The following is a 102,173-nucleotide window of genomic DNA, read 5'->3' on the forward strand; positions in this document are numbered from 1 at the left end:
GTTATGGACCCACCTGATCCCATGCCGAACTCAGTAGTGAAACGTAACAGCGCCGATGGTAGTGTGGGGTCTCCCCATGTGAGAGTAGGACATCGCCAGGCTTCAAATTTAAGATACTTGTTCTGAACGACAGGTGTCGGATAAAGAGAAATCTTTATCTCCGTGTGGAGCGGTAGTTCAGTTGGTTAGAATACCGGCCTGTCACGCCGGGGGTCGCGGGTTCGAGTCCCGTCCGCTCCGCCACTTATACTAAGCCCGAGTCGAAAGATTCGGGCTTTTTTACGTCTGTTGCTTGTTAAAAATGGGCTCTGTTCAGTGTTTAAGTGGTAAGCGCCTAATTAACCCCACATTCTGTTATCCATGAATACTTGGTATTGATATAGCTCCCTCATTAACGGAGCTACATCATGACTCGTGAAGAAAAAAATGCCCTCTGGAATGAGCGCTGACAAAACCACAAGGAAAGCAGTTTGACCATTGCTACCAGGAGTGAGCAGAACCAAATCGCCCAGTCGCAGTTTTATTATTGGCAGAAAAAACTCACGTCTTCTGTGCATGAGCCTGACAGTGTCGTGGTACCCCTTTCGATGCCGTCATCTTTGACTGCTTTGGTGATTGAAACGCCCAATGGTTACCGGCTCTCAATCAATGATGCATCGGCAATCACACTGTTGCCGCAACTCATCAAGTGCTTATCATGATCACTGCACCGATTTACCAAGCCATGCGCAGGGCGTTGCTCAACGAATCGGTTATCCATGGTGATGAAACCACACTTCAAGTATTGAAAGAACCTGACAAGAAAGCCCAAAGTAAATCATATCTCTGGGCTTACTCCAGCCCCGAACATAGCCTTACACCGGTAGTGCTGTTCGAATACCAGCCGGGCCGGGTACATACTTACCCCAAGGTTTTCCTTGATGGTTACGCAGGTACTATCATGACTGATGGCTATTCAGCTTGGCGGATGCTAGACAATATGACCCATCTTGGTTGTTGGGCTCATGCCCGACGTAAGTTCAAGGATGCACTCGACTTAAGCCCGAAAAAATCGGGCCAAGCCAAGCAGGCACTGAGTTATATCCAAAAGTTGTATGCTATCGAAAAGAAAGCCCTGTCCTTGTCGGCAGCCGAAAGGCACGCCATGAGGCAAAAAGAAAGTATTCCTATACTTGGAGCCTTCCACGACTGGCTGAATAAGGCAGCAGCCAAACTACTTCCCCAGAGTCCAATGGGAAAGGCGGTGAGTTACGCGCTCAAACAATGGGTCTACCTTGAAAAATACGTTGATGATGGCGAATACCCGATAGACAACAACCGAGTCGAGCGTGATATCCGTCCGGTCGCCACCGGCGTGGAGCCTTATGCATATCGGCGTCATGTCCTGACAGAGCTCCCACAGAGAGAAGCAGGGTGTGATGCCAGTGATCTCTTGCCTTATAGCAATACGCCTGTCCAATAACTAGGTGGGTGGGAACACCCGCTTACGTCAAAAATGCTTATAGCCACGTTGGCCATTTTGAAATTAGCCCACTAGTTCCAGCAATAGCCGCCTTGCTATGCGCATTTTTCCCTGCGCAATATCTTCATTACTATAGTTAGTTGAGTCGAAGTGGTAGTTCTGTTGGTTAGCCTCTATAGCTGATAGTGCAGCCTTATCCTTGTACCACGTAGGCTATGACGTTCTATACCCATACCCCTTCGGCGACTTCCCAAAGTGCTTTAACTAACGGATTATCGAGTTGGTGGCGTAGACAGCATAAACCCAATTCAAAAGGCTTAACCGGCGCGACTTTTAGGCGTTCAATTTTTTCCCTTACTGGACTGTTGTTGATAACGACATCGGGGGCGATGCCCACGCCACACCCTAATGCCACCATGCTGACAATCGCTTCATGCCCGGACACCTGTGCGTAGATAGTGGGTTTGATTTTCATCTTCTTGAACCAGGTATTGGTGCGCTCTCTGGCGGTGCCGGCGGCTGGGACAATAAAAGGGATGGATGCCCAATTGGGTGTGCTGCTATGCAACTCTTCAGTAAAAAGACAAGGGCTGGTCGGGGCGATGACAGACAGGGGAATATCACTGATCGGCTCAAACGCCACTTTGGCGGGCAGATGTTCCGGCAGGGCGGATATTGCGATGTCGGCATCGTTGGATACCACTGTGTTGATGGCTTGTGCGGGATCGCCCGTTGATACTTTTAGTTCTATCAATGGATGGCGGAGGCGAAATTCAGACAAGAGATCGGGCAGGTGGCTATAACTGGCCGTGACGGAACAAAACAAACGCAGCTCGCCACTGAGCTCATTGCTTTTTTCGTTGAATAAATTTTGGTACTGCTGCCATTCTGACAAAATATTCAGAGCGATAGGCAGCAGTGTTCTGCCGGCAGGGGTGAGTTCCACGCTTCGATTATCGCGCAGTAACAGTTTTTGTCCCGCTTCCTGCTCTAATTTTTGGATCTGCCGACTGAGCGCGGAGGGACTGATGTGCATCGCCGATGCGGTTTTGGCAAAACTCTTACTGTCACATAGGTGGATGAATAGCTGCAAATATTTTGTGTTCACGGTAGTACGTCCATGTTGCAAAAAACGCAATTTCTTGTTGTGAATATATCACTTTGCGCAACAAGGTGGGTGAATTACTATCAGTTTATTCGACAAGTCATGTCGTTCAAGGAACAGAATTCACGGAGTTTGTTGTTATGGCTAATTATTTCAATACCCTTAATCTTCGCCAGCAGCTTGACCAATTGGGTCGCTGTCGTTTTATGGATCGCGCTGAGTTTGCGACAGAAGCGGATTACCTCAAAGGCAAGAAGGTTGTCATTGTTGGTTGTGGGGCGCAGGGTCTAAACCAAGGCCTGAATATGCGTGACTCTGGCTTGGATGTGGCGTACGCACTACGTCAGGCTGCGATTGATGAGCAGCGCCAGTCGTACAAGAACGCGAAAGAAAATGGGTTTGAAGTGGGCAGCTATGAAGCACTGATCCCGCACGCGGATTTGGTGGTAAACCTGACTCCCGATAAGCAGCACACCAATGTCGTACAGACCGTGATGCCATTGATGAAACAAGGCGCAGCACTGGGCTACTCACACGGCTTCAACATTGTTGAAGAAGGCATGCAAGTACGTCCTGATTTGACGGTTGTGATGGTTGCACCGAAGTGTCCGGGTACCGAAGTCCGTGAAGAGTATAAGCGTGGCTTTGGTGTCCCAACATTGATCGCTGTTCACCCAGAAAATGACCCACAAGGCGATGGCCTTGAGATCGCGAAAGCGTGGGCCGCCGCGACCGGTGGTCACCGTGCGGGTGTACTCGAGTCTTCGTTTGTGGCGGAAGTGAAGTCGGATCTCATGGGTGAGCAAACGATCCTGTGTGGCATGCTACAAGCCGGTTCCATCGTGTGTTACGAGAAGATGATTGCCGATGGCATTGAGCCTGCTTACGCCGGTAAACTGCTGCAGTTTGGTTGGGAAACCATCACCGAAGCATTGAAGTTTGGTGGGGTCACACACATGATGGATCGTCTGTCTAACCCAGCGAAAATCCAAGCGTTTGACTTGTCTGAAGAGCTAAAAGATCTGATGCGTCCGCTGTACAACAAGCACATGGACGACATCATTCAAGGTGAGTTCTCACGTACAATGATGGCCGATTGGGCAAACGACGATGTGAACCTATTGGGTTGGCGTGGTGAAACGGCGGAAACGGCGTTTGAGAACTACCCAGACAACGATATTCAGATTTCAGAGCAAGAATACTTTGATAACGGTATCTTGATGGTTGCGATGGTGCGTGCTGGTGTTGAATTGGCATTTGAAGCCATGACGGCATCTGGCATTGTTGAAGAGTCGGCGTATTACGAGTCACTGCATGAATTGCCATTGATTGCCAATACGGTTGCTCGTAAGCGTTTGTATGAAATGAACGTGGTGATTTCAGATACGGCAGAATACGGTAACTACCTGTTTGCTAACGTGGCGACCCCTATGCTTCGTGAGCAGTTTATGCCGAAAGTCGGTACCGATGTGATCGGTAAAGGGCTGAGTGATGCCACAAACTTTGCAGATAACCAGAAGCTGATTGAAGTGAATGAAGCGATCCGTAACCATCCGGTTGAGTGGATCGGTCAAGAGCTACGTGGTTACATGACAGACATGCAACGCATCGCCGTTGGTGGCTAATGCCTTGGATACTGACGTTATCAGTATGAAAATCGAATGAAAAAAAGCCCAGCATATCGCTGGGCTTTTTTGTATGTCTTGCAGTGTGTTGAGCGATCAGTCTTGCTTGTCAGATGCATCTGCATTCAAACGGCTTTCTAGCGCATCCATTTTCTGCTCAAGGGCCGTCAGCTTCTGGCGCGTGCGCAATAGCACTTGCGTTTGCACGTCAAACTCTTCGCGGTTCACCACATCCATTTTACCCAATTGGGCTTGGATCACTTGGCGCACTTTTTGTTCGACATCATTGCCGAGCTCTTTCACGGGTTGCGGCATCGCGTCGTGGATTTGCTTGGCAACCTGCTCTAGTTTTTTTGGATCAAACATGGTTTTGTAAACTCCGTAGCGGCATCTTATTGTTGCCGTTATTTTATTCAAAGATATCCGTATTGTCGTTGAAGATTATACCAAAAAAAGAGGCCGCACAGGGCGGCCTCTTCAATCAGTCGTTGAACACTCAGTGCTCGCGGGCTCCTTTCAATGCATGGCGTGCTTCATCGGCACGCTTCAGCTTTTCCAGGTCTTTATCTTCCACAAAAACCGGGAGCGGTTTATGGATGCTGGCCAGATAGGTGTAAATCACTGGCAGCACGAACAAGGTAAAGAGGGTACCGATCGCCAGACCGGCCACGATAACAATACCGATACTGAAACGCTGCGCGGCACCGGCACCGGTGGCGTAAAGCAGCGGGATCAGGCCGGCAATCATCGCGGCGGTCGTCATCAGGATAGGACGTAGACGGATCTTCGCCGCTTCCATCACGGCCGCCATGCGATCTTTCTTGTGCAGCAACTGCTCTTCCTTGGCCACTTCACAAATCAAGATACCGTGCTTGGTGATCAAACCAATCAGCGTGATCAAGCCGACCTGTGAATAGATGTTCATGGTCGCGGCACCCCATGCCAGCGCAATCAATGCACCACAGATGGCCAGTGGTACCGATACCAAGATCACCAATGGGTCACGCAGTGATTCAAACTGAATCGCCAGCACCAAGAAGATGATCGCCAATGCCAAAGCAAAGGTGGTGTACAGCGCATTACCTTCGGTCACGAACTGACGCGAGGCGCCCATGAAGTCGTACTGATAACCCGATGGCAGCATACTCACTGCGTCACTTTGGAACCAATTGATCGCATCACCCATTGCGACACCCGGCGCTGGAACTGCCCCCACGGTGGCAGAGTTAAGCTGGTTGAAGTGCGGCAGAGAACGAGGTTCAGATACCACATCAATAGTCACTAGGCTGCCCAGCGGAATCGCATTGCCATCCGCGGCACGCACATAGTAGCCTTTCAGTGATTCAGGGTTCAGGCGGTACTTACGCTCGACTTGTGGGATTACCTCGTAAGAGCGGCCATTGAGATCGATACGGTTGACATAACCGTCCGCCATCATGGTACTCAAGGTAATACCGATGTCTTGCATGGTCACGCCATAAGCCCCAGCCTTGTCCTTGTCGATCTTGATTTTCATCGTGGCCGAATCATAGTTAAGATCGAGATCTGAGTAGACGAACATGGCGTTGTTTTTCACCTTGGCCAAAATATCGCTACTGATCTGGAACAAGCTTTCAAAGCTGTTTGGTGTGGTGATGACGAACTGGATTGGCAGGCCTGAACCCGCACCCGGCAGTTCTGGCATTTGGAAGGCCGTTACAGCCATTTCTGGCACGTCCTTGACCAACTCCGTTACACGCTTCACGACATCAGCCTGACTGGCTTCACGCTCACTCCACGGCACCATCGACGCGATACCAAAGGCTTGGTTCGAGCTAGGCACACCAGAGAAGACCTGTGCAAACGCCACTTCAGGTTGATCGGCCAACATGCCATTCACCTTGTCCATGGTGTTCTCGATGTAATCGAGGTTCGCATTGGACGGTGCGGTACCCATCAGTACCAACACGCCTTTATCTTCCGAGGGCGCCAGTTCACTTGGGATGAACTTGAACAGCAATGGCAAGGTACCGAAGACGATGATGGCAAACACAATCACCACCGGGCGCATCTTCATGACGCCACCCAGCATCTTTTCATAACGGTTAGTCATGCGATCCAAGAAGCTGTGTACCGTAGTTTCAAATTTGCTTGGCTTTTCGTTCGCCTTCAGCATTTTTGAACACATCATTGGAGACAGCGTCAGGGCGATGATCCCCGATACAAACACGGCACCTGCCAGCGTCAGCGCAAATTCCTTGAACAAGGAGCCGGTGATCCCACCCATCATTGCGATAGGGGCGTATACCGCACCCAGCGTTAGGGTCATGGCAATAACCGGAACGGCAATTTCACGGGTACCAATAATGGCCGCACGGAATGGGGACTCGCCTTCTTTGAGGTGGCGATCCACGTTTTCCAAGACCACGATGGCATCATCGACTACCAAGCCGATGGCCAATACCATCGCCAGCAAGGTCATCAGGTTCCAAGAGAAACCAAACACCTGCATGACCATTGCCACCCCGATCAGTGACAAAGGAATGGTCACAATTGGAATGATAACGGCGCGGAACGAGCCCAAGAACAGCGTGATCACCACCAATACGATGATGGCGGCTTCAGCGATGGTCTTGATCACTTCATGGATGGACTCGTTGATCGCAATCGTGGAGTCATACATGATGTTCATTTTGATGTTACTTGGCAGGTTGCGTTCCAGTTCTGGCAACAGCGTGTAGACATCGGCCGCGATGTTGATGGGGTTCGCACTTGGCGCGGCGTTGATGGCAGCAACGACCGCCTCTTCACCATTGGCCGAAGCACGGTACACATCGTGGCTCTTTTCTAGTGTCACTTTGGCAATGTCGCCAAGGCGGATCACCTGACCGTTTTGGGTCGACACCACCAAGCGTTCTAGCTCATCGGTATTGGTGACCTGTGTGTCTGCCGTGCCGTTATACACCACGAACTCGCCTGTCGCCTGACCGGTGGCTGACTGGTAGTTATTGACGTTCAACACGTTCATAACGTCCATGGCCATGAGGTTATACGCCGCCATTTTGGCCGGATCTAACCACACGCGCAGGGCGTACTTCATGCCGCCATACAGATCGACTTTGGATACCCCGTTTACCGTGAACAGCTGTGGGTTAATCACACGTTCTAGGTAATCCGTGATCTGGCTTGACGCCAATTCATCACTGGTAAAGCCGATGTACATGACCGCCGTGGTGGAGCCGGTCGACATGGTAACCGTCGGATCTTCGGCTTCTTTTGGCAGCTGAGAACGTACAGAGTTGGTTTTGGCCAGAATATCGGCCAAGGCCGCATTCGGATCGGTATTGAGCTTCATCGTCACAGTGATGGTGGATGAACCCAAAACCGACGACGACGTCATAAAGTCAATATTGTCGGCCTGCGCGATGGCTTGTTCTAGCGGCTGCGTAATGAAGCCCTGGATCAGATCGGCACTGGCACCGTAGTAGCTGGTTGTCACCGTCACAACGGTGTTGGTCATGTCTGGATATTCTCGCACCTGCATTTTAAAAATGGCTTGCAGGCCGAGGAGCGCGATCAAAAAGCTGATCGATATCGCTAAGACAGGACGTTTGATGAAAACATCAGTAAAGCGCATCTCTCCTCCGAATTACAGCATTGGGGTTTGTGCTGGGGCATTGAGCGTATCGCTTTCAACAACCTTCACTTTGGCATGGTTGCTCAGACGTACTTGCCCTGAGGTCACCACCGTATCACCCGCTTGTACACCGCTGAGGATGTGTGCATCACTGCCTTTACGTTCACCGACGTTGACCACCGACTGTTTCACGCGTAGGTGACCGTCTTCATCTTGGTAAGTGACGTAAACATTGTCGCCGTACAAGGTGTAGGTGATGGCGGTTTGTGGCAGGATGATTTGATCGTCAAGGGTCGGCAGAATGATGTGCGCACGGGCAAACATCCCGCTACGTAGCTGACCATCGTTGTTCGGAATATCCGCTTGTACCTGCACCAAGCCACTCTGGTAGCTCACGGCCGGTTCAATCGCGCTGATCTTGCCGCTGAACGGCGTTTCAGGGTAAGCATCGACAAAGATTTCCACGTCTTGGCCTAAACGAATATCCGTGATATCGGTTTGTGGCACGGTAAAGCGCAGCTTCATCAAGGTAGTATCTTCCAAACGCACCACATCGGTACCCGGCTGGATGTACTGACCCAAGAACACGTTACGCAGACCCACCACACCATTGAACGGTGCTTGGATAGTACGGCGTTCAATGGTCGCTTTTAAGCTCTCAAGATCGGCAGACAGAGAGAAGTAAGAGGCTTCAGCATCATCGTAGGCTTCTTTCGAGATAGAGCCTTTCTTGTACAGACCACGGTAACGCTCATATTTGGCTTTGGCGGCCGGTAAGCGTGCCTGTGCACTGCGTAAGTTGGCCTGTTCTACGTCAGAGTCGAGTGACAAGAGCTCTTGGCCGGCTTTCACCGTGGTACCCGAATCAAAGTCGATCGTTTTTATCACGCCCGAGACTTCGGTGGTGATCGTTACGCCTTGGTTTGGTTCAATGAAGCCGATCGCTTCAATGGCTGGGATCCAGTCGTTGGCTTGCGCTTTAATGACCGTCACTGGATATTCAGGTTCCGGCATGTTCGCCATGTATTCGGCGATTTTTTGCTGTTTGAAGAGATTGAAACCGACCACACTACCAAATAGCAGTAGCGCGATGAGTAGCATCACAATCCATTTTTTCATCGATGGGTATGCTCCGTTTTAAAAATTAATGCTTAAGAATGGCGTCCCAACAGGCATCAATGGCCGCCTCAAGGGCGTCATCTGTGACTGTGTAAATGCCGTTAACATGCTTTCGAGCCAAGCAGGCACTGGGCTCTAGGCTTAATGCACTCAAGATGTCGTTATCTAAGGGTTTGAACAGGCCCAAGGCCTTGCCCTCATCAAAGACACGATCAACTTTGGCGAAAAGGTGCTTTTCTTGTTGTCGTTGTTCTGGACTATCGCCACGAGGAAGGCTCTCAAACTGCCCACGTGTGAGCAGAGGGGCACCTTCCTGCGTGGCCATGTCCCAGAGGTTGCGCCACATCGTGCGAAATCGACATTTCAGCGGCATGTCATCGGAGACGTTTTGACTGATTTTATTCGCGACGTACGACAAAATGTGATGATGCAACTGATACATCAAATCATCTTTGTCATCGAAATAGCGATAAATCGTGCCCGCCGCCACGCCGGCCTCTTTTGCTACCATTTGCATGGAAATACCATGAAATCCGTATCTTGCGAGTAGTTTTTCTGTTGCACTTAAAATCAGTGTCTTTTTGTCACTCATAAGAGTTTCTGTCATAAAAGGTGTGAATGAACGTTCATTCATTATTCTAAGGCGTCATGATATGAGTGCAAGACTTTTTATTCCTCAAAGGCTTACCCGCGCGTGAGTGTGCTGCATAGACAACGCGGAATAACCCGCTACAATGCGCCTGAAGGCCCCCAGAACAACACAGGATACACGCATGAAACTGAACCCAAGGCAAAACGAAGCGGTAAAATATATCGCAGGTCCTTGTCTCGTCCTCGCGGGCGCAGGCTCGGGGAAGACCCGAGTCATCACCAATAAAATCGCTTACTTGGTTCAGCGTTGTGACTATAAGGCGCGCAATATTGCGGCGTTGACCTTTACCAACAAGGCCGCGCGCGAGATGAAAGAGCGTGTCGGACAAACCTTGGGTAAGCAAGAAGCCAAAGGGCTGATGGTCTCGACCTTCCACACCTTGGGGCTGAATATCATTCGACGGGAATATAAGCATCTGGGGTTGAAAGCCAGTTTTTCACTGTTTGACGACCAAGATCAGATGGCGCTGCTTAAAGAGCTGACCGAAGAAGAATTGGACGGCGATAAAGATCTGCTCAAAATGTTGATGTCGAGTATTTCCAATTGGAAGAACGACATGGTGGGGCCAGCAGATGCCGCGGCCCAAGCGAGCAGTGAACGCGATGCGTTGTTTGCCCATTGCTATGAGATGTACCAGCGTCAGATGAAGGCGTATAACGCCCTGGATTTTGATGACTTGATCCTGATGCCGGTATTGCTGCTGCGTGATAACCAAGAAGTACGCGATCGCTGGCAAAACAAAATCCGCTACTTGTTGGTGGATGAATATCAAGATACCAATACCAGCCAATATCTGTTTGTGAAACTGCTGGTGGGTGAGCGTTCACGCTTTACCGTGGTAGGGGATGATGACCAGTCTATTTACTCTTGGCGTGGGGCGCAGCCAGAGAATTTGGCCTTGTTGAACAAAGACTTCCCCAATCTACGCGTGATCAAGCTGGAGCAGAACTACCGTTCGACCAGCCGTATTTTGCGCACCGCGAATATCTTGATTGCCAACAACCCCCACCTGTTTGAAAAAGCGCTGTTTTCGGAGATCCCTGACGGTGAAATGCTGAAAGTGATCACGGCGAAAAATGAAGAACATGAGGCGGAGAAAGTGGTCGGTGAACTGATCGCCCATCGCTTCATGAATAATACTCAATACAAAGATTATGCGATCTTGTATCGTGGTAATCACCAGTCGCGTTTGTTTGAAAAAGCCCTGTTGCAAAACCGGATCCCGTACAAGATTTCCGGTGGCACGTCGTTTTTCTCTCGGGTCGAAATCAAAGACATGATGGCGTACTTGCGCCTGCTGACTAACCAAGATGACGATAACGCCTTCTTGCGCATTGTGAACACGCCACGCCGTGAGATTGGCCCGGTGACACTGGAGAAGCTGGGTACCTATGCCAATATGCGCGGAAAAAGTTTGTTTGCTGCCAGTTTTGAGCTGGGGTTAGAGCAACATTTGTCAGGGCGTGGATTGGAGTCGCTGCAACGCTTTACCCGTTGGGTGGTTGAGTTGGCGGACAATGCCGAGCGTGGCGATACCGTGGAAGCCGTGCGCCAGTTGGTGCGTGATGTTCATTACGAAGATTGGTTGTACGAAACCTCTGCCAGCCCGAAAGCGGCAGAAATGCGAATGAAGAACGTGTCCGATCTGTATAGTTGGATCACCGCCGACCTGGAAGGTGACAACTACGATCAGGAAGTAAAAACCCTGAAAGAAGTCGTTCAGCGTTTGACTCTGCGCGACATGATGGAGCGCGGCGAAGACGATGATGATGCGGATCAGGTGCAGTTGATGACCTTGCATGCCTCTAAGGGCTTGGAGTTCCCGTATGTCTACCTGATTGGCAGCGAGGAAGGGATCTTGCCGCACCAAACCAGCGTTGATGAAGACAATGTGGAGGAAGAGCGTCGCTTGATGTACGTGGGGATCACCCGTGCACAGAAAGAGCTGACCTTTACGCTGTGTAAAGAGCGTCGTCAGTACGGCGAGCTGCTCAAGCCAGAACCGAGCCGTTTCTTGTATGAGTTGCCTCAAGATGACTTAGAGTGGGAAGCCGACAAAAAGCCCGTGACGGCGCAAGAGCGCATGAACAAAGGGCAAGCACACATTGCCAATATTCGCGCGATGTTTAAGAAGTAGCGTGATTTTAGCCTGACGGGTTCACTGTGACGGGTTGGCAAAGAAAAGGGGGTGATCGATGATCACCCCCTTTTTTTGTGGGGTGTTGTTGGACTTTGTCGCCCACAGAGCGCGCTTATAGCCCTTCAATCATGTGGTCAATGGCGGCAATGATTTCGTCATCGCTACAGTCCATACAGGAGCCCTTGGCTGGCATCGCATTGAAACCGTTGATGGCATGCTCGGCGAGAACGGCATTGCCTTTGGTTAAACGGGTCGTCCAGTCAGTGGCATCGCCTTTTTTCGGTGCGCCCATCACACCCGTGCCATGGCAGGCAGCACAGAAGGTGCCATACACCTTGTCACCGCTGCGTGGTCCTGCGGCGACAATCGGCATAGCAGGGGCATCGCCTTCTAGGTACACCGAGCCCACCGGTTTGATACGGTCTGCGATAGCATCGTCTGACATATCGGCGGCCATGGCACTGCCCGCCAGCGTCAGGGTGGCGACAGCCGCTATCATGAGTTGTCGAAGAGATAATTCCATTGAGCTCACCTTACACTTCCAGATTGTTTTTGTGCGTTGTCACAGTCGTCTTGTCATGGGTTATGATGGAACTGTTGAAACAAGGCTGTGATTATTGGGATAATGTTTAAATTGTAAAATCTTCGTGATTATAACCGCAGTTGTCAGCTTGATAAACCGGGTGGCTGTGTTTGTATGATACGAATCAATAGTTATTTGCTTATATTTACAGCGAACGAAAAAAAAATCAAAAAAAACACTTTACGAAAGAGGGTCGGATCCGTAATATTCACCTCCGCCGATAGGGTATGCGCCCGTAGCTCAGCTGGATAGAGCGTTGGCCTCCGGAGCCAAAGGTCGAAGGTTCGAATCCTTTCGGGTGCACCATTCCGGAACAAATGGACATATTGGCAAGAAAGAAACATTGGTGGCTATAGCTCAGTTGGTAGAGTCCTGGATTGTGATTCCAGTTGTCGCGGGTTCGAATCCCGTTAGCCACCCCATATTGAAGAGTATTGATGTTATCATCAGTAGTCAGAGGTGAAAGACCTCAACAGAATTAAGTCGGTGAATAGCGCAGCTTGGTAGCGCATCTGGTTTGGGACCAGAGGGTCGGGGGTTCGAATCCCTCTTCACCGACCACTTATACAGTGGTGGCTATAGCTCAGTTGGTAGAGTCCTGGATTGTGATTCCAGTTGTCGCGGGTTCGAATCCCGTTAGCCACCCCATTATTAAAGTCTTCAGTACGCTGAAGCAACGTCGGTGAATAGCGCAGCTTGGTAGCGCATCTGGTTTGGGACCAGAGGGTCGGGGGTTCGAATCCCTCTTCACCGACCACTTTTAGAAGCCTCAGTCGAAAGACTGGGGCTTTTTTCATATCTGCGCCTCGACGACCGTCCGTGTCACTATGTCGGGGCTTTGTTGTCTCTGTCACTTAATAACGTGAATAGATCAGGGATGAAAGGTTGCCATGCGTCAACGTGACTTGCACGTCGAATCCTTTATGACTGACTTCTTTTTATCGAGCCCTTGTCGAAAGACGAGGGCTTTTTTTTATGTCTGCGGTGTCGTTATTTTTCTGAACGGCATTGGGGATATGCGGGAAGATGAGGAATGGAAAGCGGATGAGTGGCCTATCCGTGTTGCATCAGACTGTGCGTTCTCCTCCAAAACACCCCGTAGTTGTGGTTTTTTTACACAATTTGAAAGTGTGATCTTCCGCAAACTTTCAACATGGCAGTCTTAATGTTCGTGATTTATCACGCTCTCATCATATAAGCAGCATAAATACCAAAAAAGCAGTGCGTTGTTTTAAAGTTGTTAACTTTCAATGTTATTACTTTGCGTGATTATGCAAGTGTGGCATTTTTAAGTGATAGCTTATAACCAATTTTCTAGCGTTATTCACTGCCTCAAACCGTGATACCACCACAAGGCACTTATTGTTTGATCGTTCAGGAATGGAGATGAGACGAGCAAACTGTGATTATTTATTCGGTATCTATGCAAAGTGGCAGTTTTTATCTATGAGATGTTGCTTTTGTGTAAAATATTTGCCAGATTATTCCTCTTGCAAATATTCAGCGCGTTATGCTGATTGAAAGGATTCGTTTTTCAGACAGGGCAGGATGCTGCCACGTAGTTGGGGTCTGGTCATGGCTTTATTGGAAGTAAAAAACTTACGTATTGAATACCCGTCTCGGCATGGGGTGCATGCGGCAGTGAAATCACTCTCGTTTTCTATTGAACGTGGTGAAATTGTCGGGGTGGTCGGTGAGTCCGGCGCCGGTAAATCCACGGTGGGTAACGGGATCATCGATCTGTTAAGCCCGCCAGGACATGTGGCTAGTGGGGAGGTGTACTTAGACGGCACGCTGATCTCCGGGCTGACACCCGCGCAGATGCGTTCGGTGCGCGGGTCAAAAATTGGGTTTATTTTTCAAGACCCAATGACGTCGCTTAATCCATTGTTCACTGTCGAGCAGCAGCTCACGGAAACCATTGTCACCAATTTGCACGTCAGTCAGGATGAGGCGCTCAAGCGCGCCCTGACGTTGATGACGCAGGTCGGGATCCCGCAACCGGCATTGCGTATCAAGCAATATCCGCATCAGTTCTCTGGCGGGATGCGCCAGCGGGTAGTGATTGCGATTGCCCTGGCCGGTGAGCCGGATCTGATCATTGCCGATGAACCGACCACGGCACTGGATGTGTCGATCCAAGATCAAATCCTCACCTTGATCCGCGATTTGTGTCAGCAAAAAAATGTTGGCTGCATGCTGGTGACGCACGATATGGGGGTTGTCTCCAACGTGACCGATCGCGTGGCGGTGATGTATCGGGGAGACTTGGTCGAACTCGGCACCACTGAGCAAGTGCTGGGTCGTCCGAATCACCCCTACACCCAGAGCTTGATCTCGGCGGTGCCGCGTTCTGACATCAAACTCAAGCGTTTCCCTCTGGTCAGCTACATTGAAGAAGCTGAAACCACGCCGCCGCTGGATGTTAAAACCCACTGGCTGGGCCAACGTGAAGATCAGCGCGCGTATGAGGGGGCCTTGTTACAGGTGGAAAACGTTGATCTCCGTTTTATCACCAAAGATTCTTTTTTTGCGAGTCGCCGCGAATACGTGCAGGCATCGAATAACGTCAGCTTTTCGATTCAAGAAGGGGAAACCTTTGGGTTAGTAGGCGAGTCGGGTTCAGGCAAATCGACCATTGCCCGGGTCATTGCCGGCCTGTACCCGCCGAATGCTGGCCGCGTGGTGTTTGAAGGGATCGATCTGACCGCCCTCAAGAATGAAGCGCAGCGTCGCCCTTTGCGCCGTCAGATGCAAATGGTGTTCCAAAACCCATACACCTCGATGAACCCGCGCATGAAGGTGGCAGACATTATCGCCGAGCCGATCCGTTTTCACCGCTTAACGGAAAACGAAAGCCAAACCCGCCAAATCGTGAACGACTTGCTCAACCATGTGGGCCTTGGCAGTGCGGCCGGTTTGAAATATCCCCATGAATTCTCCGGCGGCCAGCGTCAGCGCATTTCTATCGCCCGTGCGTTGGCCACCCGCCCTCGCTTGTTGATTTGTGATGAGCCAACCTCGGCACTGGATGTCTCGGTGCAGGCGCAAATCCTCAATCTACTCAAAGATCTGCAAGACGAACTGAACCTGACCATGCTGTTCATCAGTCATGACTTACCGGTGATCCGCCAGATGTGTGATCGCATTGGTGTGATGCAAAATGGCACCTTGTTGGAAGTGGCGCACACCGAGCAGTTGTTCACCGCGCCCCGCCATGCGTATAGCCAACAATTGATTTCGCTTATGCCCGAATTTAAAGGCATGAGTCAGGAAGGATTGAAGCTCGCTTAATTCCGCTTTTCGTCGCGCAGGTTGTGCGCGGCGCAACACCACAATAAGTAAACACAACAACAATAAGCAAATACAACAGCAAGGGAGTTTCCTCCCCCGCATAAAGGAGTTATGCAAAATGAAAACCCTCAAGACCAAGCTGGCCATTGCAATGATGGCCATCGGCCTGAGCTTTAGTGCGGCCGCCGCCGATATCAAAGTCGCTTATGATGCCGATCCGGTGTCGTTAGATCCCCATGAGCAACTCTCTGGGGGCACTTTGCAACTGTCGCACATGGTGATGGACCCTTTGGTCCGTTACACCCAAGCGTTGGACTTTGAACCGCGTTTGGCGACAGCGTGGGAACGTGTAAATGACACCACGTACCGTTTCACCTTGCGCCAAGGTGTGACTTTCCATTCGGGTAACCCGATGACCGCCGATGACGTGGTGTGGACTTTCAACCGCCTGAAAAGCTCCCCGGACTTCAAAGCCATTTTTGAACCGTATTCTGATATGAAGAAGGTGGACGATTTCACGGTTGAATTGATTTCTAAGTATCCGTACCCATTGGTGCTTCAGACCGCGACGTACATCTTTCCGATGGACAGTCAATTTTACAGCGGCAAAACCGCTGACGGAAAAGATAAAGCGGATTTGGTGAAACACGGTAACTCATTTGCCTCCACGAACATTTCGGGTACAGGCCCGTTTATCGTGACTGAGCGTGAGCAAGGCGTAAAAGTGGAATTTGAACGCTTTGCCGATTACTGGGACAAAGAAACAAAAGGGAACGTAGACAAGCTGACCTTGGTGCCGATCAAAGAAAATGCCACCCGTGTTGCGGCGTTGCTGTCGGGTGGGGTGGATATGATCCATCCCGTCGCGCCGAATGATCACAAGCGAGTGCAAGGATCTGACGGCATTGAACTGGTGACCTTGCCGGGCACCCGTTTGATCACCTTCCAGATGAACCAAACGTCCAATGAAGCGCTGAAAGATGTGCGCGTGCGTCAGGCCATTGTTCACGCCATCAACAATGACGGCATCGTGAAGAAAATCATGAAAGGCTTTGCGACCACGGCGGGCCAGCAAGGCCCTGTCGGTTATGCCGGTTACGATGAAGCCTTGGTGCCGCGTTATGACGTGAAGAAAGCCAAACAACTGATGAAAGAAGCGGGTTACGAGAAGGGCTTTAAGCTGACGATGCTGGCCCCGAACAACCGTTACGTGAATGATGCCAAAGTGGCGCAAGCGGCTGCCGCGATGCTGTCTAAAATTGGGATTAAAGTGGATCTGAAGACCCTGCCAAAAGCCCAATACTGGCCAGAGTTTGATCTGTGTGCCGCAGACATGCTGATGATTGGTTGGCATTCCGATACGGAAGATTCGGCTAACTTGACCGAGTTCCTGACCATGACCCGTGATGCCAAAACCGGTAAAGGTCAGTACAACTGTGGCTACTATTCCAACCCGAAAGTGGATGCGTTAGTGGAGCAGTCTAACAAGGAAACCGATCCGGCCAAGCGCGCGCAGATGCTTAAAGATGTAGAACGCATCTTGTATGACGATGCGGCGTTTGTTCCGCTGCATTGGCAGAGTGAAGCGTGGGGCGCGAAATCTAACGTGCATGCCGCCGAGATCGTGAACCCGATGGTGATGCCATACTTTGGCGACCTCGTCGTCGATTAAGCAATGGAATAGCGTGCCAGCGCCGCAATAACGGGGGTGGCACGCGCTAAAAATGCATAAAGAAGGGGCAGGGAATGTTTACGTTTCTGGTCAAGCGCCTGTTTCAGGCACTGATAGTGATGTTTGTGATCAGTCTGGTGGCGTTTGCCATTCAGGATAATCTGGGTGATCCGCTGCGCGAGCTGGTCGGACAGTCGGTATCAGAAGCTGAACGTCAAGCACTTCGCGATGAGCTGGGTCTTAACGACCCGTTTATTGTTAAATACCAGCGCTTTGTCGGCAATGCGCTGCAAGGCGATCTGGGTACCTCATATTTCTTCAAGCGCCCCGCGACCGAGGTGATCCTCGATAAGCTGGTGGCGACGTTAGAGCTGGTGTTAGGCGCCAGTATTATCATTGTGTTGGTGTCGATCCCGCTCGGGGTCTATTCCGCCATTCATCCCCACAGTTTCTTTACCAAAACTGTGATGGCGTTGAGCAGTATCGGCATTTCTATCCCGGTGTTTTTGACCGCCATTATGCTGATGTATGTGTTTTCCATTGAGTTGGGGTGGTTGCCATCCTACGGGCGAGGGGAAACCGCCAATGTGCTGGGCTGGGAGTCCGGCTTCTTCACGGTAGATGGATTGCGTCACTTGGTGCTGCCGTGTATCGCGTTGGCATCCATCATGCTGCCGCTGTTTATTCGTTTGGTGCGGGCTGAAATGCTGGAAGTATTGAGCTCGGAATACATCAAATTCGCCAAAGCCAAAGGGTTGGCGATGAACAAAATCTATTACCAGCATGCGCTGAAAAATACCTTGTTGCCGGTACTGACCGTCGGAGGGGTGCAGATCGGCACCATGGTGGCCTACACCATTTTGACCGAGACCGTGTTTCAGTGGCCGGGGACGGGCTTTTTGTTCCTAGAGGCGATCAACCGGGTGGATACCCCGCTGATCACTGCCTATGTAATTTTTGTTGGACTGATATTTGTCGTGACCAATACGGTGGTCGATTTGCTGTACGGGTTGGTGAATCCAACGGTTGACTTGACGGGCAAGGGAGCATAACGCATGGATAAGGCAATGATTGCGCCAAGCCGTTGGACACGCTTTAAAGAATCCGATTTTCTCTACTATTTTTTGAAAGACAAAGTGGCGATGGTCAGCTTTGCGGTGTTTTTGGTGTTTGTGTTGGGGGCGGTCTTCTCACCCTTGCTGGCGCCAACTAACCCGTATGATCTCTCGACCATCGATATTATGGATGCGGAATTACCGCCGTCGTGGCTGGAAGAGGGCGATAGCCGTTTTTGGTTGGGTACTGACGATCAGGGCCGCGATATTTTCTCGACCATCTTATACGGCTCGCGTCTGTCGCTGACCATCGGTCTGTTAGCCGTGAGTTTGCAGTTGCTGTTGGGCGTGGTGATCGGCCTGAGTGCCGGTTATTTCGGTGGCCGTATCGACAGTTTCTTGATGCGCTTTGCGGATGTGCAGTTGTCGTTCTCGACCATGATGGTGGCGATTATCGTGTCAGCGATTTTCCGTACCGCGTTGGGCGCAGAAATGTTTGCCCAATACGCGGTGGTGATGCTGGTGGTGATCATCGGGGTGGCCGAATGGCCGCAGTATGCCCGAACGGTGCGCGCCTCGGTCTTGGCTGAGAAGAAAAAAGAGTACGTGGAAGCCGCGCGAGTCATGGGGTTTAAAGCGCCGCGCATTATGTTCCGCCATATTCTGCCGAACTGCCTGTCACCGATTTTGGTGATCTCTACCGTGCAGGTGGCGAATGCCATCATGTCGGAAGCGGCGTTGTCCTTCTTGGGGCTGGGTCTGCCGGTGGATCAACCGTCACTGGGATCGCTGATCAGCATTGGATTTAACTATATTTTCTCGGGCTCGTGGTGGATCACCGCGTTCCCTGGCTTGGTATTGATCTCGTTGGTATTGGTGATCAACCTGCTGGGTGACTGGTTACGGGATGTGTTTAATCCGAAAATTTACAAAGGCTAATCACGACGCGGCATACCGTGTCGCGTTGTGATCGCCTCTCTGCCCGCCAGCACCGGTTGGTGCTGGCTAAATGACCCCGAGTTGATTACCGTGTAAGTCGATGACAGTAATGACAAAGGCGACACGATGATTGATATCGGGGTAAACCTCACCAACAGCCGTTTTGACAAAGATCGGGAAGATGTTGTTTTTCGCGCCCAAGCGGCCGGCGTACACGGCATGATCGTGACCGGCACCAGTATTGCGGAAAGCCAACAAGCATTGGCGATGGCCCTGCAGTGGCCGGGTTATTGCTACAGCACCGCTGGCGTGCACCCGCACGATGCTAAGTCGGTGGACGATTTAACCCTCCCCGCGATCCGCGCGCTTGCCGCCCACCCTGAAGTGGTGGCGATTGGCGAATGTGGCTTGGATTTCAACCGCGATTTTTCACCTCGTCCACAACAAGAAGCCGTATTTGAAGCACAATTGGCCCTCGCCGCTGAGCTGCATTTACCCGTGTTTATGCATTGCCGTGATGCCCATGAACGGTTCATGGCGATCTTGGCGCCTTGGCGCGATAAGCTGCCCGCGGCGGTGCTGCATTGCTTTACCGGCACCGAAGCCGAATTGCGGGATTGCTTGGCGTTAGATTTGCACATCGGCATTACCGGTTGGGTGTGCGATGAACGTCGAGGCACGGATTTGCGTGAGATCGTTGGCTTGATCCCGGACAATCGCTTGATGATTGAAACCGACTGTCCGTATTTATTACCGCGTAATCTGCGCCCCAAACCGAAGTCGAGCCGTAACGAACCACAGTATTTACCGCATATCGCCACCGAGTTAGCGGTGTGCCGCGGACAAACGGCAGAGGCGGTGGCCGCGAATGCTTACATCACCACCCAGGCTTTTTTTTATCTCGGATCCCCTGCCCAGTAACGGGAGTGGTATGATCGGGGGAAAAGTGATTAATCCCATATAAGGAGTATGCCGTGTCTGTTTCTATTCAGGGCGCGTTTCCAGCTCGTCGCATGCGTCGTATGCGCAAGCATGACTTTAGCCGCCGTTTGATGGCTGAAAATCAGATCTCTGTGAATGATTTGATCTACCCGATGTTTATTTTGGAAGGGGAAAACCGTCGTGAAACGGTGGCCTCTATGCCGGGTATCGAACGTCTATCTGTAGATTTGCTGCTGGAAGAGGCGGCGTATTTGGCCAAGCTGGGTATCCCAGCGATTGCCCTGTTCCCTGTGGTCTCTCAAGACGTGAAAACGGTGTTGGCTGAAGAAGCTTATAACCCGGATGGTTTGGTACAGCGTGCTGTACGTCAGCTAAAAGCGGCCGTGCCTGAATTGGGCGTGATCACGGATGTGGCGTTGGACCCGTACACGGTACATGGCCAAGACGGCATCATTGATGAAGACGGTTATGTGGTGAACGACATCACGACAGAGATTTTGATCAAGCAAGCCTTGTCTCATGCTGAAGCGGGTGTGGATGTGGTGGCACCGTCAGACATGATGGATGGCCGTATTGGTGCGATCCGTGAAGCGTTGGAAGCGGCGGGGCATATCCATACCCAAATCATGGCGTACTCAGCAAAATATGCCTCGAACTATTACGGCCCGTTCCGTGATGCGGTCGGCTCGGCGTCGAACCTGAAAGGCGGCGACAAGAAAACCTACCAAATGGATCCAGCGAACAGCGATGAAGCCTTGCATGAAGTGGCAATGGACATCAATGAAGGCGCGGACATGGTGATGGTGAAGCCGGGCATGCCGTACCTAGACGTGGTACGTCGCGTGAAAACCGAACTGAAAGTGCCGACGTTTGCTTACCAAGTGTCAGGCGAATACGCGATGCACATGGCAGCGATCCAAAATGGTTGGCTGAAAGAGCGCGAGACCGTGGTGGAGTCCTTGTTGTGCTTCAAGCGTGCCGGTGCCGATGGCGTGTTGACCTACTTTGCCAAGGTCGTGGCGGAATGGTTAGCGGAAGACGCTAAGCGTAACTAAGCCTCACTCGCGAATAGGATGATCAGGCACCTGTTTGCCTGAACCGTCGAATGAAAAAGCCGATGTCACTGTTTGTGATATCGGCTTTTTTGTGCGCGGTGTACCAGTAACGTCGTGCTCGCCTTACGGCTTCACATTACGGTTGATCGGGTTTTGCAGAGAGATCAGGGTTTCGGTCGACTGCACTTCATCAATCGCCTGCAATTTATCGATCAGGACATATTGCAGTTCCTCAATCGATTTACACATCAGCTTGACGAAAATATTGTAAGCGCCGGTGGTGTAGTAGGCCTCGACCACTTCATCCAGCGCATTGAGCTTGGCCAGTGCCGAATGGTAGTCGCGCGCGGCGTTCAGGTTGATGCCAATAAAGCAGCATACGTCATAGCCCAGCAGTTTATGGTTCACGATCACTTCGGTGCCGGTAATGATCGCGGCGGCACGCATTTTTTCGACGCGCACATGCACAGTTGCTGGGCTGACATGGAAGCGTTTCGCCATTTCAGCATACGGCGTGCGGGCATCGTTCATCAGGGCGTTCAGGATCTCACGATCTAAATCATCGATTCGGATTGGTGTGTTCACGGTTGATGCAATCCTTTGTTTGTATTGGTTTTATTGTGGCATATACTGCGTCGTCCCCGGTTATCTTAAAACAAATCAGTCAGATTGGCTCCTGCTGTGGCACTTGCCACAAGGAAAACCGTCTTTGCTGCGCGCCGGGCGAGAAACTCTTTAAACAGGATATAGGTGGCAGGGTGCGGTTTCTTCTTTCTCTTTTATTGGCGGGGTGGCTGTCTGCGTCTCCCCCTGTGTCGGCATCCACAACCTGCCATGATGTTTTAGTGATCCAGTCTTATCATCGAGGCATGCAGTGGTCAGATTCGTTGCAGACGGGATTAACACAAGCGATTGCACCCACTGATCTCGCCTTGCATGTGAACTATATGGACAGCAAGCGCTATCAGTCGCCTGAATTTTTGGCGGCGTTGGTGGAAATTTACCGTGCTAAATTCGAGCATGAGTGCTTCCGTGCCATTGTTGCCGTCGATAACCATGCTTTATGGCTGCTTAATCAATTGGCTGATGAGATTGGCGACACGCCCGTTATCTTTGTTGGGATCAATCACTATTCTCCCGAGCAACATGTCCGCATCCGCAAGGTCATTGGGATTTTGGACCAGACCGATCCCTCCGACAATATTGCCTTGGCGTTATCCGCTCAACCTGATCTTGAACATATTTATGTGATCGCGGATCACACGACTACAGGTCAGGCATTGTGGGCGGATATCGAGGACTTTATCGCAACGACCCCTTTGACCCCAACGATACACCGGGTTGATCAAGGCCGTTTTTCTGACGTCGTGGCTCACATGGCGACCGTGCCGGCCAACAGTGCGATTGTCTTTGCCTCTTTCTTCCATGACAGCCAAGGGAATTTTCTTGAAAGTGGGGACTTTTTAACCCTGTTAACGGCACAAGCGGCTGCCCCCGTGTACGCCTCATTCAGCTATATGCTGGAACATGGGGTCGTGGGGGGCGTGATGACCAGCGGCTACGAAAAAGGATTTACCGTGGGTCAGGTACTCAACACGCTGTTTCGTCGTGAGATCCCCCAGTTCCCACATTATGTCTATACCACCGGCAAGGCGTTGTTCAGTGCGCCGATGGTGGCGCGCTGGGACATGGATGTGTCACACCTTGCCACCGCCGAGGCGCCACCGTCGCTCTCGTGGTATCAGCGTTACCAGCGTGAAGTACAGGTCCTTGTGGTTGCGTCTGCCATCATGGGGGGGGTCATCGTGATATTGGTGATGGTGATCCGCCGTTTACGCAAAGGCGAACAGCGATTGCAGCAAAGTCATGCCTTGTTTGAAGGTGTCTTTGATCAAAGTTTCCAGTACATCGGTATTTTGGATGAAAACGGCCAGCTGTTGTCCGGTAACTTGGCTTTGCAAGCGTTGGTCGGACGCGCGGCACTGAAATACGATCGGCCGATGTGGCGTTGGTATTGCTGGAACACGCAGGCCATGATGGCCTTGAATCAAGCCTTCTCGGCCGTGACGTCAGAGCAGTCGATGCGGCTGGAGCTGGAGATTCAAAGTTATGAAGACGGCCACTGCATGTTGGATGTCGGCATCAAGCGGTTGCCAGAGACCACGCACAGCGGTGTGCAGTTTTTGTTTGAAGCGCGGGATGTCACCACTCGCCATCAGATGGAAGAAACATTACGTGAACGCGAGATCAGTTACCGTCTGCTGTATGAGCAGCAACCGGTCATGTTACTGACCGTTGATCACCAATCACGCATCCAGTCGGTGAATCAGTTTGCCGCGGATTTGTTGGGGTACAGTAAGCGTGAATTGCTGGGGCATAAGATCAGCAGTTTTTATGGCGAAGACGAAACCCTGCCACCACAATTTATGGCCACGCCGAGTACGGGCACTAACCAGCGAGTATGGCGACGTCAACTGCGTTATTGCTGTGCCGATGGCCGTCAGGTCTGGGTGCGCGAAACCCTTCGTCAGGGGCCACATCGTCAGGTGCTGCTGGTGGGGGAAGACATTACCGCTACGTATGCATTGGAAGCCCGTTTGGCCCATCAAGCCTGTCATGATGATTTGACAGATCTGTATAACCGCAGCCACTTTGAACAACATTTGGATCAAGCATCGCAGGAAGCGCGTGATAACGGGGCACAGCACGCGATGCTGTATATCGATCTGGATCAGTTCAAAATCATCAATGATACGGCGGGGCATGAGGCCGGTGATGAAGCCCTTAAGCAAGTGGCATTGCTGTTGCGAGACATCACGCCGGCCTCGGCGACCTTAGCGCGCCTCGGTGGGGATGAGTTCGCCGTGATCCTTTTGCATTACAGTTTGGCGGAGGCGGATGCTTTTGGCCGAGAGGTGCTGAGGGTACTGGAAGCCTCCGAGTTTTATTGGAAAAATACCCGTTTCAGTTTTAGCGGCTCGATTGGCCTGCGGATGATTGATGAAACCGCAGGCTCGGCGCAACAGGTACATGCGCAGGCCGATACAGCCTGTTATGCCGCCAAAGATGAAGGGCGTAACCGTCTGCATGTCTACCACCCTGGTGATGAAGAGTTGCGCCGCCGAGAATTGGAAATGGAATGCGTTAACCTGATCCGCCGTGCCTTGGCGGATCGGCGCTTGGAAATTTATGCCCAGCAAATTTCGCCACTGACTCCGCACAGCGGGCGTCATCATTATGAGATTTTAGTGCGTATTCGCAATGAAGATGGGGAGATGGTATCACCCGCGATCTTCATGCCGGCGGCTGAGCGCTATAATTTAGCCCACCGTATTGATCGTTATGTGGTGACTGAAGTGGTGAGTTGGTTATGTGCGCACCCTGACGCGGTGGATGCTCTCGACATGTGTGCGATTAACCTGTCGGGGCAATCAATGGGGGATCGGGACTTCGTGCAATTTTTACTGGCGCAGATCAGCCAGTCGGGCTTGCCGACCCATAAGTTGTGTTTGGAAATCACCGAAACCGCGGCGATCGGCAACTTGAGTGAAGCCATTCGCCTGTTTGGTCAGTTGCGGGCGTTGGGCTGTCGGATTTCACTGGATGACTTTGGATCGGGCTTATCGTCATTTGGTTACCTGAAGCGCATGCCGGTCGATATTATTAAGATTGATGGCATGTTTGTGCGTGATATGGCCAACGATGAGATGGACTTCGCCATGGTCAAAGCCATCAATGAACTGGCAAAGACGATGGGGAAGCAGACGGTGGCCGAATTTGTTGAGGATGATGCGATTCTGGCATGCCTGAAGACGATAGGGGTCGATTATGCACAAGGGTACCTGTTTGGGCGGCCGCAACCGTTAGACGCCCTGGTTGCGCAATTGAGCCACCGCCAAGAGGTGGTATAATCCGCCCCCATCTCCTGCGACGGCAGGAAACCGTATTGATTGGAGAGCCTTGTGCAACTAGCCCTTATTTGTGATAACCCTGAACGCCAACCTGATCTGGACCAACTCGCTGCACGTTGGGGACTGAGTCATGATCCTGACTGCGCGTTTGCCTTGGTGCTGACCGACGAGCGTTTAGAGCTGCACAAGCGTGACGAACCCAAGTTGGGCGCAGTCTACGTGGATTTAGTGAGTGGGGCTGCTGCGCACCGTCGTAAGTTTGGTGGTGGTCGTGGCCAGGCGATTGCAAAAGCGGTCGGCCTGAAAGGCGGCGTATCCCCAACCGTGGTGGACGCGACGGCAGGCTTGGGGCGTGATGCCTTTGTATTGGCCTCGTTAGGGTGCAAGGTGCAAATGGTGGAGCGCCATCCGGTGGTGGCGGCCTTATTGGATGATGGGTTGGCGCGTGCCAAAGCCGACCGTGAAATCGGCGGTTGGATCAGTGAGCGTTTGAGTTTACTGCACGCGTCCAGTCATGATGCCCTCGATCAATTGGCCGCCGATCCGCACTTCGTGGCACCGGATGTGGTGTATTTGGATCCGATGTATCCGCACAAGAAAAAATCGGCGTTGGTGAAAAAAGAAATGCGCGTATTCCAGACCTTGGTCGGGGCCGATAACGATGCGGATGCCTTGTTGGCACCGGCGCTGCAATTAGCGACTAAGCGTGTGGTGGTCAAACGTCCGGATTACGCCGAATGCTTGGCAGACCAAACGCCGTCGGCCGTGATTGAAACCAAGAAAAACCGTTTTGATGTCTATGTCAAAGCGGCGATGAAGTAGCCTTTGCTGACGCAGGGCGATATTCTCATTGAGAAATGATGGCAGTACGTATGGATAGGCGAGGTGGCCATCGGTGCGGTAAGCGGGAGAACAGGCATGGCGAAGTCATTGTGTAAATACCGGCGGATTGAGCTGGCGGATCAGTTTGACGCGATCAGCCAGATAGTCAGTGTGCCGAATTATATATGCAGCAGTTGTGCACGGGTGGCGTCGAAAAAAGTCTACCTGTGTAAGCCCAGTGCGTTACCGCACACGGCCGTGCATGCGCCGTTGCCGTCGGTTGTCTCACCGACCGGATTACCGGTACTGACGTCTGCCGCGATGGAAGCGGCCCCTGTCGCCAGCGCGGTGCATGAGGTGGTCACCACACACGATGACAGCTGGGCAGTGGAAGCGGGCTCGGACGTGACGGAGACACTGTCGAGTCACGCATCGCGTAAGCAAATCAAAAAACTGACGAAGTTGGCGAAAAAGAAACGCAAGATGCTGAAGAAAGCGGCCAAGGCGGTGAAACGCTATGAGAAGGTGCTGGGTAAGGTGAAGACGGCATTGGCGCGGTAGCGCAGCATGGCGAAATAACGGGCATAAAAAAAACCTCCTGACGGAGGTTTTTTTATAATGGGATTATGACTCTTTGATCAGTACTGCCGTCATGAGGCAGGTGATCACAGCAACAATGATCCCAGATACGATTAACCAAGGAAGCATATCCATAGTTAGTTATCCATCTGTAGAGCAATAAGAACCCCTATTAGATGATGTTTACATTTTGTTATCAATAGTTTGGATACAAGCTGAAACGCCTGTTAACACTTAGAAACAGTAATGGTAAGTTATTAATATTTGTATTTTTATAGGGAATAAAAAAGCACCCGTTCGGGTGCTTTTTGATGAAGGAATGTGACAGTTTTGCCTGAGGGGGTGATCCGCTCAGTAACGCTTAGGCCGGCTTGTTGGGTAACGCCAGTGTTAACGCTTCACGCGACAGGGTCGCTGCGCCTTGGGTGTCTTCCAACTTATCCAGTACCTCGATCAGGTAACCGTAGTCGACCACATTCGGACGCAGGGCAATCGCTTTCTCCAAATGCTGCTTGGCGTCTTCCCACTTGCCTTCACGCATAAACAACTGACCCAGCGCACTGTGCGTGCTTGGGTTGCTGCTGTCATAGCGCAGCAGTTCTTGCAGGCGCACAATCGCAGGGTGGTTATCTGGCAAGTTCAGCGCCGGTACCAAGGCGATCAGGCTTTCATCGGAGTTTTTCTTCAACGCATCACGCAACACCGTATAGGCTTCGTTGTCGGCATGGTGTTGGCTCATCAGGCGCACAAAGCAGGCGATCAACTCTGGGCGTTGCTTCTCTTTGCGGCTCAGGCTGTTCCAGTAGCCCATCAGGCCTTCGGTGCCTTGGTGTTTGGCCATGTGATGCATGATGCCGCATTCGGCTTTCAGTGCCAGTTCAAACGACGCTTCAGCACTCAGCACACCTGCTTTTTCAAGTTGTGGCAGGCTGGCCAACAAAGGCTTCCAGTCTTCCAGCTTGATGTAGCATTCTTTAAGCAGGCTAAGCAGTACCGGATTGCGGCTGTGATCGTGCTGAATATCTTGCAAGGTCGCGACGGCTTGTTCGTACTGTTGCTGACGGAATTGCAGCTTGGCACGGGTCAGGGCGACAGCCAGGCTTTGACCGTCGATGTCCGCGGCCAGTTTCAAGTATTCGTCACGTTGGCTGGCATTGCCTTGGCCTTGTGCCGCTTCGGCGGCAGCCAAGTAGTTCAGCAACGGGGTGTCGCTGTGCTTGGCCGATTTCACAACCAGCTTTTCGGCCTGCTTCCAGTCACCTTCAATCACCTTCATCAAACCCACAGAGGTTTGTTGGCGGGCTTTGCGGGCTTTACGGCCAGAGAACCAACCACGGGTACTGCTGCTCAGTGAGAACAGGCGCTTTAACAAGGTTTCGAGCAGGAAGAAGGCGCCAAACAGCACCACAACCAGCAAAATCAGCGTGGTCAGGCTCATTTCCAGCGTCTGGTTTGCCGCCGAAATTAAGACATACCCTTGGTTACCCGCGAGCATCGGCCCGGCAACCACCCCTGCGATCAGGGCGACAACCAGCAGTAAAAGTCGGATCATGCTGGGTTCTCCTCTGCGTTCAGTGGTGTCACTTGCTGGCGCAGGCGATCACGGATGGCATCGGTGATCAGCACAGATGATTTCAGCTTATTCGGGTAATTCACATCAATCTTTTTCTGCGACAGCTTGTCGAGATCACTGACAAATTCTTGTACCGATTTATTGTCCATGTCGTAGAACTGCTCAGCCCATTCTTTGGCCAACGTCAGTGACGAACGATACACGTCTTCTTGTTCTCGGTAGACCGCCGTAATGGCCGTTGTCAGCTTCCACTTGATGTTTTCCTGCAAGTAGAAATCCTGCTTTGGCGACAACAGTGGGATCACGCTGCCATCACGAGTACGGTAAGTGACAAAGTGTTCACTGAAGCTTTTCAGTGACGTCATCAGGTTGGTTTTCCAGTCATCCACAGAGGTCGACACTTCGGCTTTTTCTGTGATTTCGGCGTCAGGAATGATGGCATTCGCCAACGGCAGAGTGGGAATCGCTTCTTGCAGGGTATCGAGGCTCAGCACGATGCCATCACGATCAACAAGAGGAATGGCTTTTAACGTGGTGATATCCGAGCGCATTGCGCGGCGGATCGGAGTCAGGCTCGGATCGTTCAGCTCCGCAATGCGGTGGTCTGCTGATTCCAGCAAAATGATCGCGCTGACGGCATCGTGTTCCAAGTTCAGTTTGCGGCCCGCCATTTTCACCAAATAATCCGCTTCGGCCAGTAGCCAATCATTCGGACGACGGCCTTTGACTTCGGCTAATGCCATTTGCAGGCTGGTGATGGAGTTTTCTTGCTGAGAGAGGGCGACCTCTGTTTGTTGCAAGGCACCCGTGACTTGTTTCTGGGTCGCTTGCTGTGACGTTTTCAGCGAGGCTTGCAGTGAAGACTGCAGGGTGGTGATTTCTTGCTGCAATGCCGTCATTTGGGCATTTTGCGCCAGTGTTTGCTGGTGGCCGTGGTAATACAAACCGGCACCGAGTGCGATCACAAGGGCGATAGCCACCAGACCGGTTTTGCTGCCGCTTGATTTCTCTGCGGGGGCGGTAGGGGCATTAGCGGGCGCTGCGGATGGGGTGCTTGATGCAGGCTTGTCCGTTTGTGCCTTGTTAGCGGCCTGTGGAGAGGCGGCTTTCGCTGCGGACTGTGATGGTTCAGCCGCGTTGTCTTTATTGGTTTTTTTATCAGTCATCCGATTTTCCCATTGTGCCTTTCTTGCTTAGGGTGGTGAATAGCGGGCCATTGGCCGCACTGCCCACATTGGAAATAAAACGATAACCAAGCCGGGTGGCTTGATCGGCGATTCGCTGGCTTGGTACGAAAAGCTGGCATTGAAGAAACCAAGCCTTGGCGCTGTCTGGGACCAGTTGGGTCAAGAACGCCAGTTGTTCACCACTGGTTACTACCAGGGCATCCATGCCTGCACATAGCCATTGCTGGCACAGGAGTTGACCATCAAGCGGTAGCCACTCGCGGCGGTAGGTTTCGCAATAGCGCACCTCGGCACCACGTTGTAGCAGCTGTTGGTAAATCGCCTCTCGACCGCCGTTGCCTCGCAGGATCACCACGCGTTTTCCCTTCACCTGATCGAGGATCGGTAAACGTAATACCCCTTCACTGTCACAGTCTGTTTCTGGGCAATGAATAGGCTGGTTTGTGTGGCGTTTCATCGTGGCGGCGGTTTTATGGCCAACGGCTATATAATGCACGTTTTTTGGCCAACTGACACCTACCGACAGCAAGTAATTGTGCGCAAAGTCGGCGGCGTGAGCACTGATTACAATCAGAAAATCGTCAGATTGTAAGGCGTGCAGGCAAGTCGGGAGGACAGAGAGTTCATGCCCCGGCTGAATATGCAACAGGGGCTGAGAAAGGGCACTGATCCCCGCAGCATTGAGCTGCTGAGCAAGCGCAGGGCCGTCAGGGGCTGGGCGGGTGATCAGTACGGTCATTAGTGGTTGCCGTAAAGTGTATCAAGGATCTGCTTAGCACCGTCAGCCAATAGCTGCTCGGCCAGTTGGACACCGAGTGCTTCGGCATCGACTTGTGCGCCACGGATCTCGCCGGCCACAATTTGGCTGCCGTCCGGTTCACCGACCAGCGCACGTAACCAAATTTGATCGCCTTCCAGCTCTGCATAGCTACCGATTGGCACCTGACAGCCGCCTTGCAGACGGTTGTTCATGGCACGCTCACACAGCACACGGGTGGTGGTGTCGGCATGGCTGAGGGCGCTCAACAATTGACGCACGCGATCATCATCCAAACGGCACTCAATACCCACTGCGCCTTGGCCCACGGCGGGCAGGCTGACTTCTGGGGCAATGGCACCACGAATACGGTCGTGCATGTTCAAACGCATCAAACCGGCGCAGGCCAGAATAATGGCATCGTATTCACCGTTATCGAGCTTGCCCAAACGGGTATTTACGTTGCCACGCAAATCTTTCACGATCAGATCAGGACGCTGAGCGCGTAACTGGCACTGACGACGCAAGCTAGATGTGCCGACGACAGCGCCAGCGGGCAACTGTTCAATGCTGTCATAGTGGTTAGAAACAAAGGCATCACGCGGATCTTCGCGCTCACAAATGGTGACTAAGCCCAGTCCTTCAGGAAACTCGACCGGCACGTCTTTCATTGAGTGCACGGCGATGTCAGCGCGGCCTTCCAGCATCGCGACTTCCAGCTCTTTGACAAATAATCCTTTACCGCCAACTTTGGCTAATGGCGTGTCCAGAATAATGTCACCTTTGGTAACCATCGGGACCAGCTCGACGACTAAGCCTGGGTGGGCTTGTTCAAGGGCATCTTTCACAAATTCAGCTTGCCACATCGCCAGCGGGCTTTTGCGGGTGGCAATGCGGATAGGGGTCTCAGTCATACAGTGATTCCACAGTTCTCGTTAGCAATAGCATTGATTTATAGTCTAATCCTACCATTACTGAGCAGGGATGGTAATTCGTGTGTTGCTGTCAGTGCGTCGACGCAGTATTGTCTTGATCTGGGGAAGGATTAATGTGACTCCTCTCACGGAACCCTCATGCAAAAATATGATCTAGACCCGCAAAGTGGCGATTTTGTCCGGGTGTACTAGCTTGATGAGGGGCAGGCTACGGATGGGTCGAGCCAGCAACATGACAGTGCATTCATATTTTGTCACAAAACGTTATTATCTTTACGGTTAATGCAAAAACTGTTAGATTGATCACGTTTTTACTCCTGGGCAGAGTTCTCTCTACCGCATTTAGTGACAAGATTTGGGCCGCTCTGAAGCTGGCAGCTCTTGGAAGAGTAATTTGCAGAACTATATCGAAACGCTAAAAAGCAGACAGGATCAGCTCAACGAGCTTCGTCTAACACGAGCCCGTGCCGCGATGAGCGCCCAATCGGTGCAGGTTTTTGACATCTTGCCTGTCTTGCTTCATTACAATCACCCGGCGATCCCTGGTTACCTTGATCAGGCGGTATCGGTCGGGATCGCGTCGTTTTCTGCGACCGAACCTCAGCAGCAGTTCATTGACGACTGTTGCCTTGCTGTTTCTGCTACTCTTACCTCGCCAACGGCTGAACGCCTGCCTATTTTGGGTCTGTATGCCATGGGCAGTACGGCCTCATTGGGGCAAAGCCTGACCAGTGATCTTGATATCTGGGTCTGCGTTCGTACCGATATGCCAGCCGATGCGCGCCAAGCGCTCGATGCCAAATGCGCCCTTGTCTCTGAATGGGCCATGACCCAAGGCGTAGAAGCCAACTTCTTCTTGATTGACGAAAATCGTTTCCGCGATAACTTTTCCGAGCAAATGACCGGTGAAAACTGTGGCTCGAGCCAGCACTTGTTGCTGCTGGATGAGTTTTACCGTTCTGCCGTGTGTTTGGGTGGCCAACCATTACTATGGTTTATGGTGCCGCCGGAAATGGAAGAGTGTTACGACGACTATGTCTGCTACTTAGTCAAAGGCGGGTTTATCCGTCGTGATGAGTGGATCGATTTTGGTGGGCTGTCCCGCATTCCAGCCGAAGAATACTTTGGCTCGAGCTTGTGGCAGCTGTACAAGAGTATCGACTCCCCGTACAAGTCCGTGCTGAAAGCGATTTTGCTGGAAGCGTATTCTTGGGAATACCCGTACACCCAGTTATTGAGTGTGGACGGTAAGCGCCGTTTCTTCGCCATCGATCGTACCGAATTCTGTATGGATGCGTACTTCCTGATGCTGGAGAAGGTGACCCGTTACCTTGAGCGGATCAGCGATCATCGCCGTTTGGATTTGGTGCGCCGTTGCTTCTACCTCAAAACCCATGAAAAGTTGACCCGCAAACCCGGTTTGGGCTCGGTGCCGTGGCGCCGCAAGGTGCTGGAAGAGCTGACCACATCATGGGGTTGGTCGTACGACGTATTGCACGAACTCGATAACCGCCGTGATTGGAAAGTGGAGCTGGTGAAAAGCGCTCACAACGGTTTGCTGGATGCGTTGATGCTCAGCTACCGTAACCTGATCCGATTTGCCCGTCGCAATAACATTACCTCAGCCATCAGTCCGGAAGACATCAGTATTCTGGCGCGTAAGCTCTACGCGGCGTTCGAGGTGTTGCCGGGGAAAGTGACGCTGCTTAATCCGCAGTTGTCGCCGGATCTGCACGAACAAGATTTAACCCTGATCCAAGTGCCGGCTGGTCGCAAGAATACGGCGGGCTGGTACTTGTATAAACAGCCGCTGGATCCGATTGCCATCATGGGCCGTCCGGCGCTGGAGCATAACCGCTACCTGAGTAAGCTGGTGGCGTGGGCATATTTTAATGGCTTGTTGACCGAATCGACCTGTTTGCACACCGTGGTGCGTGACTCGGCGTTGGACATCGATAAGCTCTACCAATTGGTCAGCGATATTCGCAACACCTTCCCGATCCGTCGCCCGCAACCGAGTTTGCAGGCGCTGTCGAGCCCGTGTGAGATCCGCCAGTTGGGGTTGTTTATCAACTTAGAAAACGATCCGACCACCGCGCTAAAAAATCGCTCGGTGCGGTTTGATTTCAAAAACACCGACATTTTCAGCTACGGCCCAGAGCAACAATGTTTGGTGGGCAGTGTGGATTTGGTGTACCGCAACTCGTGGAACGAAGTGCGTACGCTGAACTTCACCGGCGAAAATGCCATGCTGGATGCGTTGAAAACCGTACTCGGTAAAATGCACCAGGATGCGTTGCCACCGGAATCGGTCGACGTGTTCTGTTACAGCAAACACATGCGCGGCCTGATCCGTAACTTGGTGTACCAGTTGGTGGCCGAATGTATCGAGATGCGATTAAAACCGGTTGAGCAGGAAAAACGTCGCCGCTTCAAAGCGATCCGTATCGGTCAGCAGACTCATGGTTTGTTCTTTGAACGCCGTGGCGTGTCCGTGCAGAAACTGGAAAACTCGGTGGATTTCTACAGCTGTATTTCCACCAATAAACTGATGGGTGCTGCGAACTTGGTGATGGGCAAAACCGATGAGCCACACCCGCCGGAAATCGTCGATGCGTACGCCAGTGAAGGCTTGATCCAGTTCTTCTTTGAAGACTGTGATGACGGTTTCAACATCTATATTTTGGATGAAGCGAACCGCATTGAAGTGTATCGCCAGTGCAGCGGTAATAAAGACGAAATGGTGCATGGGGTGAACCGTTTTTACACCTCATCGCAAGATCGCTTCTGCTACAGTGCCAACTTCATTAACTTTAATTTGCCGCAATTTTACGACATTGTGCGCAACGACAAGGGTGAACCACAGGTACTGCCGTTTAAAAGCGGGCAACAGCCGCCGCGTTGTCCGGTGACGCCTTCCGTCAATGCCGTGTTGAACGTTGCCTCTCGTTGATCGCTATCGCGAGTTTACGTGTGCCGCAGAAACAAAAAACGAGAGCTTAGGCTCTCGTTTTTACGTTGTGGGCAGAGGCATTTGCATTCAGGCTTACCATGTGGGTTTACCAGTTAACCGCTTCGCCCGCATGCACCGTGCATTCTTGCTTCACGAGCGCGATCAGCTCCGCGCCACTGCGGGTACAGTGCCACTCACCGTCTTGGTATTTGAAATGGTAACCGCCGGATTTTGACGCTAACCAAATTTCATGCAAGGGCTCTTGACGGTTGATCACGATCTGGCTGCGGTTTTCAAATTCCAGCGTCAGGACATTGCCCATGGTCTCGAATTCAATGTCCACACCGGATTCCTCGATGCCTTCTTCAATGCGCATTAGCACGTCATCGGCCAACTTATGGAATTCTGTATCATTCATCCCGGTTCATCCTATTGCTTTTCCTAGTATGGGTGCGATTATAGAGGGCAATGAAATGATAATCACTGGCTTTGACAAATGCGTAAAGGTTTATTAGCAATTTTACTTCTGGGTGTACTGGCGCTGACTGGCTGTGGCCAGAGTGGACCGTTGTACATGCCTGACGATACCGAGCAGCCGCAAGACTCATAACAAGACAGACAGGGAAGAGACGACATTGGATTATTTTAATTACCAGCAAGATGGCCAGCTCTGGGCCGAAGAGGTACCACTGACCGAGTTAGCCGCGCGCTTTGGCACGCCGCTTTACGTGTATTCACGCGCCACATTGGAACGCCATTGGCATGCGTTTGATCAGGCGGTGGCCGATCACCCGCATCTGATCTGTTACGCGGTGAAAGCGAACTCTAACTTAGGGGTACTGAACGTACTGGCTCGCTTGGGCTCTGGCTTTGACATTGTCTCTGGCGGTGAGCTGGAGCGCGTGATCGCTGCCGGTGGTGATCCGCGTAAAGTCGTTTTCTCAGGCGTGGGGAAAACCGCGGCAGAGATGCAGCGGGCGTTGGCGCTGGGGATCAAATGCTTCAATGTGGAATCCGAACCTGAGCTGGAACGCCTGAATCAGGTCGCCGGCGAGATGGGCGTGGTGGCACCGGTCTCTTTACGGATCAATCCGGATGTCGATGCGCAAACCCACCCGTATATTTCGACAGGCCTGCGTGATAACAAATTCGGTATCGCGTTTGACCGCGCTCCCGCCGTGTACCGTTTGGCGCATGAGCTGCCACACTTACACGTGGTGGGCATGGACTGTCACATTGGCTCGCAGCTGACGGCGTTGACACCGTTTGTGGATGCCACTGATCGCTTGTTAGCGTTGATTGATACCTTGCACGCCGAAGGCATTACCATTCAGCACTTGGATGTCGGAGGGGGGTTAGGCGTGACCTACAATGATGAGTGCCCGCCTGAGCCAGCAGAGTATGCCAAAGTCTTGATGTCGCGTTTAACCGCCCATCCAGAGCTTGAACTGATCTTCGAGCCGGGGCGTGCGATTGCCGCTAATGCCGGGGTGATGCTGACGCGGGTGGAATACCTCAAGCATACCGAGCACAAGAATTTTGCCATTGTTGATGCGGCGATGAACGATTTGATCCGTCCAACCTTGTACCAAGCGTGGCAGGCCATTGTGCCCGTGAGCCCGCGCGCCGGTGAAGCACTCACGTATGATTTTGTTGGCCCGATCTGTGAAACCGGTGATTTTATCGGGAAAGATCGCACATTATGCTTGGCACCGGGCGATTTGCTGGCGGTACGCTCAGCCGGTGCCTATGGCTTCGTGATGGCATCAAACTATAACTCCCGTGTTCGAGCAGCAGAGATCATGGTCGACGGCCAGCAGGCGCACGTGGTGCGTGAGCGTGAAGAATTAGCGCAACTGTGGCAGTTTGAGCATCGTCTGCCCGAATAATGGATAAGGAACATCATGCAGGTTAATTTTGCAAAAATGCATGGGCTGGGTAACGACTTTATGGTGGTCGATTGTGTTACCCAGAACGTCTTCTTCTCGCCGGATTGCATCCGGCGCTTGGCCGATCGCCATCGTGGCGTGGGGTTTGATCAACTGCTCGTGGTGGAGCCGCCTTACGATCCTGAAAGCGATTTCCACTACCGCATCTTCAATGCCGATGGCAGTGAAGTCGAGCAGTGTGGTAACGGTGCCCGCTGCTTTGCCCGTTTTGTCTGGATGAAAGGGCTGACCAATAAATACCATATCTCGGTCAGTACCAAAGCGGGAAAAATGGTGCTCAAGTTGGAAAACGACAACCAAGTCACGGTGAACATGGGTGTGCCCAACTTTGAACCGGGCAAGGTGCCGATTAAGGCCAAGCAAAGCGAAAAAACCTACATATTACGGGCCGGTGAAGCGACCGTTTTCTGCGGTGCCGTTAGCATGGGTAACCCGCATTGTGTAACCATTGTGGATGATGTCGACACCGCCGATGTTGAAACGCTGGGGCCGTTATTGGAGTCCCATGAGCGTTTCCCTGAACGTGTGAACGCCGGCTTTATGCAGGTGATCGATCGCAATACCGTGAAGTTGCGGGTGTACGAACGCGGCGCAGGGGAAACCCAGGCGTGTGGCAGCGGTGCGTGTGCGGCGGTGGCGATTGGTCGTCAACAAGGATTGCTGGATGAAGACGTAACAGTGTCTTTGCCGGGCGGTGAATTGCAGATCCATTGGCAAGGTGAAGGCAAGCCGCTCTATATGACCGGGCCAGCCGCGCATGTTTATGATGGACAAATCGTACTATGACCGATGTTTCGTCGCTTGAGCGACCGAGCACGCCTGCCGGGTTAACCGAGCAGGACGTGGCCGATTTTTTACAAGCGAACCCAGACTTTTTCATTCGTCAGCCAGAGTTGCTGACCCGTATTCAAGTGCACCACCCGGATCGCGGGGTGGTGTCGTTGGTGGATATTCAATTGGAACGACTGCGCCGTCAGGTGGGGGAGCTGGAAGAGAAAATTGCCGATTTGATCGGCGTCGCCAGTCAGAACAGTGTGCTGTTTGAAGAGTTTGCCCGCGCGCAACAACAGTTGTTCCAGTCTCATCATATCTATCAGGCGATCAGTGTGCTCACGGCGTTAGCGGAACGGCTTCACCTGGATGTCACGGTGCGGTTGTTTGATAGCCTGGACGATGACATCTTTATGCCGCGTCAGGCGTTTGATGAATTCCGTCGTTCCCATTTGGCGTCACGGACCGTGTACCTCGGGCGTCTGCGTCAGCAGGAGCGCACCTTGTTTTTTGACGACGCGCCACAACTCGGCTCGTTTTTGGTTCTGCCGTTTGGGCAGGAGCGACCGATGGGTGTCTTGGCATTTGCCAGTGCCGATGGCGGTCATTTTCAACCGGCAATGGACACCTTGTTTGTGGAGCAGTTAGCGATGGTGTTGGCCCGTTTGATCCACCATTGGGAATATACCCGCGAGGTCATTGAATGAGTTTGCCCGATTCACTGGAAAAACCGTTATTGCGGTTTTATGAGTATGTACGCAGCGAGCGAGGGCTCAGCTTGCATACCCAGCATAACTACAAACGCCAGCTCACCACCTTGGCAGAACAGCTGGTGGCCTTAGGGGTCACTGACTGGCAAACCGTAGATGCGGGCTGGGTGCGTCAGTTGGCCAGTAAAGGCATGCGTGATGGTCTGAAAGCCAGCAGCTTGGCGATGCGCTTGTCTTCGCTGCGCAGCTTCTTTGATTACTTAGTTTCACAAGGGGTGTTGCCGGCCAATCCGGCCAAAGGGGTGTCGGCCCCGCGTAAAGCGCGTCCGTTACCGAAAAACCTCGATGTGGATGAAATGGATCAGCTGCTCAGTGTGGATGGTGATGATCCACTGTCGATTCGCGACCGCGCGATGATGGAGTTGATGTACGGTGCCGGCTTGCGTTTGTCTGAGTTGGTGTCACTCGATGTTAAAGACATCAGCTTGCGCAAAGGCGACTTACGCGTGATCGGTAAAGGGGACAAAGAACGTATTGTCCCCTTTGCGGGTTTAGCCAAAGAGTGGGTCGGCCATTGGCTGCAGGTGCGCAGTGAGATCGCTGCGGTCGATGAACCCGGCTTATTTGTGTCGAAATTGGGCTCGCGGATCTCTAACCGGAATGTGCAAAAGCGCATGATGGAATGGGGGCAGAAACAAGCAGTGTCGAGCCACATTAATCCGCATAAATTACGCCATAGCTTCGCGACCCACATGCTGGAATCTTCTGGAGACTTGCGTGCGGTACAAGAATTATTGGGGCACGCTAACCTCACCACTACCCAGATCTATACGCACTTGGACTTCCAACATTTGGCCAAGGTGTATGATGAGGCGCACCCGCGCGCCAAGCGCAAGTGAGTCGTGCGCGTTTAACTTGAATAAACAAGTAGGATCCGATGCAAGTGTACCGCCCCTTTCCGGCCCCCAAGGCTATCACGTTCGATCTTGATGACACCCTGTATGACAACCGTCCGGTGATCCGACGGGCGGAGCAGGCGATGTATGATTGGTTGGCGCGTGAGCACCCCGTGACCAACGGCATGGGGCCTGCTCGTTGGCAGGCGTTGAAGCAGGCGGTCGCGCAGGTCGATCCGTTCTTGCATCACGATGTGACGCAATGGCGGTTTGAGTACCTGAAGATCGGGCTGATGCAATTTGGTTATCCCTTGGTGCTGGCTGAACAAGCCGCACAACAGGGTGTAGATCATGTGTTGGCGGTACGTAACCAAGTGGACGTGCCAGCAGAAACGCACCGTGTGCTGACGGCGTTATCGCAACGCGTGCCATTGGTGGCGATCACCAACGGTAATGTAGATGTAGAAAAGATTGGACTCGCCCCGTATTTTTCAGCGGTGTTTATGGCGGGTCGTGACGGCATGGCCAAACCAGAATCGGACTTGTTTGTGCAGGCAGCGCATCACTTAGGCGTGGCACCGAGTGCGATTTTACATGTCGGTGATCATCCCGTGAGTGATGTGGGTGGAGCGCTGCAGAACGGCTTTCGTGCCTGTTGGTTCAATGATCAAGATCGGCAGTGGGGCGATGATGCGCGCGCGCAGTGGCAGCCGGATGTGGAAATCACTGCGCTGGCCCAATTGTTATCGCTGTTGGATGGCGATAACGGGAAGTGAATTGCTTGCAGAGGCTTTGCTGACATACGATAAAAAACGGGCCATGTGCCCGTTTTTTTGTGTCTGTAAAAAGTGACAAGCCGTATTGAGTGCGCCGCTATTGGATGAGCTGCGGCTTAGGCTGCTCACTGAACAATCTGTCCAGTGAAATGGCACCAGCGCCCCAGAAGACATTCACCAACAGCATCATGCCCCACAGTTGGTGGTCGAAAAAGCCCTTCTCCCACAGTAAGGGGTATGACACCACGGCCATGATATTGAACACAAATAACACCAACGCCATCGGGCGAGTGAATAACCCTAAAGCCAAGAAAACCGGCAGGATCAGTTCAGCAGCGGTGCCGAGGTAGGCGGCCCACAGCCACGGCAATACCGGCACCTGATACTCATATTCAAACAAGTACAGGGTGCTGTCCCACGTCGAGTATTTGATCATGCCTGACTGGAAAAAGACCCAGGCGACCCATAAACGGGTGAACAATAACAGTAGCGGGGTAAGCGGATCAGTGAGGCGCTGAGCGGTGGCGTCCAGGTGTTTGAAAAAGTGCAGCATACTTACCCTCCTGTTTGGTCTTTAAATGGTGTGTTGTGAGCGGTTTGAACGGTGTCCGGCAAGCCATGAACCGCCGTAAACACATTCTGTTGGATCAACGGACCGAGCATAGCCAGCATGGCGGCTGAAGCGGTACTTAATGGTAATTGCTGTTGGCACAAGGCGATCAGGGCGGTGCCCTCTGGTGTTGTTGGTTGCACCCAGATCCCCTCCTCGCGATGCTGCACAATGACCGACTCCGGTTGTGTCATGTCGATGACCTCCACCTCATTGCGTTGGATCATCAGCCACAAGGTCGCGACTGCATGATCGGCCGTGAAGCCTGTGGTGGTGGCCGCCGGCTCAAACCGCAGACGACCGATGTTGTCGTCATTGATGTGGGCCAACTGCGCCATATCAAACGCGGGCGTGATCGGCATGTGTTGTCGTGCCACATCGACTAACCACTCCAAGCGGGCTAAATCTGGCAGATAGGGCACCGCTTCGGCCAGTGCTGGTTGCTCGGCCATGATGGCACAGAGGGTGTCTGCAAAGCCGCCTCCGTAGTCACTGACATCCCCTTGGCTGAGCGGCATGTTGAGCACATGCTGACGCGCCAGTTGATCAAAGCAGTCCTCTCCGACGACCGCAGCGGTACAGGGGTAGGTCGCCTGGAGGACGTCTGTCAGACTGATGATGAAGTTATTGCGGTAGAGTTGGATGCGCTGTTCAGGCGTGAAATCGCCGCCCTGTACCTGCTCCGTTACATCACTGGCGTGATAATGCAAGGCGTGTGAAAAGGCCTGCTGCAGTTCGCGCAAAGAAGGCGCTGCCGCCTGTACGGATCGTGTGTTAGGTGACGATGAGTCCATGGTTCGCCTCCTGCTGGATGATAAGGCTCGCTTTGTCCGCTTCCTGTTGGAGCACGGCAAAGTCAGGAATATCGAGATCCCACTCGATAAGGGTCGGCACCAGCCCATGTTGCGGCGTATGTTGGCGTACCCATTGGCGATACAACTGCCAGACCGGTTCACTGACCGGATGGCTGTGGGTATCAATCCAAATCTCGCTGTCATCGACCGTTTTCACCGTAAAGCCCGCCAGATGGATTTCTTTGACCGTCGCCGGATCAATCGCGGCTAAATACTGCTGACAATCAAAGCCGTGGTTGAAGGCACTGACATAGATGTTGTTGAGGTCGAGCAGCAAATGGCAGTCCGTCCGTTGTTGTACTTGCTGGAGAAACTCCCATTCCGGAATGGTGGAATGGGTAAACGCCAAGTAACTGGACGGGTTCTCAATCAGTAAGCGTCGGCCTAACACCTCCTGTACCTGTTCGACTTTTTGGCAGAAAAGGCGCAGCGCTTCTTCGGTGTAAGGCAGTGGTAGCAGATCGTTAAAATACTGCCCGTTAACCGAACTCCAGCTTAAGTGATCCGACACGGCGATAGGGTCCAGCTCTTGAACCAAGTGTTTCAGTTGCTGTAAATGTTGCGTGTTGAGCGGATCGGCCGAGCCGAGTGACAGCCCGATCCCGTGGCAGCTGATGGGGTAATGCTGAGCGATATCCCGTAATTGTTGTCGCACGGGGGCCTGTGGATTGAAGAAGTTCTCGCTATGAACTTCCAACCAACCGACCGGCGGGCGTGTCGCGAGTACCGTGGTCATGTGGGGGGAGCGAAGCCCCACCCCGACCATTGTTTCTGGTGTTAACCCAGCCACATTACTTCGCCTCTTTGTCGCCGCCCACTAAGCGATCACACAGGCCTTTTGGCACCATCACAAAGGCATCTTTCTGGCCGTCGACTTTCGAGGTGCCAGCACACGAGCTGGTTTTGGTCGCACAATCATTTTTCCCGGCTTTTACCACACCGTAGCATTTCTCCTTCCCTTCTGCGGCGACGGCGGAGGTGGTGGTCATCGCGGTGCCGGCCAGAGCAAGTAAACCGGTAACAGCGGAAGCTAGGGCGATATTGGTGGTTTTCTTCATGGTCATTCCTCTTTTGTTCGCTGAGTGTTGCAAGAGCCTGCAACGTTGTCTTTATGGGCTTGGTTCTCTGGTTATCGTGGACGCCAGTGTGGCGCTCTCGGAACATAAGAAAGGGGGAGTCCCTTTTTTCTTTCACTTATTTTCTATTTTTTTAACAGCTCGTTAACGTCTGGCCTTTCAAAGCATAGAACAAAAGTACTTGTGCAAGGGGGAGGAGAAATATCGGTGCAGGAAAAAGCAGGAAAAGATCGAAGGGAAAAAGTCGAAGAATGCGTCCTTGTCCCTCTCTTTTTCTTGGGGGGGAGGCTGCTCGCATCTTGGTCGACTTTGCGGTTATAATCGTCACCATTGTATAAATAACCAGTAGAAAGCGATGGACGTATCACTTCTGTTAGATGGCCTGAATGACAAGCAACGCGAGGCGGTGGCTGCGCCGCTGGGTAATCACTTGGTGCTGGCGGGAGCCGGCAGTGGCAAAACCCGGGTGCTGGTCCATCGCATTGCATGGTTGATGACGATTGAACAAGCGTCACCCTATTCCATTATGTCGGTGACCTTCACCAACAAAGCGGCGGCGGAAATGCGCGGCCGTATTAATGAACTGATGCACGGCTCGTCGGCAGGTATGTGGAACGGCACGTTCCACGGGTTGTGTCACCGTATGTTGCGCGCCCATTATCTGGACGCGAACTTGCCGGAAGATTTCAATATTCTCGATTCTGACGATCAGATGCGCTTGTTACGCCGTTTGATTAAAGCCCAGAATCTGGATGAGAAGCAGTGGCCTGCGCGTCAGGCGGCGTGGTACATCAACGGTAAAAAAGATGAAGGCTTACGCCCGCATCACGTTGAAACCTTTAACGATCCGGTTGAGCAAACGTGGCAGCGTTTGTATCAGGCCTATCAGGAAGCGTGTGATCGCGCAGGTTTGGTCGACTTTGCTGAGTTGCTGCTGCGTGCCTTTGAACTGCTCAAACGCAGTAAGCACATCCGTGAGCACTATCAAGCGCGCTTCAAGCACATTCTGGTCGACGAATTTCAAGATACCAACAACATCCAGTTTGCCTGGTTACGCTTGATGGCGGGGCCAGATTGTAACGTGATGATTGTGGGTGATGATGATCAGTCTATTTACGGCTGGCGTGGTGCCAAGGTCGAAAATATTCAGCGTTTTTTGAATGACTTCAAGGGCGCGAGCTCAATTTTCCTGGAGCAGAATTACCGTTCGACCGGGAACATTTTGAAGGCGGCCAATGAGCTGATCGCCAACAACAATGAACGTATGGGCAAAAACCTGTGGACCGACGGCGCCGAAGGCGAGTTGATCTCCGTGTATTCTGCGTTCAATGAATTGGATGAAGCCCGCTTTGTGGTCGGCAAAATTAAAGAATGGCAGCACGCTGGCGGTGCCTTGCAAGATACGGCCATGCTGTACCGTAGCAATGCTCAATCGCGTGTGTTGGAAGAAGCGTTAATTCAGGCGGGGATGCCTTACCGCATCTACGGCGGCATGCGCTTCTTTGAACGTCAGGAAATTAAAGATACGCTGGCGTATTTGCGTTTGATGGCGAACCGCCACGATGACGCCTCGTTTGAACGTGTGGTGAATACACCGACCCGTGGGTTGGGGGATCGCACGCTGGAAACCATTCGTATGGCCGCGCGTGATCGCGGTGCGACGATGTGGCAGGCCAGTATTGCCCTGTTGGAAGAGCAAGTGCTGGCAGGCCGTTCGGCCAATGCGCTGCGCCGTTTCATTGAATTGATCAATGCGCTGGAAGATGACACCCGTGAGCTGCCGCTGTACCAGCAGACCGATGAGGTGATCCGCAATTCTGGCCTGCGCGTGATGTACGAGCAGGAAAAAGGCGAGAAAGCGCAAGCGCGTATTGAGAACTTGGAAGAATTGGTGACGGCAACGCGCCAGTTTGAGGTGCCGGAAGAAGCCGAAGCCATGAGTCCATTGTCGGCGTTCTTGTCACACGCGGCGTTGGAAGCGGGTGAAGGGCAGGCCGATGAGTTTGATGACGCCGTTCAGCTGATGACCATGCACAGTGCCAAAGGCTTGGAATTCCCCGTGGTCTTCATGGTGGGGGTGGAAGAGGGCATGTTCCCGAGTTCACGCACGACAGAAGAAGTCGGCCGTCTCGAGGAAGAGCGCCGCTTGTGCTACGTGGGCATGACCCGAGCCATGCAGAAGCTGTACATCTCCTATGCCGAGATGCGCCGTTTGTACGGTAAGGATAACTTCCACAAGCCGTCGCGTTTTATTCGTGAGATCCCAGAAGCGCACATTGAAGAAGTGCGCATGAAGGCCAAGGTGTCGCGTCCGGCCAGCAGCGGCCGTTTCAGCCAGGCGCAAGTGAATGACAACTTTAACCAGACCGGTTTCAGTTTGGGTCAGCGGGTACGCCACCCGACCTTCGGGGAAGGCACCATCATCAACTTTGAAGGCAGCGGTGCGCAAAGTCGTGTGCAAGTGGCCTTCAATGGGGAAGGGATCAAGTGGCTGGTAACGCAGTACGCCAAACTTGACCCGATGTAAGCGCATGCCACCGTGGTGTGAGTCGCGGATGTAAAACGAACCGATAAAAAAGCCCGTCAGTGTTTGCTGACGGGCTTTTTATTTGTCTGCCATTTTTCGTATTGAGTGCAGACGTTAACGGATACGGAATGAACTAGCGAGCGGTTGCCGTTGTGGTTGAGGTATCGCTGATCACCGTGCCTTCCCGGCGCGGATCGGCGGCGCCGATCAATTGGCGAGGCAGCAGTTGGATTGCCTGTACCCCCGAGGCCAACGGTTTGATTTGAGTCTCAAATCCCAGTTTTTCCAGCGTAGGTGCCCATTGCTCGGCGGCGGTGCCTTGTTCGAGTTCAAACGGGCCAAAGCGGTTATTCATGTTCGGCAGATTGATGGCTTGTTGAATATCCATCGCCCAATCGAGGTGTCCAATCAGGGTTTTGGCTACATAGCCGATGATCTGGCTGCCGCCCGGCGAGCCAATGGCCAAATAGGGTTCGCCGTCTTTCATCACGATGGTCGGTGCCATGGAAGATCGTGGGCGTTTGCCCGGTTCGACGCGGTTTGCGATCGGTAGGCCGTCGTTGTGGCTGCGGAAGGAAAAGTCGGTCAGCTCATTGTTGAGCAAGAATCCGCGCACCATCAGGCGCGACCCAAAGCCGTTTTCAATCGTCGAGGTCATCGACACCACGTTACGATCGTTATCGACAATGGCAAAGTGACTGGTGGACGGCAGTTCCAGTGATGCATCGATGGCATAACGTCGGGCATGATCCCAGGGTGGGGTGCCGGCGGCCACGTCAGTCAGTGCCGTGTCGCGGTTGAGCAAGGCGGCGCGTTGCTGCACGTAATCACTCGCTAACAGGCCTTGGGTGGGCATGGGTACGTAATCGCTGTCGGCCATGTAGCGCCCTCGATCGGCAAAGGCCAAACGAGAGGCATCACCCAATACCCGCCAGCTATGCGGGTTATCCGGTCCCCATTCGGCCAAGGGGTAGTGGCTCAACATGCCCATGATTTGTCCGAGGGTCAGTGCGCCGGAACTTGGCGGTCCCATGCCGCACAATGAAAATTGACGGTAAGGGGCACACAACGGCTCGCGCTCTTTTACTTGGTACGTGGCCAAGTCCATCGCACTGAGTACGCCGGGGTTGTTCGAGCCTTGGCGCACGGTGTGGATGATGTCTTTGGCAATCGCACCGGTGTAAAACGCACTGGCGCCGCGTTCGGCGATGTGGGTCAGGGTCTTGGCATACTCGGGGTTGGTTTGCGTGCTGCCAGCGGCTAACGGTTGGCCATCGGCATCAAAAAAATACGCACGGGTGGCGTCAAAGCGCCGGAGTGACTCGGCATTGTGGCGGATCAGGGCGGCTAAGCGTGGGCTGACAACAAAGCCTTTACGGGCTAACTCGATAGCCGGTTTAAACAGTTTATGCCAGCTCAGCTTGCCGTGCCGTTGGTGGGTGTACCACAACAGCTTGACCGTACCCGGTGTGCCGACCGAGCGACCGCCCACCACGGCATCCATGAAGGTTAACGGCTGGCCGTGTTTGTCTTGAAATAACACCGGTGTGACACCCAGTGGGGCGGTTTCCCGTCCATCGAAGGTGCGTAACGTCTCTGCTTCGTCATCCCAATACACCAAAAATGCCCCACCGCCGATCCCAGACGATTGCGGTTCAGTCAGCCCCAATACCAATTGGGTGGCGATCATTGCATCTATCGCATTGCCGCCTTGACGCAATATCTTGGCACCAGCGTCACTGGCATACGGGTTGGCCGTGGCGACCATCCAGTCTTTCCCTGTGTGTACGGTGGTCGGCGTCTCACTGCTGATTGAAGGTTGCGACGCGGGTGTCGGCGTGGCCGCTTCCGGCGCATGGTGATCCGTGGCTTGTGACGACGGCGTGGCACTGAGCGGTGAAGCGAGTAATAGCATAGCGGCAGTCAACGTACTGCCAAGCACATTACGGGCGATCCAAGTCATGGGAGATATCCTTACTCACATTGCGGCATGCTCAAGAGCCTAAAGGTGAGTAAGGGGGTTGTCTATGTGCAGGGCAGGGTTTTGTGCTGTCGGTCAACGGTGGGAATGTCAGCCGTTAGCCCAGCAGTAAATTCAGCCAGATCAGGCTGCCGATCACGGCAAATAGCAGGCCACAGATCCCATCAATGATTGGGGTCCAGTGTTGTAGCTTTTGTTGCAAACGGGCGCCGGTCAGTAACCATGCCAGTACGCCAAACCATAAAAAGGACGTGAACCACAACAGGCCCAACGCGGTGGTTTTGCCTATCCATGACATGTCAGCGGGGACCAAGGTCGAGAGTAAGCTCAGAAAAAACACCAACGCTTTCGGGTTTAAAATGCTGGTGGTGAACCCTTTGGCCAATGCCTGACGGCGGTTGGTGATCACGCGTGTCGGTGCGGTGCTGGCCGTTGTCACGCTGTGTTCATGGCGGTGCTGCCAGTGTTGCCATGTGGCTTTTAGCGCGCCATAGCCGAGCCATAACAGGTAGCCGCCGCCTGCGCCTTGCAAGGCGTTAAACAACATCGGGTGTTGGTGGATCAGCAAGCTGGCCCCCGTCAGGCTAAGCAGCGAGTGGAGCAAAATGCCCAGTGATAACCCCAGCGCGATCATCACGCCGGTTTGGCGGCCATAGCGGCCGGCATTTTGGACCACAAGGGCAAAGTCCGGCCCCGGACTCATTAAGGCCACGATGTGGACGGTGACAAGGGTGGCGAGGGTAGTAGCTTCGTTGATCATGGTGTGTCGTGCATCCTGTAAACCGCAGGGCGACATGCCCAGCGAGGCGTAGGATGCCGCAGTTACGGCTGGGATGCTTGTAAAAAAATGACATTCGCCGCATCACTTTCCTGCGTTGTTCGCTTGTGTTGTGAGGGGGCGTGAAGTGTTCGGCCTATTTGATGTGGGAAGGGGCGACGCCGAAGGTGTGTTTGAACGCACGGGCAAAATGGGCCTGATCATAAAATCCCACTAAGTAGGTCACGTCGGTGCTGCTATATCCGGCTTTGAGTAACGCCATGGCTTGTTCTAATCGTAATCGCGCCAACCAGGCATAGGGCGTCATGGCGGTGGCTTTTTTGAATTGCCGTAACAGTTGGGACGGGCTGAGATCGCACAAGGTGGCCAATTGGTCTAAGCCGATTTTTTGATCCAAATGAGCCATGACGAAATCACGCAATTGATGCAAATCTTTGCTGCCCAATGGCGGAACCTCGGGTGCTTTGACTTGGCCGTAATGGGTCAAGAGATAAGAAAAGGTCTCTATTGGTAAGCTGTCTTTGGCGAGTTGTGAGATCTGCGGATCATCAAGGTGCTGATGCAGTTGCGTTAACTGCTGGAACAGCCGGTGATCGGCGATATTGTGTTGAGGAAACCCGAAATGTGTTTTCCCCGCGACGGCATCGGCCTGCTGACTGAGCCAATCGGGCGCAATGCTGAACACCTTCACCTGATAACCAGAGGCTTCTTTCGGTTGTCCGTCGTGGATTTCGTCCGGGGGCATGATCACCAATTGTCCGGCGCCCGCGAGGTGCTTACTCCCATTGTAGAAATACTGTTGCTGTCCCTGCGTGATCAGCCCCACGTGATAATCCAAATGGTAGTGACGCTTAAACGCAAAATCGTGGTAATGGGCATCGATGAGGTTAATGTCAGCAATGGGGCTTTTGCGATGACTGATTTTATTCATGACCCCGTTCCTGTCGATGTGTGATAGCAAGATGATCGCGTCGTGATAAGGGGGATAACCGTTATCACAATAGACGCAGGGTAACGATAGGTGCGTTAGTGCGCCGAAGAGTAAAGTGGAAGTACACCATAAATATGACGAGGCCGCTTGTAAAAAATACGCGGCCTTGTGGTTTTACATCGGTATTTTACGGCATGGTAATGCGCCGTTGCGTATGCCGTTAGGCGGTAGGGGGAGTGGTTGCTTGCCCCCTACCGACCCGGCGATGATGACGCAGCGCATCGGCAATGAACACCAGCAGGGCACCCCAGATGAAGGCAAAGGTGTAGCCTTTATCCGCGGTAAACGGCTCCCCGTACAGGTTGATGGCGAGCAAAAACATCAAGCTTGGGCCAATGTACTGGAAAAAGCCCAGTGTCGAGAGTTTCAGTTTGGTCGCCGCACCGGTAAAGCACAACAACGGCAAGGTGGTAACAATGCCCGCCGCGACCAGCAGCAGATTGGTAGACAGGGGATTAGCGCCCCAGTCAGCGGTGGGACTGTCGGCCATGATCAGCACATAAAACAATGCCAGCGGCAGCAAGATGATGGTTTCCAGAAACAGGCCGGTGGCGGCGTCGACATTGATTTTTTTGCGCAGCAAGCCATAGCAACCAAAGCTGGTGGCCAGTGCCAAGGCGATCCACGGCAGAGAGCCAAATTGAATTAATTGCACCATGACCCCACCGCCCGCCAACGCCACGGCGAACCATTGCAAAGGCCGTAATCGCTCGCCAAGAAATACCATCCCCAATACCACATTGATCAGCGGGTTGATGTAATAGCCTAAGCTGGCATTGAGCATGTGGTTGTTGTTGACCGCCCAGATGAAAATCAGCCAGTTGGTACCGATGAATAAGGCGGAGACGGTCAACATCAGCAGTTGTTTGGGTTGTCGCAGCAGGGCGCGAACACGGTGCCAGCCGCGACTGACAGCCAGTAATCCTGCGAGAAAGAGCACCGACCAAATCACGCGGTGACTGAGAATTTCCAGCGCGCTAACATGGTGCAATGACTTGAAATAAATAGGGGCGATCCCCCACATGGTATAAGCGGCTAACGCAAGGAGGATCCCGCGTTGGGTTGAGTTGTGCTGCGCGTCCATGATGTCCTAACACAGTGAGTCAGAGCGGGGGCAATGCCATCAGATCCGTCTGAGTGGTCGAATGGCGGGCAGTATAAAGCGAGTCTCAGGGCAATACTATGCGTAATGCTATGCGCGAATGCTTGGTGCCTTGCTCCCATCGCCGATCTGAATGGTATAGAATAGCCGGTCTTATGTGTTGTCGACGCGCCAAGCGGTGCGGTGATGGCACGCACAACGATCACCCGCAACGAGTGGAATTATGTCATCAAACCTGTCATCAAATCTGGCTTATCAGACCGACAGCCCCGCATCCAGTGAGCAAGTTTTGCAAGCGGTGTTTGGCTATCAAACCTTCCGAGCCGGTCAGCAGGCTGTGATTGATGCCGCGCTCGCCGGACAAGACAGTGTGGTGATCATGCCCACGGGTGGCGGTAAATCGTTGTGTTATCAAATTCCAGCCTTGCTGCTTGACGGGTTAACGGTGGTGATCTCCCCGTTGATCTCCTTGATGAAAGATCAGGTCGACCAGCTACAGGCTAACGGCGTGGCAGCCGCCTGCATCAACTCCACCCAATCTCGCGAGGCGATGCAAGCGACGTTTCGTGCGATGGAAAACGGAGAACTCAAGCTGGTGTATGTCGCCCCTGAGCGGATGCTGAGCCGTGAGTTCATGGAACGCTTACAGGCTATGCCATTGGCACTTCTGGCGGTGGATGAAGCGCACTGTATCTCCCAGTGGGGGCATGACTTCCGGCCGGAATATGCCGAGCTAGGCCGGGTGCGTCAGCATTTTCCTACCTTACCGGTGATGGCGTTAACCGCCACGGCCGATGAAGCCACACGCCAAGACATTCTGGCGCGCTTGGCTTTGCAGGATCCCCACATTTATTTGGGCAGTTTTGACCGCCCTAATATTCGCTACACCTTGCAAGAAAAGTACAAGCCGATGGCACAGCTGACGCGTTATTTGGCGGATGTACGCGGGCAGAGTGGGATCATTTACTGCAACAGCCGTAAACGGGTGGAGCAGATCAGCGACAAGTTGCGCGATCAAGGGCTACGTGTGGCCGCTTACCATGCCGGCTTGGAGCACGATGAGCGGGTGCGGGTGCAAGATGCGTTTCAGCGCGATGATCTGAATATTGTGGTCGCCACCGTCGCGTTTGGCATGGGGATCAACAAACCCAATGTCCGTTTTGTCGTGCACTATGATATTCCGCGTAATATCGAATCTTACTATCAGGAAACCGGTCGCGCCGGCCGTGATGGCCTCCCCGCAGAAGCGGTGATGTTTTACGATCCGTCTGATTTGACGTGGTTACGCCGCTGTGTGGATGACAAACCTGAGGGCGCGCAAAAGCTGGTGGAAAGCCATAAATTGAACGCCATGGGGGCCTTTGCGGAAGCGCAAACCTGTCGCCGTCAGGTGTTACTGAACTATTTTGGGGAAGAACGCGAAACGCCATGTGGCAACTGCGATATTTGTCTGGATCCGCCCAAGCATTTTGATGCGCTGGAAGTGGCACAAAAAGCGTTGTCGTGTGTGTACCGTGTGAACCAAAGCTTTGGTATTAACCATGTGGTGGAAGTGCTACGAGGCATGCAAAACCAGCGGATCCGTGAACACGGCCATGAGAAAATCAGTACCTACGGGATCGGCCGTGAACACAGCCATGAATTCTGGGTCAGTATTTTGCGTCAGTTGATACACCGCGGTTTTTTGGTGCAGAACATGTTGCGCAGTTCGACCTTGCAGTTGACGGAAAAAGCCCGGGCCGTGCTGCGCAGTGAGGTCAGTTTGTCGCTGGCTGTGCCGCGTTTAGACATTGCCGCCCGCAGTGCGAAAAGCGATAAATTAGCGAACCGTCAGTATGACAAAAAGCTGTTTGCCAAGTTGCGTAAAGTGCGAAAAGCCATTGCGGATGAAGAAGATTTACCGCCGTACGTGGTGTTTAATGATGCCAGTTTGATGGAAATGGCGGAGCGGTTACCGACGTCTGCCGGAGAAATGCTGGCAGTGAACGGCGTGGGGCAACGTAAGCTGGAAAAATACGGCAACGTATTTTTATCCGTGATTGAAAACCACCTGACAACCGGTGACGAAGGCGGCTATTAAACCGCAGACGAGGATAGCGAGGAAAAAGCGCATGACCGATCATATTGATGAATATACGTGTCGACGGATTGATCTTGTGGGACGCGTGGTGGAAATCGACGCGCCCGCGTTTGATTTTGACAGCTTTGCTACAGTCGCCACCCCCTTGGTGACGATGCTGGGCATGACCGTCATGCAGCAAGAAGTGAATGCCGATCTGCATGTGTGGCTGGTGGATTTTGAAGGCTGTCAGCTCTTGCTTAAAGGTGAGCATTACAGTGGCCAATTATGGTTGGAAGGCTTGGCCGACAGTGAAGAAACATTGGCGTTTTTAGCCTCACAATTAGCCGAAGTGATGATCCGCTAGGCAACCGCTACGGTTTCTGTATAATCGCCGCCTTCGGTTGCTGCCACCGAATGAATTCGGGCGGCAGTGTTTTGGGTTCCCTCTCCCCCAATGACAAAAAGGTCTTAAATGACGACGTCTCAATTTTCTCCTGCGCAGCAGCGCAAAGCCCTTTCATTCCTTGTGTTATTCCATTTACTGATCATCGCATCGAGTAACTACCTTGTGCAGCTACCGTTTACCGTGTTCGGTTTTCATACCACTTGGGGTGCCTTTACGTTTCCCTTTATTTTTCTAGCCACCGATCTGACTGTGCGGATCTTCGGGGCGGGCATGGCACGTAAGATCATCTTGCGTGTGATGGTGCCAGCACTGGCGATTTCCTATGGATTATCGGTACTGTTCTATCAAGGTGAGTATCAGGGGCTGGCCCATCTGGGGGAGTTTAATCTGTTTGTCGCACGTATTTCGATGGCGAGTTTCATGGCGTACCTATTAGGTCAGATCATGGATGTCTCGGTCTTTAATCGCCTACGTCAAACCCGACAGTGGTGGGTGGCACCGACGTGCTCCACATTACTGGGTAATGCGCTGGATACTCTGGCGTTCTTTACTATCGCGTTCTACAACAGTCCGGATCCATTTATGGCGGCGAACTGGGTAGAGATCGCGTTGGTGGATTACAGCTTTAAGCTGATCATTAGCTTGGGCTTGTTTGTGCCGATGTACGGGGTGTTACTCAATATGCTGATCAAGCATTTGACCACCTTGTCACCTGCTCGCCAGTCTGCCAGTGATGAGGCCAAAACGCTGCAGATGTAAGTCTGTTGCTTTAGCGCCATCAACGTGTAAGTGTTATTTGAGGTCAGCGTTTGCTGGCCTTTTTTATATCCCGACAACGTGACATCGTGTGCGGTGTGTGGATTGTGGATTGTGAGAAGGAAAATACATGCATATTCGAGAAGCCAGTATTGCCGAAGCGGTTGCCGTGTTGTGCCGCATTGAAGAGTTTGCCCATCCTGCTGATACTGCCGCGTTAACGGCCCGTTTGCCCGCCACGGGCAGCTTGATTTTGATTGCTTATGTGGCTGGCGAGGCGGTGGGTGTGAAGATCGGTTACCCCTTATCGTCGCAGTGTTTTTATAGTTGGTTAGGCGGTGTGGCTCCGGCGGGACGCCAGCAAGGGGTGGCACAAGCCTTATTGGAAGCACAAGAAGCGTGGGCGATCACGCAGGGCTATGACATGCTGCGTGTGAAGTCGCGCAATCGCTTTGCGGCCATGCTGCGCCTGCTGTTGAGGAACGGCTATCAGATTGAAGACATCGAGAAAAAAGACGGGATCCAAGACTTCCGGCTGCACTTTGTAAAGCAATTAAATGAAAATAGTTCTCAATAAGTGCTTGCATCTCAAATGAGAATGGTTATTATTACATTGCACTCAGCGAGGAGGGAAACACAACACTGCTCGTCTGAAGGCACGACATTGCTCACATTGCTTCCAGTGTACTTTAGCTAGGGTTAGTTTTTTAGTGTAGGGCTAAAAATGGCAACCTCTTATGCTAAGCGGCAGCTACCTTCTCCGTCCTATTCGCGAGAATGTAGCGCCGCTTTTTTCTTTTCTTCCTGTCGCTTTTTCTTGCTCTATGTCTTGTGTCATCGCCATCCCACTTTTGATCCAACGTCTGAATCCTCATGCGGTGTCAGGATCCGTCTTGATCGTACTTGTCGTATCCGATTGCGATCAAAATAGGTATCTATCTGCCATTTCTGCCGTTGTGATCGGGGGAATCACAACGGCAGGGGAATGTTCGGGGCAAAACCGTGTCAGCGAGGGCCTTCCTGCTCAATGGTATAGCGCGATAAGACGGCATCATGAGAGGCTGGGACGTCAAAGATGCCAGAACCGCTCAAAATGGCAGCGATCTTTTTCATAATGGCTCCCTTTATGTTCAGAATTGATGGTTTTTACGCGTGATTTAGCATATTTTCGATCGGTCTGTTAACTTTTTCCACAAGAGATGATCATTACACGATCGAAGATCCTTTTGAGGGTGATATTTTATCTTATTGTTTTATATTGTTTTTTATAAAAAACTTAAGTTTTTTTGAAAAATTGATCAATGGGTTAAATTGAAATACTAACAAACTTATCCACAGATGACTGACGGGGAAGGGAAATCAGCAGTTAACAGTTGCCAGTAGTCATGGCATCCTAGTGAACTATCTCTTTCATCCCCCGGATATAAGAATCTCTTTATGGCGACTATCCCTGAAAATCCCCTCATTTTGATTGATGGATCCTCTTATCTGTACCGCGCTTTTCATGCTTACCCAGGTACCATGAGTAACGGTGAGATCCCAACCAACGCTGTGTATGGTGTCGTGAACATGTTGCGCAGTATGATGCGCCAATTTGCGTCTGATCGTATCGCGGTGGTGTTCGATGCAAAGGGTAAAACCTTCCGTGACGATATGTATCCGGACTATAAGGCGAACCGTCCCCCGATGCCGGATGATTTGCGTTGCCAAATTGAACCGCTGCACAACGTAATTCGTGCGATGGGGCTGCCGTTGATTTGTATTCCTGGTGTCGAAGCGGATGACGTGATTGGTACGTTGGCGTATCAAGCGTCACAACAAGGCATGCCTGTTTTGATCAGCACTGGCGATAAAGATATGGCGCAGCTTGTTGATGATAACGTTACCTTGATCAACACCATGACGAACGTAGTGATGGATCGCGAGGGTGTGATTGAGAAGTTTGGTATTCCACCAGAATTGATCATCGACTATTTAGCGTTGATGGGCGATAAAGTGGATAACATCCCGGGCGTACCGGGCGTCGGTGAAAAAACGGCAACGGCACTGCTACAAGGGATCGGCGGCTTGAGTACGCTGTACGAACGCTTGGATGATATTGCCGCACTGGGCTTCCGTGGCTCGAAAACCATGGCGAAGAAGCTGATTGATAATAAAGACAACGCCATGCTGTCGTATGAACTGGCGACTATCAAGTTGGATGTTGAGCTGGAAGATACGCCTGACTCGCTACTCAAAGCTGAGCCAAGCGTTGATGCATTGATCAAATTGTTTGGGCAGCTTACCTTCAAATCTTGGCTGAACGATTTGCTCGATGGCGGTACTGGTGTGGTTGAAGCGGATGAGTCAACCGGTTCGGTACGCGGTGCGTCAGCGTCTGCAACCGCTCACGCGGATATGGATACCTCGGCGGTGAACATCGACCGCAGCCAGTACGAAACCATTTTGGATGAAGCCACGTTCAATGTGTGGCTCGACAAACTGAAAGCCGCTGAGCTGTTTGCGTTTGATACGGAAACGGACAGCTTGGATTACATGGTCGCGAACTTGGTTGGTCTGTCATTTGCTACGGAAGAAGGCGTGGCGGCTTATGTGCCCGTGGCACACGACTACTTGGATGCGCCTGAGCAGCTAGACCGTGATTGGGTATTGGCACAGCTGAAACCGATCTTAGAAGATGACGCGCAAGCAAAAGTGGGTCAGAACCTGAAATACGATGCCTCTGTGTTGGCCCGTTACGGCATTGAGATGAAAGGCATTAAGCATGACACCATGCTGGCGTCTTACGTGTACAACAGTGTCGGCGGCAAACACGACATGGATAGCTTGGCTTTGCGCTTCCTGCAACATAGCTGCATTTCATTTGAGCAAATTGCCGGTAAAGGCAAAAATCAGCTGACCTTTAACCAGATCGATCTGGAACAAGCGGCCCCTTATGCGGCAGAAGATGCGGATGTCACGCTACGTTTGCACAACCGTCTGTCTGCGCACATCGAGCAAGATGAAAAACTCAAATCTGTGTATGACGACATCGAAATGCCGCTTGTGCCGGTATTATCGCGTATTGAACGGACTGGTGTGCTGATTGATGACATGAAGCTGAGCGCGCAGTCGGTCGAAATTGCGGCCCGTCTTGAAACGCTGGAGAAGCAAGCCTACGAGATTGCTGAGCAAGAATTCAACATGAATTCGCCCAAACAGCTGCAAGCGATCCTGTTCGAAAAAATGGCGCTGCCGGTGATCAAGAAGACCCCATCAGGCACGCCGTCAACCAATGAAGAAGTGCTGCAAGAATTGGCGTTGGACTACCCGCTACCGAAGCTGATTTTGGAATACCGTGGTCTGGCGAAACTGAAATCGACCTACACCGACAAACTACCGAAGATGATCAACCCATCAACGGGCCGCGTGCATACCTCTTATCACCAAGGGGTCACCGCGACAGGGCGTTTGTCGTCCACCGATCCAAACTTGCAGAACATCCCTGTTCGTAACGAAGAAGGGCGTCGTATTCGTCAAGCCTTCGTCGCACCGGCGGGCTATAAAATTCTGGCGGTCGATTACTCGCAAATTGAATTGCGTATTATGGCGCACCTCTCGGGTGACCAAGCGCTATTGGATGCGTTCCGTCACGGCAAAGATATTCATGCCGCCACCGCCGCTGAAATTATGGGCATCGACATTGAACACGTCTCTAGCGAGCAGCGCCGTCGCGCCAAAGCCGTTAACTTTGGTTTGATTTACGGTATGAGTGCGTTTGGTTTGGCGAAGCAGCTTGGTATCTCGCGGGGTGAAGCGCAGGTGTACATGGACACCTACTTCGAGCGTTACCCGGGTGTGATGCAGTACATGGAAGACACCCGCAGCGCGGCGTCGGCACAGGGGTATGTTGAAACGATTTTTGGTCGTCGTCTTTACCTGCCTGAAATCCAATCTCGTAACGGGATGCGCCGTAAAGCCGCAGAACGTGCCGCGATCAATGCCCCAATGCAGGGCACGGCTGCGGATATCATCAAGAAAGCCATGTTGTTGGTGGACACATGGATTGCGGAGCAACCGGCCGATCGGGTACGCCTATTAATGCAAGTACACGATGAACTTGTATTTGAAGTACAAGAGTCGGAAGTAGAGAACGTTTCTGTTGAGATTCAGCGCCTGATGGCGTCGGCGGCGACGTTGGATGTGCCTTTGATTGCAGAGGCGGGTATGGGTGATAACTGGGAGCAAGCGCACTAAAAAACAGCGATTTCACCCTGGTTGTTGAGAGAATAGTCAGCTTTTGCTGACTATTTTTTTATAAAAAATAAACATACAAAAAAGTTACTGATTGTAGAAATTACTTACGAATTGTTGAAAAAAAACTACAAAAGCGCTTTTCAACGCTGAGCAATTGATATACAGTTAATGACGTAGGGTACAGAGGTAAGATGTTCTATCTTTCAGACCTTTTGTTTCACGTTATTGGATTTGGCTGATTCAGCCGCCCTGGTCGTTTGGCCAGGGCGTTTTTTATTGTGCCGACCTAACGCGCCTTTCCTGCTCGTTTTTCCCTCTTCATACGTTTTAATCTCCCCGCGATCCCGTGACTGATTGACTTTTTTTTCGACTATTCTCTTATCGTATGCCGTTTTTATTGGCGTCTGACGTTGTGCGTCTGTCTTTCTCTGATTAGGCATTAAAATTAGAGCATTTACTTTAATGTTAGGCGCGGGACGGGTATAATGACGGTCGCTTCTTGTTCATATTTGTTTTTGGTAGCGGGCCATTTTGCCGGCTAGCCAACACATCCATGAAATGGCCACCCTCACATTGACGGTGGCTTTTTTTTCGCCCGATGATAGCCAAATGTAATTTTATTCCACTCAGGCTGTCATGCTGCGCTATTCCCACCTTCTTATTTTTCTAAAAAAAACAACTTCACCCTGAAAGCACAATGAAGCCGCTAAAAGTCCATCTGAAGGTTGATGGAAGGTTATGATGGCTCGGTTTATATGTTGTAAAAGGTGAAGTCGAACAGGATAAATTGCTTGATTTAGGCGGGTAAATCCATGATGCTTTCAACACAAAAACTAAAAAACTCCTATTTCTCTCCCATTGCCCCACGATACCGGTGGGGTATTTTTATGCCCCGCATTCGGTGGAGAGAAACCGTCAGCGCAGTCAAATTCGAGACAGAAAAAAGGCGCCTTATGGCGCCTTTTAGGGTGTTGGGTGATCGGGGGAAACGTGGCGATTACGCCTCGTCACCGTGATCGTCTTCCATGATGGCACGTTGGCGCTCTAGCTCAGGGGCACACCATGCATCTAGCTGGCGGCGCACTTGATCCACACCGATACCTTTCAGTGACGAGAAGACTTCTGCCTGCACATCACCGCCGAAGGTGGCCACGGTTTCACGCACTTTCATCAACTGCTGTTTGCGTACACCACTCTTTAATTTGTCGGCTTTGGTCAGTAGTACAAGCACAGGTAGGCGGCTCTCAATCGCCCACATGATCATCTGCTGATCCAAATCTTTCAGTGGATGACGGATGTCCATCAATACCACTAAGCCCTGCAAACACTCACGCTTTTGCAGGTACTCACCCAGTGACTCCTGCCACTTAAGCTTCATTGCCAATGGAACCTGTGCAAAGCCGTAGCCTGGTAAGTCGATCAGGTTACAGCCCGGTACCACTTCAAACATGTTAATCAGCTGGGTACGGCCCGGTGTTTTTGAGGTACGAGCCAGGTTTTTTTGATCGGTAATACGGTTTAACGCGCTTGACTTACCTGCGTTGGAGCGGCCAGCAAATGCAATCTCAACGCCTGCGTCCGTCGGAAGTTGACGGATTGAGGGCGCACTTGTGATAAATTTGGTGTTTCTATAGTTGAGAGGTTGATTCACTGTTAACTCCGTCAAGTCTTCATGTAGTCGACTGATTACTTTTATGTGAAATTGTGTAAAATATAAGAAAACCGAGCTCGGTTAGTGGTCGCATTGTATACCATGTCACTGAGCATTACTTGTGGTACTGGAAGCTCAATAATTATAAATGGAATGTCATGAAGAAATTAGCACTGATATTGACCCTTCTGGCCAGTTGCTCCGCCTGGGCTCAGGGTGATGCAGACGCTGGCAAGATGAAAGCAGCAACATGCGCCGCCTGTCATGGTGCAGACGGCAATGGAATTATGGCCCAATATCCGAAAATTGCAGGCCAGCATGCCGGCTATTTGGAAAAACAGCTGAAAGATTTCAAGCTAGCGATGTCAACGGGTGGGCAACAAGGACGCCAAGATGCCGTCATGGGCGGTATGGTGATGCCATTGACCGAACAAGACATGGCGGATCTGGCTGCTTATTATGCCTCACTGCCTATTTCCGATAACACGACGCCGGAAGTCTCCGTCGAAGTGGGTCAAACCCTTTACCGCGCCGGTGATCCAGAGCGAGGTATTACCGCTTGTACGGCCTGTCATGGCCCACGCGGTAACGGTACCAGCCTGTCTGGCTTCCCGAAAATCTCTGGCCAAAATGCCGAGTACGTACAACTGCAGTTGGAAAAATTCCGTGACGGACAACGTGGCAACGACATGAATGCCATGATGCGCGCGGTGGCCACAAAGCTGACAGATAAAGAAATTTCTGCTCTGTCTCATTATGTGGGCGGCTTGCACTGATCCCGCTTGATGACCGAATGGTCAAGCAAGTACGAGGGATGAAAAGGCAGCGGCGCTGCCTTTTTTTGTGCCTCGCGGTTTCGCGTTGCGCAGGGAGTGCACATTTCTCAATCAAATCTGCTATTATACGCCGCTTCATAAAATGCCGTGGTAGTGCCACGGTCAATGCCTTTACAGGAGAGCAGCCATGCAGACGTGTCCACTGTGCCAACGTCATGGCGCTGAGACGTTTCATCAGGACAAGCGACGTCAGTATTTCCGCTGTGGAGAATGTGCCCTGATCTTTGCGGATCCAGCAGCACGATTGTCACCGGAAGAAGAAAAAGCCCACTATGATCTTCATGAGAATGATCCCGAGGATCACGGTTACCGTGGCTTTTTAAATCGCTTGGCGGCACCGATGCTTGAACGTGTCGCACCGGCCTCTCACGGATTGGATTTTGGTTGTGGCCCAGGGCCAACGTTGTCATTGATGCTGGCTGAGGCAGGTCATCACATGGCGATTTATGATCCTTATTTTGCGGCTCACCCTGAGGTATTGGACGCACAGTATGACTTTGTGACCTGTACCGAGGCGATTGAACACTTTTATACGCCTGCGAAGGAATGGGGGCTGCTACTTGGTCTGGTTAAACCTGGCGGATGGCTAGGATTAATGACCAAGTTAGCAAAAGATGCAGATGCCTTTGCGCAATGGCATTACAAGAACGACCCAACCCACGTGAGCTTTTTTAGCCGCGAAACGTTCCATTACTTGGCCCAAAGAGACGGTCTGGACGTTGAGTTTGTTGGGAATGATGTAATTTTGCTGAGGAAAACCCAGTAATGACACGTAAGAAAAGAACACGCAAGGTAGGAACAGAAGGTCCTGCAGTTTACTCTGAGAAAAGCCGTAACGACGTTGATCGTGACAGTTTGCAGCGTAAGAAAGACCGCAAGCGTAAAGGCCTGAAATCAGGTAGCCGTCACTCTGTGATTGAAGCAGGTAGTGCACGTAAAGCCGCTCAGGCGAAAGATCCTCGTCACGGCAGTAAGAAGCTTGTGCCGCTGATTGTTGAACCGAAGAAGCCGCAAACGAAGAAAGAACGCCGCCTAAGTGCCGAGCAGGAACTGGCGATGCTAGAGAATGACGCGCAATTGATGGTGTTGTTGGATCGCATTGATGCCGGTGAAAAACTGGGTGCAGGCCTACAGAAACAAGTGGATCAGAAGCTCGATCGTATCGAACGCCTGATGAGCCAGTTGGGTCTGTTGGAGGACGATGCGCCAGAAGCGGTTGCAGAGACAGCGCCAGTTAAGACGTCGGGCCCACGCTCTGACGACGATTTGCTGGATGCATTTGAAAACATGGACTTTGACGATTTCGACAAGGAGTAACCCTTGCAGGATATGACGCTTTGGCTAGGATTGGCCGGTTTGATCATTGCTATGTTGGCGAGCTATGCCGCCTATTTGTGGTTGAAAGTGTACCAGCAGCATAAACGCCATCAGGCTTTTTTGCTGCGGGCAGAGCAACAGCAAGTAGAAGGCATTAAACAGCGTAATGCCAACATCATGGAAAGCGTGATGATCATTGCAGAGGCGGGTAAGCAAGATCAGTGTGATATGTCTGAAATCACGATCCGTCTGTATAAACTGATGGAAGTGTTGCAGGGCGATCAGCATGTGGATTTTGCGACCCAGTATCCGGCGATGTATGCGCTTTACGATGTCGTTAAAGACATGCCTCGCGGTGATGCGCGCAAGTCGCTGGCGAAAAAAGAGCGTATGACGCTTGATTTACAGCGAATGAAAACCGAAGCCCGCTTGCTCGATGCCATCAAGGCCGAGCTTGAGCACATCCTTGCCGGTAAAGCGACTGCCTGACCGTCAAGTACCCTCTAAAATCCCCTTCGCTATACTCCGTAGAGCGGGGGGATTTTTTATTGGCGCGACAGCGCCATGAACTTTTATCTACATTGTTATTGAGTTATGGCACACTCGATAGCTTGTACTTTTTTCCCTCTCTATTTAGTGGAAGTATGTCATGTCAGAGACGCAGATTATTTGGGATCAGGCCGTTATCGAGAAGTACAATTACTCCGGCCCGCGCTATACCTCTTACCCGACCGCTTTGGAATTCCATGAGGCATTCACCCCTGCGGAATTTGATATGGCTTGCGCCCAATACCCGGATCGCAAACTTTCGCTGTATGTCCACATTCCGTTCTGTCACAAGCTTTGTTATTACTGTGGCTGTAACAAAATTATCACCCGTCACCAGCATAAAGCCGACCAGTATTTGGATGCGTTAGAGCAGGAAATTCGCCAACGTGCGACCTTGCTGGGCGATCGTGAAGTGAGCCAATTGCATTGGGGCGGCGGTACACCGACCTTTTTGACCAAGGCGCAGATCAGCCGCTTGATGGACTTGTTGCGTGATCAGTTCCGCTTTGCCGCCGATGCGGAGATCAGTATTGAAGTTGACCCCCGTGAGATTGAGTTGGATATCCTCGATCACCTGCGTGGTGAAGGCTTTAACCGCCTGAGCATTGGGGTGCAAGACTTCAACAAAGAAGTGCAGAAGCTGGTGAACCGTGAGCAAGATGAAGCCTTCATTTTTGCCATGGTCGAACGTGCCCGCGAACTGGGTTTCCGTTCCACCAATCTGGACTTGATCTATGGTTTACCAAAGCAGACGCAAGCCTTGTTTGCTGACACCCTTGAACAAGTGCTGACCATGCGTCCGGGGCGTTTGTCAATTTTTAACTATGCCCACATGCCGACCTTGTTTGCTGCCCAGCGTAAAATCAAAGATGAAGATTTGCCGGGGGCGACAGAAAAACTGGCGATCCTGCAAGACACGATTGCGACCTTAACCGGTGCCGGTTACCAGTTCATCGGGATGGATCACTTCGCACTGCCTGATGATGAGTTGGCGGTCGCGCAGCGTGAGGGCATTTTGCACCGTAATTTCCAGGGTTATACCACGCAAGGTGAGTGTGATTTGCTGGGGTTAGGGGTATCGGCGATTTCCATGATCGGCAATTGCTATGCGCAAAACCAGAAAGAGCTGAAACACTACTACACTAACGTGGATGAGAAGCGTGAAGCGTTGTGGAAAGGTGTGTCATTGGATGCCGATGACTTGTTGCGCCGTGAAGTGATCAAGTCGTTAATTTGTAATTTCCAGCTAAACAAAGCTGAGATTGAACAGCGCTTTAATATCGACTTCGATAGCTACTTTGCGGAAGATCTTGGTTTGCTGAAAACCTTCATCAATGATGACTTGGTGGCGGTGGATGACACCTCGATCACCGTGGCTCTGAAAGGCCGCTTGTTGATCCGTAATATCTGCATGTGTTTCGATAAATACCTGCGTGATCGTGCCCGTCAGCAGCAGTTCTCCCGCGTGATTTAATCGCCGGCGATAGCGTCAGTCAGACAAGAAAAAGCCCCCTTGCCAATCAGCAAGGGGGCTTTTTTTATGCGATGTGTGACGACGTTTAGCCGTTAAACATGTTCACCGCGGCAATCAGCGCCAGTACCCCTGCGGCAAAATGGCCTGGACCATTGGCGGCAAGTTCACTGATCGCTGGCATTGCCACGCTGAAGGAAAAGAGTGATTCCAGCATGGTGGTTCCCAGAGGTGTGTGAAGCAAAAAAGGGGGAGAACGCGTCGTTGTCGCTACACGGTTTATACGTGGCTGATGCATGGTTCAGCCGAGTGCAACAAGACAGTTCTTATTCAGGATGGCCTGATAGTGGGGGCATTTTACGCAAAAAAGACAGGAATGGAATGGGGGCGGTTAAAAAACATCCGCCCCGAGGCGATTTGTTGATAAAGCGATAATTAGCGTTGCGCGGCTTTATCTTTAAGTGCTTGTTTTTCGCTGTCAGACAAGAACGCCAGTTCCAGACCGTTGATCTGTGCTTGGCGGATCTGTGCGGGTGTCAGGCCCACTTGGGGAGCTGCGACGTTGTACTCGTGCGGCAGCTCAATGCCTTCGACGGCCGGATCATCGGTGTTCAAGCAAGCCAGAATGCCGTGTTCCAAAAAGGCTTTGACCGGGTGTGAGGCAAAAGAGGCCACGGTGCTGGTTTGAATGTTAGAGGTGATGCACGACTCGATGCCGATCTTGTGCTGTGCCAAGTAGTCCATCAGCTTGGGATCGTGAATCGCTTTCACGCCGTGACCGATGCGCACCGCGCCCAAATCACGGATCGCTTGCCACATGCTTTCAGGGCCTGCGGCTTCGCCCGCGTGTACGGTTACGTTCAGGCCGGCATTGCGCACTTGCTTAAAGTGAGAGACAAACTGCTCACCCGGCTGGCCGAGTTCATCACCGGCCAGATCGATCGCCACTAAATGGTCTTTCTGGCTCAGCAGGCCGTCGAGTTCTTGTTGGCAGGCTGCTGTGCCAAAGGTACGACTCATGATGCCGATCAGGTTGGCGCGGACACCGAAGTCACGGCAACCGGCACGCACGCCATCGACCACGGCTTCGACCACACCGGCCACAGGCAGGTTGTGCTTCATCGCCATGTAGTAAGGGGAAAAGCGCAGTTCTGCGTAGTCAATCTGTGCGTTTAAGGCATCTTCCACGTTTTCATACGCGACGCGACGACACGCATCCAGATCACCCAGTACCGCGACACCCCAGTCCAGTTTGGATAAGAAGGCGACCAAGCTTGGCTCGGCTTCGACGATTTGTACGTGTGGACGCAGTGACTCTACATCATGGCCGGGTAGGGTCATCCCAAACTGCTGGCCAAGTTCAAGAATGGTTTGAATACGGATGTTGCCATCAAGGTGACGGTGAAGATCCGTTAAAGGAAGCTGTTTAGTAATCATTATGCTTATCCCACAAAAAACTGGTTGAACAGTATACGCAAGTCGACAATGACAATCATTATAGTTAATGAGGAAGCGTGTTGATGGAGGAAGAAACTGTGTTGATGCTTACTGGGGGCGGTTGATACACCGGCGCCGACACGCTCAGGCGGTGAGTGTGTCGGCATGATTCGCTGTGGTTGGTTGTTTTTGGCTTGAGTGGCTGTCATTGACCATTACGGGTTTAGTCGCAGGTTACATTCAGCTCTTTGAGTTTGCGGGTCAGGGTATTGCGCCCCCACCCGAGCAGACGGGCCGCTTCTTGTTTGTGGCCATGGGTATGGGTCAACGCCGCTTCCAGCAAGATCTTTTCAAACTCCGGTAACGCGTCACCTAACAGGTTGTGCTGGCCTTGACGCAGGTTATCCAGCGCCCATTGCTCCAGCGCATGGTGCCAGTGCTGCGGGCGTGTATCCCCCGTTTCCGCCGAGGTGGGAGTCAGCAGTTCGGCCGGCAGATCGGCCGGCAGGATTTCATTGCCACTGGCCATCACGGTCAACCAGCGGCAGGTGTTTTCCAACTGACGCACGTTGCCCGGCCACGCCAAGGTGGTGAGCAATTGTTCGGTGTCACCGTGCAAGGTTTTGGCTTCCACGCCCAATTCGTCAGAGGCACGTTGTAGAAAATGGCGCGTAAGCTGTGGGATATCCTGGCGCCGATCTTTGAGTGACGGCAAGTGAATGCGGATCACGTTCAGGCGATGGAACAAATCATCACGAAAATCCCCCTGAGCAACCAATTTCTCTAAGTGCTGGTGGGTAGCGGCGATGATCCGCACATCCACATTGACTGGCGAGTGTCCCCCGACGCGGTAGAACTGGCCATCCGCCAATACTCGTAATAGGCGGGTTTGGATATCCAACGGCATGTCGCCGATTTCATCCAAAAACAGAGTGCCGCCGTTGGCTTGCTCAAAGCGGCCTTGGCGCACACTGTTGGCGCCGGTGAAGGCGCCTTTTTCGTGGCCAAACAATTCGGATTCAATTAAATCTTTGGGGATCGCGGCCATGTTCAGGGCGATGAAGGCGTTGTGGCTGCGCGGGCTATGGCGATGCAGTGCATGGGCAACCAGCTCTTTACCGGTGCCAGATTCGCCGTTGATCAACACGGAAATTGACGAGCGAGACAGGCGGCCAATGGCACGAAACACTTCCTGCATGGCCGGGGCTTCACCGATGATTTCCGGTGCGTTAGGGGCTTGCGGCTCGGGCTGCTGCTGGCGTTTCTGCTCTTGGCTGTGGGTGACAGCACGCTCAACCAAATTCACCGCTTCATCGATATCAAACGGCTTTGGCAGGTACTCAAATGCCCCCTCTTGGTAGGCATTGACTGCCGCATCGAGATCGGAATGCGCGGTCATGATGATCACCGGCAGGGTTGGGTGGTCGCGTTGCAGATTTTTTAATAGCGTCAGACCATCCATGCCGGGCATGCGGATATCCGACACCAACACATCCGGCACACTACGCTCTAGCGCGGCAATCACACTGTCAGCATCGGCAAACGTCTCACAGGCCAGTCCGGCCGCGGTGAGGGTCTTATCGAGAACCCAGCGGATTGAGCTGTCATCATCGACGACCCAGATTAATCCTTTGCTCATGAGCATTCCTCGTGTTGTACGCCCCGCATCATGGTGCGGAGCGAATGATTCTGTTGATGCCTTTCAGCGTGATGGGGGTCATTTGATCGGCAGATAGAGCGTGAACTTGGTGTGCCCCGGCCAACTCACGACTTCGATTTTTCCCTGATGCTGATCAATCAGGTTTTGCGCAATAGACAAGCCCAGTCCGGTGCCGCCTTCACGCCCGGTCACCATGGGGTAGAACAAGGTGTCTTGGATATCCCGCGGGATTCCGGGGCCATCATCAATGATGTCGATTTTAGCGGCCACGCGGTGGCGCTGGCCGTGGATCACGGCTTGGTGAGCAGTACGGGTTTTCAGCGTGATATTGCCGCCGCCATGGGGGTGTAACGCTTGGGCGGCATTACTGACAATATTGAGAATGGCTTGTTCGAGTTGCTCGGGATCCATGGTGAAATCGGGCAGGCTCGGATCGTAATCGCGATGGATATGCAGGCATTCTCCACCGTCGAGGCTGATCAGTTGACGGACATTTTCCAGTACAGCATGGATATTGCCGTCATGGCGGGTGCCAGGACGCTGGGGGCCGAGCAGGCGGTCAACCAAGTTACGCAAGCGGTCGGCTTGGGCGATGATCATCTGGGTGTATTCGGTATAGCTGGGATCCGGTAAGGTCTTTTCCAGCAGTTGAGCGGCGCCACGCAGCCCACCCAGCGGGTTTTTGATTTCATGGGCTAAGCCACGGACTAATTCTTTGGCGGCCTGTTGTTGGGCGTGTTGGTTCAGCTCTTGGCTGATCCGACGTTGTTGGTCGATGGGCTTGAGTTCGAGCAAAATCAGTAAATCACGCTGCCACGATAACGGGCTGGCATTGAGCTCAAGCCGATGGGGGCGACCATCAATAACAAAGGTGACATCGCTGTCGGCCAAGCCTTGTCCGCTGTGCAGAATGGCGGGCAGCAAGTTCAATTCGAGGGAGCTGTGCTGCAAGATATCTGACAGGCGAGTCTGATCTAAGCGGCGCTTACTGCAGGCGAGCAGTTGCTCAGCGGCGGGATTGACGTAATGGATTGTTAGCTGCTCATCCAGCAGCACAATCGCCGTCACCAGATTATCTACAATCAGGGAAGAAAACTCGACCGTCACAATTACCGTCCTTGTGGATGCCATTCATGGTGGTGCATGAAAGTATCAACGCACCAAATTGGTGCATCCAAGTGTAGCGTGTCTACCCGGTATCGAGAACGAAAATATGCGAAGAACGTTAGCGCGGTTGTGGAATGGTTGGCCGCTGATTGACGCCTGCACGGTGGAGGTAAACCGTTACTTTATCAGACGATGCAATTACCTTGCCGTATTTGAGCAATTGGACTTGCAGGGTATGACTGCCGCGATTGATGTTGTTCAGTTGCCACTGCAGTTGGGTTTGGGCGCGGCCTTCGACTTTACTATCCAGCAGCAAGCGGGCAGTGTGGCCTTTTTTCAATTGGCGAGTACTGCTGGCGGCGACTTGAATATTGCCGCTGTTATCGCGCAAGGTTTGCTGGTGGGTGGGGCTTAGCAGGGTAATGCCGGCTTTGGGTAAGTTTGCTTCATCCTCGTCGCCGCTGGCCGGTGCCGTGGGATCGTTGGCTGCGGTGTCGGACTGTGGATCGGGAGAACTTTGGCGTTTTGGCGGCTTGATATCCAGTACCTTCGCCTCGGGGTTGGGCTGATCGGTAAAGTGGGTGACCCCATTTTCATCTTTCCAAGTGTAAATGGTATCGGCCACGGCCATGCCTGACATGCCAGTGACAAGTCCAAGGCCGATCAAGAGCGTAAGGTGACGTATTTTCATAAGTTTAGGGCGTGGCTGTGGATGATCTGTCTATTGTTGGCAGGCATTGAAGGATCAGCAATACAAAAAAGGCCAGCGTGTGAGGCTGGCCATATTCTCTAGCGAGTTCTCTCAGTACGTTACTTATACAGAGTAGTACAGTTCGAATTCTAGTGGGTGTGTTGCCATGTTGATGCGCTCTACATCGGCTGATTTTAGCTGGATGTAAGAGTCGATGAAGTCATCAGAGAACACGCCGCCTGTGGTTAGGAACTCGCGATCTTCGTCAAGCGCCTGTAGGGCACCTTGAAGTGACTCAGCCACTTTTGGAATCTCAGCGGCTTCTTCTGCCGGTAGGTCATACAAGTCTTTATCCATGGCTTCGCCAGGGTGGATCTTGTTGTTAATACCGTCAAGGCCAGCCATTAGCATGGCTGCAAATGCCAAGTATGGGTTTGCCGCTGGATCACCAAAGCGTACTTCGATACGACGTGCTTTCGGGCTTGGTACCACTGGGATACGGATTGACGCAGAACGGTTACGGGCAGAATAAGCCAGCATAACAGGCGCTTCGTAACCCGGTACAAGACGCTTGTACGAGTTCGTTGCTGGGTTCGCGAACGCATTGATTGCACGTGCGTGCTTGATGATACCGCCGATGTAGAACAGTGCCATTTCAGAGAGGCCGCCGTACTTGTCGCCTGCAAAGAGGTTTTGACCGTCTTTGTTCAGTGACATGTGAACGTGCATACCGCTGCCGTTATCACCCACAAGTGGTTTTGGCATGAAGGTCGCTGTTTTGCCAAATGCGTGTGCGACGTTGTGCACCACGTATTTGTAGATTTGGATTTCATCTGCTTTGGTTGTCAGGGTGTTGAAACGCGTTGCGATTTCATTCTGACCCGCAGTGGCTACTTCGTGGTGGTGTGCTTCAACAACGAGACCCATTTCTTCCATGATCAAACACATAGCAGAACGGATGTCTTGTGATGAATCGACAGGGGCAACTGGGAAGTAACCGCCTTTCACGCCTGGACGGTGACCTTTGTTACCGCCGTCGATGTCAGAACCTGAGTTCCAAGAGGCTTCGATATCATCAATTTTGAAGAAAGAGCCTGACATGTCAGTGTTGAACTTCACGTCGTCAAACAGGAAGAATTCTGGCTCTGGGCCAACCAATACGGTGTCTGCAAGACCCGTTGAACGCATGAAGTCTTCAGCACGCTTAGCGATAGAACGTGGGTCACGGTCGTAGCCTTGCATAGTGGCAGGCTCGAGGATGTCACAACGGATGTTCAGCGTCGCATCTTCAGTGAATGGGTCAAGCACTGCGCTTGCTGCGTCCGGCATCATCACCATGTCTGATTCGTTGATACCTTTCCAGCCAGCTACTGAAGAACCATCGAACATTTTACCTTCTTCAAAGAAGTCAGCGTCGATTTGGTGAGAAGGGATAGAGATATGCTGCTCTTTACCTTTGGTATCGGTAAAGCGTAGGTCAACAAACTTCACTTCGTTTTCCTGGATCAGCGCTAGTACGTTTTCAACTGACATCTTGAGTAACCTCCGGTGTTAGATTGGGCAACGGGCCGCAACAAAATAGGTGAGAGCGATGTCCGCTCGCATGATTTGTTATAAGCGAGAACCGTGCCAACTTTTCAAAGCCCCAAAATAGCGCATTCTTGGCGTTTGAGGGGCGTAAAATTCCTTTATTCGCACCATTGTGGGGAATCAGTGCACCATTATGGTGCAAGAGCCTAACATTCCCGACAGGGCGACGCGTATCTACATTAGCCCACCCCGGCATATTGTCAATCAGTGAGATGAAAAATGAACCGGGAAATAGAGCCTTATTTGTGAGAATTATTGGCAGGAAAAGCAGGAAAAAACAGGGAAAAAACAGGGGGGGAAAAAAAGGCGGTGATATAAATCACATATTACGTGGGTTTTAGCGTAAAATCTGTTAGATTGTGAGCCGTTTTTTTAACCAAGTGGCGCCATCCGGTCGCTGCATGTTCTGAGTGAATGTGAAATCCATGTCTAATCAACTGATCGATAAATTAAGAAATATCGCAATTATTGCGCACGTTGACCACGGTAAAACTACCTTGGTTGACAAACTGCTTCAGCAGTCTGGCACATTAGAGTCTCGCGGTGAAGCCGAAGAGCGTGTAATGGACTCGAACGATATCGAGAAAGAGCGTGGCATTACCATTCTTGCTAAGAACACAGCAATTAACTGGAATGACTACCGCATCAACATCGTAGATACCCCAGGACACGCCGATTTCGGTGGTGAAGTTGAGCGTATCATGTCTATGGTTGACTCTGTTCTGCTTATCGTTGATGCCGTTGACGGTCCAATGCCTCAAACACGTTTCGTAACGCAAAAAGCGTTTGCGCACGGCTTGAAGCCAATCGTTGTAATCAACAAAATCGACCGTCCTGGCGCGCGTCCTGAGTGGGTTATGGATCAAATCTTTGACTTGTTCGATAACCTAGGCGCAACTGACGAACAGCTAGACTTCACCACAGTTTATGCTTCAGCACTAAACGGCTGGGCAACGATGGAAGAAGGCGTTACTGGCGAAGATATGGAACCATTGTTCCAAGCGGTTGTTGATAACGTTGCAGCACCAAGTGTTGACGTTGACGGCCCGCTACAGATGCAAATCTCTCAGCTAGATTACAGCTCTTATGTTGGTGTTATCGGTGTTGCGCGTGTAACTCGCGGTTCTGTTAAGCCAAACCAGCAAGTAACAATCGTTAATGCTGAAGGCAAGAAGCGTAACGGTAAAGTGGGTACAGTTCTTGGCTACCTAGGTCTTGAGCGTCACGAAGTTGAAGAAGCTAAAGCGGGCGACATCATCGCTATCACAGGTCTTGGTGAGCTGAAAATTTCAGACACTATCTGTGACGTGAACACCGTTGAAGCACTGCCAGCTCTTTCTGTTGATGAACCAACAGTAACCATGACTTTCCAGGTGAACACTTCTCCGTTCGCGGGTAAAGAAGGTAAGTTCGTTACTTCTCGTAACATCCTTGAGCGTCTGCAGAAAGAATTGGTACACAACGTTGCACTACGCGTTGAAGAAACTGACAGTCCAGACCGTTTCCGTGTTTCAGGCCGTGGTGAACTTCACCTGTCTATCCTGATCGAAAACATGCGTCGTGAAGGCTTCGAGCTAGCAGTATCTCGTCCAGAAGTAATTCTGAAAGAAGAAGACGGCCAGCTAATGGAACCGTTTGAAGTGGTAACTATCGACGTGGTGGAAGAGCACCAGGGTAGTGTCATGGAAAACATCGGTATCCGTAAAGGTGAACTGAAAGATATGGCACCAGATGGTAAAGGCCGTGTTCGCATGGACTTCATGATGCCTTCTCGTGGTCTTATCGGCTTCCAGACTGAGTTCCTAACAATGACGTCTGGTTCTGGCCTTATCTACCACTCGTTTGATCACTACGGTCCACACAAGGGCGGTACTATCGGTCAACGTGCAAACGGCGTATTGATCTCTAACGGTACGGGTAAAGCGGTAACATACTCACTGTTTAACCTTCAAGAGCGTGGCCGTTTGTTCTCTGAGCACGGTGATGAAGTGTATGAAGGTCAGATCATCGGTATTCACAACCGTTCTAACGACCTGACTATCAACTGTCTTCGTGGTAAGCAGCTGACTAACGTTCGTGCATCAGGTACTGATGAAGCGCAAACACTTTCTCCTGCTATCAAGCACACGCTTGAGCAGGCACTAGAATTCATCGATGATGATGAACTAGTAGAAGTAACACCAGTAAGCGTTCGTATTCGTAAGAAGCTTCTTACAGAAAACGATCGTAAGCGTGCAGGTCGTTCTGGTAAGTAATTACTAGTTAATTGCCGTTAATTCAATCCCTCCATCGGTCTGACCATGGAGGGATTGTTGTATCTGGCGCCGAGAAAAGTGCGCTTATCTAACACCGACAGAAGAAAACATGATGCAACCGATGATTATTTCCGGCGGGCCCGGGGCGGGGAAAACCACCTTGCTGATGGCCTTGGCCGAGCAAGGTTATCTGACGTTTCCCGAGGCGTCTCGCACCCTGATCCGTGAACAGGCGCAGCAACCCGATGGTGTGCTGCCGTGGACCGATTTGCCGCGCTTTGCGGCGTTGTGCTTGGATCTCATGGGACAGCAACGCGCGCAAGCGGCACGCGGCACGGTACCGGCCTTTGTGGATCGCGCCATTGGTGATATTTGCGCGTATATGGCCCTTGGCGGCGTGCCGGTGAGTGAGGCATATCTTGAGGCTGCGAAGGGCTATCACCCTGTGGTGTTCTTCTGTGCGCCGCATGAAGCCATCTATGTGCAAGATGATGAGCGCCCGCACAGCTTTGTGGAAGCAGTGCAGATCCATCAGCAGTTACTCATGACCTATCAGGCGTTGGGGTATGAGGTGGTTGAGGTGCCGTGGGGAACGGTTGCGGAGCGGGCCAACTGGGTGCTGGCCCAACTTACGCGTTAACGCTGTGAGGATAGGGCGTTGTTACCGTCGTGCGTCTATGGTTTAGGCTTTGTTGAGGTGTGAGATGAAACGCTCAGACTCCGCAATGGCTGCTTCCATATCGGTGATGGCACGCTGAATATCTCGCTGCAGGCTGCTAAACTCACCTTGCAGCGATCCAATCGCTGCCGCATTGAGGTTATGCTTGAGGTACAGGGTGTTATCGCGCAGGGTATCGAGTACCGGCGTCATTTTCTTTTCTGCACGGTGCATTGCGGTCAGCATGCGCTGGTAAGACGCTTTGGTGCTGTTGAGTTTGCGTTCACTGTCGCGACGCAGCGACGCGCTGGTGTACAGTGACAGTTCATCTTGCCACTCATCGAACAAGGCACCGGCGACATCTTCAATGGCGGCAATGCGCTCGCTCACTCTTTCTGCGGCATCATTGCTGGCTTCATATTGATCATTGATTTGGTTGTACACGGTTTCAAGATCACCACCATCAAACTGGGTCACCGCCTTCAGGGCATCCAGCGCGCTGGTAAACTGCTCTTGCGCCTCTTGTTGGGCTTCATTGGCCTCTTCGACGCGATCAACCATGATCTCACGCTTATGTATGCCGACTTGTTCCATGGCAGAATAATAGGCACTTTGACACCCCGTTAATGTGGTCAGACTGAGTAGGATGGCAAGTAGATAGGGCATAAGGATCTCCAAGTGTTCTAGAATCTTCTCTAACGGGTTTTTTAAAAGAGAAAACAAGCAAGTATTGACATGACTATGGCTGACAAAAAGATAACTGGCAAGCACGGGTGGCAGCAATCCGTGCAGACTGTGATAGCGTATGCAGGCTACCTTCACCACCGTATTAGCCACGACCGCCTGACGGTCACCGCAGGCTCGATGGCCTATGTGACTCTGCTCTCTTTGGTGCCGTTGATCACGGTAGTGATTGCGGCGTTATCGACCTTTCCGGTGTTTGCGGGGTTGGGCGAGCTACTGCAAAACTTTGTGATTGAGAACTTTGTCCCCGCGGCGGGTGAGGTGGTGAAAGAGTACCTCAACGAGTTTGTGGCCAATGCCGGCAAGATGACGGCCGTGGGGATCGGCGCCCTGTTTGTGGTGGCGATGATGCTGATTTCTTCTATCGATCAGTCCCTTAATTACATTTGGCGGGTGCACGAAAAGCGCCGGCTGGTCACGTCATTCTCGATTTATTGGATGATACTCACGCTGGGGCCGATTTTGGTGGGGTCGAGCATTGCCGTCAGTTCGTATTTGGGGTCGATGAACCTCCTCGGCAGCGAAGCGGTGACGGGGTTATTTCAGCGCACACTACGTTGGCTGCCAGTCTTGATGTCGAGCAGTGCCTTTTTGGGGCTGTACTTGCTGGTGCCAAACACCAAGGTCCGGTTTAGCCATGCTTTGATCGGGGCGGTGACCGCCAGTGTGTTGTTTGAGCTCAGTAAAAAAGGCTTTGCCTTGTATATCTCCAATTTCCCGTCGTATCAGGTGATATACGGGGCATTGGCGGTGGTGCCGATTCTGTTTGTGTGGGTCTATCTGTGCTGGTGTATCGTGCTGTTTGGCGCGGAGATCACGGCCAGTTTGGGAGAACGCAAACATTGGCACCCTGAATGCAAAATGGCCCAAGCGACCGTTCCGACGGTGGCGGAATTAGACGCACTTATTCATTCTCATCAGGGCGCCTCAACGCCAGAGCCCGCCGCCACGGTGAGCTACACGAAAACACATTACGAACAAGCTGGCAGTGAACAAGCTAGTAATGAACAAGAAAGGTAAGGAAAACATGATTGCACTTATTCAACGCGTCAGCGAAGCCTGTGTGACGGTAGACGGTCAGGTGATTGGCACGATTGGCAAAGGACTGTTGGTGTTACTGGGCGTCGAAAAGGGCGACGATGAAGCCAAAGCGCAGCGATTGCGTGATAAGGTACTGGGTTACCGTGTGTTTGAAGATGACAACGGCAAGATGAACCTGAATGTGCAACAAGCCGGTGGCAGTGTGCTGGTGGTGTCGCAGTTTACGTTGGCGGCGGATACTAAAAGCGGTATGCGTCCGGGCTTCTCGGCGGGCGCCCACCCGACAGACGCTGAGCGTTTGTACGATCATTTTGTGGCGATCTGCAAAGAGAAAGACATGCCAACGGAAACGGGTATTTTCGCGGCAGATATGAAAGTCGCCTTGCTCAATGATGGACCGGTGACGTTCTGGTTGCAGGTATAAGCACAGATAAATACACGGGCACAGGCCCAGAAATAAGCAGGAGAGGGATGGCATGTTTCGACTGATCACACCGAAAACGGACGACGAGTTAGCCCGCTATTACGATTTTCGCTGGCGGATGCTGCGTGAGCCTTGGCGGATGCCGGTGGGATCGGAGCGCGATGCGTATGATGCGATGAGCTGTCACCGTATGATAGTGAGTGACAGTGGGCAGACCATTGCGATTGGGCGGCTGTACATGACGCCGGATAATGATGGTCAGATCCGCTATATGGCGGTGCACCCTGATCACCGTCACCAAGGCATGGGTGCGATTGTGCTGATGGCGCTCGAGTCGCTGGCGCGTCAGGAAGGCGCCAAGCGTTTGGTGTGTAATTCACGGGAAGAGGCGATCCCATTTTATGCCCGCAGTGGTTTTGCCAGTCAGGGCGAGTTAAGTGAAGAGCGTGGTCCGGTACGCCATCAACAAATGCTCAAGCATTTGGATCCGATGAATGAGGTGGTGCGCCACCCAGAATGGTGTCAGGAACTGCAAGCCTTGTGGCAATCACAAATTCCCATCAGTGAAAAAATGGGGGTGCGGATCAGCCAGTACACCGGTTACCGGTTTGAGGTCAGCGCGCTGATCAATGCCAACCTGAACCCCAGCGAGAGCATGTTTGCCGGCAGTATCTTTACCATGGCAACGCTGGCCGGGTGGGGCTTTACCTGGATGCTGCTTAAAGAGCGTAAACTCGACGCCGACATCATTTTGGCTGACAGCCATATTCGCTACCTTTCTCCGGTGCGCGAGCGGCCGCGTGCGGTGGTCACGGTGGAAGATCTGCAAGGCGATGTCGAGCGTCTGGCCCAGCGCCGCAAAGGGCGCGTGATGGTTAAGGTGCAGGTTTACAGTGATGACACACTGGCCGCCACCTTCTCGGGCACTTATATGTTGTTTCCATCGCACGTCGATGCGGAGGATGTCGACACGGATAACGAGGCGTGATCGGCTTGCCAGTGGCGTTGTAGCTGCTGGCAACCTTGCTGAGCCTCTATGTTCAAGGTTTGTGCCTTGGGATCAGTCAAGTCCCAGCGCCCATTGATCGTGGCCTGCAAGGCGTGGCTGTGCAAGGTCAACGGGGCAATGACAATTTGCCCGCGCTCACTGTCTATCCGCAACGGGGACAGTGCGACAGTTTGATGTGCTTCGGTGGCTGTTGTGATGGCAGGTGTTGCGGCTGCGTTATCCTGTGCCCAATGCTGCCAAAGGCTGTCGGGCGTGACGGTGAAAGCGGTGTCGCGAAAAGTGGCCGACAGCGATCCGGCTAAGCTATACGCCAAACTGGTGCGGCTCTCGCCCAGTCCTTTTGCCTCCCCTTCAATATCCATTTTTCCTGCTATCGGTAACGGTATTGCCAGCCATTGTGTTAGCAATTGGGTTGGCAGGCTATCGCCGCTCAGCTGCATTCGCCACGGTTGCCCTTCCTGATTGCGCGCCCATTGTCCGTTCGCGGCCAGTAATCCGTCCTTAAACGGAATGATGGCTTGGCGCAGTTGCCACACCCCCTGATCGGCCGTGAACTCGACCCAAGGTTCGTGCACATCCACCGCATTCAGGCTGGCAAAATGGGCGCTGCTGGTGAGCGAGCCATGCCACAGGCCGGGGTGACCTTGTTGCATGAGCGTGAGTTGTTTTCCGTCGATCTGTAATCCGCTGATCTGCCACGGCCACGCCGGATCACTGGCGGTGAGGTGAGTGTGGTTGATATCCAGCTGTTCAAGGGTGACGGTAGTTAGTGCGCGACCTATCTCACTGTTGTGCAGCGTGGCCCAAGCGTGTGTCAGGGGCGTGCTTGCCGATGGCGGTAAGAAGCCTTTGACGCCGTTGATAGTGAGGTGCGTTAAGGCGAGGCGGTCGGGATGGGCGGTGCCTTCTGCCTGCAGGTAACCGTCAAGCAGGTGAATGGACCCGCCTTGCAGCGTGATCGCTTGTGGCGAAAAAGCAAGATCCAGCAAGGGCTCAGAAAAGTCGGTCTCTTGCCAACGTCCACTGTTGGCGCTGAAGGAAAACAGCGCGTCAGGTTGGTCATACACCCCGCGAGGCCAGTGCCAATTTTCCAGCGACAGACTGGCATGATTGAGGGTCAGAGACGGCGATTCCATACTGCTGTTGAGAATATCGACTCGCTTAAGGGTGACGGTGAGCGGGGATGCGACCAAGCGATCGAGGTAGGGCTGAAGGGCCGATAACGGATCGGTGGATTGCCATTGCCCGTCCGACACGGTGAATTGCGGCACGGTGAGGTGATGACGCGTGGCATCGTACACCGCTTGGCCATTGAAGCTGGCGTGTTGGCCGTTGGCCGACAACCCGTAGAGGGTCCACAGTCCTGCGTGATGCTCACCATCGATCAGAACGTTGTTGAGTGTGAGGTTCTGCCACTGGATTGCGTTGGCCGCGACGCGAACATTGCCGGTAAAGTGCTGCCAAAAGGGAGACGCCGCATCTGGTTGCGTGGACCAGTTATCCCATTCCAATTGACTATTGGTGAACTGCACCTTGTTCCATTTCCCCGTGAAATCACTGATCGCCAGTCGCTGTGCGCTGATCGTCGGCAGGCGGAGACGGTGCGTGTTCCCTGCATCGAATAGGGCGTGCAGGGTAGCCGCATCTACCGGCAAAGACGGGTGTTCAATCAGTAGGGTATCAAGCTGCCAGTGCCACTCTTTGTTGGGGACGAATGTGTATGGACTGAGCCACAGGGAGAGACGCTTGGCGCTGATCGTCTGTGTGTCATCGAACTGAAGTTGCGGCTGGTCAATGATCAGCGTGAGTGGTTGGCGAATATGGTAGTCGATGTGTGCCGCACTCACCGGATACGGACTGAATAGGTTGACTGTCCAGAGGACCAGCGGCGTGGCAAAACGGGTGTGCAGCAGGGTCAGTCCCACGGTTCCCGTAAGCAATAAAAGGATAACAATGGTGGCGGTGAGTTTCCCGAACAGGCGCATACACACTCCCTGACGTGGTGATCGTTTATTTCATAATTTACTACGATTGGTATCTCATTAAGCGGGAAAAGCGGACGCGCTGCAAGGTGAGGGGCGGTGCTTTTTCATGGAAGCGAGATGATGAGATAAAAAAAGCCCCTCATGAAGAGGGGCTTAAGCCACGGTGTATCGGGATCAGTCTAGCTGAGGACCCGCTGCCACCAAGGCTGCACCTTCGGTGGTATCAGTGTACTTGTCGAAGTTATTGATAAAGCGCTCTGCTAAATCTTTTGCCTTGCTTTCCCACTGTAGTGGATCAGTGTATGTATCGCGTGGGTCCAGAATTTCTGCATCTACACCAGGCAATGCCATTGGCACTTCCAAGTTGAAGATTGGAATGTGCTTGGTTTCAGCGGTATCGATAGAGCCATCAAGGATCGCGTCGATAATGCCGCGTGTATCTTGGATAGAGATACGCTTACCAGAGCCGTTCCAGCCTGTGTTCACGAGGTACGCTTCTGCGCCCGCCGCTTCCATACGCTTAACCAGTACTTCTGCATACTTGGTTGGGTGTAGCGTCAGGAACGCATTACCGAAACAAGCAGAGAAGGTTGGCGTTGGTTCAGTAATACCGCGCTCAGTACCGGCCAGTTTCGCTGTGAAGCCAGACAGGAAGTGGTACTTGGTTTGCTCAGGTGTCAACTTAGACACGGGCGGTAGCACACCGAAGGCATCCGCAGACAAGAAGATCACTTTGTTGGCGTGACCGCCTTTTGATACGGGCTTAACGATGTTTTCAATGTGGTAAATCGGGTAAGACACACGGGTGTTTTCTGTCTTTGAGTTGTCATCGAAGTCAATTGCACCGTCGCTGCGCACCGTCACGTTTTCTAGCAATGCGTCACGGCGGATCGCATTGTAGATATCAGGTTCCGCTTCTTTAGACAGGTTGATGGTCTTCGCGTAACAGCCGCCTTCAAAGTTGAAGACGCCGTTGTCATCCCAGCCATGCTCATCATCACCGATAAGAGCACGTTTTGGATCGGTAGACAGGGTTGTTTTACCCGTACCAGACAGGCCGAAGAATACCGCGACATCACCGTCTTTGCCCATGTTCGCTGAACAGTGCATAGAAGCAATGTCTTGCAGTGGAAGGAAGTAGTTCATCATGGCGAACATGCCTTTCTTCATTTCACCGCCGTACCATGTACCGCCGATCAATTGCATTTTTTCTGTGAGGTTGAACACGGTAAAGTTTTCCGAGTTCATGCCGTGCGCTTCCCAGTTCTGGTTCGTGCACTTCGCGCCGTTCATCACGACGAAATCTGGCTCAAAGCTTTCAAGTTCTTCATCGCTTGGACGGATGAACATGTTTTTCACGAAGTGTGCCTGCCAAGCGACTTCAGTCACAACACGGATGCATAGGCGGGTATCAGGGTTAGTACCACAGTAACCATCAATCACAAACAGACGCTTGCCTGATAGTTGGTTTGTTACGAGGGCTTTCAGATCATTCCACGCTTCTTGACCAATGCTCTTATTATCGTTTTTGCCTTGGTCTGCCCACCAGAGAGTGTCTTTGGTGGTCTCATCTTTGACGATGAATTTGTCTTTCGGTGAACGGCCGGTAAAAATACCAGTATCAACAGACACTGCCCCAAGCTCCGTCACGATACCTTTTTCGTATCCTTCTAGGCCTGGTTTGGTCTCTTCCTCGAACAGGATTTCATAACTCGGGTTACGAATAATCTCTGTAACATTGCTGATACCGTATTGTGATAGGTCCATATTTTTTGCAACCTTTTTTTCGACGTTCATGACAGTCATAGGTGCTCCTTGGGTAAGATGTTGTTTAACTGTTGACCATGCTAGCAACCCTAAAGGGGTAAATCAGGGATGTTTATCAAAAATTAACCATTAAAAAGTTAAGGATAAGTAAAAGTTTCGAATGTTTGGAGCAAATAAGTTTACTGTGCTGTGAAGGGTGTGCGCCAGCGCATGTGATTAATATTTACCCTGAAAAAAGCGGGAGTTAGCGTGTTACTCAATTACAGGATGGACGGGGCGATGCGGTAAAGGTATAAAAAAGCCAGCAGGGCGCTGGCTTTTTGTCATTATCTTACAGGCTTAATTAGGGTGGCTAATTAATGCACCTGGTTGCTGTTGCTGTCTGAGGCATTTTCAAATAGCGCGGCGACATCAACATTGTCGAAATCATAGCTGCTACCGCAATAGTCACAGTGCAGAGAGATCTTACCGTCTTCTGCGACAATGCGTTCGATCTCAGTACGTTCAATGGAGCAGATCGCTGCCGCGCTGCGCTCACGAGAACAGCCGCACTGGAACGAAACGGCTTGTGGGTCAAACAGCTGTACTGTTTCTTGGTGGTACAGGCGGTAAAGGACATCTTGCGCGTCCAAGCTGAACAGCTCGTCGTTTTTCACGGTACTGGTCAACTGCTCTAGGTGCTCAAAGTCGCCTTCTTGGCCTTGGCCATCGGGCATGATCTGCAGCAACATGCCTGCGGCTTTTGCTTCACCCTCGAACTCACCCGTGCGCAACCAGATACGGGTTTTCAGCTGTTCAGAGTTGTTGAAGTAACCTTCTAGGCACGCCGCTAGGCTGTCGCCTTCCAGGCCAACCACGCCTTGGTAACGCTCACCTTTATTTGGCGTAATCGTGATCACCATGTGGCCTTTACCCATGAGATCATGGATAGAGCCCGTGGTCGGTAGTTCACCGTCCCAGCGTGCCACGCCGCGTAGTTGCTGCTGGTGGTCACCGTTGATCACCGCCAGTTTTACTGGACCATCACCTTGTAGTTGCACGGTGATAGACCCTTCAAACTTCAGGGTCGCTGTCAGTAGGCTGGTGGCCACAAGCAGTTCACCAAGCAGGGTTTGTAAGGGGGCTGGGTAGGCTTGACTCGCAATAATTTGGTGGTAGGTGTCGCTGAGCTGAACCAGTTCACCACGTACGGATGCACCGTCGAACAGGTAACGGTGTAGGCTGTCATTTGTCATTAGCTTGTATTCTCCAGCAAGTGACTAGAAGTTCCAATTTGCGGCTTAGTTCCACGATCGTGAAACTATTTCACGATCTTGTTACCTAATCTCTCTAATTGGAATTACTTTTAAACTTAATGATATCGCGTCGCTGTTTTTTATCTGGACGCTTATCGGGACTCGGGCTGTCAAAGGCATGGAGCTTGCGTAAGGTCGCTTGCTCATTGCGTAGTTTCAGACTTTCTTCCGTTTCCCGATAAAGGGTTTGTGCTTCAGGAGCGCCGCGGCGGCTGTCAGACACTTTCTCTATAATGATGGTTTTTTCTTCATTACCTTGTCTGATACGCAGTTCAGCCCCCACCTCAACCAGTTTACTGGGTTTGGTGCGTTGACCGTTGTAATGCACTTTGCCGCCATCGACCATATTGCGGGCAATGGATCGTGTTTTGTAAAAACGTGCCGCCCATAGCCATTTATCGAGACGGACTTGCAAGGTGTCCGAATGGGATGTGTGCTGGCCCACAATTTGCTCCTTCGCCAAAGGGCGCTAAAAGTACCATATTGCCGACACAGCGTCAGCAGGTGGTCAAGAGTAATTAAATGGTGATATTGACTCGGGATTTCAACGACAATTTCGGAATATCTTGCATAAAATAGCTAGTCTATTGATAGTTGATGTGATTTTTCCGTGATCTCTTTTGGCAATATGTTATCTAATCGCAATTTTACGATGCTGTTTCACCGCTGGGACGGTATCCTGTGAAGTCCTTAGCTTCACGCTTATTTATTAATTTCCGCAGGACAATGGATTTTTCATGGTAGCAGCAAATTGGTTAGGGGCACTGCAGTCGAAGCGCGGTTTTTCCATTCGCTCACTCACTCGCCTCCTAACGTGGTTCTTGGTCATTCTCTTTGCTTGGATTCTAGGGCGTCTTGTGTGGTCATTCTTGCAACCGACGGTTGCTCCCGCGCCTTGGCAACCCGCTCCTACGAGCGCGTCGAGCCCTGCTGCCGCTGGGCGAGATGATGTCCCGCAGATTTTGGCCATGAACTTGTTCGGCCGTTATCAGAAAAATGCCCCTGTGGTTGAGCAAAAACAGCCGGTGAAGCAAGATGCGCCGCAAACCCGCTTAAATCTCACTTTGGTTGGCTTAGTGGCGAGTACCAACGCCAAAACTGCGCTGGCCGTGATCACTCACCGTGGCAAACAAAATACGTACGGTATTGATGAAAACATCGATGGCACCCGCGCTACGTTACAGGCGGTGTATGCCGACCGTGTGATCATCCGTAATGGTGGCCGTGATGAAACCTTAATGCTGGATGGCGTAGACTTTAATAAGTCGGCGCAATCGACGCCTGCACGCCCTACGGTCGCCAAGAAACCCGCGACAAAGCCAGCGGCGAAGCCCGCTTCTGAGCTCGGGCGTATTAAGCAAGAAATTCTCGAGAAACCACAATCGCTGTTTAGCTATATTCGGTTGTCTCAGGTGAAGCGGGATGGTGCCCTGGTGGGTTACCGTGTGAATCCCGGTAAAGACAGGGCATTGTTTGATGCAGTGGGTCTGCAAACCAATGATCTAGCGGTAAGTCTAAATGGCAATGACTTAACCGATGCAGCCGTCATGGCAAAATTGTGGACGGAATTGTCAAATGCCACGGACTTTACGCTGACTGTCGAACGAGAAGGTCAGCTACATGATATTTACATTGAACTGCAGTAGTAGTGGTTCAAGGCGAACATGCGATAGCGCAGGAGTTATTTGTGAAAAAATGGATGGGTAAAAGTGCCCTCTGGCTACTGAGCAGCTTGATGTGTAGCTCAGCACTCGCAAGTGAGTTTAGTGCCAGTTTCAAAGGAACCGATATTCAGGAGTTCATCAACATTGTTGGTCGTAACCTGCAAAAGACAATCATTGTCGACCCTGCAGTGCGTGGTCAAGTGAATGTGCGCAGCTATGATCTGCTTAATGATGAACAGTATTACCAATTTTTCCTCAACGTGCTTGAAGTCTACGGTTTCGCTGTGGTTGAAATGGATAATGGCGTGCTGAAAGTCGTCCGCGATAAAGACGCTAAAATCTCAGCTATCCCGGTGGTGGGTGACGATAATACGGTGAAAGGTGACGAAGTGGTCACCCGTGTTATCGCAGTACGTAATGTGTCGGTGCGTGAACTGTCACCGCTTTTGCGTCAGCTGAACGATAACGCCGGTGCCGGTAACGTCGTGCACTATGATCCGGCCAATATCATCATGATCACGGGCCGTGCTGCCACGGTAAACCGTTTAGCCGAAATCATCGAGCGCGTTGACCGCGCAGGTGATAAAGAAATCGACGTGGTGGAACTGCGTAATGCGTCGGCCGCGGAAATGGTCCGTATCGTGGATGCCTTGAATAAAACGGCAGACGCGAAATCGACCCCGCAATTTTTGCAACCTAAATTGGTGGCGGATGACCGTACCAACTCAGTCTTACTGTCTGGCGACCCGAAAGTGCGTGAGCGCTTGAAGCGTTTGATCCGTCAGCTAGACAAAGAAATGGCGTCATCCGGCAATAACCGCGTGGTGTACTTGAAGTACGCCAATGCGGAAGATCTTGTCGATGTCCTTAAAGGGGTGTCAGACAACCTGCAAGCAGAAAAGAGCGGCAGCGGTAAGTCAGCCCGTACGAAGAATGACGTGATGATTTCGGCCCACGTTGATACCAACGCCCTGATCCTGACTGCGCCGCCTGATATCATGCGCGCGCTGGAAAACATCATTGCGCAGCTAGACATTCGTCGTGCGCAGGTACTGATTGAAGCCATGATTGTGGAACTGTCAGAAGGTGACGGCGTCAACTTCGGTGTGCAGTGGGGCACTTTGGACGGCGGTGTGGTGCAGTTTGGTAACTCGGGCGTACCGATTTCCCAATATGCGGTAGGCCTAGAAGATGCCAAAGAAACCACCCGTAGTGAAACCTACATTGATGCTAACGGCATTGAGCAGGTGCGAACGATTACCGAAGACGGCGATTTCAGTACCCTTGCCAGTGTACTGGGTGGCGTGAACGGTGCCGCGTTGGGTATCGTGATGGGCGACTGGACCATGTTGGTGAATGCCGTGGCGTCCGATCGTAATTCGAACATTTTGTCATCACCAAGCATTACGGTGATGGACAACGGTGAAGCCTCGTTCATTGTCGGTGAAGAAGTGCCGGTCGTGACCGGTTCGACCTCAAGTTCGAACAATGACAACCCGTTCCAGACCGTTGAACGTAAAGAAGTCGGTATCAAACTGAACGTGACGCCGCAGATCAACGAAGGGGATTCGGTCCAGCTGGAAATTGAACAAGAAGTGTCGAATGTGTTGGGTGCCGATGGGGCGGTCGACGTACGCTTCTCGAAGCGGCAGTTGACCACCTCGGTTTTGGTGCAAGACGGTCAAATGATTGCGTTGGGTGGCTTGATCCAAGAGCAAACCAATGAGAGCGAGCAGAAGATCCCGCTACTGGGTGACATTCCGGTATTGGGGCACTTGTTCAAGTCGACCAACACCACCAAGTCAAAAACCAACTTAATGGTGTTTATCAAGCCGACCATTATTCGTGATGGCGTGACGGCTGATGGTATTACCCAGCGTAAATACAACTATATTCGTGCTGAGCAGTTGTACCGTCAAGATCAAGGCTTGCGTTTGATGCCAAACACGGACACGCCATTAATGCCGAAGTACGGTGAGGACATCGCGTTGCCAGCTGAAGTGCGTGCCTTTGTCGCGCAATTAGAGGGTGATAAATAATGGATGACGCGCGTTTGCAGCCAGAGGCCCAGCCGCGCTTCCGGTTACCGTTTTCGTTTGCCAAGCGCCACCGTGTGGTGCTGGAAGTGATCGAACACGACATGACCCTGTTCTACTCTGGCCAACTCAGTGCTGGGGTATTAGCAGAGATCCGCCGTGTTTCCGGTCGCCCTTTTGCGCCGAGTGAACTGGATCCGCAAGCTTTTGAACTGAAATTAACTGAAGCCTACCAGCGAGATTCGTCGGAAGCGCGTCAGTTGATGGAAGATCTGGGTTCTGATAACGACGACTTCTTTGCGTTGGCAGAAGACCTGCCTGAAACCGAAGACTTGTTAGAGTCGGAAGACGATGCGCCGATCATTAAATTGATCAACGCCATGCTGGCCGAAGCCATCAAAGAAGCCGCGTCGGATATCCATATCGAAACCTTTGAAAAGCACCTGTCGATCCGTTTCCGGGTCGATGGCGTGTTGCGTGAAGTGTTGCACCCGAGCCGTAAACTGGCGCCGTTGTTAGTCTCACGTATTAAGGTCATGGCGCGCTTGGACATTGCCGAGAAGCGTATTCCACAGGATGGCCGTATTTCATTGCGTATCGGTGGTCGTGCCGTCGATGTGCGTGTGTCGACCATGCCGTCTTCCCACGGGGAGCGCGTGGTATTGCGTTTGTTGGATAAGAACGCGACTCGCTTGGATTTGCACAGCTTGGGCATGACCCCAGCGATCCATGAAAACTTCCGCCGTATTATCGAACGTCCGCATGGGATCATTTTGGTCACCGGCCCGACGGGTTCGGGTAAGTCCACGACATTGTATGCGGGCTTGCAGGAATTGAACGGTAAAGAAAACAACATTCTGACAGTCGAAGATCCGATCGAATTTGATATCGACGGGATCGGTCAGACGCAAGTGAACACCAAAGTGGACATGACCTTTGCCCGCGCCCTGCGTGCCATTTTGCGTCAGGATCCGGATGTGGTGATGATCGGTGAAACCCGAGACCAAGAAACGGCGGCGATTGCGGTACAAGCCTCGTTGACCGGTCACTTGGTACTGTCGACGTTGCACACTAATACCGCGATCGGTGCGGTGACCCGTATCCGTGATATGGGCATTGAACCGTTCTTGATCTCCTCCTCCTTGTTGGGGGTGTTGGCGCAGCGTCTGGTGCGTCGTTTATGTAAAAACTGCCGCGAACCGTATGAAGCCGATGCCGCTCAGAAGACGCTGTTTGGCTTAACGCCTGATGCACCATTGACGCTCTACCATGCCAAAGGCTGTGAGGCGTGTAACCAAAAAGGTTACCGTGGCCGTACCGGTATTCATGAGCTGTTGATTGTTGATGAACAAGTGCAAGAATTGATCCACTCTGAAGCGGGTGAAATGGCGATTGAAAAAGCCATTCGCGCTCATACACCGAGTATTCGAGACGACGGTTTATCGAAGGTAAAAGCCGGTATCACGACCCTTGAGGAAGTGATGCGGGTGACCAAAGAGGGCTAAGATGGCGGCGTTTGAATATAAGGCGCTCGATGCCAAAGGGCGCCAGAAAAAAGGGGTACTGGAAGGCGACACTGCCCGTCAGGTGCGACAGCAACTGCGCGAGCAGGGCTTGATCCCAGTCGATGTTACCCAGACTCGTGAACGAGAAAAGAAAAAAGCCGCTGGTGGCTTTCAATTGCGCCGCGGGATCAGTACCAATGAATTGTCACTGATCACCCGTCAGTTGGCGACCTTGGTGCAAGCGGCAATGCCGCTGGAAGAATGTTTGAAAGCGGTGGGTGAGCAAAGCGAAAAACCCCGCTTGAAGAACATGATGCTTGCGGTGCGTTCGCGCGTGGTAGAAGGATACACGCTGTCAGACAGTATGGCGGAATACCCGCATGTGTTTGATCAGCTGTTTCGTGCCATGGTGGCGGCGGGGGAGAAATCCGGTCACTTAGACACGGTGCTTAACCGCTTGGCTGACTACGCAGAAAACCGCCAACAAATGCGCAGCAAACTGCAGCAGGCGATGATTTACCCCACCATGCTGACCTTGATTGCGGTGTCCGTTGTCGCCTTCTTGTTGGCGACCGTGGTGCCGAAAATTGTCGATCAGTTTGTGCAGATGGGGCAAAAACTGCCAACCATTACCGAAATATTGCTTGCGGCCAGTGACTTTGTCCTTAACTGGGGCGTGTTGGTCTTGATTGGCATTGTTGCGCTGGTGGCGGGCATTAAGTTTGCTCTGCGACGTCCAGACTTTCGACTCGCGTGGGACCGACGCGTGCTACAGTTGCCGGTGATCGGCAAGGTGGCCCGTGGCTTGAGTACGTCACGCTTTGCTCGCACGCTATCGATTTGTACGTCGAGTGCGATCCCGCTGCTTGAGGGGATGAAAGTGGCCTCGGACGTGATGACAAATACGTGGGTGAATAAACAAATTTGCGACGCCGCCGATAAGGTACGTGAAGGGGCAAGTTTGCGGGTGTCATTGGAGCAAACAAAACTGTTTCCGCCTATGATGCTCCATATGATTGCCAGTGGGGAACGCAGTGGTGAGTTAGAGCAAATGCTAACGCGCGCAGCGGATAACCAAGACCGTGATTTTGAGTCGCTGGTGAACATGGCACTCGGGGTGTTTGAACCTTTATTGATTGTCGCGATGGCGGGCATCGTGATGTTTATTGTTATTGCTACCCTTATGCCGATCATTGCTTTGAATAATATGGTCGGAATGTAATTTTTTGGAGGTTTTCTCAATGCAACGCAAACAACGCGGCTTTACGCTGTTAGAAGTTATGGTCGTGATCGTCATCCTGGGCGTACTGGCCAGCTTGGTTGTCCCTAACCTACTGGGTAACAAGGAAAAGGCTGACCAACAGAAAGTCGTGACCGACATTGGTGCGCTGGAGAATGCACTGGACATGTACAAGCTGGATAACAGCGTGTATCCATCAACAGACCAAGGTCTGGAAGCACTCGTGAGCATGCCATCTGCTAGCCCGGAACCTCGTAACTACCGTGACGATGGTTACATCAAGCGTCTGCCAAAAGATCCTTGGGGTAATGAGTACAGCTACATCATGCCGGGTGAACACGGTGCGGTGGATATCTTCAGCCTGGGTGCCGATGGCCAAGACGGTGGTGAAGGTGTGAACACTGACATCGGTAACTGGAACATGCTGGACTACTAAGCATGCAGAAACGTGCCGCAGGTTTTACCCTGATCGAAATATTATTGGTATTGGTGCTGCTGGCGAGCAGCGCCGTGGCGGTGATCATCTCATTGCCGGATAACAAGGAAGATGCGGTCAAGGAAGAAGCGGCACGTTTTCATCACCTCGTCCAGTTACTGGGCGAGGAATCCCTGCTGAACGGCAGGGATTACGGTATCCGTGTAGAGCGTGATCATTACCAGTTTCTTCAGCTAACCAGTCAAGATTGGCAGCCCATGCAAGCCTCTCGCTTTTTTACCCAAGTCGAGATGCCGGAAGGCGTCCGTTTACGCGTCGAGATAGGCAGTTACTCGTGGCAGGACAAAGATCGTTTGTTCAAGCCAGGCTCCCTGTTTGATGAAGACTTGTTTGCTGAACAAACTGATAAAGACAAAATTAAACCGCCTCAGGTGGTGGTGATGGCCAGTGGGGAGTACACCCCGTTTACCCTTGAATTTGAGATCGAGGGTGAGAATGAATTCTGGCGTGTGCAGGCTGACGAAGTGGGTCAGCTGTTCCTTCTGCCACCGGGAGAAACGATTGAAAGTATCAGTAAAAAAGATGAGGAGTGGCCGTGAATCGACAGCGTTATCGGCGTAATCGCCAGCGAGGGATGACTTTGCTGGAAGTGCTGGTCGCGCTCGCCGTGTTTGCCACTGCCGCCTTGAGTGTCATGAAGGCCGTCAGCCAGCACCTCTATACCCTCAGTTATTTGGAAGAAAAAACGTTTGCCGCCATGGTGGCAGATAACGAATTAGCGAAAATGCGCCTGTCGGGTGACGTCCCGACCTCAGCGAAGAAAGGAAAATCAGAACTGGCTGGTCGGGAATGGTACTGGACCATCAAAAGCACCAAAACCGCCGATGGCTTTTTACGGGCATTAGATGTCACGGTCACGACCGATGAAGCCAGAAAGAATTCCATCGTCACGCTGAGAACCTATGTTGAAAACTAATGTTAAAAGCAAATGTTAAAAACAAGCCAAACGCGACGTCACACACCGTGAACACCCCATGGTTTTTGTTTCGATCTCGCCCTGCTGCCGGTTTTACCCTGCTGGAAGTGCTGGTGGCCATCGCGGTGTTTTCCATGCTGAGTTTGTCGGCCTATCAAGTGATGAACGGGGTACAACGCAGTAATGCCCAGTCGATCGAACACAATGAACGACTGAAAGAAATTCAGCGAGCGATGGTGATGATGGACAATGATTTCCGTCAGATTGTGGCGCGCAAGACCCGTAACCTCGGTGAGACCGCCAGCGACAAATTATTGCAAAGCAGCGAGTACCTGCTGGATTCCTCCAGCGATGGGATCCTGTTTACGCGCTTAGGCTGGCAAAACCCACAACACATGTTTCCCCGTGGTGAGGTGCTGAAAGTGGGCTACCGCGTGGTGGACGATACCTTAGAGCGTGTTTGGTTCCGTTATCCCGATACGGTGGTAGGCAGTGAAGCCTTGGTGCGTCCCATCTTGACCGGCGTAGAAAAACTGGCTTTCCGCTTCTACAGCGATAAGAAGTGGGCTGATAAGTGGGATAAAGCCGCCGCTTTGCCACAAGGGGTGATCGTTCAACTGACGCTGGAAGACTACGGTGAGATCGAGCGGGTTTACATGCTGCCGGACTCCGTATTAAGTGCGGAGGACGAAGAGTAATGGCGACCCAACAGAAACAAAAAGGCGTCGCGCTGATCGTTGTGCTGTTATTGCTGGCGATGATGACGGCGTTGGCGGTGCAGATGAGTGAGCGCCTGCATTTGAATTTTTACCGTGTGGAAAGCCAAATCCAAAACCAGCAAGCCTATTGGTTCGCCCAAGGGATGGAAGCGCTGGGCAAGGTAGCGATAGAGCAAGGCATTGAAGACAGTGACACAGTGAACCTGAGTCAGGCGTGGGCGACAAAAGATCAACGTTATCCGTTGGACGGGGGCAGTGCGACGGGGAATATTTTCGACCGCCAAGCCTGCTTTAATTTGAATGCGTTATCAGGCCTCGCACCGATGACTGATCGCAGTAGCCCTCCATATCTGGTCAAAGCCTTGCAGGCGATGATGGAAGAAGTGGGTGTTGAAAGCTATGACGCCGAAGTGGTTGCAGAATCGGTATGGGAATACGTGGATCCTGCCGAGGCGGTGAATTCCTCGTTTGGTGCTGGTGACAGTACTTATGAAGGGTTCCGTCCACCTTACTTGCCGCCGCGCGATTGGATGGCCGATATCAGTGAGCTACGTGCCGTTAACGGCGTAACAGGGGCGATCTACGAGAAGGTGCAGCCATTATTGTGTGCCATTCCGACCACGTCGCTGGCCATTAACGTAAACACATTATATGAGAATCAGGCCGCGATTTTAGTCGGACTATTTGCACCAAGTTTGTCATTGTCGGATGCTCAGACATTATTGAAAGAGCGCCCGTATGATGGCTGGGGCGCCGTGGATGATTTCTTGGCTGAGCCTCAGCTCGCCAGTTTGGATGCCGAAGCTAAAAAGCAGGCAAAAGCCTTTTTATCGGTAACGAGTGATTACTTTCAGTTAGATACCGAGATTGTGGTCGATAGATCCCGAGTGCGGCTTGTAGCCTTGCTCAAGCGAGATAGTGAAGACAAGGTGACAGTTGTACGTCGCCGTTATGGAGGAATCAGTGAGCGAATTTCTGACAATCAGGCTGAGTAGCCGTGCTGAACAGCCGGTGCAATGGCTTGTCTGGTCGCCACAACAACACGAAGTGATCGCATCGGGTCAGCTGGACAATATCAGCTTACTGGGTGAGATCGCGGACTATGCCGCTCAGCGAACCGTATATGCCTTGATCCCAGCCAGTGATGTGCTGATGACTCAGGTCGCGATTCCTGCGGGAAGTAGCCGTCAGTTGGCCAACGTACTGCCATTTCTCCTTGAAGAAGAGTTGGCACAGGATGTGGATAATCTGCATGTGCATTTGTTGGAAAAAAGCGGCGATTTAGCACAAGTGGCGGTGGTCGAACACCGTAAAATGGAAGAATGGCTGGCGGCATTGTCTGACGCTGGCTTTGAAATTAAAGCGTTACTGCCTGACTGTCTGTGTTTGCCGCATTTTGATCACAGCTATTCAGCGGCTGAAATTGAAGGCCAGTGGTTGATCCGTCAATCGGCGGTACAAGGCATCGCCGCGGAAACCGCATGGTTAGCCGCATGGTTGTCGGCGCAACAAGCCCCGATCGTACCGGCCGTCGATGAGGCGACGGAGGACAGTGATGCAGACCAGAACGCGGGCGAAGCGCGCGATGATACGGCGGGTGACAAACCTGTTGTGTCGATGGCGAAAGCGGATGATGTGCCGCTGACCGCACAAGATATTGTGATCCACCACTTTACCCCCGCACCGGCAGAGATGCCGGGACGTTGGCAGCCAGAAGCCCCTGAGTTGGTGATGCAATTACTGGCCGAAGGGGCATTGGCCAGCAAGGTCAACCTGCTTTCCGGCGCGTATAAGCAACAACCAGCATGGCGTAAACACCTGAAGCCATGGCGTAAGGTGGCGATTGCGGCTGGTGTGGTTGGGGCGGTATTGATTGCACAACACGTTATCTCGATGCAAGCGATGGACAAGCAGGCACTGGCGTACAAAGCCGAAAGTGAACGTATTTTCCGTCAGGTGTTGCCGCAGTTTAAACGTGTGCCTTCGTCAAGCTACCTGAAACGTCAGATGAACAGTGAACTGACGCGTTTAGGCGGCAGCAGTGACGGTGATGGCTTATTGCCATGGCTAGCACAATTGCAGCCGGTGCTGGCTAAAGTGCCACAGTTGTCGATGCAGAACTTCAAATACGATCAGAATCGCGGCGAAATCCGTTTTCAGGCCGTGGCGGCAGAGTTCCAACACTTTGAACAACTACGTACTCTGCTGGCTGATAATTTCACGGTCGAGCAAGGTCAGCTTAATCGAGAAGGCAATCAGGTGACCGGTGCCGTGGTCTTGAGGAGAAAGTCATGAATGCCTGGTGGAAAGGGATCAGTGCGCGTGAACAACGTTTAGTCTTGGGTGGCGGCAGCGCGTTATTGCTGGCCATCTTGTATTGGGGCATTTGGCAGCCGCTCGCTGTGACGGCGCAGAATACCGAAAACCGTTTGCAAGGTGAGCGTCAGCTGTTGACGTGGGTGACCAAGAAAGCCGATGAGATTGTCAGTTTACGCGGCACGTCTGGCTCGACGGGGACGGTCAGTGGTAAGGGCCTGAACCAAGTGATCAATGAAACCACGGGACGTTACCGTATTGAATTGATCCGTATGCAGCCGCGCAGTGAAGCGGTGCAGGTGTGGGTCAAGCCATTGCCGTTTAATACGTTGATTAATTGGTTGGCTTTTTTACGTGATGAGCATGGCATTGATGCCCAGTTTTTGGATGTGTCCAAAACGGATCAGGCTGGCATGGTAGAAGTGAACCGCTTGCAGTTAGGGCGGGGGTAAACGTGAAATATAAAATATTACTGGGTGTGTCTTTTGGGGTCGCACTGACGGGCAGTCTGATCGCGCATGTGCCCGCCAGTTGGGCATGGCAACAAGTGCCTAAACTGGCCAGCGTACAGATTTCGGGGATTGATGGCACGCTGTGGCAAGGTGCCGCGAGTCAGGTGCGTTGGCAGGGGAAAAACCTCGGCCGTGTACAGTGGGATATGCGTGTGCTGCCATTGCTGATGGGCAGTGTGAAGCTGGATGTGCGTTTTGGTCAGGGCAGTGATATGGGGTTGACTGGACGTGGATTAGTCGGCTACCACAGTGCCGGACCATTTGCTGAAAACCTGCTGGTCTCCGTACCGGCCGCAGAGATGATGCAGTTCGCGCCTTCGGGCGTGCCGGTTACCGTGGCAGGCAACGTGGAGTTGACGTTGCGTGACTATCAGTTTGCCGCGCCATACTGCGAGACGTTGGATGGCACACTGGCATGGAGTGGCGCACAGGTATCATCCCCCCTTGGGGCGTTGAATCCGGGGCCAGTAATTGCGGATTTGTCGTGTGATCAGGGCAAGGTGCTGGCGGCGATGGCGCAAACCTCGCCTGAAGTAGTGAGTGAGTGGAATGTCTCGCTAGCCCAAGGGAATAACTACGCACTTGCCGGTTGGTTCAAGCCGGGGGCTGAATTTCCCCCTCAGTTGGGGCAACAGTTGAAGTGGCTGGGTAGCCCGGATGCCAAAGGGCAATACCGCATTACTTACAGCGGTCGATTCTAACATAACACCTCCCCCGTTAACTCGGCAGCGCTTGCCGGGTTAACGTTTTCCTCAGAAAGTGCTTTATTTCGTCAGCCTATTACCATTAAATGAAAGACAGTGTCAGGGTTACGGTTTGATGTCGTAACAGGCCTTCAAACAGGACATAACATGGCTGTCGATCATAAAAAACCTCAAATTCTTGCCACAGACGTGGTCGCCCAATCTCAATTATTCAAAATTGAGTCTTTGAATCTGCGCTTTTCCAATGGCGTCGAGCGGACGTATGAACGGATGAAACCGTCAGGGCGTCATGCGGTGCTGGTGGTGCCAGTGACCGCTGAAGGCGATCTGTTGTTGATCCGTGAGTATGCTGCCGGTACTGAGCGTTATGAGCTGGGTTTCCCAAAAGGCTTGATCGATCCCGGTGAGCGTCCGGAAGAGGCGGCCAACCGAGAACTGAAAGAAGAGATCGGGTTTGGTGCCCATCGCCTGCAACCCCTGAAAGAAGTGGTGCTGGCCCCGTCGTATTTTTCCAGCAAGATGACCTTGTTTTTGGCGCAAGACTTGTACCCAGAGCAGTTGGAAGGAGATGAGCCAGAACCACTAGAAATCGTGCGCTGGCCGTTGAACCAAGCACAAGAGTTGCTGACACACTTGGACTTTGCCGAAGCGCGTAGCATCACGGCATTGTTTTTGGCCCTTAAACATCTAGATCAATAGGAGCGGCAATGGACCTATCGAACCTATTACCGTCTATCACCGAGATCGCTAAAGCGGCCGGACAGGTGATTGTCGAGATTTATCAGCGTGGCCAGTTTGAAGAACACATCAAACAAGATAACACGCCGGTGACCAGTGCCGATTTGGCGGCTCATCAATTGATTGTGGAACGCTTGACAGCGCTGACGCCGGATATTCCGGTGTTGTCGGAAGAAGATGCCAATATCCCGCTGAGTGAACGCGGGACGTGGTCGCGCTATTGGCTGGTGGATCCGCTCGATGGCACGCAAGAATTTATCGCGAAAAGCGGTGACTTTGCCACGATCATTGCATTGGTTGAGCATAATCAACCAGTGATGGGGGTGGTGTATGCGCCTATCTCGGACGTGGTGTATTTTGCCTACCGGGGCAAAGGGGCATGGAAAACCACCGCGATGGGGGAAACCGTGGCGATCAGTACCCATAAACCGGTACAGCCCGTGCAGTCCTTGGGGGTCGCGATCAGTCGTCGCCAAGATATTCGAGGCATCACCAGCCGGTTAGATCCTGCGTTGAATTACGATCTTGTTCCACTGGGCTCGGCGGCGTTAAAGTCGTGCTTGGTGGCAGAAGGAGCGGTGGACTGCTACTTGCGTCTGGGCCCGACAGGGGAATGGGACACAGCGGCGACCCAATGTATTGTGGAAGAAGCTGGCGGGAAGATCGTAAATACCCACCTTAATCCGCTGTCTTACAATGCGCGTGAAACGCTGGAAAACCCGAACTTTATTACCTTGGGTGATGCATCGTTGCCATGGTCTGCCATTTTGACACCCGATGATCGTTTGCTGGATGGGAACGTCTAACGCCATACCGTCAGCGAAGGATCCGTCACACCCGAAAACGGCGCTTAGAGCGCCGTTTTTTGTTGCTGTCTTTTCGTTGTGCGCGTTAAGCGTCTTGGCTAAAACAACCGATTTAGTCCATTCAATGCGGCCACACGGTAGGCTTCGGCCATGGTAGGGTAATTGAAGGTGGTATTGACGAAATAGTGGATCGTATTGCCGTCCCCTTTTTGCTCCATGATCGCCTGACCAATGTGGATGATCTCCGCGGCACGTTCCCCGAAACAATGGATCCCGAGGATCGCCTTGGTATCGCGGTGAAATAAGATTTTTAGGCTACCGACTTCGGTGCCGGCGATCTGAGCGCGAGCCAGGTGCTTAAACTGCGATCGCCCCACTTCATACGGCACTTTTTCAGCCGTGAGCTCTTGCTCGGTTTTCCCGACGGAGCTGATCTCTGGAATGGTGTAGATCCCGGTCGGGATATGGTCGATGAGCTGACTATCGGCTTCGCCATACGCAATGGCTTGGGCCACAAAACGGCCTTGGTCATAGGCGGCACTGGCCAGACTCGGGTAGCCAATCACATCGCCCACCGCATACACATGCTCGGCTTCTGTGCGGTAGTTCTGGTTCACAGTGAGCTGGCCGCGCGAATCAGGTGTTAGCCCCACGTGTTTCAGGTTGAGGGTATCGGTGTTACCGGTACGGCCATTGGCATAGAGCAGGCAATCGGCGCGCATCTTCTTTCCTGACTGAAGGTGCAGGATCACGCCATCATCCGTTCCTTCAATATGCTCATAGGCTTCCCCGCTGCGGATCATCACGCCGCTGTTCCAAAAATGGTAAGACAGCGAATCGGAGATTTCATTATCGAGAAATTCCAACAGGCGGTCACGGGTATTGATTAAATCGACTTTGACCCCGAGGCCACGGAAAATGGAGGCATATTCACTGCCAATCACCCCTGCACCGTAAATGATGATATGGCGGGGATCATGCTTGAGCTGCAAAATGGAATCGCTGTTGTAGATGCGGTCATGGGTGAAGTCGACGTTATCGGGCTGGTAGGGGCGTGAGCCAGTGGCGATGATGAAGCGGTCCGCCGTATAGTACTCTCGGCTGCTGTCTGGTTTCTTCACCATAATGCTGTGGCTGGCAATGAAACTGGCTTCACCGAAGATCAGGGTGCATTTATTGCGGTCGTAGAAGCCTTGACGCATGCGGGTTTGTTTGTTGACGACGTCTTGGGCGTGACCGAGAATTTGGCTGAATGTGCTGTGTAGGGTGGCGTTATTTTTGCAATATAGCGGGTTATGGTTGTATTCAATGATACGGCTGACGGCATGGCGCAGTGCTTTAGAGGGGATTGTCCCCCAGTGGGTGCAGCCGCCGCCAACACTTTCTTCGCGTTCGATAATGGCGACGTTAAACCCTGCTTTGGTTAATCCCATTGCAGCGCCTTCGCCGCCGGGGCCACTGCCGATGATGATGGCGTCATAATGCTGGGAAGGAGACGGTGTGTTCTTTGTCATGCTTAGCCTTTCTTATCATTTGCGCAACATTGCCGTCTCGTTATGTTAACTTTCAATGAAAGCAGGTAGAATCACTCTACGTTGATAGAGCGGAGCGGATCACGTTGTCAGTAGAGGGAAAGTGGAAAAGTTGGAGCTAGGTGACGTTTTTGTCAGTGCGGGTTCTCGCGTGACTTTGTGAGCCAGTAGAAAAACTGGTGATAACAGCTTTGATTAAGCGTAGGTCAGGAATTACTATGTTTTGATGGCTGTAAAAAGCGGGTATAGTGACACTCACCTTGACGCAAGATAATTCAAAGAGAAACAGACAACCCATGGGTATCAGGGCTCAGCAGAAAGAAAAAACCCGCCGCTCACTGATTGATGCTGCATTTAATCAATTGAGTGCTGAACGCAGTTTTTCCAACTTAAGCTTGCGGGAAGTGGCCAGAGAAGCCGGTATTGCTCCGACCTCTTTTTATCGTCACTTCAAAGATATGGATGAGCTCGGTCTAACCATGGTGGATGAAGGCGGTTTGATTTTACGCCAACTGATGCGTCAGGCTCGCCAGCGCATTGCCAAAGAAGGCAGTGTGATCCGTACCTCTGTTGAGACTTTTATGGAATTTATTGAGAGCAGCCCGAACGTGTTTCGGTTGTTGCTGCGTGAACGCTCTGGTACCTCGCCGGCGTTCAGGGCAGCGGTTGCTCGTGAGATCCAACATTTTGTCGCTGAGCTGACGGAATACTTAGTGGCAAAAACGGGTGTGACGCACGAAGAGGCGTACACGCAGGCAGAAGCGTCGGTCACCTTGGTGTTCAGTTCGGGCGCGGAAGCATTGGATTTAGACAGCCATGCTCGTGGTGAGCATGCTGAACGATTGATCATGCAATTGCGAATGATTGCGAAGGGTGCCTACTGGTACCGTAAAGAGCGTGAGCGCAGAGAGCTCAGGCAAAAACTTTAACTTTGTTGGTGAATGGATATGAACAAGGAACAAATCAAAGCAGAACGTAAAACATTGGTATTGTCACTGCTGGCTGGCTTATGTGGTAATGCGACATTGGCGGTATTCACGTCTAGTGCCGTCGCTTTCTCTGTTTTCCCCGTGATTGCGTTCGCATTGGCAGTGTACTGCCTGTACCAAGAATACCTAAGCAAGCCGATGGCGGAAGGTACGCCAGCGATCGCATTCGCCTGCTTCTTGGTGGGTGCATTTGGTTACTCGGCTTTCTTGCGTGCACAGCTGCCAGACATGGGCTCTAACTTCTTGTCACTGATGATCTGTTTGGGTCTGTTGTTCTGGGTGGCTATCAAGCTGGGCATCATGAATCCAAAAGCAGAGTCAGAAGCACAAGCATAAGACGTCACGCGGTGGTTATCGCGAAGACAAAAAAGGCGCATCATGATGATGCGCCTTTTTTTATGCTCAGTTTTTGCAACAGGGAACGTTTACTTACGTTCTAGCAGCACACCAGCTTCCATGTGGTGGGTATACGGGAACTGATCAAACAACGCAAAGCGGGTAATGCGGTGCGTTTCGCTCAAAATTGCCAGATTGTCTTTCAGTGTGTCTGGATTGCATGAGATATACATGATGCGCTCGTAGCCCTGTACCATGCGGCACGTGCCTTCATCCATACCTGAGCGCGGTGGATCAACAAAGATCGTGTTGCAGTTGTAGCTTTGTAGATCCACACCTTGATCTTTCAGGCGACGGAACTCGCGACGCCCTTCCATTGCATCGGTAAAGTCTTCGGCTGACATGCGAATGATTTGCACGTTGTCGATGTTATTCACTGCAATGTTGAACTGTGCCGAATCTACTGATGGCTTAGCCAGTTCGGTTGCCAGTACACGCTCAAAGTTTTGCGCCAATGCCAGTGAGAAGTTACCGTTACCACAGTACAGCTCCAGCAGATCGCCTTGGCTGTCTTGGGTACAATCAACCGCCCATTCCAACATCTTTTGCGCCACTTCGCCGTTTGGCTGGGTGAAGCTGTTTTCTACTTGCTTGTATGTCAGTACGCGATCGTTCACGTTCAGCTTTTCGATCACGAATTCCTGATCCAGTACGATTTTCTGCTTACGTGCACGGCCGATGAAGTGCAGTTTGAAGCCTTCATCATTCAAACGTTGTTTCAGTGCGTTCGCTTCTGCAGTCCACGCGTCGTCAAGTTGGCGGTGGTACAGCATCGATACCAGAATTTCACCGCTAAGTGTTGACAGGAAATCAACCTGGAACAGCTTATGGCGCAGTGCCGGGATCGGTTTGATGGCTTCAACCAGCAACGGCATGATGTCGTTGATCAGGCGGCTTGCCGCAGGGAATTGATCCACGCGGTATTTTTCGCGCGTCTCTTGGTTGAACATAATGTAGTAAAGATCTTCGCCTTCGTGCCAAACGCGGAACTCTGCACGCATGCGGTAATGCTCGGCAGGAGAGGCAAACACCTCAAGCTCAGGGGTTTCAAAATCACTGAAGATATTTTGAATACGCGCTGCCTTTTCATCGAGCTGTGCTTGATACTCAGCTGGATTGATGTCGGTAGATGCCATAGTGGTTGCCTCAGAAACTGCTCAAAATAAGAGCGCCGATTTTATTGCATTGTTGACCGATGTCCAGTGTTGTGCCCGATAAAAATGTTGAAACCGACGATATTTCGTTATCTAAGGGAAATGACACTAGACATTGCCCGAGGGGAAAACTAGCATTCGTTTGCGCTGGTTAGCCTGATGATTCAGGCACAGGGAATACGGTGAAAATCCGTAACTGACGCGCAGCGGTGATAGAGAACGAAAGCACATGGACGTCAGTTCCGAACACTGCTTCTACAGCTTATGCAAAGTAAGCGCTTGAAGTGGGAAGTTGTTGCCTAGGTGGTTATCCAACCATGCTCTTAAGTCCGAAGACCGACCAGTGTACCGAGTCAACACCGACTCAGTAATCAACGCGACTTAAGGTAATCCATACAATGAAAAAAACGCTTTTAGCTGTGGCGTTGGCACCCCTATGCCTGCCATATAGCGCTGCTGCACAATCACCCGATGAAGTGATGGTGGTAACCGCCAACCGATTTGAACAGCCGATCAAAGAAGTGATCGCACCCGTCTCTGTGGTGACTAAAGAAGAAATTGAAGCTATTCAGGCAAAATCGCTGGCGGAAGTGCTGCGTCGCTTGCCTGGGGTACAGATTGTTTCGGGGGGATATGGTCAAAACACGGAAGTCTATGTACGTGGTACCTCGTCTAAACATCTTCTTGTTATGATCAATGGTGTCCGTATCGGTAGTGCCACACTGGGTAGTGCAGACTTCAGCCAAATTCCGCTGACGGGTATTGAGCGTATTGAATTTATTCGTGGCTCACGTGCCGCGCTCTATGGCTCTGATGCTATTGGTGGGGTGTTGAATATCATCACGGATTATCAAGCCGGTGAACAACAAGCGCAGATCAGTGCTGGCATTGGCAGTGATGGGTATACACAGGTAGGCGGCTCGGTCGCTGGCACCTTGGGACAACATAGCTGGGGGAAGCTTGCGGTGAAAACGGAGCAGGCTGATGGTTTCTCTGCTCGTCAGTTGCCGTTTGAGCAAGATGATGATGGTTTTGAAAGCCATAACATCGTCGGTGAAATTGGTACTGCTGTGGGAGATAACTGGCAGTTGAGTCTGCAGGGGTACTATCACGATGGTGAAGCGGATTATGATGATGGCTATGGTGCCATTGGTGCGTATACCGATAGCAGTTTATATAACATTGCAGCGAAAGCGGCCTATACGCGTAATAACCTTGTAAGCGAAGTGACGTTGGCGCATAACCAAGACAAAGCGCAGAATAACAGCCAAGGTGTCACAGGCAGCGAGATCAAAACCGAACGTTTCCTTGCGAACTGGCTGAATCATTATCAAGTGAACCAGCAGTTGGGTGTGGGTGGCGGTTTGGAGTTTTATCGCGATTCGGTGTCCAACAGTACTACCGTCTATGAAGAAGATGAGCGAGATAACGTTGCTGCGTACATCAATACTCTGTACCGCGAGGGTAATGTACAGCTAGAAGGTAGTGTTCGCACGGATGACAATGACAGCTACGGCACCAATACCACATGGTTGGTGGCGGGGGCGTTTTCGTTCCTTGAGGATTATCAGATTTCAGCTAGCGTGGGAACCGGCTTTAAAGCCCCTACTTTTAATGACTTTTATTGGCCAAATTCGGGCAACCCGAATTTAAAACCAGAAGAGTCGACCAACTATGAGTTGTCGCTTTCCGGTTCGCAGGCATGGTTGGATTGGCGAATCACGGGTTACCGTAATGATGTTGAACAACTGATTGCGTGGGCGCCGATCGATAATAGCGATCCGTTCAGTGACTGGTTACCGATGAACGTGGAAGAAGCCCGTTTACAAGGTATTGAGCTCACGACGCATTTCAATACGGGTCCTGTTTATCATGATCTGAGCTATGACTATTTGGATGCGGAAGATACCAAGACCGGTAAGCAATTGATCCGCCGCTCTAAGCACAGTGCGAAGTGGAATGTCGCCTATTTGCTGGATCAGTGGCAGTTTGATGCAAGCGCGTTGTATAAGGGCAAGAGTTACGAAGACGCGGCTAATACCGAAACATTGGACGCGTATGTTTTGGTGGATGTCGCAGCCAGTTACTTCATTAATGATTATCTGACGGTACGTGGTCGTATCGCTAACCTCTTCGATGAAAACTATACCGCAAGAGATTCCTATAACGTTCAAGAGCGTAGTTATTACGCCACCGTGACGTACCAGTTTTAAATGATGAATAAGCCACCTTCGGGTGGCTTTTTTGACAGTGATTGAAAGGAAAAATGATGTCTCCTATCAAAACCATCGTGAGTTGGTCATCCGGTAAAGATTCCACCCTCACCTTATTGCGCCTGTTGCGTGATCCTTGTTATGACGTTGTTGGACTATACACCTCGTATGTGGCAGATGAAGTGCCGTTTCAGGCAACCCCTATTGAGGTTGTCCGCGCACAAGCGGCACTCTCGGGCTTACCGTTGGTGGAAATTGTATTGCCGGAGGTGTTCCCGCCTAATGCGGTTTATCAGTCTTTGATTGTTGAGGGGCTACGCAACTGTGGGCTCAGTATTGATGCCGTCGCCTTTGGCGATATGTTCTGCAATGGGATTGCGGACTACCGATGTAGCTATATAGAACCGGCAGGTTGGCAGTGTGTTTTTCCGTTAATGGGAGAGCCGAGTGCTCAGTTGGCACGAGAGATTGTCGATTGTGGGATAAAAACCTTAGTGGCCACGGTCGATACGAGCCAGTTGTCGGGGGAGCATTGCGGACAATGGTATAGCCATGCCTTTATTGCGTCATTGCCAGAAAACGTAGATCCGTGTGGCGAGGGCGGGGAATTCCATACCTTAGTGGTTGAAGCGCCATGCTTTAATGGCCGACTGAACATTAAGGTGTTGGCAATTGAACGGCAAGCGCGATTCCATTATCAGCGCTACCAGCTGCAAGAACCGCAGCAATAAGTGGTAAGACTTTTGGTACTCACCGGGATTCGCAGTATCATAAGTCCCCTCGAAAGGCGGTGATAAAGGTAATGAAGAGTGAAGCGGGTTCTGATTTTTGATTCTGGTGTGGGTGGGTTATCGGTATACCAGGAGATATACGCGCAATTGCCTCATCTTCAGTATATTTATGCGTTTGATGATGCTGCTTTCCCCTATGGGGAATTGCCTGAGGCGGAGTTGATTGAACGCGCCAGCCATATCATTACCTTGCTGGTGGCACGTCACCACGTTGATTTGGTGGTGGTCGCCTGTAATACCGCTAGCACCATTGTATTGCCGACGTTACGAGAGCTACTGAGTATTCCTGTTGTGGGGGTAGTACCGGCGATTAAACCTGCCGCTTTATCCAGCCAGCGAAAAGTGATCGGCTTATTGGCCACACCGGCAACAGTACAGCGTGCCTATATTGATACGTTGATCTGCCAGTTTGCCAGCGATTGTGAGGTCATGCGTATCGGTTCAACCCGTTTGGTTGAAATGGCAGAGGAAAAGCTCAGAGGTCAATCTATTGCTATTGATGAAGTACGAGAGATTTTACGCCCTTGGCAGCAACGGGTAGACAGTATCGTGTTGGGGTGTACGCATTTCCCGTTAATAAAAGAGGAAATACGCGAAGCCTTTCAAGATCCTGTACAGATTATAGACTCTGGGCGGGCGATAGCTGCGCGAGTGAAAGTGTTGCTGGGGGATACCGTGGATGGGACATTGCCGTTGCCTAACCTGACATACAACAGTGCCGCCGGAAAATCCTTGGCGGCACTGAATCGGAGTCTTGAAGCCTTACACCTAGAGGCTGTTACATCTCTTCATTATCCTCGGCTTTAGGCTCATTGGCTTCACGCACTTTCAAGGTGCGTTGGCCGTACTCCTTATTATTTAAATGCGTTATCGCATTCTCTGCATCTTTACTGTTCATCACCACAAAGCCAAAGCCTCGTCGTTTACCGGTTCGCTTATCCTTCATTAAGCGAACCGCAAACACTTCACCATGTTCAGAAAACAGCTGCTTGACCTCATTTTCATTCGCTCGATAAGGCAGGTTACCGACATAAAGGGTTTTGCTTGCTTGCGTGGTGTCGTCTTGCGTAGAAGGGGCTGGTTGAAAAGAGGGAATGATCGGCAAAACAAAAGCAGTACACAGTACACCGAGGGCAAAGGCGATGCCGGCTGAAACAGGAAGGAGACTAAAGATGATCCCTCCGACAACAGCGATTGCAAGAACCGGTATTAGGGTTTGATTGGATAATTTCATATTAAAAACTACATCGTCATAAGAAAAAGAGAAGAAAGACGTTATTGGTTATTTTAACAACAGAGTCACATTGATATTACTTTTATTGACTTAGAATTGCTAGTGAGTGAATGTGACAACCCTCTAATGTTGAAATTAGAGTCAGTTTTACCACGTTAGCTCAATTAATCGCCATGTGATATTTTTTTAAGAAAAAAGGCTTGTCAGTGTGCGCGAAGTCTCTATAATGCCGCCTCACTGACACGGAGAACGGCAACTTAAGTCGCTA

Annotated in this window: 90 protein-coding genes, 6 tRNA genes, 1 rRNA gene, 1 pseudogene and 1 riboswitch; of the genes and pseudogenes, 63 read left to right on the forward strand and 35 right to left on the reverse strand. The window is 52.0% G+C overall.

Annotated features, from left to right (window positions below):
- The 4 genes and pseudogenes from rrf to tnpC all read left to right on the forward strand — a co-directional run.
- Positions 1-101: ribosomal RNA gene (rrf, locus tag L4C36_RS09325) — 5S ribosomal RNA — on the forward strand; the annotation flags it as partial.
- A 65-nt stretch (positions 102-166) separates the two neighbouring features.
- Positions 167-243 (forward strand) — tRNA-Asp (locus L4C36_RS09330).
- Positions 244-464: 221 nt separating this feature from the next.
- A pseudogene (gene tnpA / locus L4C36_RS09335) lies at positions 465-701 on the forward strand (IS66 family insertion sequence element accessory protein TnpA); the annotation flags it as partial.
- The gene (gene tnpC, locus L4C36_RS09340; protein ID WP_428477535.1) at positions 698-1,462 is read left to right on the forward strand and encodes an IS66 family transposase; all 765 of its coding nucleotides are present in this window, start codon (positions 698-700) and stop codon (positions 1,460-1,462) included. The pseudogene tnpA and the gene tnpC, both read left to right, overlap by 4 nt.
- A 223-nt stretch (positions 1,463-1,685) precedes the next feature.
- Here tnpC and ilvY read toward each other — a convergent pair whose 3' ends face one another.
- On the reverse strand, positions 1,686-2,570 hold the full coding sequence (gene ilvY, locus L4C36_RS09345; RefSeq protein ID WP_428477536.1) for an HTH-type transcriptional activator IlvY: 885 nt from the start codon (positions 2,568-2,570) through the stop codon (positions 1,686-1,688).
- A gap of 137 nt (positions 2,571-2,707) precedes the next feature.
- On the opposite strand from ilvY, the gene ilvC reads away from it, so the two are divergent.
- Complete coding sequence (ilvC, locus tag L4C36_RS09350; RefSeq protein WP_428477537.1) at positions 2,708-4,192, forward strand: ketol-acid reductoisomerase; 1,485 nt, start codon at positions 2,708-2,710, stop codon at positions 4,190-4,192.
- A 96-nt stretch (positions 4,193-4,288) separates the two neighbouring features.
- On the opposite strand, the gene ubiK is transcribed toward ilvC, so the two are convergent.
- The 4 genes from ubiK to L4C36_RS09370 all read right to left on the reverse strand — a co-directional run bounded on the left by ubiK (position 4,289) and on the right by L4C36_RS09370 (position 9,519).
- The gene (ubiK, locus tag L4C36_RS09355) at positions 4,289-4,558 is read right to left on the reverse strand and encodes a ubiquinone biosynthesis accessory factor UbiK (RefSeq protein WP_428477538.1); all 270 of its coding nucleotides are present in this window, start codon (positions 4,556-4,558) and stop codon (positions 4,289-4,291) included.
- A gap of 130 nt (positions 4,559-4,688) precedes the next feature.
- Complete coding sequence (locus L4C36_RS09360) at positions 4,689-7,808, reverse strand: multidrug efflux RND transporter permease subunit (RefSeq protein ID WP_428477539.1); 3,120 nt, start codon at positions 7,806-7,808, stop codon at positions 4,689-4,691.
- Positions 7,809-7,820: 12 nt separating this feature from the next.
- Positions 7,821-8,927, reverse strand: a complete 1,107-nt coding sequence (locus L4C36_RS09365) for an efflux RND transporter periplasmic adaptor subunit (protein WP_428477540.1) — start codon at positions 8,925-8,927, stop codon at positions 7,821-7,823.
- A gap of 25 nt (positions 8,928-8,952) precedes the next feature.
- Positions 8,953-9,519, reverse strand: a complete 567-nt coding sequence (locus L4C36_RS09370; protein WP_428477541.1) for a TetR/AcrR family transcriptional regulator — start codon at positions 9,517-9,519, stop codon at positions 8,953-8,955.
- Between the two features lie 181 nt (positions 9,520-9,700).
- Between L4C36_RS09370 and rep the strand changes: the two genes are divergently transcribed.
- On the forward strand, positions 9,701-11,716 hold the full coding sequence (gene rep / locus L4C36_RS09375) for a DNA helicase Rep (protein WP_428477542.1): 2,016 nt from the start codon (positions 9,701-9,703) through the stop codon (positions 11,714-11,716).
- A 115-nt stretch (positions 11,717-11,831) separates the two neighbouring features.
- On the opposite strand, the gene L4C36_RS09380 is transcribed toward rep, so the two are convergent.
- The gene (locus L4C36_RS09380) at positions 11,832-12,242 is read right to left on the reverse strand and encodes a c-type cytochrome (protein WP_428477543.1); all 411 of its coding nucleotides are present in this window, start codon (positions 12,240-12,242) and stop codon (positions 11,832-11,834) included.
- 289 nt (positions 12,243-12,531) lie between these two features.
- Between L4C36_RS09380 and L4C36_RS09385 the strand changes: the two genes are divergently transcribed.
- From L4C36_RS09385 to hemB, 11 genes are all read left to right on the forward strand, one after another.
- A tRNA-Arg gene (locus L4C36_RS09385) sits at positions 12,532-12,608 on the forward strand.
- A gap of 40 nt (positions 12,609-12,648) precedes the next feature.
- A tRNA-His gene (locus tag L4C36_RS09390) sits at positions 12,649-12,724 on the forward strand.
- Between the two features lie 62 nt (positions 12,725-12,786).
- Positions 12,787-12,863: transfer RNA gene (locus L4C36_RS09395), tRNA-Pro, on the forward strand.
- 11 nt (positions 12,864-12,874) lie between these two features.
- Positions 12,875-12,950 (forward strand) — tRNA-His (locus L4C36_RS09400).
- Between the two features lie 32 nt (positions 12,951-12,982).
- Positions 12,983-13,059 (forward strand) — tRNA-Pro (locus L4C36_RS09405).
- Positions 13,060-13,877: 818 nt separating this feature from the next.
- The gene (locus tag L4C36_RS09410; RefSeq protein ID WP_428477544.1) at positions 13,878-15,596 is read left to right on the forward strand and encodes a dipeptide ABC transporter ATP-binding protein; all 1,719 of its coding nucleotides are present in this window, start codon (positions 13,878-13,880) and stop codon (positions 15,594-15,596) included.
- Positions 15,597-15,714: 118 nt separating this feature from the next.
- Positions 15,715-17,268 (forward strand): ABC transporter substrate-binding protein, encoded by a 1,554-nt coding sequence (locus L4C36_RS09415; protein WP_428477545.1) that lies wholly within the window; start codon positions 15,715-15,717, stop codon positions 17,266-17,268.
- 74 nt (positions 17,269-17,342) lie between these two features.
- Positions 17,343-18,320 (forward strand): ABC transporter permease, encoded by a 978-nt coding sequence (locus L4C36_RS09420; protein WP_428477546.1) that lies wholly within the window; start codon positions 17,343-17,345, stop codon positions 18,318-18,320.
- 3 nt (positions 18,321-18,323) lie between these two features.
- On the forward strand, positions 18,324-19,262 hold the full coding sequence (locus L4C36_RS09425; RefSeq protein WP_428477547.1) for an ABC transporter permease: 939 nt from the start codon (positions 18,324-18,326) through the stop codon (positions 19,260-19,262).
- Positions 19,263-19,388: 126 nt separating this feature from the next.
- Positions 19,389-20,183, forward strand: coding sequence for a 3'-5' ssDNA/RNA exonuclease TatD (gene tatD / locus L4C36_RS09430; RefSeq protein WP_428477548.1), 795 nt, complete (start codon positions 19,389-19,391; stop codon positions 20,181-20,183).
- A gap of 53 nt (positions 20,184-20,236) precedes the next feature.
- The gene (gene hemB / locus L4C36_RS09435) at positions 20,237-21,259 is read left to right on the forward strand and encodes a porphobilinogen synthase (RefSeq protein WP_428477549.1); all 1,023 of its coding nucleotides are present in this window, start codon (positions 20,237-20,239) and stop codon (positions 21,257-21,259) included.
- Between the two features lie 123 nt (positions 21,260-21,382).
- Here the strand turns inward: hemB and asnC are convergent, their stop codons facing one another.
- Positions 21,383-21,844, reverse strand: a complete 462-nt coding sequence (gene asnC / locus L4C36_RS09440) for a transcriptional regulator AsnC (RefSeq protein WP_428477550.1) — start codon at positions 21,842-21,844, stop codon at positions 21,383-21,385.
- 173 nt (positions 21,845-22,017) lie between these two features.
- On the opposite strand from asnC, the gene L4C36_RS09445 reads away from it, so the two are divergent.
- From L4C36_RS09445 to L4C36_RS09455, 3 genes are all read left to right on the forward strand, one after another.
- Positions 22,018-25,170 (forward strand): EAL domain-containing protein, encoded by a 3,153-nt coding sequence (locus tag L4C36_RS09445; RefSeq protein WP_428477551.1) that lies wholly within the window; start codon positions 22,018-22,020, stop codon positions 25,168-25,170.
- Positions 25,171-25,221: 51 nt separating this feature from the next.
- Entirely contained in the window at positions 25,222-25,992 is a 771-nt protein-coding gene (locus tag L4C36_RS09450) for a class I SAM-dependent methyltransferase (RefSeq protein ID WP_428477552.1), read from the forward strand.
- A 96-nt stretch (positions 25,993-26,088) separates the two neighbouring features.
- Complete coding sequence (locus L4C36_RS09455; RefSeq protein ID WP_428477553.1) at positions 26,089-26,553, forward strand: hypothetical protein; 465 nt, start codon at positions 26,089-26,091, stop codon at positions 26,551-26,553.
- 379 nt (positions 26,554-26,932) lie between these two features.
- On the opposite strand, the gene L4C36_RS09460 is transcribed toward L4C36_RS09455, so the two are convergent.
- From L4C36_RS09460 to hemC, 4 genes are read right to left on the reverse strand one after another with little or no spacing between them, the layout of a single operon-like run.
- A complete protein-coding gene (locus L4C36_RS09460) occupies positions 26,933-28,123 on the reverse strand; it encodes a heme biosynthesis protein HemY (protein WP_428477554.1) in 1,191 nt (396 codons plus the stop codon).
- Positions 28,120-29,310 carry a uroporphyrinogen-III C-methyltransferase gene (locus L4C36_RS09465; protein ID WP_428477555.1) on the reverse strand — a complete coding sequence of 397 codons (1,191 nt, stop codon included), beginning with the start codon at positions 29,308-29,310 and terminating at the stop codon, positions 28,120-28,122. Before L4C36_RS09465 ends, L4C36_RS09460 begins: the two co-directional genes overlap by 4 nt.
- Entirely contained in the window at positions 29,303-30,070 is a 768-nt protein-coding gene (locus L4C36_RS09470; protein ID WP_428477556.1) for a uroporphyrinogen-III synthase, read from the reverse strand. The genes L4C36_RS09465 and L4C36_RS09470 overlap by 8 nt, the downstream gene beginning before the upstream one ends.
- Entirely contained in the window at positions 30,070-31,002 is a 933-nt protein-coding gene (gene hemC, locus L4C36_RS09475) for a hydroxymethylbilane synthase (RefSeq protein ID WP_428477557.1), read from the reverse strand. Before hemC ends, L4C36_RS09470 begins: the two co-directional genes overlap by 1 nt.
- Positions 31,003-31,417: 415 nt before the next feature.
- Here hemC and L4C36_RS09480 point away from each other — a divergent pair, with 415 nt between their 5' ends.
- Positions 31,418-33,976: a class I adenylate cyclase gene (locus tag L4C36_RS09480; protein WP_428477558.1), complete on the forward strand. Its 2,559-nt coding sequence runs from the start codon at positions 31,418-31,420 to the stop codon at positions 33,974-33,976.
- A gap of 106 nt (positions 33,977-34,082) precedes the next feature.
- Here the strand turns inward: L4C36_RS09480 and cyaY are convergent, their stop codons facing one another.
- Positions 34,083-34,394, reverse strand: coding sequence for an iron donor protein CyaY (cyaY, locus tag L4C36_RS09485; protein WP_428477559.1), 312 nt, complete (start codon positions 34,392-34,394; stop codon positions 34,083-34,085).
- A gap of 78 nt (positions 34,395-34,472) precedes the next feature.
- On the opposite strand from cyaY, the gene lptM reads away from it, so the two are divergent.
- Genes lptM through yigB form a run of 6 tightly spaced genes read left to right on the forward strand, consistent with a single transcriptional unit; the run spans position 34,473 to position 39,078 of the window.
- Positions 34,473-34,586 (forward strand): LPS translocon maturation chaperone LptM, encoded by a 114-nt coding sequence (gene lptM, locus L4C36_RS09490; protein WP_428477560.1) that lies wholly within the window; start codon positions 34,473-34,475, stop codon positions 34,584-34,586.
- Positions 34,587-34,611: 25 nt separating this feature from the next.
- A complete protein-coding gene (gene lysA, locus L4C36_RS09495) occupies positions 34,612-35,865 on the forward strand; it encodes a diaminopimelate decarboxylase (protein ID WP_428477561.1) in 1,254 nt (417 codons plus the stop codon).
- A gap of 15 nt (positions 35,866-35,880) precedes the next feature.
- Positions 35,881-36,711 (forward strand): diaminopimelate epimerase, encoded by an 831-nt coding sequence (dapF, locus tag L4C36_RS09500; protein ID WP_428477562.1) that lies wholly within the window; start codon positions 35,881-35,883, stop codon positions 36,709-36,711.
- On the forward strand, positions 36,708-37,403 hold the full coding sequence (locus L4C36_RS09505; protein ID WP_428477563.1) for a DUF484 family protein: 696 nt from the start codon (positions 36,708-36,710) through the stop codon (positions 37,401-37,403). Before dapF ends, L4C36_RS09505 begins: the two co-directional genes overlap by 4 nt.
- A complete protein-coding gene (gene xerC / locus L4C36_RS09510) occupies positions 37,400-38,305 on the forward strand; it encodes a tyrosine recombinase XerC (RefSeq protein ID WP_428477564.1) in 906 nt (301 codons plus the stop codon). Before L4C36_RS09505 ends, xerC begins: the two co-directional genes overlap by 4 nt.
- A 38-nt stretch (positions 38,306-38,343) precedes the next feature.
- Complete coding sequence (gene yigB, locus L4C36_RS09515; protein WP_428477565.1) at positions 38,344-39,078, forward strand: 5-amino-6-(5-phospho-D-ribitylamino)uracil phosphatase YigB; 735 nt, start codon at positions 38,344-38,346, stop codon at positions 39,076-39,078.
- Between the two features lie 97 nt (positions 39,079-39,175).
- Here the strand turns inward: yigB and L4C36_RS09520 are convergent, their stop codons facing one another.
- From L4C36_RS09520 to L4C36_RS09535, 4 genes are read right to left on the reverse strand one after another with little or no spacing between them, the layout of a single operon-like run.
- Positions 39,176-39,631: a DoxX family protein gene (locus L4C36_RS09520; protein WP_428477566.1), complete on the reverse strand. Its 456-nt coding sequence runs from the start codon at positions 39,629-39,631 to the stop codon at positions 39,176-39,178.
- Between the two features lie 2 nt (positions 39,632-39,633).
- Positions 39,634-40,482 (reverse strand): HvfC/BufC family peptide modification chaperone, encoded by an 849-nt coding sequence (locus L4C36_RS09525; RefSeq protein ID WP_428477567.1) that lies wholly within the window; start codon positions 40,480-40,482, stop codon positions 39,634-39,636.
- Positions 40,463-41,308, reverse strand: coding sequence for an MNIO family bufferin maturase (gene bufB / locus L4C36_RS09530; RefSeq protein ID WP_428477617.1), 846 nt, complete (start codon positions 41,306-41,308; stop codon positions 40,463-40,465). Before bufB ends, L4C36_RS09525 begins: the two co-directional genes overlap by 20 nt.
- Before the next feature lie 25 nt (positions 41,309-41,333).
- The gene (locus L4C36_RS09535) at positions 41,334-41,600 is read right to left on the reverse strand and encodes a BufA1 family periplasmic bufferin-type metallophore (RefSeq protein WP_428477568.1); all 267 of its coding nucleotides are present in this window, start codon (positions 41,598-41,600) and stop codon (positions 41,334-41,336) included.
- Between the two features lie 373 nt (positions 41,601-41,973).
- Between L4C36_RS09535 and uvrD the strand changes: the two genes are divergently transcribed.
- Positions 41,974-44,145 carry a DNA helicase II gene (gene uvrD, locus L4C36_RS09540; protein WP_428477569.1) on the forward strand — a complete coding sequence of 724 codons (2,172 nt, stop codon included), beginning with the start codon at positions 41,974-41,976 and terminating at the stop codon, positions 44,143-44,145.
- A gap of 133 nt (positions 44,146-44,278) precedes the next feature.
- On the opposite strand, the gene ggt is transcribed toward uvrD, so the two are convergent.
- The 4 genes from ggt to rarD form a co-directional block, all read right to left on the reverse strand.
- Complete coding sequence (gene ggt / locus L4C36_RS09545; protein WP_428477570.1) at positions 44,279-46,108, reverse strand: gamma-glutamyltransferase; 1,830 nt, start codon at positions 46,106-46,108, stop codon at positions 44,279-44,281.
- A 115-nt stretch (positions 46,109-46,223) separates the two neighbouring features.
- The gene (locus tag L4C36_RS09550) at positions 46,224-46,883 is read right to left on the reverse strand and encodes a LysE family translocator (RefSeq protein ID WP_428477618.1); all 660 of its coding nucleotides are present in this window, start codon (positions 46,881-46,883) and stop codon (positions 46,224-46,226) included.
- 157 nt (positions 46,884-47,040) lie between these two features.
- Entirely contained in the window at positions 47,041-47,835 is a 795-nt protein-coding gene (locus L4C36_RS09555) for a helix-turn-helix domain-containing protein (RefSeq protein WP_428477571.1), read from the reverse strand.
- A gap of 220 nt (positions 47,836-48,055) precedes the next feature.
- The gene (gene rarD, locus L4C36_RS09560; RefSeq protein WP_428477572.1) at positions 48,056-48,979 is read right to left on the reverse strand and encodes an EamA family transporter RarD; all 924 of its coding nucleotides are present in this window, start codon (positions 48,977-48,979) and stop codon (positions 48,056-48,058) included.
- Between the two features lie 241 nt (positions 48,980-49,220).
- On the opposite strand from rarD, the gene recQ reads away from it, so the two are divergent.
- The 6 genes from recQ to spfP all read left to right on the forward strand — a co-directional run bounded on the left by recQ (position 49,221) and on the right by spfP (position 56,696).
- The gene (gene recQ, locus L4C36_RS09565) at positions 49,221-51,077 is read left to right on the forward strand and encodes an ATP-dependent DNA helicase RecQ (RefSeq protein ID WP_428477573.1); all 1,857 of its coding nucleotides are present in this window, start codon (positions 49,221-49,223) and stop codon (positions 51,075-51,077) included.
- Between the two features lie 31 nt (positions 51,078-51,108).
- Positions 51,109-51,423, forward strand: a complete 315-nt coding sequence (locus L4C36_RS09570; protein ID WP_428477574.1) for a DUF3630 family protein — start codon at positions 51,109-51,111, stop codon at positions 51,421-51,423.
- Positions 51,424-51,531: 108 nt separating this feature from the next.
- On the forward strand, positions 51,532-52,224 hold the full coding sequence (locus tag L4C36_RS09575) for a 7-cyano-7-deazaguanine/7-aminomethyl-7-deazaguanine transporter (protein WP_428477575.1): 693 nt from the start codon (positions 51,532-51,534) through the stop codon (positions 52,222-52,224).
- A 127-nt stretch (positions 52,225-52,351) separates the two neighbouring features.
- A complete protein-coding gene (locus L4C36_RS09580; RefSeq protein WP_428477576.1) occupies positions 52,352-52,798 on the forward strand; it encodes a GNAT family N-acetyltransferase in 447 nt (148 codons plus the stop codon).
- 860 nt (positions 52,799-53,658) lie between these two features.
- Positions 53,659-56,457 (forward strand): DNA polymerase I, encoded by a 2,799-nt coding sequence (gene polA / locus L4C36_RS09585; RefSeq protein WP_428477577.1) that lies wholly within the window; start codon positions 53,659-53,661, stop codon positions 56,455-56,457.
- 191 nt (positions 56,458-56,648) lie between these two features.
- The gene (spfP, locus tag L4C36_RS23895) at positions 56,649-56,696 is read left to right on the forward strand and encodes a small protein SpfP (protein WP_438616993.1); all 48 of its coding nucleotides are present in this window, start codon (positions 56,649-56,651) and stop codon (positions 56,694-56,696) included.
- 758 nt (positions 56,697-57,454) lie between these two features.
- On the opposite strand, the gene yihA is transcribed toward spfP, so the two are convergent.
- Positions 57,455-58,108 carry a ribosome biogenesis GTP-binding protein YihA/YsxC gene (yihA, locus tag L4C36_RS09590; protein WP_428477578.1) on the reverse strand — a complete coding sequence of 218 codons (654 nt, stop codon included), beginning with the start codon at positions 58,106-58,108 and terminating at the stop codon, positions 57,455-57,457.
- Between the two features lie 158 nt (positions 58,109-58,266).
- On the opposite strand from yihA, the gene L4C36_RS09595 reads away from it, so the two are divergent.
- The 5 genes from L4C36_RS09595 to hemN all read left to right on the forward strand — a co-directional run bounded on the left by L4C36_RS09595 (position 58,267) and on the right by hemN (position 62,284).
- Positions 58,267-58,884 (forward strand): c-type cytochrome, encoded by a 618-nt coding sequence (locus tag L4C36_RS09595; RefSeq protein ID WP_428477579.1) that lies wholly within the window; start codon positions 58,267-58,269, stop codon positions 58,882-58,884.
- Positions 58,885-59,071: 187 nt separating this feature from the next.
- Positions 59,072-59,710: a class I SAM-dependent methyltransferase gene (locus L4C36_RS09600; protein ID WP_428477580.1), complete on the forward strand. Its 639-nt coding sequence runs from the start codon at positions 59,072-59,074 to the stop codon at positions 59,708-59,710.
- Entirely contained in the window at positions 59,710-60,261 is a 552-nt protein-coding gene (gene yihI / locus L4C36_RS09605) for a Der GTPase-activating protein YihI (protein WP_428477581.1), read from the forward strand. The genes L4C36_RS09600 and yihI overlap by 1 nt, the downstream gene beginning before the upstream one ends.
- Before the next feature lie 12 nt (positions 60,262-60,273).
- Positions 60,274-60,750, forward strand: a complete 477-nt coding sequence (locus tag L4C36_RS09610) for a DUF2489 domain-containing protein (RefSeq protein WP_428477619.1) — start codon at positions 60,274-60,276, stop codon at positions 60,748-60,750.
- Positions 60,751-60,910: 160 nt separating this feature from the next.
- Complete coding sequence (gene hemN, locus L4C36_RS09615; protein WP_428477582.1) at positions 60,911-62,284, forward strand: oxygen-independent coproporphyrinogen III oxidase; 1,374 nt, start codon at positions 60,911-60,913, stop codon at positions 62,282-62,284.
- 85 nt (positions 62,285-62,369) lie between these two features.
- On the opposite strand, the gene L4C36_RS09620 is transcribed toward hemN, so the two are convergent.
- The 6 genes from L4C36_RS09620 to glnA form a co-directional block, all read right to left on the reverse strand.
- Complete coding sequence (locus tag L4C36_RS09620; RefSeq protein ID WP_268248450.1) at positions 62,370-62,498, reverse strand: hypothetical protein; 129 nt, start codon at positions 62,496-62,498, stop codon at positions 62,370-62,372.
- A 218-nt stretch (positions 62,499-62,716) separates the two neighbouring features.
- A complete protein-coding gene (gene add / locus L4C36_RS09625; RefSeq protein WP_428477583.1) occupies positions 62,717-63,718 on the reverse strand; it encodes an adenosine deaminase in 1,002 nt (333 codons plus the stop codon).
- A gap of 223 nt (positions 63,719-63,941) precedes the next feature.
- Positions 63,942-65,357: a nitrogen regulation protein NR(I) gene (gene glnG, locus L4C36_RS09630; RefSeq protein ID WP_428477584.1), complete on the reverse strand. Its 1,416-nt coding sequence runs from the start codon at positions 65,355-65,357 to the stop codon at positions 63,942-63,944.
- 78 nt (positions 65,358-65,435) lie between these two features.
- Complete coding sequence (gene glnL, locus L4C36_RS09635; RefSeq protein ID WP_428477585.1) at positions 65,436-66,509, reverse strand: nitrogen regulation protein NR(II); 1,074 nt, start codon at positions 66,507-66,509, stop codon at positions 65,436-65,438.
- 94 nt (positions 66,510-66,603) lie between these two features.
- Complete coding sequence (locus L4C36_RS09640; RefSeq protein ID WP_428477586.1) at positions 66,604-67,176, reverse strand: DUF4124 domain-containing protein; 573 nt, start codon at positions 67,174-67,176, stop codon at positions 66,604-66,606.
- 123 nt (positions 67,177-67,299) lie between these two features.
- Complete coding sequence (gene glnA, locus L4C36_RS09645; RefSeq protein WP_428477587.1) at positions 67,300-68,709, reverse strand: glutamate--ammonia ligase; 1,410 nt, start codon at positions 68,707-68,709, stop codon at positions 67,300-67,302.
- 482 nt (positions 68,710-69,191) lie between these two features.
- On the opposite strand from glnA, the gene typA reads away from it, so the two are divergent.
- Both typA and L4C36_RS09655 read left to right on the forward strand, forming a co-directional pair.
- Positions 69,192-71,021, forward strand: coding sequence for a translational GTPase TypA (typA, locus tag L4C36_RS09650; protein ID WP_428477588.1), 1,830 nt, complete (start codon positions 69,192-69,194; stop codon positions 71,019-71,021).
- 112 nt (positions 71,022-71,133) lie between these two features.
- Entirely contained in the window at positions 71,134-71,661 is a 528-nt protein-coding gene (locus L4C36_RS09655) for an AAA family ATPase (protein WP_428477620.1), read from the forward strand.
- 42 nt (positions 71,662-71,703) lie between these two features.
- Here L4C36_RS09655 and L4C36_RS09660 read toward each other — a convergent pair whose 3' ends face one another.
- A complete protein-coding gene (locus tag L4C36_RS09660) occupies positions 71,704-72,345 on the reverse strand; it encodes a DUF2959 domain-containing protein (protein ID WP_428477589.1) in 642 nt (213 codons plus the stop codon).
- 75 nt (positions 72,346-72,420) lie between these two features.
- On the opposite strand from L4C36_RS09660, the gene L4C36_RS09665 reads away from it, so the two are divergent.
- Genes L4C36_RS09665 through L4C36_RS09675 form a run of 3 tightly spaced genes read left to right on the forward strand, consistent with a single transcriptional unit; the run spans position 72,421 to position 74,876 of the window.
- A complete protein-coding gene (locus L4C36_RS09665) occupies positions 72,421-73,443 on the forward strand; it encodes a virulence factor BrkB family protein (protein ID WP_428477590.1) in 1,023 nt (340 codons plus the stop codon).
- 7 nt (positions 73,444-73,450) lie between these two features.
- The gene (gene dtd, locus L4C36_RS09670) at positions 73,451-73,888 is read left to right on the forward strand and encodes a D-aminoacyl-tRNA deacylase (protein ID WP_428477591.1); all 438 of its coding nucleotides are present in this window, start codon (positions 73,451-73,453) and stop codon (positions 73,886-73,888) included.
- Positions 73,889-73,940: 52 nt separating this feature from the next.
- Positions 73,941-74,876: a bifunctional GNAT family N-acetyltransferase/hotdog fold thioesterase gene (locus L4C36_RS09675; protein ID WP_428477592.1), complete on the forward strand. Its 936-nt coding sequence runs from the start codon at positions 73,941-73,943 to the stop codon at positions 74,874-74,876.
- Here L4C36_RS09675 and L4C36_RS09680 read toward each other — a convergent pair.
- The 4 genes from L4C36_RS09680 to hslR form a co-directional block, all read right to left on the reverse strand.
- On the reverse strand, positions 74,816-76,882 hold the full coding sequence (locus L4C36_RS09680; protein ID WP_428477593.1) for an AsmA family protein: 2,067 nt from the start codon (positions 76,880-76,882) through the stop codon (positions 74,816-74,818). The genes L4C36_RS09675 and L4C36_RS09680 overlap by 61 nt on opposite strands.
- Before the next feature lie 174 nt (positions 76,883-77,056).
- Positions 77,057-78,688, reverse strand: a complete 1,632-nt coding sequence (gene pckA, locus L4C36_RS09685) for a phosphoenolpyruvate carboxykinase (ATP) (protein WP_428477594.1) — start codon at positions 78,686-78,688, stop codon at positions 77,057-77,059.
- A 317-nt stretch (positions 78,689-79,005) separates the two neighbouring features.
- Entirely contained in the window at positions 79,006-79,884 is an 879-nt protein-coding gene (gene hslO, locus L4C36_RS09690; protein WP_428477595.1) for an Hsp33 family molecular chaperone HslO, read from the reverse strand.
- A gap of 94 nt (positions 79,885-79,978) precedes the next feature.
- The gene (gene hslR / locus L4C36_RS09695) at positions 79,979-80,389 is read right to left on the reverse strand and encodes a ribosome-associated heat shock protein Hsp15 (RefSeq protein WP_428477596.1); all 411 of its coding nucleotides are present in this window, start codon (positions 80,387-80,389) and stop codon (positions 79,979-79,981) included.
- A gap of 292 nt (positions 80,390-80,681) precedes the next feature.
- On the opposite strand from hslR, the gene gspC reads away from it, so the two are divergent.
- The 14 genes from gspC (at position 80,682) to cysQ (ending at position 93,596) form a co-directional block, all read left to right on the forward strand.
- Positions 80,682-81,590 (forward strand): type II secretion system protein GspC, encoded by a 909-nt coding sequence (gene gspC / locus L4C36_RS09700; protein WP_428477597.1) that lies wholly within the window; start codon positions 80,682-80,684, stop codon positions 81,588-81,590.
- Between the two features lie 41 nt (positions 81,591-81,631).
- Positions 81,632-83,647, forward strand: a complete 2,016-nt coding sequence (gene gspD, locus L4C36_RS09705; RefSeq protein WP_428477598.1) for a type II secretion system secretin GspD — start codon at positions 81,632-81,634, stop codon at positions 83,645-83,647.
- Positions 83,647-85,149: a type II secretion system ATPase GspE gene (gene gspE / locus L4C36_RS09710; protein ID WP_428477599.1), complete on the forward strand. Its 1,503-nt coding sequence runs from the start codon at positions 83,647-83,649 to the stop codon at positions 85,147-85,149. The genes gspD and gspE overlap by 1 nt, the downstream gene beginning before the upstream one ends.
- A gap of 1 nt (position 85,150) precedes the next feature.
- Entirely contained in the window at positions 85,151-86,371 is a 1,221-nt protein-coding gene (gene gspF / locus L4C36_RS09715) for a type II secretion system inner membrane protein GspF (protein WP_428477600.1), read from the forward strand.
- Between the two features lie 19 nt (positions 86,372-86,390).
- The gene (gene gspG, locus L4C36_RS09720) at positions 86,391-86,825 is read left to right on the forward strand and encodes a type II secretion system major pseudopilin GspG (protein WP_428477601.1); all 435 of its coding nucleotides are present in this window, start codon (positions 86,391-86,393) and stop codon (positions 86,823-86,825) included.
- Positions 86,826-86,827: 2 nt separating this feature from the next.
- A complete protein-coding gene (gspH, locus tag L4C36_RS09725) occupies positions 86,828-87,424 on the forward strand; it encodes a type II secretion system minor pseudopilin GspH (RefSeq protein ID WP_428477602.1) in 597 nt (198 codons plus the stop codon).
- Between the two features lie 35 nt (positions 87,425-87,459).
- On the forward strand, positions 87,460-87,801 hold the full coding sequence (gspI, locus tag L4C36_RS09730; RefSeq protein WP_428477621.1) for a type II secretion system minor pseudopilin GspI: 342 nt from the start codon (positions 87,460-87,462) through the stop codon (positions 87,799-87,801).
- Positions 87,801-88,499 carry a type II secretion system minor pseudopilin GspJ gene (gspJ, locus tag L4C36_RS09735; RefSeq protein WP_428477603.1) on the forward strand — a complete coding sequence of 233 codons (699 nt, stop codon included), beginning with the start codon at positions 87,801-87,803 and terminating at the stop codon, positions 88,497-88,499. The genes gspI and gspJ overlap by 1 nt, the downstream gene beginning before the upstream one ends.
- Positions 88,499-89,515, forward strand: coding sequence for a type II secretion system minor pseudopilin GspK (gene gspK, locus L4C36_RS09740; protein WP_428477604.1), 1,017 nt, complete (start codon positions 88,499-88,501; stop codon positions 89,513-89,515). Before gspJ ends, gspK begins: the two co-directional genes overlap by 1 nt.
- On the forward strand, positions 89,484-90,815 hold the full coding sequence (gene gspL / locus L4C36_RS09745) for a type II secretion system protein GspL (protein WP_428477605.1): 1,332 nt from the start codon (positions 89,484-89,486) through the stop codon (positions 90,813-90,815). The genes gspK and gspL overlap by 32 nt, the downstream gene beginning before the upstream one ends.
- Positions 90,812-91,288 (forward strand): type II secretion system protein M, encoded by a 477-nt coding sequence (locus L4C36_RS09750; RefSeq protein ID WP_428477606.1) that lies wholly within the window; start codon positions 90,812-90,814, stop codon positions 91,286-91,288. The genes gspL and L4C36_RS09750 overlap by 4 nt, the downstream gene beginning before the upstream one ends.
- 2 nt (positions 91,289-91,290) lie before the next feature.
- The gene (locus L4C36_RS09755; protein WP_428477607.1) at positions 91,291-92,049 is read left to right on the forward strand and encodes a type II secretion system protein N; all 759 of its coding nucleotides are present in this window, start codon (positions 91,291-91,293) and stop codon (positions 92,047-92,049) included.
- A 150-nt stretch (positions 92,050-92,199) separates the two neighbouring features.
- Positions 92,200-92,751, forward strand: a complete 552-nt coding sequence (gene nudE, locus L4C36_RS09760; RefSeq protein WP_428477608.1) for an ADP compounds hydrolase NudE — start codon at positions 92,200-92,202, stop codon at positions 92,749-92,751.
- On the forward strand, positions 92,748-93,596 hold the full coding sequence (gene cysQ / locus L4C36_RS09765; protein ID WP_428477622.1) for a 3'(2'),5'-bisphosphate nucleotidase CysQ: 849 nt from the start codon (positions 92,748-92,750) through the stop codon (positions 93,594-93,596). Before nudE ends, cysQ begins: the two co-directional genes overlap by 4 nt.
- Before the next feature lie 98 nt (positions 93,597-93,694).
- Here cysQ and sthA read toward each other — a convergent pair whose 3' ends face one another.
- The gene (gene sthA / locus L4C36_RS09770; RefSeq protein WP_428477609.1) at positions 93,695-95,110 is read right to left on the reverse strand and encodes a Si-specific NAD(P)(+) transhydrogenase; all 1,416 of its coding nucleotides are present in this window, start codon (positions 95,108-95,110) and stop codon (positions 93,695-93,697) included.
- 314 nt (positions 95,111-95,424) lie between these two features.
- Between sthA and fabR the strand changes: the two genes are divergently transcribed.
- Complete coding sequence (gene fabR / locus L4C36_RS09775) at positions 95,425-96,057, forward strand: HTH-type transcriptional repressor FabR (protein ID WP_428477610.1); 633 nt, start codon at positions 95,425-95,427, stop codon at positions 96,055-96,057.
- Positions 96,058-96,075: 18 nt separating this feature from the next.
- Positions 96,076-96,453 carry a YijD family membrane protein gene (locus L4C36_RS09780; protein ID WP_428477611.1) on the forward strand — a complete coding sequence of 126 codons (378 nt, stop codon included), beginning with the start codon at positions 96,076-96,078 and terminating at the stop codon, positions 96,451-96,453.
- A gap of 89 nt (positions 96,454-96,542) precedes the next feature.
- On the opposite strand, the gene trmA is transcribed toward L4C36_RS09780, so the two are convergent.
- On the reverse strand, positions 96,543-97,649 hold the full coding sequence (gene trmA / locus L4C36_RS09785; protein WP_428477612.1) for a tRNA (uridine(54)-C5)-methyltransferase TrmA: 1,107 nt from the start codon (positions 97,647-97,649) through the stop codon (positions 96,543-96,545).
- Positions 97,650-97,798: 149 nt separating this feature from the next.
- Positions 97,799-98,026: riboswitch (cobalamin riboswitch) on the forward strand.
- A gap of 39 nt (positions 98,027-98,065) precedes the next feature.
- Between trmA and L4C36_RS09790 the strand changes: the two genes are divergently transcribed.
- The 3 genes from L4C36_RS09790 to murI all read left to right on the forward strand — a co-directional run bounded on the left by L4C36_RS09790 (position 98,066) and on the right by murI (position 101,478).
- Positions 98,066-99,880 (forward strand): TonB-dependent receptor domain-containing protein, encoded by a 1,815-nt coding sequence (locus L4C36_RS09790; protein WP_428477613.1) that lies wholly within the window; start codon positions 98,066-98,068, stop codon positions 99,878-99,880.
- A 56-nt stretch (positions 99,881-99,936) separates the two neighbouring features.
- Entirely contained in the window at positions 99,937-100,611 is a 675-nt protein-coding gene (locus L4C36_RS09795) for a Dph6-related ATP pyrophosphatase (RefSeq protein ID WP_428477614.1), read from the forward strand.
- Positions 100,612-100,689: 78 nt separating this feature from the next.
- On the forward strand, positions 100,690-101,478 hold the full coding sequence (gene murI / locus L4C36_RS09800; protein WP_428477615.1) for a glutamate racemase: 789 nt from the start codon (positions 100,690-100,692) through the stop codon (positions 101,476-101,478).
- Here murI and L4C36_RS09805 read toward each other — a convergent pair.
- The gene (locus tag L4C36_RS09805; RefSeq protein WP_428477616.1) at positions 101,450-101,905 is read right to left on the reverse strand and encodes an RNA recognition motif domain-containing protein; all 456 of its coding nucleotides are present in this window, start codon (positions 101,903-101,905) and stop codon (positions 101,450-101,452) included. The genes murI and L4C36_RS09805 overlap by 29 nt on opposite strands.
- Positions 101,906-102,173: the final 268 nt, after the last annotated feature.

Source organism: Photobacterium japonica (genome assembly GCF_050337005.1).
Taxonomy (GTDB): Bacteria; Pseudomonadota; Gammaproteobacteria; order Enterobacterales; family Vibrionaceae; genus Photobacterium; species Photobacterium japonica.

Bases quoted from the DNA above. Each gene is read 5' to 3' on its own strand.
- tnpC (WP_428477535.1), top strand. From the start codon at position 698: ATGATCACTGCACCGATTTACCAAGCCATGCGCAGGGCGTTGCTCAAC.
- ilvC (WP_428477537.1), top strand. From the start codon at position 2,708: ATGGCTAATTATTTCAATACCCTTAATCTTCGCCAGCAGCTTGACCAA.
- ubiK (WP_428477538.1), bottom strand. From the start codon at position 4,558: ATGTTTGATCCAAAAAAACTAGAGCAGGTTGCCAAGCAAATCCACGAC.
- L4C36_RS09360 (WP_428477539.1), bottom strand. From the start codon at position 7,808: ATGCGCTTTACTGATGTTTTCATCAAACGTCCTGTCTTAGCGATATCG.
- L4C36_RS09365 (WP_428477540.1), bottom strand. From the start codon at position 8,927: ATGAAAAAATGGATTGTGATGCTACTCATCGCGCTACTGCTATTTGGT.
- L4C36_RS09370 (WP_428477541.1), bottom strand. From the start codon at position 9,519: ATGAGTGACAAAAAGACACTGATTTTAAGTGCAACAGAAAAACTACTC.
- rep (WP_428477542.1), top strand. From the start codon at position 9,701: ATGAAACTGAACCCAAGGCAAAACGAAGCGGTAAAATATATCGCAGGT.
- L4C36_RS09380 (WP_428477543.1), bottom strand. From the start codon at position 12,242: ATGGAATTATCTCTTCGACAACTCATGATAGCGGCTGTCGCCACCCTG.
- L4C36_RS09410 (WP_428477544.1), top strand. From the start codon at position 13,878: ATGGCTTTATTGGAAGTAAAAAACTTACGTATTGAATACCCGTCTCGG.
- L4C36_RS09415 (WP_428477545.1), top strand. From the start codon at position 15,715: ATGAAAACCCTCAAGACCAAGCTGGCCATTGCAATGATGGCCATCGGC.
- L4C36_RS09420 (WP_428477546.1), top strand. From the start codon at position 17,343: ATGTTTACGTTTCTGGTCAAGCGCCTGTTTCAGGCACTGATAGTGATG.
- L4C36_RS09425 (WP_428477547.1), top strand. From the start codon at position 18,324: ATGGATAAGGCAATGATTGCGCCAAGCCGTTGGACACGCTTTAAAGAA.
- tatD (WP_428477548.1), top strand. From the start codon at position 19,389: ATGATTGATATCGGGGTAAACCTCACCAACAGCCGTTTTGACAAAGAT.
- L4C36_RS09455 (WP_428477553.1), top strand. From the start codon at position 26,089: ATGGCGAAGTCATTGTGTAAATACCGGCGGATTGAGCTGGCGGATCAG.
- L4C36_RS09460 (WP_428477554.1), bottom strand. From the start codon at position 28,123: ATGATCCGACTTTTACTGCTGGTTGTCGCCCTGATCGCAGGGGTGGTT.
- L4C36_RS09465 (WP_428477555.1), bottom strand. From the start codon at position 29,310: ATGACTGATAAAAAAACCAATAAAGACAACGCGGCTGAACCATCACAG.
- L4C36_RS09470 (WP_428477556.1), bottom strand. From the start codon at position 30,070: ATGACCGTACTGATCACCCGCCCAGCCCCTGACGGCCCTGCGCTTGCT.
- hemC (WP_428477557.1), bottom strand. From the start codon at position 31,002: ATGACTGAGACCCCTATCCGCATTGCCACCCGCAAAAGCCCGCTGGCG.
- cyaY (WP_428477559.1), bottom strand. From the start codon at position 34,394: ATGAATGATACAGAATTCCATAAGTTGGCCGATGACGTGCTAATGCGC.
- lptM (WP_428477560.1), top strand. From the start codon at position 34,473: ATGCGTAAAGGTTTATTAGCAATTTTACTTCTGGGTGTACTGGCGCTG.
- dapF (WP_428477562.1), top strand. From the start codon at position 35,881: ATGCAGGTTAATTTTGCAAAAATGCATGGGCTGGGTAACGACTTTATG.
- L4C36_RS09505 (WP_428477563.1), top strand. From the start codon at position 36,708: ATGACCGATGTTTCGTCGCTTGAGCGACCGAGCACGCCTGCCGGGTTA.
- xerC (WP_428477564.1), top strand. From the start codon at position 37,400: ATGAGTTTGCCCGATTCACTGGAAAAACCGTTATTGCGGTTTTATGAG.
- yigB (WP_428477565.1), top strand. From the start codon at position 38,344: ATGCAAGTGTACCGCCCCTTTCCGGCCCCCAAGGCTATCACGTTCGAT.
- L4C36_RS09520 (WP_428477566.1), bottom strand. From the start codon at position 39,631: ATGCTGCACTTTTTCAAACACCTGGACGCCACCGCTCAGCGCCTCACT.
- L4C36_RS09525 (WP_428477567.1), bottom strand. From the start codon at position 40,482: ATGGACTCATCGTCACCTAACACACGATCCGTACAGGCGGCAGCGCCT.
- bufB (WP_428477617.1), bottom strand. From the start codon at position 41,308: ATGGTCGGGGTGGGGCTTCGCTCCCCCCACATGACCACGGTACTCGCG.
- L4C36_RS09535 (WP_428477568.1), bottom strand. From the start codon at position 41,600: ATGAAGAAAACCACCAATATCGCCCTAGCTTCCGCTGTTACCGGTTTA.
- uvrD (WP_428477569.1), top strand. From the start codon at position 41,974: ATGGACGTATCACTTCTGTTAGATGGCCTGAATGACAAGCAACGCGAG.
- ggt (WP_428477570.1), bottom strand. From the start codon at position 46,108: ATGACTTGGATCGCCCGTAATGTGCTTGGCAGTACGTTGACTGCCGCT.
- L4C36_RS09555 (WP_428477571.1), bottom strand. From the start codon at position 47,835: ATGAATAAAATCAGTCATCGCAAAAGCCCCATTGCTGACATTAACCTC.
- rarD (WP_428477572.1), bottom strand. From the start codon at position 48,979: ATGGACGCGCAGCACAACTCAACCCAACGCGGGATCCTCCTTGCGTTA.
- recQ (WP_428477573.1), top strand. From the start codon at position 49,221: ATGTCATCAAACCTGTCATCAAATCTGGCTTATCAGACCGACAGCCCC.
- L4C36_RS09570 (WP_428477574.1), top strand. From the start codon at position 51,109: ATGACCGATCATATTGATGAATATACGTGTCGACGGATTGATCTTGTG.
- L4C36_RS09575 (WP_428477575.1), top strand. From the start codon at position 51,532: ATGACGACGTCTCAATTTTCTCCTGCGCAGCAGCGCAAAGCCCTTTCA.
- L4C36_RS09580 (WP_428477576.1), top strand. From the start codon at position 52,352: ATGCATATTCGAGAAGCCAGTATTGCCGAAGCGGTTGCCGTGTTGTGC.
- polA (WP_428477577.1), top strand. From the start codon at position 53,659: ATGGCGACTATCCCTGAAAATCCCCTCATTTTGATTGATGGATCCTCT.
- L4C36_RS09595 (WP_428477579.1), top strand. From the start codon at position 58,267: ATGAAGAAATTAGCACTGATATTGACCCTTCTGGCCAGTTGCTCCGCC.
- L4C36_RS09600 (WP_428477580.1), top strand. From the start codon at position 59,072: ATGCAGACGTGTCCACTGTGCCAACGTCATGGCGCTGAGACGTTTCAT.
- yihI (WP_428477581.1), top strand. From the start codon at position 59,710: ATGACACGTAAGAAAAGAACACGCAAGGTAGGAACAGAAGGTCCTGCA.
- L4C36_RS09610 (WP_428477619.1), top strand. From the start codon at position 60,274: ATGACGCTTTGGCTAGGATTGGCCGGTTTGATCATTGCTATGTTGGCG.
- hemN (WP_428477582.1), top strand. From the start codon at position 60,911: ATGTCAGAGACGCAGATTATTTGGGATCAGGCCGTTATCGAGAAGTAC.
- L4C36_RS09620 (WP_268248450.1), bottom strand. From the start codon at position 62,498: ATGCTGGAATCACTCTTTTCCTTCAGCGTGGCAATGCCAGCGATCAGT.
- add (WP_428477583.1), bottom strand. From the start codon at position 63,718: ATGATTACTAAACAGCTTCCTTTAACGGATCTTCACCGTCACCTTGAT.
- glnG (WP_428477584.1), bottom strand. From the start codon at position 65,357: ATGAGCAAAGGATTAATCTGGGTCGTCGATGATGACAGCTCAATCCGC.
- glnL (WP_428477585.1), bottom strand. From the start codon at position 66,509: ATGGCATCCACAAGGACGGTAATTGTGACGGTCGAGTTTTCTTCCCTG.
- L4C36_RS09640 (WP_428477586.1), bottom strand. From the start codon at position 67,176: ATGAAAATACGTCACCTTACGCTCTTGATCGGCCTTGGACTTGTCACT.
- glnA (WP_428477587.1), bottom strand. From the start codon at position 68,709: ATGTCAGTTGAAAACGTACTAGCGCTGATCCAGGAAAACGAAGTGAAG.
- typA (WP_428477588.1), top strand. From the start codon at position 69,192: ATGTCTAATCAACTGATCGATAAATTAAGAAATATCGCAATTATTGCG.
- L4C36_RS09655 (WP_428477620.1), top strand. From the start codon at position 71,134: ATGCAACCGATGATTATTTCCGGCGGGCCCGGGGCGGGGAAAACCACC.
- L4C36_RS09660 (WP_428477589.1), bottom strand. From the start codon at position 72,345: ATGCCCTATCTACTTGCCATCCTACTCAGTCTGACCACATTAACGGGG.
- L4C36_RS09665 (WP_428477590.1), top strand. From the start codon at position 72,421: ATGGCTGACAAAAAGATAACTGGCAAGCACGGGTGGCAGCAATCCGTG.
- dtd (WP_428477591.1), top strand. From the start codon at position 73,451: ATGATTGCACTTATTCAACGCGTCAGCGAAGCCTGTGTGACGGTAGAC.
- L4C36_RS09675 (WP_428477592.1), top strand. From the start codon at position 73,941: ATGTTTCGACTGATCACACCGAAAACGGACGACGAGTTAGCCCGCTAT.
- L4C36_RS09680 (WP_428477593.1), bottom strand. From the start codon at position 76,882: ATGCGCCTGTTCGGGAAACTCACCGCCACCATTGTTATCCTTTTATTG.
- pckA (WP_428477594.1), bottom strand. From the start codon at position 78,688: ATGACTGTCATGAACGTCGAAAAAAAGGTTGCAAAAAATATGGACCTA.
- hslO (WP_428477595.1), bottom strand. From the start codon at position 79,884: ATGACAAATGACAGCCTACACCGTTACCTGTTCGACGGTGCATCCGTA.
- gspC (WP_428477597.1), top strand. From the start codon at position 80,682: ATGGTAGCAGCAAATTGGTTAGGGGCACTGCAGTCGAAGCGCGGTTTT.
- gspE (WP_428477599.1), top strand. From the start codon at position 83,647: ATGGATGACGCGCGTTTGCAGCCAGAGGCCCAGCCGCGCTTCCGGTTA.
- gspF (WP_428477600.1), top strand. From the start codon at position 85,151: ATGGCGGCGTTTGAATATAAGGCGCTCGATGCCAAAGGGCGCCAGAAA.
- gspG (WP_428477601.1), top strand. From the start codon at position 86,391: ATGCAACGCAAACAACGCGGCTTTACGCTGTTAGAAGTTATGGTCGTG.
- gspH (WP_428477602.1), top strand. From the start codon at position 86,828: ATGCAGAAACGTGCCGCAGGTTTTACCCTGATCGAAATATTATTGGTA.
- gspI (WP_428477621.1), top strand. From the start codon at position 87,460: ATGACTTTGCTGGAAGTGCTGGTCGCGCTCGCCGTGTTTGCCACTGCC.
- gspJ (WP_428477603.1), top strand. From the start codon at position 87,801: ATGTTAAAAGCAAATGTTAAAAACAAGCCAAACGCGACGTCACACACC.
- gspK (WP_428477604.1), top strand. From the start codon at position 88,499: ATGGCGACCCAACAGAAACAAAAAGGCGTCGCGCTGATCGTTGTGCTG.
- L4C36_RS09750 (WP_428477606.1), top strand. From the start codon at position 90,812: ATGAATGCCTGGTGGAAAGGGATCAGTGCGCGTGAACAACGTTTAGTC.
- nudE (WP_428477608.1), top strand. From the start codon at position 92,200: ATGGCTGTCGATCATAAAAAACCTCAAATTCTTGCCACAGACGTGGTC.
- sthA (WP_428477609.1), bottom strand. From the start codon at position 95,110: ATGACAAAGAACACACCGTCTCCTTCCCAGCATTATGACGCCATCATC.
- fabR (WP_428477610.1), top strand. From the start codon at position 95,425: ATGGGTATCAGGGCTCAGCAGAAAGAAAAAACCCGCCGCTCACTGATT.
- L4C36_RS09780 (WP_428477611.1), top strand. From the start codon at position 96,076: ATGAACAAGGAACAAATCAAAGCAGAACGTAAAACATTGGTATTGTCA.
- trmA (WP_428477612.1), bottom strand. From the start codon at position 97,649: ATGGCATCTACCGACATCAATCCAGCTGAGTATCAAGCACAGCTCGAT.
- L4C36_RS09790 (WP_428477613.1), top strand. From the start codon at position 98,066: ATGAAAAAAACGCTTTTAGCTGTGGCGTTGGCACCCCTATGCCTGCCA.
- L4C36_RS09795 (WP_428477614.1), top strand. From the start codon at position 99,937: ATGTCTCCTATCAAAACCATCGTGAGTTGGTCATCCGGTAAAGATTCC.
- L4C36_RS09805 (WP_428477616.1), bottom strand. From the start codon at position 101,905: ATGAAATTATCCAATCAAACCCTAATACCGGTTCTTGCAATCGCTGTT.